Annotated in this window: 111 protein-coding genes, 1 other RNA gene and 3 other annotated features (2 of these 115 cut by a window edge); of the genes, 13 read left to right on the top strand and 99 right to left on the bottom strand. The window is 49.8% G+C overall.

Translation table 11 applies throughout. The features are described 5' to 3' along the window. The 7 genes from AN963_RS03430 to AN963_RS31410 form a co-directional block, all read right to left on the bottom strand. On the bottom strand, positions 1 to 145 hold the 5' end (the start) of the coding sequence (locus AN963_RS03430; RefSeq protein WP_055743154.1) for an AAA family ATPase. The gene continues 1,217 nt to the left of window position 1, outside the view; 145 of the gene's 1,362 nt are visible here — the first part of the coding sequence; the start codon lies at positions 143 to 145; the stop codon falls past the left edge of the window. A 6-nt stretch (positions 146 to 151) separates the two neighbouring features. Beyond that, the gene (locus AN963_RS03425) at positions 152 to 907 is read right to left on the bottom strand and encodes a tRNA threonylcarbamoyladenosine dehydratase (protein ID WP_055743153.1); all 756 of its coding nucleotides are present in this window, start codon (positions 905 to 907) and stop codon (positions 152 to 154) included. A 68-nt stretch (positions 908 to 975) separates the two neighbouring features. Continuing rightward, positions 976 to 1,158: non-coding RNA, 6S RNA (gene ssrS, locus AN963_RS30045), on the bottom strand. Positions 1,159 to 1,206: 48 nt separating this feature from the next. Then, positions 1,207 to 2,997, bottom strand: coding sequence for an aspartate--tRNA ligase (gene aspS / locus AN963_RS03420; protein WP_055743152.1), 1,791 nt, complete (start codon positions 2,995 to 2,997; stop codon positions 1,207 to 1,209). Positions 2,998 to 3,020: 23 nt separating this feature from the next. Continuing rightward, positions 3,021 to 4,301 (bottom strand): histidine--tRNA ligase, encoded by a 1,281-nt coding sequence (gene hisS / locus AN963_RS03415; RefSeq protein ID WP_055743151.1) that lies wholly within the window; start codon positions 4,299 to 4,301, stop codon positions 3,021 to 3,023. A gap of 74 nt (positions 4,302 to 4,375) precedes the next feature. After that, positions 4,376 to 4,637: a binding site (T-box leader), on the bottom strand. Between the two features lie 90 nt (positions 4,638 to 4,727). Beyond that, complete coding sequence (locus AN963_RS03410) at positions 4,728 to 6,242, bottom strand: coproporphyrinogen III oxidase (RefSeq protein ID WP_055743150.1); 1,515 nt, start codon at positions 6,240 to 6,242, stop codon at positions 4,728 to 4,730. Between the two features lie 99 nt (positions 6,243 to 6,341). After that, a complete protein-coding gene (locus AN963_RS31410) occupies positions 6,342 to 6,512 on the bottom strand; it encodes a hypothetical protein (protein ID WP_169791901.1) in 171 nt (56 codons plus the stop codon). 193 nt (positions 6,513 to 6,705) lie between these two features. On the opposite strand from AN963_RS31410, the gene AN963_RS03405 reads away from it, so the two are divergent. Beyond that, the gene (locus AN963_RS03405; RefSeq protein WP_055743149.1) at positions 6,706 to 8,568 is read left to right on the top strand and encodes an SH3 domain-containing protein; all 1,863 of its coding nucleotides are present in this window, start codon (positions 6,706 to 6,708) and stop codon (positions 8,566 to 8,568) included. 64 nt (positions 8,569 to 8,632) lie between these two features. Here AN963_RS03405 and AN963_RS03400 read toward each other — a convergent pair whose 3' ends face one another. The 11 genes from AN963_RS03400 to AN963_RS03350 all read right to left on the bottom strand — a co-directional run bounded on the left by AN963_RS03400 (position 8,633) and on the right by AN963_RS03350 (position 19,990). Further along, positions 8,633 to 9,466: an IS3 family transposase gene (locus AN963_RS03400; RefSeq protein ID WP_161827248.1), complete on the bottom strand. Its 834-nt coding sequence runs from the start codon at positions 9,464 to 9,466 to the stop codon at positions 8,633 to 8,635. Next, positions 9,463 to 9,735, bottom strand: a complete 273-nt coding sequence (locus tag AN963_RS03395) for a helix-turn-helix domain-containing protein (protein WP_269084401.1) — start codon at positions 9,733 to 9,735, stop codon at positions 9,463 to 9,465. The genes AN963_RS03400 and AN963_RS03395 overlap by 4 nt, the downstream gene beginning before the upstream one ends. Positions 9,736 to 9,919: 184 nt before the next feature. Beyond that, positions 9,920 to 10,270, bottom strand: coding sequence for a Rossmann-fold NAD(P)-binding domain-containing protein (locus AN963_RS03390; protein ID WP_055743148.1), 351 nt, complete (start codon positions 10,268 to 10,270; stop codon positions 9,920 to 9,922). A gap of 105 nt (positions 10,271 to 10,375) precedes the next feature. After that, a complete protein-coding gene (gene dtd / locus AN963_RS03385) occupies positions 10,376 to 10,813 on the bottom strand; it encodes a D-aminoacyl-tRNA deacylase (protein WP_055743147.1) in 438 nt (145 codons plus the stop codon). Between the two features lie 70 nt (positions 10,814 to 10,883). Next, positions 10,884 to 13,055: a RelA/SpoT family protein gene (locus AN963_RS03380; protein ID WP_055743146.1), complete on the bottom strand. Its 2,172-nt coding sequence runs from the start codon at positions 13,053 to 13,055 to the stop codon at positions 10,884 to 10,886. A gap of 420 nt (positions 13,056 to 13,475) precedes the next feature. Next, a complete protein-coding gene (locus AN963_RS03375; protein WP_055743145.1) occupies positions 13,476 to 13,988 on the bottom strand; it encodes an adenine phosphoribosyltransferase in 513 nt (170 codons plus the stop codon). Positions 13,989 to 14,000: 12 nt separating this feature from the next. Further along, positions 14,001 to 16,355 carry a single-stranded-DNA-specific exonuclease RecJ gene (recJ, locus tag AN963_RS03370; RefSeq protein ID WP_055743144.1) on the bottom strand — a complete coding sequence of 785 codons (2,355 nt, stop codon included), beginning with the start codon at positions 16,353 to 16,355 and terminating at the stop codon, positions 14,001 to 14,003. A 75-nt stretch (positions 16,356 to 16,430) separates the two neighbouring features. Continuing rightward, positions 16,431 to 17,336 (bottom strand): cation diffusion facilitator family transporter, encoded by a 906-nt coding sequence (locus AN963_RS03365; protein ID WP_201783700.1) that lies wholly within the window; start codon positions 17,334 to 17,336, stop codon positions 16,431 to 16,433. A gap of 100 nt (positions 17,337 to 17,436) precedes the next feature. Continuing rightward, complete coding sequence (secF, locus tag AN963_RS03360) at positions 17,437 to 18,348, bottom strand: protein translocase subunit SecF (RefSeq protein WP_055743142.1); 912 nt, start codon at positions 18,346 to 18,348, stop codon at positions 17,437 to 17,439. Further along, positions 18,338 to 19,576: a protein translocase subunit SecD gene (gene secD / locus AN963_RS03355; RefSeq protein ID WP_055743141.1), complete on the bottom strand. Its 1,239-nt coding sequence runs from the start codon at positions 19,574 to 19,576 to the stop codon at positions 18,338 to 18,340. The genes secF and secD overlap by 11 nt, the downstream gene beginning before the upstream one ends. A gap of 177 nt (positions 19,577 to 19,753) precedes the next feature. Further along, positions 19,754 to 19,990: a post-transcriptional regulator gene (locus AN963_RS03350; RefSeq protein WP_055743140.1), complete on the bottom strand. Its 237-nt coding sequence runs from the start codon at positions 19,988 to 19,990 to the stop codon at positions 19,754 to 19,756. 87 nt (positions 19,991 to 20,077) lie between these two features. Here AN963_RS03350 and spoVB point away from each other — a divergent pair, with 87 nt between their 5' ends. Then, complete coding sequence (gene spoVB, locus AN963_RS03345) at positions 20,078 to 21,664, top strand: stage V sporulation protein B (protein ID WP_055743139.1); 1,587 nt, start codon at positions 20,078 to 20,080, stop codon at positions 21,662 to 21,664. A 3-nt stretch (positions 21,665 to 21,667) separates the two neighbouring features. Here the strand turns inward: spoVB and AN963_RS03340 are convergent, their stop codons facing one another. Together AN963_RS03340 and corA are read right to left on the bottom strand one after the other, a co-directional pair. After that, positions 21,668 to 22,384 carry a DUF421 domain-containing protein gene (locus tag AN963_RS03340; protein WP_055743138.1) on the bottom strand — a complete coding sequence of 239 codons (717 nt, stop codon included), beginning with the start codon at positions 22,382 to 22,384 and terminating at the stop codon, positions 21,668 to 21,670. A 67-nt stretch (positions 22,385 to 22,451) separates the two neighbouring features. Next, the gene (gene corA, locus AN963_RS03335; RefSeq protein WP_055743137.1) at positions 22,452 to 23,429 is read right to left on the bottom strand and encodes a magnesium/cobalt transporter CorA; all 978 of its coding nucleotides are present in this window, start codon (positions 23,427 to 23,429) and stop codon (positions 22,452 to 22,454) included. Positions 23,430 to 23,561: 132 nt separating this feature from the next. Here corA and AN963_RS03330 point away from each other — a divergent pair, with 132 nt between their 5' ends. Beyond that, positions 23,562 to 23,963, top strand: a complete 402-nt coding sequence (locus tag AN963_RS03330; protein ID WP_055743136.1) for a TIGR04086 family membrane protein — start codon at positions 23,562 to 23,564, stop codon at positions 23,961 to 23,963. A 62-nt stretch (positions 23,964 to 24,025) separates the two neighbouring features. On the opposite strand, the gene yajC is transcribed toward AN963_RS03330, so the two are convergent. The 9 genes from yajC to AN963_RS03285 form a co-directional block, all read right to left on the bottom strand. After that, positions 24,026 to 24,367: a preprotein translocase subunit YajC gene (gene yajC, locus AN963_RS03325; RefSeq protein WP_055743135.1), complete on the bottom strand. Its 342-nt coding sequence runs from the start codon at positions 24,365 to 24,367 to the stop codon at positions 24,026 to 24,028. A 15-nt stretch (positions 24,368 to 24,382) separates the two neighbouring features. Further along, positions 24,383 to 25,513: a tRNA guanosine(34) transglycosylase Tgt gene (gene tgt, locus AN963_RS03320; protein WP_055743134.1), complete on the bottom strand. Its 1,131-nt coding sequence runs from the start codon at positions 25,511 to 25,513 to the stop codon at positions 24,383 to 24,385. Between the two features lie 118 nt (positions 25,514 to 25,631). Then, the gene (gene queA / locus AN963_RS03315) at positions 25,632 to 26,660 is read right to left on the bottom strand and encodes a tRNA preQ1(34) S-adenosylmethionine ribosyltransferase-isomerase QueA (RefSeq protein ID WP_055743133.1); all 1,029 of its coding nucleotides are present in this window, start codon (positions 26,658 to 26,660) and stop codon (positions 25,632 to 25,634) included. 43 nt (positions 26,661 to 26,703) lie between these two features. Further along, positions 26,704 to 28,803: a SpoIID/LytB domain-containing protein gene (locus tag AN963_RS03310; protein WP_055743132.1), complete on the bottom strand. Its 2,100-nt coding sequence runs from the start codon at positions 28,801 to 28,803 to the stop codon at positions 26,704 to 26,706. A gap of 296 nt (positions 28,804 to 29,099) precedes the next feature. Beyond that, entirely contained in the window at positions 29,100 to 29,318 is a 219-nt protein-coding gene (locus tag AN963_RS03305; protein WP_055743131.1) for a DUF2905 domain-containing protein, read from the bottom strand. After that, the gene (gene ruvB, locus AN963_RS03300) at positions 29,315 to 30,313 is read right to left on the bottom strand and encodes a Holliday junction branch migration DNA helicase RuvB (RefSeq protein WP_055743130.1); all 999 of its coding nucleotides are present in this window, start codon (positions 30,311 to 30,313) and stop codon (positions 29,315 to 29,317) included. Before ruvB ends, AN963_RS03305 begins: the two co-directional genes overlap by 4 nt. 4 nt (positions 30,314 to 30,317) lie before the next feature. Then, positions 30,318 to 30,935 (bottom strand): Holliday junction branch migration protein RuvA, encoded by a 618-nt coding sequence (gene ruvA, locus AN963_RS03295; RefSeq protein WP_055743129.1) that lies wholly within the window; start codon positions 30,933 to 30,935, stop codon positions 30,318 to 30,320. Further along, positions 30,932 to 31,432 (bottom strand): crossover junction endodeoxyribonuclease RuvC, encoded by a 501-nt coding sequence (ruvC, locus tag AN963_RS03290; RefSeq protein ID WP_055743128.1) that lies wholly within the window; start codon positions 31,430 to 31,432, stop codon positions 30,932 to 30,934. Before ruvC ends, ruvA begins: the two co-directional genes overlap by 4 nt. Before the next feature lie 392 nt (positions 31,433 to 31,824). Beyond that, on the bottom strand, positions 31,825 to 32,016 hold the full coding sequence (locus AN963_RS03285) for a hypothetical protein (protein WP_055743127.1): 192 nt from the start codon (positions 32,014 to 32,016) through the stop codon (positions 31,825 to 31,827). A gap of 130 nt (positions 32,017 to 32,146) precedes the next feature. Here AN963_RS03285 and AN963_RS03280 point away from each other — a divergent pair, with 130 nt between their 5' ends. After that, positions 32,147 to 33,235 (top strand): hypothetical protein, encoded by a 1,089-nt coding sequence (locus AN963_RS03280; RefSeq protein ID WP_236707865.1) that lies wholly within the window; start codon positions 32,147 to 32,149, stop codon positions 33,233 to 33,235. 30 nt (positions 33,236 to 33,265) lie between these two features. Here AN963_RS03280 and AN963_RS03275 read toward each other — a convergent pair whose 3' ends face one another. Continuing rightward, on the bottom strand, positions 33,266 to 33,835 hold the full coding sequence (locus AN963_RS03275) for a BofC C-terminal domain-containing protein (protein WP_055743126.1): 570 nt from the start codon (positions 33,833 to 33,835) through the stop codon (positions 33,266 to 33,268). Positions 33,836 to 34,024: 189 nt separating this feature from the next. Here AN963_RS03275 and AN963_RS03270 point away from each other — a divergent pair, with 189 nt between their 5' ends. Beyond that, positions 34,025 to 36,013, top strand: coding sequence for a bifunctional 2',3'-cyclic-nucleotide 2'-phosphodiesterase/3'-nucleotidase (locus AN963_RS03270; RefSeq protein ID WP_055743125.1), 1,989 nt, complete (start codon positions 34,025 to 34,027; stop codon positions 36,011 to 36,013). Positions 36,014 to 36,054: 41 nt separating this feature from the next. Here AN963_RS03270 and AN963_RS03265 read toward each other — a convergent pair whose 3' ends face one another. From AN963_RS03265 to AN963_RS03230, 7 genes are all read right to left on the bottom strand, one after another. Beyond that, complete coding sequence (locus tag AN963_RS03265; protein ID WP_055744429.1) at positions 36,055 to 37,083, bottom strand: phosphotransferase; 1,029 nt, start codon at positions 37,081 to 37,083, stop codon at positions 36,055 to 36,057. A gap of 11 nt (positions 37,084 to 37,094) precedes the next feature. Next, the gene (safA, locus tag AN963_RS30040) at positions 37,095 to 38,660 is read right to left on the bottom strand and encodes a LysM peptidoglycan-binding domain-containing protein (protein ID WP_083496775.1); all 1,566 of its coding nucleotides are present in this window, start codon (positions 38,658 to 38,660) and stop codon (positions 37,095 to 37,097) included. 109 nt (positions 38,661 to 38,769) lie between these two features. Then, positions 38,770 to 39,633 carry a prephenate dehydratase gene (pheA, locus tag AN963_RS03250; protein WP_055743122.1) on the bottom strand — a complete coding sequence of 288 codons (864 nt, stop codon included), beginning with the start codon at positions 39,631 to 39,633 and terminating at the stop codon, positions 38,770 to 38,772. A gap of 24 nt (positions 39,634 to 39,657) precedes the next feature. After that, positions 39,658 to 40,587, bottom strand: coding sequence for a homoserine kinase (gene thrB, locus AN963_RS03245; RefSeq protein WP_055743121.1), 930 nt, complete (start codon positions 40,585 to 40,587; stop codon positions 39,658 to 39,660). Beyond that, positions 40,584 to 41,666, bottom strand: a complete 1,083-nt coding sequence (gene thrC, locus AN963_RS03240; protein ID WP_055743120.1) for a threonine synthase — start codon at positions 41,664 to 41,666, stop codon at positions 40,584 to 40,586. Before thrC ends, thrB begins: the two co-directional genes overlap by 4 nt. Next, positions 41,663 to 42,967: a homoserine dehydrogenase gene (locus tag AN963_RS03235; protein ID WP_055743119.1), complete on the bottom strand. Its 1,305-nt coding sequence runs from the start codon at positions 42,965 to 42,967 to the stop codon at positions 41,663 to 41,665. The genes thrC and AN963_RS03235 overlap by 4 nt, the downstream gene beginning before the upstream one ends. 22 nt (positions 42,968 to 42,989) lie before the next feature. Then, the gene (locus AN963_RS03230; protein WP_055743118.1) at positions 42,990 to 43,433 is read right to left on the bottom strand and encodes an ACT domain-containing protein; all 444 of its coding nucleotides are present in this window, start codon (positions 43,431 to 43,433) and stop codon (positions 42,990 to 42,992) included. A 188-nt stretch (positions 43,434 to 43,621) separates the two neighbouring features. Between AN963_RS03230 and AN963_RS31405 the strand changes: the two genes are divergently transcribed. Further along, complete coding sequence (locus AN963_RS31405; protein ID WP_169791900.1) at positions 43,622 to 43,774, top strand: hypothetical protein; 153 nt, start codon at positions 43,622 to 43,624, stop codon at positions 43,772 to 43,774. Positions 43,775 to 43,889: 115 nt separating this feature from the next. On the opposite strand, the gene AN963_RS03225 is transcribed toward AN963_RS31405, so the two are convergent. The 9 genes from AN963_RS03225 to AN963_RS03185 all read right to left on the bottom strand — a co-directional run bounded on the left by AN963_RS03225 (position 43,890) and on the right by AN963_RS03185 (position 51,204). Continuing rightward, the gene (locus AN963_RS03225) at positions 43,890 to 45,068 is read right to left on the bottom strand and encodes an NAD(P)/FAD-dependent oxidoreductase (protein WP_055743117.1); all 1,179 of its coding nucleotides are present in this window, start codon (positions 45,066 to 45,068) and stop codon (positions 43,890 to 43,892) included. A 34-nt stretch (positions 45,069 to 45,102) separates the two neighbouring features. Continuing rightward, positions 45,103 to 45,543 carry a DUF1641 domain-containing protein gene (locus AN963_RS03220; protein ID WP_055743116.1) on the bottom strand — a complete coding sequence of 147 codons (441 nt, stop codon included), beginning with the start codon at positions 45,541 to 45,543 and terminating at the stop codon, positions 45,103 to 45,105. A 290-nt stretch (positions 45,544 to 45,833) separates the two neighbouring features. After that, positions 45,834 to 46,499 (bottom strand): hypothetical protein, encoded by a 666-nt coding sequence (locus tag AN963_RS03215; protein WP_055743115.1) that lies wholly within the window; start codon positions 46,497 to 46,499, stop codon positions 45,834 to 45,836. A gap of 8 nt (positions 46,500 to 46,507) precedes the next feature. Then, a complete protein-coding gene (gene obgE, locus AN963_RS03210; protein WP_055743114.1) occupies positions 46,508 to 47,785 on the bottom strand; it encodes a GTPase ObgE in 1,278 nt (425 codons plus the stop codon). A gap of 13 nt (positions 47,786 to 47,798) precedes the next feature. After that, on the bottom strand, positions 47,799 to 48,383 hold the full coding sequence (locus AN963_RS03205) for a Spo0B C-terminal domain-containing protein (protein ID WP_055743113.1): 585 nt from the start codon (positions 48,381 to 48,383) through the stop codon (positions 47,799 to 47,801). 210 nt (positions 48,384 to 48,593) lie between these two features. Beyond that, on the bottom strand, positions 48,594 to 48,893 hold the full coding sequence (rpmA, locus tag AN963_RS03200; protein WP_055743112.1) for a 50S ribosomal protein L27: 300 nt from the start codon (positions 48,891 to 48,893) through the stop codon (positions 48,594 to 48,596). Between the two features lies 1 nt (position 48,894). After that, a complete protein-coding gene (locus AN963_RS03195) occupies positions 48,895 to 49,248 on the bottom strand; it encodes a ribosomal-processing cysteine protease Prp (RefSeq protein ID WP_055743111.1) in 354 nt (117 codons plus the stop codon). A 13-nt stretch (positions 49,249 to 49,261) separates the two neighbouring features. After that, positions 49,262 to 49,573 (bottom strand): 50S ribosomal protein L21, encoded by a 312-nt coding sequence (rplU, locus tag AN963_RS03190; protein ID WP_055743110.1) that lies wholly within the window; start codon positions 49,571 to 49,573, stop codon positions 49,262 to 49,264. A 10-nt stretch (positions 49,574 to 49,583) separates the two neighbouring features. Then, positions 49,584 to 49,661: a sequence feature (ribosomal protein L21 leader region), on the bottom strand. A 61-nt stretch (positions 49,662 to 49,722) separates the two neighbouring features. Then, positions 49,723 to 51,204, bottom strand: a complete 1,482-nt coding sequence (locus AN963_RS03185) for an Rne/Rng family ribonuclease (protein ID WP_055743109.1) — start codon at positions 51,202 to 51,204, stop codon at positions 49,723 to 49,725. Positions 51,205 to 51,326: 122 nt separating this feature from the next. On the opposite strand from AN963_RS03185, the gene AN963_RS03180 reads away from it, so the two are divergent. Then, positions 51,327 to 51,860: a GNAT family N-acetyltransferase gene (locus AN963_RS03180; protein ID WP_055743108.1), complete on the top strand. Its 534-nt coding sequence runs from the start codon at positions 51,327 to 51,329 to the stop codon at positions 51,858 to 51,860. Here the strand turns inward: AN963_RS03180 and AN963_RS03175 are convergent. The 22 genes from AN963_RS03175 to AN963_RS03070 form a co-directional block, all read right to left on the bottom strand. After that, positions 51,857 to 52,690: a M50 family metallopeptidase gene (locus tag AN963_RS03175; RefSeq protein WP_055743107.1), complete on the bottom strand. Its 834-nt coding sequence runs from the start codon at positions 52,688 to 52,690 to the stop codon at positions 51,857 to 51,859. The genes AN963_RS03180 and AN963_RS03175 overlap by 4 nt on opposite strands. Beyond that, positions 52,683 to 53,465, bottom strand: a complete 783-nt coding sequence (locus AN963_RS03170; protein WP_055743106.1) for a M23 family metallopeptidase — start codon at positions 53,463 to 53,465, stop codon at positions 52,683 to 52,685. The genes AN963_RS03175 and AN963_RS03170 overlap by 8 nt, the downstream gene beginning before the upstream one ends. A gap of 167 nt (positions 53,466 to 53,632) precedes the next feature. After that, positions 53,633 to 53,833: a cold-shock protein gene (locus tag AN963_RS03165; RefSeq protein WP_005832370.1), complete on the bottom strand. Its 201-nt coding sequence runs from the start codon at positions 53,831 to 53,833 to the stop codon at positions 53,633 to 53,635. 233 nt (positions 53,834 to 54,066) lie between these two features. Further along, positions 54,067 to 55,197 (bottom strand): FtsW/RodA/SpoVE family cell cycle protein, encoded by a 1,131-nt coding sequence (locus AN963_RS03160; protein ID WP_055743105.1) that lies wholly within the window; start codon positions 55,195 to 55,197, stop codon positions 54,067 to 54,069. Between the two features lie 56 nt (positions 55,198 to 55,253). Then, positions 55,254 to 56,048: a septum site-determining protein MinD gene (minD, locus tag AN963_RS03155; RefSeq protein ID WP_055743104.1), complete on the bottom strand. Its 795-nt coding sequence runs from the start codon at positions 56,046 to 56,048 to the stop codon at positions 55,254 to 55,256. A gap of 26 nt (positions 56,049 to 56,074) precedes the next feature. Further along, positions 56,075 to 56,746, bottom strand: coding sequence for a septum site-determining protein MinC (gene minC, locus AN963_RS03150; RefSeq protein WP_055744428.1), 672 nt, complete (start codon positions 56,744 to 56,746; stop codon positions 56,075 to 56,077). A 101-nt stretch (positions 56,747 to 56,847) separates the two neighbouring features. Further along, a complete protein-coding gene (locus AN963_RS03145) occupies positions 56,848 to 59,292 on the bottom strand; it encodes a peptidoglycan D,D-transpeptidase FtsI family protein (protein WP_055743103.1) in 2,445 nt (814 codons plus the stop codon). A gap of 23 nt (positions 59,293 to 59,315) precedes the next feature. After that, entirely contained in the window at positions 59,316 to 59,843 is a 528-nt protein-coding gene (mreD, locus tag AN963_RS03140; protein WP_055743102.1) for a rod shape-determining protein MreD, read from the bottom strand. Then, positions 59,843 to 60,829 carry a rod shape-determining protein MreC gene (mreC, locus tag AN963_RS03135; RefSeq protein WP_055743101.1) on the bottom strand — a complete coding sequence of 329 codons (987 nt, stop codon included), beginning with the start codon at positions 60,827 to 60,829 and terminating at the stop codon, positions 59,843 to 59,845. The genes mreD and mreC overlap by 1 nt, the downstream gene beginning before the upstream one ends. A gap of 14 nt (positions 60,830 to 60,843) precedes the next feature. Continuing rightward, positions 60,844 to 61,887: a rod shape-determining protein gene (locus AN963_RS03130; RefSeq protein ID WP_055743100.1), complete on the bottom strand. Its 1,044-nt coding sequence runs from the start codon at positions 61,885 to 61,887 to the stop codon at positions 60,844 to 60,846. Between the two features lie 45 nt (positions 61,888 to 61,932). Continuing rightward, positions 61,933 to 62,631: a RadC family protein gene (radC, locus tag AN963_RS03125; protein WP_055743099.1), complete on the bottom strand. Its 699-nt coding sequence runs from the start codon at positions 62,629 to 62,631 to the stop codon at positions 61,933 to 61,935. A gap of 102 nt (positions 62,632 to 62,733) precedes the next feature. Beyond that, positions 62,734 to 63,318 (bottom strand): Maf family protein, encoded by a 585-nt coding sequence (locus tag AN963_RS03120; protein ID WP_055744427.1) that lies wholly within the window; start codon positions 63,316 to 63,318, stop codon positions 62,734 to 62,736. 13 nt (positions 63,319 to 63,331) lie between these two features. Then, a complete protein-coding gene (locus tag AN963_RS03115; RefSeq protein WP_055743098.1) occupies positions 63,332 to 63,571 on the bottom strand; it encodes a DUF4321 domain-containing protein in 240 nt (79 codons plus the stop codon). Positions 63,572 to 63,731: 160 nt separating this feature from the next. After that, positions 63,732 to 64,991, bottom strand: coding sequence for a hypothetical protein (locus tag AN963_RS03110; protein ID WP_236707863.1), 1,260 nt, complete (start codon positions 64,989 to 64,991; stop codon positions 63,732 to 63,734). An 88-nt stretch (positions 64,992 to 65,079) separates the two neighbouring features. Then, a complete protein-coding gene (locus AN963_RS03105) occupies positions 65,080 to 65,505 on the bottom strand; it encodes a prepilin peptidase (RefSeq protein WP_055743096.1) in 426 nt (141 codons plus the stop codon). A 128-nt stretch (positions 65,506 to 65,633) separates the two neighbouring features. Beyond that, positions 65,634 to 66,632 carry a ketoacyl-ACP synthase III gene (locus AN963_RS03100; RefSeq protein WP_201783697.1) on the bottom strand — a complete coding sequence of 333 codons (999 nt, stop codon included), beginning with the start codon at positions 66,630 to 66,632 and terminating at the stop codon, positions 65,634 to 65,636. Positions 66,633 to 66,790: 158 nt separating this feature from the next. Further along, positions 66,791 to 68,173, bottom strand: a complete 1,383-nt coding sequence (murC, locus tag AN963_RS03095) for a UDP-N-acetylmuramate--L-alanine ligase (RefSeq protein WP_055743094.1) — start codon at positions 68,171 to 68,173, stop codon at positions 66,791 to 66,793. Position 68,174: 1 nt separating this feature from the next. Then, on the bottom strand, positions 68,175 to 69,548 hold the full coding sequence (locus AN963_RS03090) for a bifunctional folylpolyglutamate synthase/dihydrofolate synthase (RefSeq protein ID WP_055743093.1): 1,374 nt from the start codon (positions 69,546 to 69,548) through the stop codon (positions 68,175 to 68,177). Between the two features lie 43 nt (positions 69,549 to 69,591). Continuing rightward, positions 69,592 to 72,264, bottom strand: coding sequence for a valine--tRNA ligase (locus tag AN963_RS03085; protein ID WP_055743092.1), 2,673 nt, complete (start codon positions 72,262 to 72,264; stop codon positions 69,592 to 69,594). A gap of 40 nt (positions 72,265 to 72,304) precedes the next feature. Next, positions 72,305 to 72,543, bottom strand: a binding site (T-box leader). A 32-nt stretch (positions 72,544 to 72,575) separates the two neighbouring features. After that, positions 72,576 to 72,926 (bottom strand): STAS domain-containing protein, encoded by a 351-nt coding sequence (locus tag AN963_RS03080; RefSeq protein WP_055743091.1) that lies wholly within the window; start codon positions 72,924 to 72,926, stop codon positions 72,576 to 72,578. A gap of 102 nt (positions 72,927 to 73,028) precedes the next feature. Then, a complete protein-coding gene (locus tag AN963_RS03075) occupies positions 73,029 to 74,270 on the bottom strand; it encodes an ATP-binding protein (RefSeq protein ID WP_055743090.1) in 1,242 nt (413 codons plus the stop codon). 28 nt (positions 74,271 to 74,298) lie between these two features. After that, positions 74,299 to 76,491, bottom strand: coding sequence for a PP2C family protein-serine/threonine phosphatase (locus AN963_RS03070; RefSeq protein WP_236707862.1), 2,193 nt, complete (start codon positions 76,489 to 76,491; stop codon positions 74,299 to 74,301). 138 nt (positions 76,492 to 76,629) lie between these two features. Here AN963_RS03070 and AN963_RS03065 point away from each other — a divergent pair, with 138 nt between their 5' ends. Continuing rightward, on the top strand, positions 76,630 to 76,812 hold the full coding sequence (locus AN963_RS03065) for a hypothetical protein (RefSeq protein ID WP_055743089.1): 183 nt from the start codon (positions 76,630 to 76,632) through the stop codon (positions 76,810 to 76,812). 39 nt (positions 76,813 to 76,851) lie between these two features. On the opposite strand, the gene AN963_RS03060 is transcribed toward AN963_RS03065, so the two are convergent. The 11 genes from AN963_RS03060 to AN963_RS03010 all read right to left on the bottom strand — a co-directional run bounded on the left by AN963_RS03060 (position 76,852) and on the right by AN963_RS03010 (position 88,681). Continuing rightward, a complete protein-coding gene (locus tag AN963_RS03060; RefSeq protein WP_055743088.1) occupies positions 76,852 to 77,847 on the bottom strand; it encodes a phosphotransferase in 996 nt (331 codons plus the stop codon). After that, entirely contained in the window at positions 77,834 to 78,832 is a 999-nt protein-coding gene (locus AN963_RS03055; RefSeq protein ID WP_055743087.1) for a hypothetical protein, read from the bottom strand. The genes AN963_RS03060 and AN963_RS03055 overlap by 14 nt, the downstream gene beginning before the upstream one ends. Positions 78,833 to 78,845: 13 nt before the next feature. Continuing rightward, a complete protein-coding gene (locus tag AN963_RS03050) occupies positions 78,846 to 80,312 on the bottom strand; it encodes a LysM peptidoglycan-binding domain-containing protein (RefSeq protein ID WP_055743086.1) in 1,467 nt (488 codons plus the stop codon). A 226-nt stretch (positions 80,313 to 80,538) separates the two neighbouring features. Next, entirely contained in the window at positions 80,539 to 81,948 is a 1,410-nt protein-coding gene (hemY, locus tag AN963_RS03045) for a protoporphyrinogen oxidase (protein ID WP_055743085.1), read from the bottom strand. 12 nt (positions 81,949 to 81,960) lie between these two features. Further along, the gene (gene hemH / locus AN963_RS03040; protein ID WP_055743084.1) at positions 81,961 to 82,893 is read right to left on the bottom strand and encodes a ferrochelatase; all 933 of its coding nucleotides are present in this window, start codon (positions 82,891 to 82,893) and stop codon (positions 81,961 to 81,963) included. A gap of 18 nt (positions 82,894 to 82,911) precedes the next feature. Then, positions 82,912 to 83,949: a uroporphyrinogen decarboxylase gene (gene hemE, locus AN963_RS03035; RefSeq protein ID WP_055743083.1), complete on the bottom strand. Its 1,038-nt coding sequence runs from the start codon at positions 83,947 to 83,949 to the stop codon at positions 82,912 to 82,914. Positions 83,950 to 84,090: 141 nt separating this feature from the next. Further along, on the bottom strand, positions 84,091 to 84,939 hold the full coding sequence (locus AN963_RS03030) for a DUF4097 family beta strand repeat-containing protein (RefSeq protein WP_055743082.1): 849 nt from the start codon (positions 84,937 to 84,939) through the stop codon (positions 84,091 to 84,093). Between the two features lies 1 nt (position 84,940). Further along, positions 84,941 to 85,492: an HAAS signaling domain-containing protein gene (locus AN963_RS03025; protein WP_055743081.1), complete on the bottom strand. Its 552-nt coding sequence runs from the start codon at positions 85,490 to 85,492 to the stop codon at positions 84,941 to 84,943. After that, complete coding sequence (locus tag AN963_RS03020; protein WP_055743080.1) at positions 85,479 to 85,808, bottom strand: PadR family transcriptional regulator; 330 nt, start codon at positions 85,806 to 85,808, stop codon at positions 85,479 to 85,481. Before AN963_RS03020 ends, AN963_RS03025 begins: the two co-directional genes overlap by 14 nt. A 110-nt stretch (positions 85,809 to 85,918) precedes the next feature. Further along, positions 85,919 to 87,793 (bottom strand): bifunctional metallophosphatase/5'-nucleotidase, encoded by a 1,875-nt coding sequence (locus tag AN963_RS03015; protein ID WP_055743079.1) that lies wholly within the window; start codon positions 87,791 to 87,793, stop codon positions 85,919 to 85,921. Positions 87,794 to 87,883: 90 nt separating this feature from the next. Continuing rightward, entirely contained in the window at positions 87,884 to 88,681 is a 798-nt protein-coding gene (locus AN963_RS03010) for an alpha/beta fold hydrolase (RefSeq protein WP_055743078.1), read from the bottom strand. Positions 88,682 to 88,821: 140 nt separating this feature from the next. Here AN963_RS03010 and AN963_RS03005 point away from each other — a divergent pair, with 140 nt between their 5' ends. Beyond that, positions 88,822 to 89,511, top strand: coding sequence for an alpha/beta family hydrolase (locus AN963_RS03005; protein WP_055743077.1), 690 nt, complete (start codon positions 88,822 to 88,824; stop codon positions 89,509 to 89,511). Between the two features lie 12 nt (positions 89,512 to 89,523). Here the strand turns inward: AN963_RS03005 and AN963_RS03000 are convergent, their stop codons facing one another. The 7 genes from AN963_RS03000 to hemA all read right to left on the bottom strand — a co-directional run bounded on the left by AN963_RS03000 (position 89,524) and on the right by hemA (position 96,379). Further along, a complete protein-coding gene (locus AN963_RS03000) occupies positions 89,524 to 90,000 on the bottom strand; it encodes a GyrI-like domain-containing protein (RefSeq protein WP_055743076.1) in 477 nt (158 codons plus the stop codon). A gap of 116 nt (positions 90,001 to 90,116) precedes the next feature. Beyond that, a complete protein-coding gene (gene hemL, locus AN963_RS02995) occupies positions 90,117 to 91,400 on the bottom strand; it encodes a glutamate-1-semialdehyde 2,1-aminomutase (protein ID WP_055744426.1) in 1,284 nt (427 codons plus the stop codon). Positions 91,401 to 91,407: 7 nt separating this feature from the next. Next, positions 91,408 to 92,382, bottom strand: a complete 975-nt coding sequence (gene hemB / locus AN963_RS02990) for a porphobilinogen synthase (RefSeq protein WP_055743075.1) — start codon at positions 92,380 to 92,382, stop codon at positions 91,408 to 91,410. Beyond that, the gene (locus tag AN963_RS02985) at positions 92,366 to 93,190 is read right to left on the bottom strand and encodes a uroporphyrinogen-III synthase (protein WP_236707861.1); all 825 of its coding nucleotides are present in this window, start codon (positions 93,188 to 93,190) and stop codon (positions 92,366 to 92,368) included. Before AN963_RS02985 ends, hemB begins: the two co-directional genes overlap by 17 nt. Further along, positions 93,187 to 94,116 (bottom strand): hydroxymethylbilane synthase, encoded by a 930-nt coding sequence (hemC, locus tag AN963_RS02980; RefSeq protein ID WP_055743074.1) that lies wholly within the window; start codon positions 94,114 to 94,116, stop codon positions 93,187 to 93,189. Before hemC ends, AN963_RS02985 begins: the two co-directional genes overlap by 4 nt. 20 nt (positions 94,117 to 94,136) lie before the next feature. Next, on the bottom strand, positions 94,137 to 94,955 hold the full coding sequence (locus AN963_RS02975) for a cytochrome C assembly family protein (RefSeq protein WP_055743073.1): 819 nt from the start codon (positions 94,953 to 94,955) through the stop codon (positions 94,137 to 94,139). Between the two features lie 65 nt (positions 94,956 to 95,020). After that, positions 95,021 to 96,379, bottom strand: a complete 1,359-nt coding sequence (gene hemA / locus AN963_RS02970; protein WP_055743072.1) for a glutamyl-tRNA reductase — start codon at positions 96,377 to 96,379, stop codon at positions 95,021 to 95,023. A gap of 280 nt (positions 96,380 to 96,659) precedes the next feature. Here hemA and AN963_RS02965 point away from each other — a divergent pair, with 280 nt between their 5' ends. After that, entirely contained in the window at positions 96,660 to 97,601 is a 942-nt protein-coding gene (locus AN963_RS02965; RefSeq protein WP_330218812.1) for a DMT family transporter, read from the top strand. Positions 97,602 to 97,663: 62 nt separating this feature from the next. On the opposite strand, the gene AN963_RS02960 is transcribed toward AN963_RS02965, so the two are convergent. From AN963_RS02960 to racE, 12 genes are all read right to left on the bottom strand, one after another. Next, positions 97,664 to 99,016: a protein O-GlcNAcase gene (locus tag AN963_RS02960; RefSeq protein WP_055743070.1), complete on the bottom strand. Its 1,353-nt coding sequence runs from the start codon at positions 99,014 to 99,016 to the stop codon at positions 97,664 to 97,666. A 48-nt stretch (positions 99,017 to 99,064) separates the two neighbouring features. Beyond that, positions 99,065 to 99,721: a ribosome biogenesis GTP-binding protein YihA/YsxC gene (yihA, locus tag AN963_RS02955; protein WP_055743069.1), complete on the bottom strand. Its 657-nt coding sequence runs from the start codon at positions 99,719 to 99,721 to the stop codon at positions 99,065 to 99,067. Then, complete coding sequence (gene lon, locus AN963_RS02950) at positions 99,718 to 102,057, bottom strand: endopeptidase La (protein ID WP_055743068.1); 2,340 nt, start codon at positions 102,055 to 102,057, stop codon at positions 99,718 to 99,720. The genes yihA and lon overlap by 4 nt, the downstream gene beginning before the upstream one ends. 295 nt (positions 102,058 to 102,352) lie before the next feature. Then, entirely contained in the window at positions 102,353 to 104,050 is a 1,698-nt protein-coding gene (gene lonB / locus AN963_RS02945) for an ATP-dependent protease LonB (protein ID WP_055743067.1), read from the bottom strand. A gap of 166 nt (positions 104,051 to 104,216) precedes the next feature. Further along, the gene (clpX, locus tag AN963_RS02940; protein WP_055743066.1) at positions 104,217 to 105,482 is read right to left on the bottom strand and encodes an ATP-dependent protease ATP-binding subunit ClpX; all 1,266 of its coding nucleotides are present in this window, start codon (positions 105,480 to 105,482) and stop codon (positions 104,217 to 104,219) included. A 20-nt stretch (positions 105,483 to 105,502) separates the two neighbouring features. Further along, a complete protein-coding gene (clpP, locus tag AN963_RS02935) occupies positions 105,503 to 106,084 on the bottom strand; it encodes an ATP-dependent Clp endopeptidase proteolytic subunit ClpP (RefSeq protein ID WP_055743065.1) in 582 nt (193 codons plus the stop codon). A gap of 306 nt (positions 106,085 to 106,390) precedes the next feature. After that, complete coding sequence (gene tig, locus AN963_RS02930) at positions 106,391 to 107,683, bottom strand: trigger factor (RefSeq protein WP_055743064.1); 1,293 nt, start codon at positions 107,681 to 107,683, stop codon at positions 106,391 to 106,393. A 139-nt stretch (positions 107,684 to 107,822) separates the two neighbouring features. Continuing rightward, positions 107,823 to 108,347, bottom strand: a complete 525-nt coding sequence (locus tag AN963_RS02925; RefSeq protein ID WP_055743063.1) for a metallophosphoesterase family protein — start codon at positions 108,345 to 108,347, stop codon at positions 107,823 to 107,825. A gap of 46 nt (positions 108,348 to 108,393) precedes the next feature. Next, positions 108,394 to 108,996: an XTP/dITP diphosphatase gene (locus AN963_RS02920; RefSeq protein WP_055743062.1), complete on the bottom strand. Its 603-nt coding sequence runs from the start codon at positions 108,994 to 108,996 to the stop codon at positions 108,394 to 108,396. Beyond that, complete coding sequence (rph, locus tag AN963_RS02915; protein WP_055743061.1) at positions 108,989 to 109,750, bottom strand: ribonuclease PH; 762 nt, start codon at positions 109,748 to 109,750, stop codon at positions 108,989 to 108,991. Before rph ends, AN963_RS02920 begins: the two co-directional genes overlap by 8 nt. Before the next feature lie 281 nt (positions 109,751 to 110,031). Then, positions 110,032 to 111,084, bottom strand: a complete 1,053-nt coding sequence (locus AN963_RS02910) for a GerMN domain-containing protein (RefSeq protein ID WP_055743060.1) — start codon at positions 111,082 to 111,084, stop codon at positions 110,032 to 110,034. A 77-nt stretch (positions 111,085 to 111,161) separates the two neighbouring features. Further along, positions 111,162 to 111,986: a glutamate racemase gene (gene racE / locus AN963_RS02905; protein ID WP_055743059.1), complete on the bottom strand. Its 825-nt coding sequence runs from the start codon at positions 111,984 to 111,986 to the stop codon at positions 111,162 to 111,164. 170 nt (positions 111,987 to 112,156) lie between these two features. Between racE and AN963_RS02900 the strand changes: the two genes are divergently transcribed. Further along, a complete protein-coding gene (locus tag AN963_RS02900; RefSeq protein WP_055743058.1) occupies positions 112,157 to 113,122 on the top strand; it encodes a superoxide dismutase in 966 nt (321 codons plus the stop codon). 84 nt (positions 113,123 to 113,206) lie between these two features. Here the strand turns inward: AN963_RS02900 and AN963_RS02895 are convergent, their stop codons facing one another. Further along, entirely contained in the window at positions 113,207 to 114,112 is a 906-nt protein-coding gene (locus AN963_RS02895; protein WP_055743057.1) for a PhzF family phenazine biosynthesis protein, read from the bottom strand. A 128-nt stretch (positions 114,113 to 114,240) separates the two neighbouring features. On the opposite strand from AN963_RS02895, the gene AN963_RS02890 reads away from it, so the two are divergent. Together AN963_RS02890 and AN963_RS02885 are read left to right on the top strand one after the other, a co-directional pair. Then, positions 114,241 to 115,113: a LysR family transcriptional regulator gene (locus AN963_RS02890; RefSeq protein WP_055743056.1), complete on the top strand. Its 873-nt coding sequence runs from the start codon at positions 114,241 to 114,243 to the stop codon at positions 115,111 to 115,113. 16 nt (positions 115,114 to 115,129) lie between these two features. Next, positions 115,130 to 115,343, top strand: partial view of a DUF3899 domain-containing protein gene (locus tag AN963_RS02885; protein WP_055743055.1) — the 5' portion only. The gene runs 164 nt beyond the window's last position; the window shows 214 of its 378 coding nt (coding positions 1-214); it begins with the start codon at positions 115,130 to 115,132; its stop codon lies beyond the right edge, outside the window.

Below are 115,343 nucleotides of genomic sequence, written 5' to 3'. Positions count from 1 at the left end.
TGGCACGCCGCAATAGCTTACCTGGCGCGAGTATATGTGACTGCCCGATTACCTCTTGGATCGACAGAGGCCGCATCCGGGCAGCCAACGGCTTTTGTTTGCCTCCTCCCTGTTGGTCATAGGCAAACGTAAAAAGATCGTTCATAGTTCACTATCCTTTTATTGGCTGCCAATCCAACAGGTCACGCACAACGACACTCGCCAGAATCAATCCGGCAACAGATGGGACAAAGGCGTTGCTTGCAGGAGGCTGCCGCACTTTGCTAATCGGTGAATTCGGGTTGGAAACGATTTGCTCGCGCACGTCCGAGCGTACGGTCACTGGAATCTCGCGGGAATAGACTACTTTCACTCCCTTGTAGATCCCCGCCTTGCGAAGCTCACGGCGAATGACTTTGGCGATCGGATCGTAGCTGGTTTGTGAAATATCCGCTACCTCGAAGCGAGTCGGATCCATTTTGTTCGCCGCTCCCATGCTGGAGATAATGGGAATGTTGCGTCGTTTTGCTTCCTTAATCAAATACAGCTTGGCAGACATTGTGTCCATGGCATCTACGATGTAGTCCACTTCATGCGCGAAAAATTCACTGGCTGTCTCTTCCGTAAAGAACATATTCAAGGTAACGACTTCGCACTCCGGATTAATGGAGGCGACCCGTTCCTTCATCAGTTCGGCTTTCTTTTGCCCAACGGTATTCAGTGTAGCATGAATCTGGCGGTTGATGTTGGTAATGTCCACGACATCTTTATCTACCAACACTAGCTTTCCTACCCCGGTTCGTGCCAGAGCTTCTACGGTAAACGAACCTACTCCGCCTATGCCTAATACCGCAACGCGGCTATTTTTCATTTTTTCCAAACCTTCGGGACCGAAGGCCAGTTCGCAACGGGAAAATTGATGAAGCATCGTTTTGTCACCTTTCATTTCGTGAGCGAAGTTATTGTCAATCGGAAAAGTAGGATTCCAGCGAAAAAAGGAGCCCCATTATGCCGTGTAGCTCCTTAGTTTTGAACCTGCTCATCGCAGGTGGGTGTCTTGCCCAACCATTACAGACGTCCACTCAAACGGAGGCATGCCTTTACAGTTGCGGACGAAAAACTCCCTAAAAAAACTTTGTGGCTCAAAACTATCGGATTTCACGTGCATCGCAGGGCTTCATTTTAGTATAACCACTGTATCAAATCGTAATGCGGTTGTGCAAGTCGTTACGCCTCTACCTTTTCTTCTTCCGTTACGGTTGTGGCGATGTGCAGATCAGACAGCTGTCTTGGCGCTACCACATCTGGTGCGTTTACCATCAGGTCGGTTGCACTCGCTGTTTTCGGGAACGCGATGACTTCGCGCAGGTTCGTACGTCCAGCCAACAGCATGATCAAGCGGTCCAGACCAAGCGCAATGCCGCCATGTGGTGGTGTGCCGTATTCAAACGCATCGAGGAGGAAACCAAATTGCTCACGAGCTTCTTCTGGAGTAAAGCCAAGTGCGGTGAACATTTTCTCCTGAACGTCACGCTTGAAGATCCGCATAGAACCACCGCCGAGCTCATAACCGTTGAGTACCATGTCGTACGCTTGCGCACGGATTTGGCCTGGATCGGTGTCGAACAAGTGCAGGTCTTCGTCTTTTGGACGGGTGAACGGATGGTGCAGAGCCACGTAGCGCTTCGCATCTTCATCCCATTCTACGAGCGGGAAGTCTACGACCCACAGGAACGCGAACTTGCTGTGGTCGATCAGGCCGAGCTCAGCACCCAGCTTGGAGCGCAAAGCACCCAGTGCATCTGCAACCACTTTTGGTTTGTCTGCCACGAACAGGAGCATGTCGCCGTCTACTGCAGACAGGCGGTTTTTCAGTTCAGCGATTTCTTCTTCTTTAAAGAACTTCGCGATTGGACCTTTTACTTCGCCATCCTGGAAGCCGATATACGCCAGACCTTTTGCTCCGTAACGATTTGCGAATTTTTGCAGGTCGTCGGCTTCTTTGCGGGAGTAGTGACCGCAGCCTTTTGCGTTGATCGCTTTTACTTGACCGCCACCCGCTACTACGCTGGCAAATACTTTGAAATCACTGCTCGCTACCAAGTCAGATACATCGGTCAGTTCCATGCCAAAGCGAACGTCTGGCTTGTCGGATCCATAGCGTCCCATTGCATCCGCATAGGTGAGACGAGGGAATGGAGTCGGGATGTCAATACCGAGTGTTTGTTTGAATACATGAGCAACCATCTTTTCCATCATAGGCAAGATTTCTTCCATAGACAGGAAAGAGGTCTCGATGTCCACTTGGGTAAATTCTGGCTGACGGTCAGCGCGCAAGTCTTCATCACGGAAGCAACGAACGATCTGATAGTAGCGCTCCAGTCCGGATACCATCAACAGCTGCTTGAATAGCTGTGGAGACTGTGGAAGTGCATAGAACTCACCTGGATGCACACGGGATGGCACTAAATAATCACGCGCGCCCTCAGGTGTACTCTTCGTCAGCATCGGTGTTTCTACTTCAACGAAGCCATTATTGTCGAGGTAGTCACGAAATGCTTTCGCCGCTTTGCTACGCAGGATCAGGGAACGCTGCATTTCCGGACGACGAAGGTCCAAATAACGATATTTCAAGCGAACTTGCTCATCTACATCAATGTCATCCTCGATTTGGAACGGAGGTGTTTTTGCTTCGTTAAGAATTTGGATCTCGGAGATGTGTACTTCCACTTCTCCTGTTTGCAATTTCGGATTGATCGCTTCCGGTGCACGGTTCACGACCGTTCCTTTTACCACCAGTACGTATTCGCTACGAACCTTGTCTGCGAGCTCCCATGCACCCTTGTGGTGTTCTGGGTTGAACACGATTTGTACGATCCCGGTACGGTCACGGAAGTCGATGAAAATAACTCCGCCGAGGTCACGACGTTTTTGAACCCAACCATTCAGGACGATTTCCTGTCCTACGTTCTCTTTTGTCACTTCTCCGCAATGTACGGTGCGATATTGCCATGCCATGTTGATATCCTCCACTCAATTCCTTAGTTTGTATGGTGTAATTTAGCGTTCAGCGCGGTCACGAGCTCTTCTCGTTTGAAATCTTGCTGTTCACCTGTTGCCATCTCTTTGAGTACTACTGTCCCATTTGCCAGCTCAGACTCTCCGATGATCGCAGTAAAACGCGCGGACAAGCGATCGGCATGCTTCAGCTGCGCTTTCATTTTTCGATCGAGGTAGTCGAGCTCGGCTGCAATGCCTGCCTGGCGCAATTGATCGACAAGGACAAAGGCTTGCGTTTTTGCCTCTGGTGATTGCACGACCACGAAGCAATCGATGCCTCCGCTGATCGGCAATTGCACGCCTTGCTTTTCCAGCGCCAGCAGCAGTCGTTCGATACTGAGCGCAAATCCGATACCCGGCATGTCATCTCCGCCCAGCTCTGCCACCAGTCCGTTGTAGCGTCCGCCACCACACAACGTTTCTACCGCTCCAATTTCTGCCATTTTGATTTCAAAGGCAGTCAAGGTGTAATAATCCAGCCCGCGTACGAGACGTGGATTTACGTGGAACGGAATGTCGAGAGCGGTCAGATAGCCTTTCACTGCTTCAAAGTGCGCAGCCGATTCTTCGCTCAAGTAATCGAGAATCGAAGGAGCATCCTTGGTCAGTGACTTGCACTTCTCGTTTTTACAGTCGAGAACGCGCAATGGATTTCGATCAATCCGGGATTGGCAGTCTTCACACAGCTCTGTACGTACGCCATTTAGATGCGCCAGCAGATGCTCGCGGTGACGTGCACGGTCATCCAGCGTACCTACACTGTTCAGCTCCACACTCAAGCCCGTCAAGCCCAGCTCCTGGTACAAACGGATCGCGAGGCCAATCACCTCGGCATCAATCGCTGGATCACTGGAACCGATCGCTTCTGCGCCAAATTGAACAAATTGACGGTAGCGACCCGCCTGTGGACGTTCGTGACGGAACATAGGCCCGAGGTAGTACAGCTTCGTCGGTTGGTTTGGAGAGCCGTACAGTTTGTTCTCCACATAAGAGCGAACAACGCCGGCAGTCCCTTCCGGACGGAGAGTGAGGGCATCCGTACTTCTTGGATTCGCTACACTGTACATCTCTTTTTCTACGATGTCAGTAGTCTCACCTACGCCACGCTGGAACAGCTCAGTGCTCTCAAACAGTGGCGTGCGGATCTCCTGATAGTTGGAACGGCGGCACAGATCGCGGGCAATTGCCTCCACGTAGTGCCACAGCTCTACGGTACCGGGCATGATGTCCTGCGTACCGCGAGGAATTTGAATACGCGTCATTCGAAAGAACCCCCATTGAGTTTCAGAAAATGAAAAAAAGCCCCCCGTCGCCTGACATGTAGCCGAAACCACATGTCAGGGACGAGAGACTGGTTTTAACTCCCGTGGTGCCACCCTGATTGAGTGTCTCTCGAAAACGAAAGAGTCACTCCACTTCATAAGCCGTTAACGTCGGCGCACGCCTGCCAGTTACTGAGGAAGCAAATCAGCTTCTACCGTTCACTGCGGTCTTCGGGGATGTCATTCTCCAAGTCGTCCTATGAAAGCACTCTCAGCCACGGCGCTTTCTCTCTGGATATCCGTCTCCTGGATACTTGTTCCCGTCATCAGATCAATTATCATGTTTCAAAAGCTTATTGTGAATCATAGCAAACCTGCTTGCCTTGAGTCAACAGGCGTTATTATAAAACTTTTTTTGCAAAGCAATTACTCTGCCATAGAAGTCGTTTTGCCAAAGTAAATATCGTCGAGATCACGCAGCTTATTTTCCACAAGCACACGGTACGTATCGTTGTACGTTTTGGGATCCTTTGGATTCGGCCAGCGCGTCAGCTTGCCACTTCCTGGCGCCATCAGCTTGGAGACAGCACCACAGCCAAGCCCGAGAATGGTCTGGACCTCTTCCATGATCATGATGTTGTAGATGCTCTCCTGACCCGGCTTGGAGTAGCCTACATTCTCCAGATTCCCCAAGATGTTTTTCTGGCGGTACAAGTAGTATGGATCGTAGCCATTGGCTCCAGTCCACTCGGAAGCCATTTCCATCATTTTACCAATTTCATCCCGACTCGCTACCTTGTATCGTTCTTTGTTTTGCGTCATTTCCGACGCGCGCTTAAATGAGAGTGTGTGCACGGTAAGCGAAGCAGGCATCAGCTTTTCGACCTCTTGCAGGCTGTGTGCAAGTTCTGCCACGCCTTCGTTTGGCAAGCCGATGATCAAGTCCATATTGATGTTCGTCAAGCCCATCTCCATAGCGAGGTGGTACTTTTCGATCGTCTCTGCGACGGTGTGGTGTCGACCGATTGCGTTTAGTGTTTCCTGCGTAAACGACTGCGGATTAATGCTGATCCGGTCTACTTCCCAGCGCTTCATTACATCTAGCTTTTCGCGAGTAATCGTGTCCGGTCTACCCGCCTCAACAGTAAGCTCACGGACATCCTCCATGTGCGGAAAAGAACGGTACATCGTCTGGAACAGCTGATCCATGTCATCGGCCGTGATGCTCGTAGGCGTACCTCCGCCAAAGTAGATCGACGTGATCCGTTGGTCATTCTCCGTAAGCCATTTGCCGAGCTGCTCCATTTCGTAGTGTAGACCTTCGAGAAATGGATTGACAGAAGCAGTATGACTGCGGATTGCATAGGCAGGGAACGTACAGTACGCGCATTTCGTCGGACAGAAAGGAATCCCGATGTACACAGACAGCTCCTGATCAATCCGGTAGAGGTCCGGTACGACCTTCAATTGCCGATCCACGATATTCTGGAGGAGCTGCAGTTTGTATGGACGCAAGATCACATCTTCTTGCAATCGCTGATGCGCTTCCTCTTTCCCGACACCAGCTACATTCATCTGATGCAACAGCTTGGTCGGACGGATGCCCGTCAGAATGCCCCAGCCTTGCTCCATTCCGGTATATTCTTCCAGCATTAAAAGCAATGCGTAGCAAAGCGCCTGCTTCGCTGTTTTGCGCATCGCTTTTTCTTCGCTTGACACATAGTTTCGATTCACCTGGTGTTCGATACGGCGAACACCGTCAAATAACTTACCTGACGCCAACACGCCGTCTTCTCGTACCGTTAGACTAAGTCTGAGCTTTATGCCAGACTCTTCCGTCCATTGATTGACGAATGACAGCTGCGGATCTTCGTAAAACAAAGCGAGGATCAGCGAGAGCTCCCGCTCAAACGCGTGTCCCACGCATGTAATCTGAATCATAGGTTCACCTGCTTTTCAGTATGCCACTCTACATGTTAGCTGACCGAATAGACGCTGGTCAACCATCCAAGTGGCACCACCTACAAGCAATCCGGTCCTTTACTTCCGTTTTCTGCGCAAATGCTGGACATCCCTCACGCTGATGTTGAACTCACTCGACATTTCCACATCGTTTAGCGTCGACTCTTTTTCCAAAAAATCGTGAAAATCGACGGAAAACATCTTTCTGTTTATATCCGTGGCAAATGTCTCCTTTTCTGACTGTCTCACGCCGTATTCCTCCTAGATGCAATGTTGTACCTCTATTATTGCCGCTCCAGCGGAAAAACAACCCATGAAAAACGTGAGGAACTTTGTCGGAAGATGCAGGAAAAAGCAGGGTATAAGGCGAAAGAGAAACATTTACCAAAAAGATGCAAGAAAAATAGATGGACAATAGCAAATCAGCTGGAAAGGATGTCAAATTGTGTTTCGTCAAAAGTTCCTGAGGTCTCTCCTGACTATCGCATGCGCCGTTTCCCTCCCCGTCACAACAGCTTGGGCCGCCGGTTCTGTTCAGGTCTCTGTGGACAAGCTCAACGTCCGTTCAGGTCCAAGTCTTCAGGACACAGTCGTCACTACTCTACCAATGAAAACGGTACTGCCAGTCATCACTACCAAAAACGACTGGATACAAGTGAAACTACCGAATGGACAAAGTGGTTGGGTCGCCAACTGGTTGGTCACGGCTCAGCAAACAACCGCTCCCGTCTCACAGATCGAGAGCACAACCGACAATCTCAATGTTCGCTCAGGCCCTGGTCAGACATACGCTGTCGTCCAGACCATCAATCCGGGTACACGCTACAACATCGTACAAAAGAATGGTGACTGGATTCAGATTCAGCTGTCCGGTCAAACCAAAGGATGGGTTGCTTCTTGGCTGGTCAAGGAAGGCACGGGTGGCAATCCAGCTAGCACGACCCCTTCAACAGGTAACACTCCGGTACCTAGCACCAACACGCCTCCCCCTCCCGCAGCAAATACAGGGGGTACTCCTTCAAAGCCCGGAGCTGTGCAAGGAGCCAGCCTCACGCTGGAATTCGCACCTTACGTATATGCGACTCCCGATGCCAGCACTCCGGCGATTGGTCAGCTGCACGCAGGTGAAAACGTCACTGTCATCACCCAGCAAAACGGCTGGATTCAATTTCCTTACGATGGAGTGAACGCCTGGTTTTCTACAGATGAAGGAGCTGTTCCCACCCTGCCTGCTTCTGGGACAGGAAGCAACTCAAGCTCTACGGGATCGCCAGAACAGCCACCGGTTTCTCCCATACCACCTGCCCCTGCCAAGCAGACAGCCAAAGTAAATACAGATGGACTCAATTTGCGTAGTGAAGCGAATACGACGAGCGCTATTCTCGGTACGCTTGCCATAGGAAGCACATTGACCATATCGGAAAAGCAAGGGGAATGGTACCGTGTACAAGCTCCGGATGGCAAAACCGGATGGGTTGCCGGATGGCTGATCACCGTATCCCAGCCGACAGCTCCTACCCCAAGCGGCCCGTACGTCACTATTATTAATCCTGATACGAATGTCCGCTCCGGACCTGGCACTGAGCATGAAGTCGTCACGCTCGCACAGACCGGCGAAAAATATGCCATTGCAGGCAAAGCAGGCGATTGGTTCCAGGTGACCTTGAGCAATGGTTCGACCGGCTACATCGCAGGTTGGCTCGTATCTGCCAGCGGTGTTCCTGCCGTCGTCAAGTCCAATGAGTTAGTGGGAAAAGTCATCGTCGTCGACGCAGGACACGGTGGGAACGACAATGGTGCCACAGGCTCGAGCTTTTCTACCTTGGAAAAGACGGTGAATTTGCAGGTAGCTCTCCTGCTACGAAACAAGCTTGAATCCGCTGGGGCCAAGGTCATCATGACTCGCCCTGACGATCGTAAGCTGACCTTGCAGCAACGGGTGGATGTCGCTATCGTGAACAAAGCCGATATTTTCGTCAGCGTCCACCACAATACGCATCCAAACACAGCTACAAACGGCTCGATCGTCTTCTTCTACAACCAAGGGAACTCCAGCAAGCTAGCTTCCCTGGTTCAAAACGAGCTCGTTAAAGCGACCAACTACAAAGACTTGCAATCCCGCTTTGGTGATTACTTCGTGTTGCGCGAAAACCCAGTTCCTTCTATCCTGACAGAAATCGGTTTCCTCTCCAACTACAACGAAGAGATCCGTGTACGCTCTGAGAAGCAGCAGGATCTGGCTGCAGACGGCTTATACAAAGGGATTATCCAATACTTCTCCTCGCAAAGCACACAGGGCAGTTAAATCAAGACGAAAACAAGCAAAAAGAACTGGTCAAGACCCCATTTAGTGGACACTAAAAAAAGAGCTAAGCAGCAAGCTGGCGCCGGTACTCAATCGGCGTCAGCTTGTTTAATTTTCTTTGTGGCCTCGTAGAGTTGTAAAAATGGATATATTCCTCAATTCTCCTTTGTGCCTCGTCTACTGTTCGGATATCATAAGGGTAGAGCGCTTCCGTTTTGAGATGCGAGAAGAAGCTCTCCATAGAGGCATTGTCGTAACAATTGCCTCGGCGTGACATGCTGATTTGGGCTCCAACCTTTGGCAGCATGTCGTGATACGCATAGGACGTGTACTGGAATCCCTGATCGCTGTGAACGATCAGTCCAGACATGTCCTCTTTATTTTGAAAGGCTTTCTTGAAAGTCTGCAAAACAAGATCATTGTCATTGCGCTGCGCTAGATGGTAGGCCACGATTTCGTTATTAAACAAATCCTTGACGGCAGACAGGTACAACCATGTATCTCCGATACGATATTGGGTTACGTCAGTAACCCACTTTTGATTCGGTAAGTTGGCATGAAATTTCCGTTGCAATAAGTTTTCAACTACACGTGTCCCTATAGAAGAAGCATAGTTGCATCGATGTTTACGGCGTACTCGGGAGCGTAGTCCCATCTCTTGCATGAGGCGTAGGACCTTTTTGTGGTTAACCCATATCTTGTAGTCTTGAAGTAGAAAGAGCTGCGTTTGACGATATCCGTATTTCCCATCATATTTGCTATAGATCTTTTGAATGAACTCCTTAATTACAAGGTCTTTGTCTTGTGAACTCCGCTTTCTGTAAGCATAGAATCCACTTCTAGAGACCCCGAATAGCTTACATAACTCTGTTACATGGTACCACTCAGTCAATTTCACGATGGCATTGTACTTCTCTTGGACACCTCCCGCATCCAAATTTGTAAACACTTTTTTAGCATCGAATTCTCCCTCTCTAATTTTTGGACATATCGATTTTGATCCATGTATTCGTCACGTCGACCTCTCTGATCCAATAAGCCGAATTCACCCAACTGCTTGAACTTCTTTGTCCATGTAGTGACTCGGCCTCTGTCTGGGATCCCTAGATGTTCCATTATCTTTCGATTAGACCATCCTTCCTCCATGTACAAGCGAATTGCTTCCATCTTGATTTCATGACTATAATTCGTAAACTTTTGCCCCATTTTTGCCATAACGAAAAACACCCCCTATAGGAATCATCGGTTTAAAACACTCGTGTTTTTTCCAATGTCCACTATAAGGGGTGCACTTCAAACGCAGGAACCTTCCCGCGTTCTTTTTTACTTTTACATCTATGTAGTTTCCTCATTAGTAACCGGGGCGTCGCTCCCACGGTTCGACTTCACCAATGATAGACTGAGGCTGATCGGTTTCAATCGCACGAATTACTCCACAGGCGATCTCGTCGTTTGTCAACCAGCGAGCGACTGGCTCTTCCCATACAAAGCCGAGAATGATCCGTCGATACAAGCAAGAATCCACCTCTTCTACGAAGGGTGGTTTGATCCAAGCTCGACTTCCGCACACATGGTACAGTCGCCATTCCTCTGCTTGATAGGCAAATTCGTGTTGAATGACCGACAGCGCTTCTGGTGCCGTATTGTGTATCCACGTCACGGCCACATCAATTGGGCCACGCTCTGATCGCAGCTGCGACATCGCTTGCTGCAGGGCTGTGGTGTCTTGATAATCCAGATCAAAAGGGTAAACCGATCAGGTGTTGATGAAAGCTTCACGTCCCACGTCCACACACCCCTGTCTGATTTACGACTCGACAATCAGTGTAACAGGTCCGTCATTGAGCAAGCGCACATCCATCATCGCTCCAAAGCGTCCGGTCTCTACTTGCAGTCCTTTTTCCCGCAGCTTTTTGTTAAAAAGCTCGTACAAAGGCTCTGCATGCTCAGGTCTTGCCGCCGCCATGAAATTGGGGCGTCTTCCTTTGCGGCAGTCACCGTAAAGCGTAAATTGAGACACAGATAGGATCTGTCCACCCGTCTCCAAAACGGAATGATTCATTTTGCCTTCGTCGTCTTCAAAGATGCGTAGGTTGGCAATTTTATCTGCGACGAATTCCACTTCTTTTTCGCCGTCCTCATGGGTAATTCCTACGAGCAGCATCAACCCGTGCTCGATCTGTCCTACCACTTCCCCTGCTACTGTTACACTCGCTTCCCGAGTTCGTTGAACGACTACTCTCATCGTTTGTCCATTCCTTTCTCTCACGCAACTAATACTCATAGGTAAACAAGAACACCCAATCCACGTAGGATCAGGTGCTCAGAATCCGGCGAACCGAATAAATATCCTTGATGCGCTTGATGCGCTCCACAACCTTTTGCAGATGATCCACATTGCTGATGGAAATGGTCATGTGAATCGTCGCTACTCGGTTTTTGTCCGCTTTGCCACTCACTGCGGCGATGTTCGTCTTGGTCTCTGCTACAACTTGAAGGACATCGTTTAAGAGGCCACTCCGATCATTACCTGTAATTTCGATTTCCACGTTAAAGTTGTGCTTGAAGTCAGTGTCCCATTCGACGTCGATCAATCGTTCCGAGCATTCATCTGTCAGCACGTTCGGGCAGTCCAGCCTGTGCACGGACACACCGCGACCTCTCGTGATGAACCCGATGATCTGGTCACCAGGGACCGGCGTACAGCAACGAGATATACGCACCAACAGGTTGTCTACGCCGCGCACTTTGACCCCAGATTCGCTTTTTCCTGCATGCTGGGCAGGATTTGGCTTGTATTCGGGAATGACCGGATTTTGCTCTTCCCGTTCACGGCGCAGCTTGTCGACCAGACGCGTGACAATTTGCGAAGCCGTAATCCCACCATAGCCTACCGCTGCAAACATATCTTCGGCACCTTGGAAGTTAAAGCGAGCTGCTGCTTCCTTCAGGTTGGTCTCCGTCATCGCATCCTTGATGTCAAAGCTACGGGCCTTGACCTCTGCCTCAACCATCTGCTGACCTTTGGCGACGTTTTCTTCCCGCTTCTCTTTCTTGAACCATTGCTTGATTTTATTACGGGCATGCGCCGACTTCGCCATTTTCAGCCAGTCCTGGCTAGGTCCGTACGAATGCTTGGAGGTCAAAATCTCAATAATATCGCCCGTTTTCATCGCATAATCGAGCGGTACGATCTTGCCGTTCACTTTTGCTCCGATCGTACGATTACCGACGGCCGAGTGAATGCGATAGGAGAAGTCCAGCGGTACAGAGCCTTTTGGAAGCTCCACCACGTCTCCTTTTGGTGTAAAGACGAAAACCGTATCCGAGAACAGATCCTGTTTGAGACTTTCCATGAACTCTTGCGCATTAGGCGCTTCTTCAGAGCCACCTTCGATCATCTCACGCAGATTGCCCAGCTTTTCAGCGAACGATCCCTGAACGACACTCTTGCCTTCCTTGTAAGCCCAGTGGGCCGCGATCCCGATCTCGGCTGTCTGATGCATATCCCATGTGCGAATTTGCACTTCCAGCGGCTCGCCTTTTGGACCAATCACCGTCGTATGCAAAGACTGATACATGTTCGTCTTTGGCATCGCGATATAGTCCTTGAAGCGGCCTGGCATCGGCTTCCACAAGGTGTGAACGATCCCGAGTACTGCATAACAGTCGCGGATGTCATTCACGATGATGCGCAGCGCCAGCAGGTCATAGATCTCGTTGAACTGCTTGTTTTGCTTGGTCATCTTTTTATAGATGCTGTAGATGTGCTTCGGCCTGCCGGAAATCTCTGCCTCAATATTCAGCTCGCCCAATTTCTCGCGGATGGTATCGGAGGCTTCGTTTAGATAAGCTTCACGCTCTACCCGTTTCTTCTGCATCAGGTTGACGATCCGGTAATACTGCTGGGGATTCAAATAACGAAGCGATGTATCCTCCAGCTCCCATTTGACAGAGGCGATCCCGAGTCGGTGTGCCAGCGGTGCGAAAATCTCCAGTGTCTCATCGGAAATTTCCCGTTGTTTCTCCTCTGACATGTGACGCAGCGTTCGCATGTTGTGCAAACGGTCTGCCAGCTTGATCATGATGACCCGGATGTCCTGAGCCATAGCAATCAGCATCTTACGGTGGTTCTCCGCGAGCTGCTCTTCTTTGGACTTGTATTTAATTTTTTCCAGCTTCGTTACGCCGTCTACCAGAAGGGCTACATCCGTTCCAAACTGCTCCCGGAGGTAATCTAGAGTAATCTCCGTGTCTTCCACTACGTCATGCAAAAAGCCCGCTGCAATCGTCACTGCATCCATGTGCAGATTAGCGAGAATGCCCGCTACGGCTATCGGGTGCATGATGTAAGGAACACCAGATTTTCTCACCTGGCCTTCATGCGCTTTTTCCGCCAGCTGATACGCTCGTGTAATCAGATCTATATCCGCTTGTGATAAATACGTGCTAGCTTTTTTTACTATCTCATCAATGCCGGTAATCATAGTTCCCTTCCCTTATCCTCTCATAAGAAAACCTCTATCGAGGCATGCTCAAAGTTGGCCGACCGCGCTGAAGCGGAAAGTAATACCACAGCCATGCAGAAAGCTGATGCTGAGGTATTTGCGTTGCAAAAAGCTTCTGAATGAAGTTCTTTTGAAGGAGCCGGTCGAAGCGTAGTACGGACTCCACTATCAGACTGCCAGAGAACGTTCGACAGGAAACGATAGTATAAAAAAAAAGTCCTGCGAAGCCGGTTCGCAAAATCGGTCATGCGTTAGGATGGAAAATGATAATCATGTCTATTTCATACTATTATCTTGTAAGTCGTTCGTATTGTAAAGCTGATTTCCCTTGTAAAGTATGGACAGTCCAGGAAATAAACAAAAAACGGGCATTTGGCCCGTTTTTTAAATGCTCTTGTATTAATATTGCACCAAGGATTTCACTGGAATATCTCCAATTTTTTGGCGTCCATCCAGGTAGGACAGCTCGATAAAGAATGCTGCACCCACGACTTTGCCTCCCAATTGTTCAATCAGGTTGATCGTTGTTTCGATTGTTCCCCCCGTTGCCAACAAGTCGTCAGCAATCAGTACGCGTTGACCAGGCTGGATCGCATCGACGTGAACAGCCAGTGCATCCTTGCCGTATTCAAGGTCGTAGTCGGCTTTGATTGTCTCGTATGGCAGCTTGCCAGACTTGCGGATCGGTACAAATCCGATGCTCATTTCATAGGACAGAGGCGCCCCTACGACAAATCCGCGTGCTTCTGGTCCAGCGATGATATCAGCCTGAACTTCACGAGCAAATACAGCCAGCTCTTCGATTGCAGCGCGGTAAGCTGGACCGTCTTTCAAAAGGGTAGTGATATCTTTAAAACGAATACCCGGTTGTGGGAAATCAGGAATGACGCGAATGTATTGTTTGAAATCCATGAATAATTCCTCCTAAATGGTGGCAGGTTCCACCAACTGATGAAACGTTCGAATCAAATCATCCGAAGATGAGAACAGCAAGTCCGTTGCCAGCTCGGATTCTTCCTTCCAAGCCTGATACAACTGAGAGCTTTCCAGAGGTCGTTTCCCCTCGGGATTTTGCAGTCGGTACTGTCCTGGCTCTTCTGCCAGCAGACCGAGCTCCATGAAGATGGCAATCATACCGTCCAGCAGATTGCGTTTCCATTTTAGCTTTTTCGCCAATGCGTCCAAATGGATTTGGGGGACTACCGGTACTTGTAAAAGGAACTGGTACAATTGCTTGAAGTGCTCTCGCCCCGGGCAGGATAGTTTTTCCATTCCTAAATCCGGATCTCCAAATAGGCAGTAGATGCGTTCAGCTTGGCTTACTTGGGCTAGAATGGCCTGCAATTCTGTACGCCGCTTGGGCAGGTCGTACAAGACAACATTTTGCAAAATAGGAAGTGGCTCACTCGTCTCCCCTGACCCTACATATACGACAGACTTGGACTGTTCAGCCGAAGCTTTTGTTGTCAGGAACTCGTAGCTTTCCTCTCGAAACAAGATGGTCCAGGAATTCGGCTCAGCTGCAAGCTGAAGCCACTTGTCCCACTTATCTCGGCTTCCACGCCAATCAAACACTTGCTGATGCGGAACCGACAAATCACGGATGGTCAACTGTGGCTTACGATTTCCATTCCATTCATTGACGGAGAGCTCGCCCAGCACGCGAAACTTTGCCTTGGGCGTTACCTTTTTCGTGACATGAGCCCAGTTAAAGCCTATCGCATCAACCGTCGTTCCCGCTTTTTGCAAGGAGCACTTCAAGTGATTGTCGTCTCGACCAATGATGCGCATCCCGGTGGTTTCCACGTCTTCGAGCATGACGAGCGGTGTAGGGTTCCCCATTCCGTAAGGCGAGAGTCTCTCGAGCTGCTCCGCCGCGTCCAGACTGACTTCCTGTATGTCCATGGACACATCGACCTTGGTCAGCGGGGTAAAGTCCTCTGCGGACAACCACTCGCTCGCCAGTTCATTCAGCTTTTGGCGCAATGGATCTAGGTTTTCGGTGGGCAATGTCATCCCTGCTGCCATCGTATGTCCGCCGTAGTGAGGCAGCCATTCCTTGCAAGCAGTCAGCGCCTCGTACATATCATAACCCGTAATACTACGCGCCGAACCTTTGGCAGTGCCTTTGACAGGGTCGATGCCAAGTACGATTGTAGGCCGGTAGAATGTCTCCACCAAGCGTGATGCGACAATCCCGACAACTCCGACGTTCCAGCCTTCCTTTGCCACGACCAGCACCTTGTGTTCCTCTGGTGGATACTGAGCATGCACCATCTGAATCGCTTCTTCGGTCATCGTCTGCACCAGCTCTTGACGCTCACGATTCAGGTCATCCAATGCTTGCGCGCACTTCTCGGCTTCGTCATGATCTTCCGTCGTCAACAGCTTGACCGCTGATTCCGCCGTCTCCAGCCGTCCGCTAGCATTCAGTCGCGGTCCGAGAGCAAATCCGACATGTCCTGCAGACAGCTCGGTATCGGCTAGTCCACACACACGAACCAACGCTTGAAGTCCCACGTTGCGTGTCTGGTTCAACCGTTTTAAACCAGCTCTCGCCAGAATGCGGTTTTCGTCTACCAGTGGAACGAGATCGGCGATTGTTCCCAACGCCGCCAGATCAGCCAAATGAAGGGGGGCTTCTCCCAAAAGTGCATGCCCTAGCTTAAAAGCCACGCCGACACCCGCAAGCATATCAAACGGGTACGAGCAGCCAGGCTTTTTTGGATTAATCACAGCAAATGCCTCCGGGATGACAGCCGGAGGTTCATGGTGGTCGGTTACAATGACCTCAAGTCCCAGTTGGTTGGCGAATTCCACCTGCTCTACCGCACTAATTCCGGTATCGACGGTGATAACCAGCTTGTAACCGCTCTGGTGTAAATGAGCCAATGCGTCTTTATGTAACCCATATCCTTCCGTAAACCGGTTGGGGATGTAGTAATCAAATACCGCGCCCATTTGGCGCAACAGATGTACCATAAACGATGTCGAACTGACACCATCCGCATCGTAATCTCCGTAAATGCAGATCGGTTCTTTCTTCTCGATGGCCTGTCTGATGCGATGCACGCTCTGTTCCATGCCATCTAACAGAAACGGATCATAAAACAACTCCGGACCTGCCTGAAGAAAATCACGAGCCTTCTGTGGTGAATCAATGCCGCGAATCACCAGCAGCTTGGAAACGAGCGGAGTCAATTGGCACTCAGCAGCAATGGTCACCGCCAATTGTTCGTCGTAAGCCGCCAGTTGCCAGCGTGTTTTCGCTTTCAACAATGAGCCCACCTCCAATCCTCATTCATTATAGAGGATGGAAAGGGAGACTGACAACTGCGTATAATAGGGGGTTTGCTACGTTCTTTCCCCTTGAGCCGCATCATAGGGGTTGATATGAACAAAAACATCCCGTACCTGCGAAAAATTTCCCATCAACTCTTGTTTTACCTGTTTCCCAATGCGATGCCCTTCCTCTACCGTGATATGCGGATCCACCCCAATTTTCACATCGATGATCAAGTAATGCCCATGCTCTCTCGCGCGTAGAGTATCTAGCCTCATCACACCTGAAACGCTCTCGATCCGTTGGCGGAATTCAACCGTATCGTCTTCATGGAGTACGTGATCAAGCGTACTATGTATTGACTCCATCATGATATTGTAGGACATTTTCAAAACAAGCGCCGACACAAAGATCCCTGCTGCCGGGTCCAGATAGAGCATCCACGAAATGCCGAGCCACTCCCCGACAATGGCTCCTCCAATTCCGACGAGCGCGGCGAAGGAAGAGTACACGTCTGATCGATGCTCCCATGCATTGGCAATCAGGGACTGGCTGTTCAGTTTCTTGCCGAGGTTGTATTTGTAGCGAAACATCCACTCCTTGACGATCATAGAACCGATCGCTGCCCACACAGCTAGAAAGCCAGGTGCTACCAATGGAGCGAAAAACGATTTGATGGACGATAGTCCGATCTCAAAACCAACTACAGCCAGCAGCACAGAAACAATGATAGCTGAGATCGACTCAGCTTTGCCATGACCATAGGGATGATCCTCATCAGGTGGACGCTCGGCTGCCCGCAAACCTATCAATACCGCTACCGACCCGACAACATCCGAGGCGGAATGAACAGAATCGGCGATCAGCGCCTGTGATTTGGCCATCAAACCAATGACGAGCTTGACCCCAGCCAATGCCAAGTTCCCCACAATTCCTACCCACGCTCCAAACTGCGCTTTCGCCAACCGATCTTCCACGATTGCGACGCCCCCCTACTAGAAAAACCTCATGAGAGTAGAAAACCGCGGGGAGCTCCCCCGCGGCACTTCGAACATGCTGTTATGAAAAGCAAATGCTTTATGCTTTCTTCTTAAGCATATTCCGTTCTTTTAAGTTTACCCAGATTTGAGCGGCAATAAAGATCGAAGAATACGTACCGCTCACCAGACCGAACAACAACGCCAAAGAGAAGTTGCGGATGCTCTCGCTACCCAGTACGGCAATCGCCAAGACGGTAAAGAATACGGTCGCTACTGTGTAGATGGAACGGCGCATCGTCTGCCACAAGGACACGTTGACGAGATGCTCCAGATCTTCGACGCTTTTGGACTTCATTGTTCGTAGGTTTTCCCGAATCCGGTCAAAAATAACGATTTTATCGTTAATCGAGTAACCGAGAATGGTCAGGAGCGCTGCAATGAAGGTAATATCCACTTCCAGCCCCAATACGGAGAAGATCGCAATCGGTATAAACACGTCATGCAAAAGTCCCGCAACTGTCGCGACACCGAAGAGCCACTGGAAGCGAATGGCAATGTAGATGACAATCCCTAACGATGCGATCGCTACTGCAATTGCTGCTTTCTTCACCATCTCTCGCGCAATGCTCGGATCAACCGTAGATACTTGCTTGTTGACTTGATCCCCGTACTTGGCCTTTAGGGCCTGTTCCACCACCATCATCGTGTCAGAAGATACTGTTTGATCAAAACGAGTGAAAGCTTGATACGTACCGTACGTCGTCACTGGAGAAAACGCCACATTCGGGATTTTCTCCTTGATGATCGCCTCAATCTCTGCTGGTTTAAAGTCTTTCCCAATGTAAACGTCGAGACGCGTCCCTGCTTTGAAGTCAACACCCAAGTGTAGACCTTGGAACAGGATGAACAGCAAGCCCAGGATGATAATTGCGGAAGATCCGATAAAGAACTTCCGTCGATTTTTAACGATATCGAATCGGATGACCGTGTCGTGTTGATTAAAGCTCACCGATCTCACTCTCCTTTACTCCGAACCAGAACGGCTTTTTAAACATGTTGGAGCGGATAACCAACCAAAGGAGGAATCGGGACCCGAACACGTTGGTAATGATACTCACTACAATCGTCATCGCGAGGACGACAGCAAAACCTTGGATCGAGCTTGTACCAAAGAAGAACAGTACACCAGTCGCGATCAAAGTCGTAATATGCGCGTCCAAAATGGTAATCAAGGAACGACGTTCACCGGAGCGGAACGCAGAAAGGACCGTTTTCCCGGAACGAAGTTCTTCTTGGATACGTTCGTACGTAATGATGTTGGCGTCAACCGCGATCCCGATGGAGAGAATAAAACCAGCAATCCCCGGCAGCGTGAGTGTCGCATCCATCCAGTCCAGTACGACCAAACAGAAATAAGTAAAACCGGCCAGCGTAATATTCGCAATCATACCTGGCATGCGATAGACGAACACCATGAACAAGAAAATCAAGGCTGCGCCAATGTAGCCAGCATAAATGGTTTTTTGCAGAGCAAGAGCACCCAGAGAAGCTCCTACTGATGTTACCTGTTTCTCAATCAGTTTGGCAGGCATCGCACCGGAGTTCAGCAAATCAGCCAGTTCTTGCGCTGATTCCTGCGTGTAATCCCCTGTGATTTGCGCACTGCCACCCGTGATAACCGACTGAATCGTCGGGTTGGTCTGCAAGTTTTCATCCAGATAAATCGCCATGCGTTTATGTAGATTCGCACGAGTTACATCTTCCAATTTTTTCGAATCAGAGAATTTCACGGTTACCAATGGGCGTTTCAGGTCATCGTAACCGACTGCTGCGCCATTTGGAGCCAGATCGCTACCGCGAAGAATAATTTTGCCTGCCTCGTCACGGAAAGTCAGAACTGCAGGCTTCCCGATCAGCTCACGTAGCTTGTCCTGGTCGGCGGACTGTGAAGCGATTTTCACACGGATACGGTTCGGCAATTCTGTATCGATAACAGGCTCTACCACGCCGCCAATATTAATCCGTCTCTCAATCATGTGTGCGGTTGACTTGAGCAATTCAATATCAACCTGGTGTCCAGCTTCAAGTGGCTCTACCTCGTACAAAATTTCAAAACCGCCTTGAAGGTCCAGACCAAGTGTGATCTTACCTGCCACCTGCGTGGTCGTCGTTGCTACCAATGTGCCTAGTAAGGCTACAACAACCAGGAACAGGAGGAATCTTCCCCATTTTATCATCGCAGTAATACCCCTCTTTCGTAACAGGGTCCCGTCCTTGACGAGAAACCAGTATGCCCATTATAGCGAAGTATGAAAAAACGTGTCAATTATTGCTGGAAAAGCGAACCATGGTAACCAACCCCTTGTCTAGCATGCACATTTTCTTTCATACGAATGTAAGACAAGGAAGTTTCATTACGAATTTCGATACATTTGAATCATCAGGTAGTTCATGTACTTGTTGGGCTTCAGGGACAGGATGTCATTGACCAGGCGGTGCATCGGCGGGATTTCTTTGTATGTATGACTGACACACTCCCACACATCTGCTGCCGTCACATTCTCATAACCGAGAAAAGCAAACTCTTCTGCTTTACTCTGGCAAATACTTGAAACTTGCCGAAACCAACCATCTTTTTCCGCTTGGTCCATCTTTTGTTTCCCTCCCCAAAGTAGTCATGCCGACTGCGGCACGTCCATATTCTTTATTAAGTGAATTTCCTTGCAAAGGAGCCCTCCATGAGACAGTCATTCTTTTACGGGACGGTCATCCTCATCATCGCTGGCGGTATCACAAAAATATTTGGGTTTGCGCACAGAATCGTGCTCTCCCGCATCATCGGTGCAGAGGGAATGGGGCTTTATCAAATGGTCGTGCCCCTCTTGTACTTCCTGATTACATTGACGACGTTTGGGCTGCCAGTCGCCATCGCCAAGCAAGTAGCGGAAACCGAAGCCGCCAAAAACCCACGGTTAACTCGCCGCTTTCTCCTGTTGGCACTTTCGGTAGCGGGTGGCATCAGCGTAGTCGTCTGTTCCATCCTTTTACTGTTCTCCCAATGGATCGCCAGTGGTCTGTTTGCCGACCCACGCGCTCACATCGTCATGCTCGCTGCCGTTCCCGTCATCCCCATCTCCAGTATTTCCTTGGTGCTCCGAGGGTACTTCCAGGGCAAGCAGAACATGGTGCCGACTGCCATCTCACAGCTGCTGGAGCAGATCGTCAGAATGGCTCTGGTCGTTGTCATGACGATCTCATTTTTGCCCGCAGGAATCGAGTATGCAACCGCAGGCGCAGTAGGTAGTATTATTTTTGGAGAAGCAGCTGGTCTCCTTTACATCCTGTGGCAATACCGAAAAGGAAGCAAAAAGACCGCCTCCATGCTCTTGGAAAAGCCATTTCTACAAGCAGTCTCAGCAAGTAAAGCGAGCCTGCACCAATTAATCCATGTGGCTCTGCCTGTTACAATGAGCCGCATCATTGGCTCCATCGCGTACGTTCTGGAGCCGATGCTCGTACCTCTTGCCCTCGTCATCGCCGGTTTCACCACAACGACGGCCACCGGTTTATACGGGCAGTTTGCTGGTATGGCGGTACCGCTTTTGATGTTCCCTACTTTTCTTACGTATTCCTTGTCGATTTCCCTCGTTCCTGCTGTCGCAGAAGCCGCCTATCAAAATAATGCTCCCCTCGTGCATCGTCGCATCTATCAATCGATGCGGATCACACTCGTCATAGGAGCACCCTGCACGGTATTACTGACTATATTCGCAGAACCTCTGTGCGGTCTGATTTACGGCAACCAGTTTCACGAGGTAGGTATCCTCTTGAAAGAAATGGCTCCTTTTTCGGTCTTCCTCTTCTTTCAAGCACCGTTGGCTGCCGCGCTGCAAGGCCTAGATTACGCACAGGTTGTCTTTCGCAATACGCTAATCGGCGCGATCATTAAAACAACGGCCATGTTTCTCTTTACGGCTCAGCCCGCCTTTGGCATACACGGCGCAGTCATTGCGCTGAACATCGGGATTACACTCGTTACGCTGCTGCACTTTGCGAGCCTCATCAAGAAAATCGGTTTCACCATTGATGTCAGGGAGTTTGGCAAAATCGGTGCGGCGATGCTTGCCATGGGCTACGCTGGCTCCTACATGGCAAAAAATTGGTTTCTGGATGCATCTGTTGGACAGCTTTTGCTCGTCTGTACGATGGTCAGCGCTCTCCTGTACGTCGTCCTCCTCGTAGCTATGCGCGTACTTGGTAAACAGGACGTACGCCGTATCCCTTGGATCGGCGAACAATTGGCTGTCTTTTTTCCACGCCGCTGAGCGTCATTGCAGCGGCGGTTTGTCTTTTTTATCGAGATAAATAATCCCTCGCTCATCAATGCTGCAGAAAGATACCTCTCGGATGTCTTTAATTCCGTACCTACGTATTTCCCGTTTCAGCCAGAGTTCGTTTTGCCCTATTTTGTCGAGGGCTTCCATCCTGACCTTTCCATCGAGAATTAAAGGGATCGGTAGACCTTTGTAGGAGACGGGACCGATTTGCTCACGTTCAAACATCCCCAGGTCCTCTCGCGTCACCGGATCTTTACGTTCTTTTAAAAAAACGCTCATTTGTCCGGTTGGCTCTAAGACCGCAAATTCTACATCCGCTACATTCTTGACGTTCTTTTGACGCAAATGCACCATCAGATCGTCCATGTTCAGACGGTTTCGTCGCATGGCTCCTTCCCTGATCTCGCCATTTTCAATAATGACGTCTGCCGAGCCGTCTACAACGTCTCGGACCTTTTTACTTTTCAAGGAAACATACGCCATGATGATCTCCAAAACCCCTATGAGCAGCATCGGTATGTAGAACAAGCTCGCTGGTTTTTCGATCTCCTCTATCGCTAGGACAGCCATTTCTGCAAGCATGATGGAAATGACTACGTCAAAAACGGAGAGCTTCCCCAACTCTCGTTTTCCCATCAATCGCAACAAGATCAGGAGAAAAAAATACGAAAAAAGGGTGCGTAGTAATGCAGTTGTTAGATCTTCCACTCTGGCCGCCCCCCACTGAACATTTGTTACTAGTCTTTTTCAGTGAGGGAACAACTATTACCGCCAATTACAGCCACTTGCGTTTGCGGAAAATGTGAAGCATCGCAAAAGTCATGCCTAGCATGATGACGAGCGCTACGACCAGCATGTACGGCTCCGCTTCTTCACCCAGCCATGCAAAGGTATTCATCCCGAACAAACCCGTAATAAACGTCAGTGGCAGGATAATCGTGGAAATGATGGTGAGGACACGCATCGTTTCGGTCGTCTTCGCACTGATAATGGTGTAGTACGTATCCAACGCACCATTTACCAGATCGCGGAAGGTCTCCGTCGAATCGGAAATCCTCTCCAAGTGGTCTGTCAAATCACTGTAGAACGGAACGTTTTCCTCGGAAATGTCGAACGAATAACGGCCATTTACATTCGCAAAGATCCGTTTTTGAGGCATAATCACACGACGAATCAAAATAATCGTTCGCTTCAATGCCAAGAATTCTTCCGTGATTTCCTCCATCTGATGCTCGTAAATCTCGTCCTCCAGCTCGTCAATCCGTACACTGATCCGGTCGATGATGGGGAAGTATTCATCCGTAATTCCGTCTACGATTGCGTACAGCAAGTAATCCGGACCGCGATTCAGATACGAAATGTTACGATGGCACATGGCCGCAATTCTTCCGATCGTGTTCATCGGAGATTTGTGAATCGTGACGATGTAGTTTGGACCGAGAAACACGTTCAGTTCTACTGTTGTAATCTCATCGTCGCTCTCTTCGTTGTAACGAAGGGCGTGAAAGACGAAGAAATAGTAGTCGTCGTACTTGTCTACCTTAGCACGCGGACTGACGTGCAGGCAGTCCTCAATTGCCAGCGGGTGAAAGTCGAAGATCTTGGCAATATAGGGAAGTTCATTGTTTCCCACATCGTACAGATCAATCCAGAGCAAATCCTCGGGAGATTTCAGCCATTGGTCTTTAGTAGCGAGATCAACGTCATGAAACATCTTCTGTTCTGAGTGGTTATAAAAGTACGTTTTAATCATCTTTCTTCACCCCCGTCTTGTTCCTCATCCATCATACGAAAATTCCTTTCAATGTTCAACGCGAAGATGAATACGTTGACCAAGCCTCTCATATAGATGGTACAAACAGTTGACCAGTGAGGGGGTAATACCGTGCGGAGTGCTTCCACCTCTGTACTAACAGGTCTTTTGTATACGCTCGGTCTCGTCTTGATTGGAGCGCTGCTCGCTACCTTTCTTCTTAGCTTTACCAATCTACGCGAAAGTTCCCTGCCCTATTTTACGTATGTCATCAATGCCATCGGACTTCTCATCGGCGGCTACGTAACTGGGCGACGTTGCGGCGGCAAAGGTTGGTACTATGGCGGACTTACTGGGCTCACTTATTTCATCGTTGTCCTTCTCATCGGCTTTCTCGGCTTTGACGCCCCCATGCAATGGGGAACGCTCCTCTTTTTAGCCGGTGCCTTTGTACTGGCTGGCCTCGGTGGCATCCTCGGTGTGAATTCCATCAATTCCAGTCATAAGCCAAAAGGAATCAAGCCGAGAAAGTAGTTCTCTTGAACAGGAAATAAACAAAAAAAGCAGGCGGGCTACCCCACCTGCTTTTTCCTGTATTATTTCGCTTCTTCGCTTGCTTCTTCTGTTTTTGCAGGTTCTGTTTTCGCTGGTTCTGTTTTTGCTGGAGCAGCTGCATTGCTAGCGGAAACAACGCTATTGATGGCACCGCGGTCAAACGTGATATTGACGTTGTGAGCCACGCGCAAAGTTACGGTGTCATCTGCCAGCTCTTGAATCGTACCGTGCATTCCACCGATGGTCACGATCTTGTCGCCTTTTTTCACAGCGGCTAGCATGGCATTACGTGTTTTTGCCTTCTTTTGCTGCGGACGAATCAGCAAGAAATAAAAAATCGCGAACATGATGATAATCGGTAAAAAATTAGTTAAGCCTTCCATGTAAATCCCCCTCGATTAAAAAGATCTATCTTCACCCAATCCATATTGAGCGAAAAACTGGTCGCGGAAATCTTGCAAACGGTCTTCGGCAATAGCCTGACGCACATTTTCCATCAGCTTCACTAGGAAATGAAGGTTGTGGTACGTCGTCAACCGAATGCCAAAGGTTTCCTCCGACTTGACCAGATGTCGGATGTAAGCACGGGTGTAATTCTTGCAGGTGTAGCAGTCGCAATTCGGATCAAGCGGTGTAAAATCCCTGGCGTACTTCGCATTGCGAATCACCAGTCGTCCTTGGCTCGTCATGCATGTCCCATTGCGGGCAATACGTGTAGGCAACACGCAGTCAAACATGTCAATGCCTCGGATAGCACCGTCAATCAAAGCGTCTGGCGAACCTACTCCCATCAGATAACGTGGCTTGTTGGTCGGCAAGAGTGGAACCGTGCTTTCCAATACCTCATACATCAGAGGGAACGGCTCTCCTACGCTCAACCCGCCAATCGCATATCCAGGGAAATCCATAGAAACGAGATCACGTGCACTCTGTGCGCGCAGATCGTGATACATACCCCCTTGAACAATCCCAAACAGCGCTTGTTCATTTGGACGAGTATGTGCCTTCAAGCATCTCTCCGCCCAGCGAGTCGTACGTTCCATCGATTTCTGAACATAGTCGTACTCTGCCGGATAGGGAGCGCATTCATCAAATGCCATAAAAATATCGGCACCTAATGCATTTTGGATCTGGGTAGCCTCTTCCGGACCGAGAAACAGCTTTTCCCCATTGAGATGGGAACGGAAGGAAACACCTTCTTCTGTTATTTTGCGCAAATTACTCAAACTAAAGACCTGAAATCCCCCAGAATCTGTAAGGATAGCGCGATCCCAGTTCATGAATCCATGCAGTCCGCCCGCTTCCCGAACGATTTCATGTCCAGGACGAAGGAACAGATGATACGTATTGCTGAGAATAATTCCCGCTCCCATGGCCTTGAGCTCCTCAGGGCTCATCGTTTTTACCGTTGCCTGGGTGCCTACCGGCATAAAGACAGGGGTGTCGATCGTCCCATGCGGCGTATGTAGTTTGCCGAGACGTGCACCGGTTTGCTTGCATGTTTTGATCAATTCGTAGCGTACTGCCAACTTTTTGCACTCCTCAAGCTATGTATGTAAGTCCTTCCTATTATAAAAAAATCTCAACATGAAGTAAACCCACATGACTTACCGGATATATAACCAAATACGAATGTCCACAATTTGTCTACAGAATGAGCATGGCATCGCCAAAGCTGAAGAAGCGATATTCTTCCTCTACTGCACTCTTGTAGGCGTTCATGACATTTTCTTTTCCTGCTAAAGCACTAACAAGCATAACCAGCGTCGATTTCGGCAGATGAAAATTCGTGAGCAATCCGTCGAGAATCGTGAACGAATACCCCGGATAAATAAAGATGTCTGTCCAGCCTGATGACGGCGTAAGCTTGCCCCCATTCGCTTTTCCGACTGTCTCTAGTGTTCTGCAGGAAGTTGTTCCTACTGCGATCACTCGTCTTCCCTCTGCCTTCGCGCTGTTGACGATCTGAGCTGTCTCTTCGGAGATCTCATAATACTCGGCATGCATGACATGCTCCTCGATCGTATTGGCTGCGACCGGTCGAAAAGTCCCAAGACCGACGTGCAAAGTGACATAGGCCAGATGTACCCCTTTTGCTGCAATTTGCTCCAGGTACGGCTTGGTAAAATGGAGACCCGCAGTCGGTGCCGCAGCCGAACCGCGCTCACGGGCGTAAACAGTTTGGTAACGCTCTTGATCGTCGAGTTGTTCATGAATATAAGGGGGGAGTGGCATCGAACCGAGCTGATCCAAAATCTCGTAAAAAATGCCTTCATAATGGAATCGAACGATACGCCCACCTGTTTCAGTCGCCTCTTCACAAGTACAACTCAAGAGCCCATTACCAAAGACGACCTCTGTCCCTGGCTTCATTCGTTTCCCTGGTTTCACGAGTGTTTCCCAGCGGTCATCTCCCAGAGACTTTAACAGAAGAACTTCAATCTTGGCTCCTGTCTCCGCCTTCTCACCGATCAGCCTAGCAGGTAATACTCGGCTGTCATTCATCACCAGTACATCACCTGGGACGAGATGGTCGATCAGATCAGTAAAACGTTGGTGCATGATGTCACCTGTCGCTTTATTCAATGCCAGCAAGCGGGATGACGTCCGCTCTTCCAACGGGTGTTGGGCAATCAAATGCTCAGGCAGTTCAAAATCAAATTGTTGCACATCCACGAGTCGTTACTCCTTTTATAACAATTCATGTGTTTCCTCGGCGCTATTGCTCGATTGTCACATCCTGGTAGTAGTGTTGCAAGATCTCCTCGTAGTCATACCCGCTCTCTGCCATCGCTTTTGCTCCGTACTGAGAGACGCCGAGCCCGTGACCAAAGCCCGTCCCTCTAAAGAGGAACTGTTGAGTCTTGCTAGCCACACGCCAATCATCTGTTCCGCGGTAAATCAGGAATTGGTCGTTGTAGCCGTTCGCCGAAACGGAGCCGTAGTCATTCGCGCCGACAGCCTGTACGTTACTGCTACCCACAGGATACGTCGTGCGCTTGCCTCCTGCTCCTAAAATGGTGAATGTCCCCATTTCCTCCACATCAAACTTGGTACTGCGCAAGGTGCTAGCGCCTTGCTGGAAAATAGAACGATGCGCATCTGGAGAAGACACAGCAATCTCGGTACCATCCGCTTTCATTTCCATGACTCGACCAGATGGTCCTCGCTCCGTCACTCGCAAGGTTTTCAGGTTGGTGGAGACGCGAGGCGCGTTGCTTTTAGCCTGTGTCGCGTTAATCATCCCTGCTACCTCTGCAGGCGTGTACGGGCCTCTCGTCCAGGAATACGCGTTTTCTTCTGCCTCCTCGGCCACGATCGTGACCTCTGCTCCAGTCGGCAGCGTAGAGAGGACTCGATGATAAGCTGTACTTGGACCGGATCGCAGATTGGTACTGTTTGTGCTTACGATAGCCTGTCTCAGCCCTACCGGGTTTGTCCCTCCTGTCACTCTTACCAGATCACTCCGAATATATCCCAGAGTACCGTCAACCATAGAAACCAGATACCAGATTTTTGCTTTCACCAACGGGTCGGTATCATCACTCATGACAGGGCGCAAGTAAGGGACCGGATTTCCCCAAACTTCTGTTCCATCGGCGGTCATGCCGCCTGCATTGGAATAAAACAAGGATTCCGCAATCTTCCCTTTGTAATAAATGACTTCGCCTTCGGTATCGTCCACCGCTTTACGAATATCCTTTGATTCTTTTGTATAGCCGTAATACGCTTGCTCATACACCGTATCAGACAAGTTTGCTATTCCGTATTTATTCCCAGTCCCTACTGCTCGGGTACGAGCGAGAACAGCTTGGGTCTTGAGAGCCTCGAGCGGCCAGCCCGGAGCCATCTCCGAACCTACGACTCCATATAAATACTCTTCCATGGAAAGCTCGTTGACCAAGGTCAGATTCCCTTTGTATTCGGATAGCTCCATTTCTCCACGGTAGGTGCGATTATCTCGCTCTACTACGCCAATCAACGATACAGATCCAGCTTTTTTCGGTTCGACCGTCAGCTTGACCTTTGGTGAAAACACGTACTTCCATATTGTATCACTCTTAGAGCCATATGCATCCTGTTTTAGCACGACATACGATTGGGTAGAAGGCTGCTTGTACGAAAAACCAGGAATCTCCGCTGCAGCCTTTCTCGCGAGAGCGGTGAGTGCTTCCTGGCTGACTTCGTCCCCGATCCATACAGCGAAGGAGGCCTTGCTTTTGTCACCCACTAATACCGGGTAGGCAGATATGCCAGATCCCTCGAATATTGCCTGCCAGTCCTGAGCTTCCTTCAAGCTGTTGAAACGCCCTGCCTCCAGCCGCAGCGGTCCTTTAACGCTAGGCTGCTGACCGGTAGCCTGAGCAACTGTCTTGGCCTGATTAGCCGCTGCCTGATAGGTTCCATACGTGCCACTCACGACTTGGTAAACGGTCTGACCGCCCCGTTTCACCACTTGAATACTTCCCTCGTACTTGCGTTGGCTCATTTGCTGTGCCACTTGCTGCGCGCGGTTCCAGTCGCTCGATTCCGCCACGATTAGATGGTATTCATCTACCCGATAGCGTGCCTCATCACCGCCTAGCCCTGGCAGCTTTGTCTTTCCTTCTGGACCTACTAACGTCACGTCCATTCCTTTTTCAGTCGTAAGCGTTACAGCAGGTACCACACCTCGATACCCCTGTCCTGTATCCACAAAGAGAGCGACCCGGATATTCTTACTCGCTGCTTCTGCGGGCGTGTACCCTCCGAGAAGTACAGCTGACATCAGACCCGCTGAAAGGACTTTTCCCATCCATTTCTTCCACATGTCGTCCATCGTCCTTCCCTTCCTTAAGGTTTCGTCGAAAATTGGCATGAACTCCCACTGTTTTTCGACAAACCTCTTGCGTTCTCCTTCCTTTTTTCTTAATTTGCGACCTGTTGGACTTCTCATTTAATTTCGACAAATGTGGGCCATTCCTATTATGATGTAATGAAAAGGGGAATCAGATGGGCTGTTTCCCATGGGGTAGAGGAAGCTTTATCGTTGCCGAGAAGATGCCCTTTTGCTGGCGAACGGTCAAAGCGATAGCCAACAAAAAAACCATTGGGAACGACGCCCCAATGGCTTTTTCATTTGAACAGCCGAAACAAGTACGTAGCAAGAGACAACACAATACTGATGATGATGCATGTGACCACCGGAAAGTAAAACTTTACGTTTTCTTTCTCGACAACAATGTCACCTGGTAGACGTCCCAATGGTAAAAAGCGACCGCCTACTTGCCACAAGAGCCCGATGACGATCAAAACAGCCCCACCGATGATCAACAGCTTGGCTATCGGATTCACGCTTTCATCTCCCGACCAAAGTGTTGGTATGCACTGGGTGTCAGGACTCGCCCACGCGGGGTACGCTGCATAAAGCCAATCTGCATCAAGTACGGCTCACAGACATCTTCGATCGTTTGTGACTCTTCACCGATCGTCGCTGCAATCGTATCCAGACCTACGGGGCCTCCGTCAAAACGGTCAATGATGGCCAAAAGCAGCTTGTGGTCAATGTGATCCAATCCGCAGGCGTCTACTTGCAGCCGTTCCAGCGCTTCCTTGGCAATCTCGGTCGTAATGACTCCTTCTCCTTTGACCTGAGCGAAGTCCCTTACCCGCTTTAACAAACGGTTTGCGACACGCGGTGTACCACGAGATCGTTTGGCAATCTCCTCAGCGCCACCTTCACGAATCACTACTTGTAGAATGTCCGATGCACGCGACACGATAAACGCCAACTCAGGAACCGTGTAAAATTCCAGTCGGTTGACCACGCCAAAACGGTCTCGCAAAGGTGCGGATAGCATTCCTGCACGAGTCGTTGCTCCCACCAAGGTAAACGGCGGCAAATCCAGACGAACACTGCGTGCACTCGGGCCTTTCCCGATAATGATGTCCAACGCGAAATCTTCCATGGCCGGATACAGCACTTCTTCCACACTTCGGTTCAGCCTGTGTATCTCGTCAATAAACAGGACATCCCCCTCTTGCAAATTCGTCAGGATCGCAGCCAAATCACCCGGCCGCTCGATCGCTGGACCGGATGTCGTACGGATGTTGACGCCCAGCTCATTGGCAATAATCTGTGACAGCGTCGTTTTCCCCAGACCTGGGGGCCCGTAAAGGAGCACATGATCCAACGACTCTTTGCGCATCTTGGCTGCTTCAATGAATATTTTGAGGTTTTCCTTCACATGCTGCTGTCCGATGTATTCATTTAAATAGCGCGGACGGAGGCTCAGCTCCGCCGCATCTTCTTCCCAATCCATTTGCGTAGTAATAATTCGCTGATCCAAAGTCCTACCCCCTCATGAGCAAAGCAAGCCCTTGCTTGATGAGCTTCTCGACGCTATCGCCATTCTTTGACTTCTCCGATAGCGCATTTCTGATTTTCTGCAGCTCACCGTCCGAGTAGCCGAGAGCCGTCAAGGCATCCAGTGCTTCGTTGAGTGCGGATACCGCTGTTTCCCCTGCTGTCAGATCTCCTGCAGCTACGGTCAATATCGCGGATGGAGTAAACCCGACCAGTTTGTCCTTTAAATCCAGGATGATCCGTTGCGCAGTCTTTTTTCCGATGCCAGGAAACTTCGTCAAGTACGTAACGTTCTCCTGTTGGACTGCCATGACGATTTGTTCCGGTGTCGCTGCCGCGAGAATGGCCAGCGCACCTTTAGGACCGATCCCGCTTACATCGAGAAGCTTGCGGAACAAGTCACGCTCGTCCCGAGTAGCAAATCCGTAGAGCAGAATCGCATCTTCCCGTACGTGATGATGGGTGTACAATTTTGCCCTGCCACCTTCTTGACGGACAAACTGGTACGGATTTGGACAAAACAGACGATAGCCGATCCCGCCTGTCTCCACCACTATGTATTCTGAATCAAGGTAACACAATGTACCTTCGACAAAATCAATCATTTCTGAGCTCCTTCCGAAATGGAAATAAACGCGCGGAACTGAGCGTGCGTAATGGCAATCCCCAACGCATCCGCCACATCGTCAGGCTTGGGCACTTCCTTTAGCCGCAAAAGAAGCTTCGTCATTTCCTGTATCTGTTTTTTCTCTGCGCCTCCGTAGCCGGTCACTGCCTGCTTTACTTGCATCGGGGTGTATTCGTAAACCGGTACGCCCGCAAGCTCAGCCGCAAGGATAATCACACCACGCGCCTGACCAACTGTGAACGCTGTCGTCACGTTTTTGTTAAAGAATAGCTTCTCCACTGACATTTCATCAGGCTTAAACGTACTAATCAAGCTCTGCATGGCTTCAAAGATTTGTTTGAGACGAAGAGGAACGGGCAAACCCGCCTCCGTCTGAATGCTTCCGTACTGTACGGGACGAAGCTGGCTCCCTTGTTTATCCAATACCCCAAAGCCCACGATTGCAATGCCGGGGTCGATTCCTAAGATGCGCATGGCCCACTCTCCGTTTAGAAAACTTGGCTACGCCAAGCCCTTGGCGGAGCCTTAGTACCCAAAGGGCACAAGTCTTGCTTTCTCACTTTGTTCAAAGTCTCGCTATGTTGCACTTATACTGGATAAGAATCTTATAAATTCTTATCTGTAGTACAAAGATTCTACTCTCTACTGTATCACAAAGCGCCGCGAAAGCGAACGTGTATTTCCATTTCTAGAAAACTTGACTACGCCATACTTTTCGGCGTAGCTTCGTACCCAAAGGGCACAAGTCTCTGTTCGAAGTCTCGCTATGTTGCACTTGTACTGGATAGGAATCTTATCATTTCCTATCTGTAGAACACGAAGAAACCCGCCCCCTGATACGGGAGCGGGCATACGGTGTCTTTTTTCTAGTGTTTGTTCAGTCCTTCCAAATCTGACACATCATGCTGCATGTGAGCGTACTCATCGACGCCGCTCTGCATTTGCTCTTGGATCATGTTGATCTGCCGATAATTCAGCTTGTTGTGTCCTTGATTTAATTGAACGTACAAACGCTGATGGAACTGGTCTTTGTAGCTACCTCTAGGCATCGAAGACATGCTAAAAGACTCCTCCTTGAGATCACCGTATGAAAACAGTATGGCGGATCGTCCCCTAAGTTATGATGGCAAGATTTGCTCGTCATTTGTTGAGTCCTGTGGAGACACTATCGGGGTGGAGGTGACTTATTTGCGACTTGTAAAGCTGCTTCTGATCCATAGCTTGTGGATGTTTACCTTATGTCTTTCTTTACCAGACAACGCTGAAGCGAGTCAAGCAAACGAAATCGTCATCTCTGTCTCGGTTTCTCCAGACTCGCCATTCGTCTCGACACTGGTTTTTCCCAATACCAATCCGATTGTTCGTGAGTTGACACGCACTCCTACCATTCCTGCCATTTTTTCGTCTGATTGGTTTCGCGCCAGGATCAAGGTAAAGGATCGTGACCTCATCTACGATTACCAAGGTAGGCTGTTCGACCAGAAAAAGGCACGCCTCTATTTGTTGTCTCAGCCACTGGCAATCAAATTGGATAAACTGGTACAGACTGTCGAAACGGCGCATTACGGTCAGGCGATCCCGTGGGAAAGAGTCAAACACTCATTTGGTAGAATGAAATTTGCAACCGTAATCGATCTGGAGACAGGGGAACGTTTTCTCGTTCAGCGCAGAGCCGGCAGTCGACACGCAGATGTCCAGCCACTCACCCGCAGCGATACCCAGATCATGAAACATATTTACCAAGGGAAATGGAGCTGGAAACGACGAGCGATTCTCGTAGAGGTTGACGGAAATTACTACGCCGCTTCCATGCACGGGATGCCCCACGGTGCCGGAGCGATCCAGGGCAACGATTTCCCGGGGCACTTTTGCATCCATTTTAGCGGAAGCTCTACCCACCTTCGCAGAGAGCCTGATCCAAGTCACAGTCTGATGATACTCAAGGCATCCGGAGCTTTGCCCCAAGTCATCATGGAGGCTAGTCCCGAAGACTTGGTAGGCTATTTCCTTACTTCTCTTAATGAGCAGGATGGACATACACTGCGAATGACTACAGATGGTTCGACGCTGCCAGACGAGGTGCGATTGATTGATTCGGTAAGAAAGCCGGAAACCATCGTCGCCTCTGAGACTTCTGGTCCCTTGATGGTGGCCATCTCTGTCCGCGCCGATTATCTTTTGCGTTCTGGTGAACAGCGCTCAGGGAAATGGCATTTTCTCCTCCTCCGCTCTGCCCCCTGGGAAAGATGGCAAATCGTAGACGTTGCGATCAAATAATAAAAGGTTGCCCCATTCCGGGCAGCCTTTTTACTCTTCACTCAGTTGAAATTCTCCATAGGTGGAAAGCACGCTGTTATACTCCGCCAGATCACGCACACGAATGCCGCGCTTCAGGCTATCCACTTCTTCCTTTGGAAGGCTCGCTTCCATCTTCACCGTATTGATCCGGTAGAAGGTCTGTACCACTTCCTGATCCGACGGCACACCGTGAAAGAGTGTGAGCATACCATCGGTTGACAGACCGAAGTGGCCGTTTTCTTTGCACTCTGGAGATATATCATGCTCTCTCTTCATCAAAATCATTTTGTTTGAATCTGCAGTCACAATCTCCCAGCCTTTATAATCGACCATCGAATTAGCCAGATGATTGATCGCCACCGGTTTGCGCTCTTCATCACGAACGCCACACAAATAGCTACGAGCAAGCACTAATTCGTAGGAGTTTCCCGCGACTTCCATTGATCTTTTTCCTCCCGAGAACAGCTGAGTCAGTGTTCCCGCCTCTTTACCGCTGCCTTGCGAAAGAATACTCCCAACTACCAGCCCTGTAACTAGGGCAAAAGCCCACGAAGCATAGACCATCCATTTTTTCCTCATGATACGATTGAACCCCTTTTACTAGCCTTTTTTTCCTATTCTCGCCAGTAAAAAGGAGTCACATACCTGATACTCTCAAGATTCTTATATTTACGACAAATTCACAAGGAATATCTACCAATCCTATGATTCAAGTGATAAACTATTTTTGCTTGGCATTATTGTAAAGTTATGGAGGTCATCCAAAACATGAAAAAGGCAAACAAACAAATGCTGGCTGCTTGTCTTCTCAGCACTTCTTTGGTTGTTGGCGCACTCACTTTCTCCCTTACTCCTGTAAGCGCTCAAACAACCTCTACCCTCAAGCTCCGCCTGCTGGAAACAACGGACATCCACACCAACATCGTCAACTACGACTACTATCAAGATAAGTCTACTGACGAATTCGGCTTCGCAAAAACAGCTACCCTGATCAAAAAAGCTCGTGATGAAGTAAAGAACAGCATCCTCATCGACAACGGTGACCTGCTCCAAGGGAACCCGCTTGGGGATTATGTAGCAAAAATTGATCCGCTCAAGGATGGCGAGACGCACCCTGTTTACAAAGCAATGAACCTGCTGAACTACGATCTGGGTAACATCGGTAACCACGAGTTCAACTTCGGTCTGGAGCATCTGGAGCGCAGCATCAAAGGTGCTAAGTTCCCATATATCAACTCCAACGTGTACATTGACGACAAAGATACAAACCCAGACAACGACAAGAACCTGTTTACTCCTTATCAAATTCTCGAACGCAAATTCAAGGATGAAAGTGGTAAGGACGTTACCCTGAAGGTTGGTGTAATTGGATTTGCTCCTCCTCAAATTATGCAGTGGGACAAAGCAAATCTAGAAGGTAAGGTCGTTGCGAAAGATATCCTCGAAACGGCTAACAAATACATCCCAGAAATGAAGAAAAAAGGCGCAGACATCATCGTAGCCGTTCCTCACTCCGGCATCGGCCCTGTTGAAACAGCTGCCAACCTGGAGAATGCCAGCTACCAACTGAGCAAAATCGAAGGCATCGATGCCATCCTGTTCGGCCATTCCCACCTCGTATTCCCGGGACCTGGATTTGACAACATCGAAGGCGTCGACGGTGCAAAAGGGATGATTAATGGCAAACCAGCTGTTATGCCTGGATACTGGGGTAACAACCTGGGCGTAATCGACCTGACACTGACTCAAGAAAACGGTAAGTGGAAAGTAGCTGATTCTACTTCCAAAGCCGTTCCGATCTATGACAAAGCCAACAAAGCTTCCCTGGCTGATGCTGATCAAAAAGTACTGGATGCTGTGAAGGAAGACCATGACCACACTGTGGAGTGGGTACGTTCTGCAGTAGGTACGACTAGCTCCCCAATCTTTAGCTACTTTGCTTTGGTACAAGACGATCCGTCCATCCAGATCGTAACGAACGCACAAAAATGGTTTGTTGAGAAAAACATCAAAGGCACGGAGTACGATGGCATTCCTGTCCTGTCCGCAGGTGCGCCATTTAAAGCAGGTGGTCGTAACGGCGCAAGCTACTACACCAACATCCCTGCAGGTACTATCGCGATCAAAAACGTATCCGATCTGTACATCTATCCAAACACGCTGAAAGCGGTTCTGATCAACGGTTCCCAGCTGCAAGAATGGCTCGAGCGTTCCGCTGGCCAATTCAACCAGATCGATGTGAAAAGAGCAGACGAACAACCATTGGTAAACGAAGCATTCCCGACATACAACTTCGACGTAATTGATGGCGTAACGTACCAAGTAGACGTTACTCAACCATCCAAATATGCAATCGATGGTAAATTGGCTGACGAGAAAGCAAACCGCATCAAAAACCTGGCGTACAACGGTAAACCAGTAAAAGCGGAAGATAAATTCATCGTCGTAACGAATAACTACCGCGCTGGTGGTGGCGGTAACTTCCCAGGCCTGGACGGCAAAAACGTCATCATCGATTCTCCGGATGAAAATCGCCAAGTAGTCATCGATTACATCCTGAGCGAAAAATCGATCAACCCTGCAGCTGACCAAAACTGGACGTTTGCTCCTGTAAACGCGAAAGTGAATGTGACGTTCACAACTTCTCCAGAAGCGAAGCCTTACGCAGAAAAAATGTCTAACCTGAAGTACATCAATACGTTGGAAACAGGCTTTGCGAAATACAGCATTGACCTTTCCAAACCTGCCTCCAAATAATACAAAGAAGCTGAAGGCGTCACAGCCGTCAGCTTCTTTTTTTACCCTACGAAATGATACTGGCCCCATGGGGACCGTTGAAAGATTTGTTCGCCAGCTCGCAAGAAGACTTGACGGTCTTGCAGAAGCTTCCCTTCCATCTGCACCAGTTGCTGAACCCCACGTAAATGGTAGCCAGGGCGACTGCTATACAAGCCGGTTACTTCACGCAGGAAGTTATCTGGATAACGCAACAACTGATGAACCATCCAGATTTGGGTGTCACTCAAATAATTGATTTTACTGTATGCCTCCATCGCTTCGACGAAGGAGCCCATCCGATATTCCTGAAGGAGCAGCATCCTGGACATCAATTGCACCAGATCGACTAGCTGTACATCATGACCGACTGTATCCAGGTCAATCAAGTAACAATTGCTCCTCGGTGTCACCAAAAAATTATGGCTCGCGACATCTCGATGAGCCAGCGTCCCTCTCTCCATCGCCGCGAACAATTCGGGAGTCAGCGGTAGTTTGTAAGCTGACTGCAGCATTTCCTGCCCGTCTTGAATAATCGACAGCGACATTTGTGCAATGACCTGCTCCAGCTTGGATTGAGGACCATTCTGTTCAATTCCCCATGTGATTCGTTCAAATTGCTCGAGCCTGCTCTCCCACTTGTCGAGAAGGGCAGACTTTCCCTCAAACGCATACGTAGTTGAAACAGGAAACCCTTGCGCAGCAACGTGGAAATGAGCAAGCGTTTCTGCTGTCTTTTTCACATCATAGAGGGAAGCATTGTCCGCTTCTCGTCCATCAATCATTTTCATGATCGTGTAGTAGCGGTCTTCATACGGAAAAATGGTTGATCCTCCCCCATCCGGCACGTATTGCACCGTACGCAGGAAGCCCTTTTCTCGCAGTGCTTCGGAAAGCTGGGTGACCCACACTGCTTTATCCATTTGCTTATAGCCCTTGATGATCCAGTATCCCCGGTCCGTCTTCAGCAAATTCACATTCCGCTTTGGCTTTACGGCGTGAATTTGACAGCGAAACGCTTTTTCAAGAGATGCTATTAGCCCTTTGTTCATATCAAAACCATTCAGTACGACGAGGATTCTTCGTGCCCATCGCCCCAATGCGGCCATAACCCTGTGTCGGGCATGGAAGCCATCCGCGGTGGTGGTGGGAACATCATGTTGTTCGGGTTCACTGGTCCGTGGTCTCTCTTAGAGCCGCGATAGGGCTTTCGCTGTGGACTCTCCGGGGAACATTCACACGATGAAGACGAGCAAGACGACTCCTCTACTACTTCAGGTCGAACCTGCGGGTACGGAGGTCGCGGAAATGGCATCGGTGGTGGTGGGCAGAACGGTATCATCGGTCGCGGTGGGAAGAACGGCTGTGGCATCAGCTGCTGCGGCGATACCTGGCTGGGCCTCGGAAATGGCATGGGTGGAAATGGCGGATAAATCGGTCTCATCCAAGGATTCGGAAATGGAGGGCATGGTGGGATCGGAAATATCGGCCTTGGTGGAAACGGCATGATCGGACGTGGTGGAAATGGCAGCGGACTGATTGGTGCCGGTGGTCTTACCGTCGTCTGAGGACTTACCTGCGGCCTCTGTTTTCCCGTTGTTTCAGGACTCACCTGTGGTCTCTGTTTTCCCGTTGTTTCAGGACTCACCTGTGGTCTCTGATTGTTCGTTGTCTCAGGACTCACCTGCGGCTGTCTGGTCGGCTGTATCTGTGGCTGACACGGTGGGCAATAGTTTGGCGGTGGGACCATCGGCCGCAATGGGCTAATCTGGGTTGGCGGCACATTTGGCTGATAAATGTATGGACTCACCTGTGTCGGTCGAACATTTGGACGAATAGGGCTGATAGTCGGCGGAACGCTCGGTTGATAGATGTATGGGCTCACCCGTGTTGGTGGAACATTGGGGCGAAGCGGACTGATCTGAGTCGGAGGAACATTGGGCTGGTAAATGTACGGGCTTACTTGCGTTGGAGGAACATTGGGCTGGTAAATGTACGGGCTTACTTGCGTTGGCTGCACCTGTGGATACGGACGTGGCTGCATGGGTGGCATCATTGGTTGTTTCGGGAAGTTCGGGATCATTGGTTTCATTGGCATTGGTGCAATGGGGCGTGTAGGCTGTGGCAGCGCTGGTGTTAATGTCTCTGGCATAACACTCGGAGTCGGTTTGATCGGCATTGGGGCTATAGGGCGTGTAGGCTGTGGCAGCGCTGGTGTTAATGTCTCTGGCATAACACTCGGAGTCGGAGGGATCGTAGGCTTCTCTTTTGCTGGTTCAGTAGGAGCTGGAAGTACACGGGGTGTCTCGATCTCTGACTCAATCCGTACTTCTTCCTCCTCCGGTTCGATTGGTCTGCGTTCGATCTCTTCAGGAACTTCGGGTGCTTGCTCTTCTTCCGTAATCGGTCTTTCTTTTACATAGGGCATTTCACTCGATTGCTGTTGTGGCCGTCTTTGTTGGGGACGAACGGGTACGCCTTTGGCCGGGATCTTGATCCTCGCCCCTGGATAGATGGTATCGGGAGTCTTAATTTGACTGTTCAGGCGTAACAGCTCTTTGTAATCGACGCCATATCTCTTGGCGATCTTCCACATGGTGTCGCCTTTTTGGACTACGTGGATTCTCACAATTTCTCCTCCCTCGCGGAAACTCCCTACCATGGTATGCACCCATGGGCTTTTTGCTCCTGAGGTTCCCGTATTCTGGGGAGAGATCTGGAATAGAAAAAAGCCAACTCTAGGAGTTGACCTTCTGCATGTAAAAGGGATATGTACCCAACTGCCGTACCTGACAGCCGATCGCTTCGATTTCGGCAAAAGCGCCCGGAAGCAGGACTTCATCCATCTTTTGTTCGATATCGACCACAAAAAAATAGCTTCCCAACGCTTTTTTTGTGGGACGGGATTCAATGCGAGACAAGTTGATCTTGCGCCACGCAAAAGCGGCCAGCACTTGATAGAGCGCCCCTGGAAAATCTTCTGGCAGTGTGACCAAAATCGTGGTCTTCTCCCGATCAGATGCAGGCAATGGCAGTGGTTCCTGACCTACTAATACAAAGCGCGTATAGTTATTAGAAAAATCTTGAATCTGCGGCTGCGCCACTTCCAACGGATAAATATCCGCATTTAGACGTGTCCCGATCGCCGCCCAAGGTTCTTCTGGATGCTCACTTACCGTCTGAGCTGCCAACGCCGTGCTGTTCACATTTTCCACGACAGCCTGCGGCATGTTTTCCCGAATAAAATGAAAGCTCTGGGCGATCGCTTGCGGATGAGACATCACCCGGGTAATAGCAGACAGCTGTAATGGCTGCTCCCGTTTCGCGACCAGCAAGTTTTGCGTAATCGGCAAGGCCAATTCGGCCAAGATCGGTAGATCCACCTCATGGATCAACCAGTCTAAAGTGGAATTGACCGTTCCTTCGATTGAATTTTCAATCGGTACGATCCCATACTTCACTTCATCCTTGGCAACCGCGTTTAACACTTCAATAATGCTCGGGTATGGCACGTAATCGATTGGCATCTCGATAGGTAAGGATCGAGCCGCTTCTTCGGAAAAAGTACCACGTGGTCCGAGAAAAGCAAGTTTGTTCTGCATGGCGTTTCTCCTATCCACTATACTCTATGTCTGATGGATTTCGACCTGTACGCCATGTTCGTCCGGCTGAAGTATCATCACGCGGTACGAGATGCCGTGCCCGTTCATCACCCTGTCGACAAACCCTTGCAATTCCTCACGCTGTTCATCGGTAGAGAAAAAGCACAAGATCGTCGGACCGGCACCGCTCAACGCTGCACCTAATGCTCCGTGGGCTGTCGCTTCTTCCAAGATGTCTTTTAGGCCAGGCACAAGCTCAGCGCGGTAAGGCTGATGCAGCCGATCCCCCATCGCTTGTCCCAACAGGTCCAGCCTGCCTTGTGCCAATGCGGCCACTAACAGACTGCTATGTCCAACATTATATACAACATCCTGCTTACTGTACACCTGCGGCAAAACGTTACGCGCTTTTTCCGTGGATAATGGAAATTCGGGAATCACCACAAGCGCCTGTAATCCAGCGGGCGGCGAGAGGCGAATATACGGAATCGGTGCGTCTGCGATATCTGGCATCGTAGCCACAACGATCCCTCCGAACATGGATGCACCCACATTGTCAGGGTGTCCTTCCAGCCTCGTCGCCATATCAAACAGTTGGTCGCGAGTAAATGGTTCACCCGCCAGCTGGTTTGCAGCGACCAAAGCACCTACGATCGCAGCAGCACTGCTGCCAAGTCCACGAGTGAGAGGAGCATCGCTGGAGGCACGAATCGCCAGCTCGGGAGCAGGCAATCCCGCTTTCTCAAATAGCTGCGCCGCGACTTGATAGAGCAAGTTGCTTTTGTCAGCAGGCGTACCTTGCAGCTCTTTGCCAACCAGTTCAATCGTTGTCTGTTCGCTCCGTTTCATTTCCACGACCGAATACAACTGGAAAGCCAGGCCCAGGGCATCAAACCCTGGACCCAGATTCGCAGTACTGGCCGGAATGATGACCCGGACAAGGTTTCCATTCATGACCGCACTTCACTCCCTTTTTGGCTGACCAATGCCATAACAGCTTCACGTGTGGCAGGTACCGAACGAGGCTCTTCTCCCACTAGCTTGAGTGCGACATTTGGATCCTTCAGACCGTTACCGGTAAGTACGCAAGCGACCTTGGCACCCTCTTGCAGCTTGCCTGCTGCTTTGAGCTTGATAATTCCCGCCAACGAGGCAGCGGAAGCCGGCTCACAGAATACACCCTCACTTTTTGCGAGCAATTGATAAGCATGGAGAATTTCTTCATCCGTCACGCTGTCAATCAAACCATGGGATTCGCTGATCGCATTCAGTGCTCCATCTTTGCTGGCAGGATTGCCGATGCGGATTGCTGTCGCGATCGTCTCTGGATTTGGAACTGGCTGCCCGTGAACCAGAGGGGCGGCTCCCGCTGCCTGGAATCCGTACATGCGTGGCAAGCTATTTGATTTTCCTGCCGCTTTGTATTCTTTAAAGCCTTTCCAGTACGCAGTGATGTTGCCTGCATTCCCTACAGGAATTGCAAGAATATCAGGTGCGTCTCCCAGTGCATCGCACACTTCAAAAGCGGCAGACTTTTGACCTTCGATGCGATACGGATTTACCGAGTTAACCAGAGTAATCGGCTCATTTGCTGTTATTTCCCGAACAATATTCAATGCTTCATCAAAGTTTCCATCGATCGCGATGACTTCTGCTCCGTACGCAATCGCCTGAGCTAGCTTGCCCAGCGCAATATTCCCACTCGGAATCAGCACGATACAACGCAGACCACAACGAGCTGCATACGCTGCCGCTGCTGCGGAGGTGTTTCCGGTAGACGCACACATGATAGTCGTGCTGCCTTCCTCTACTGCTTTCGCAACGGCCATCACCATTCCACGGTCTTTGAACGAACCGGTTGGATTCAGCCCTTCATATTTTACATACAGCTCTACTCCCAATTGCTTGGAGAGATTCGGAGCATGAATCAGGGGGGTATTTCCTTCATGCAGACTAACGAGCGGAGTTTTGTCGGTTACCGGGAGAAATTCCCGGTAACGTGCGATGATGCCGGATTGACGATCGTTACTCATTTTTGGTCTCCCCCTTCTACACGGTAACAACTTTTTACTTTCGTCACGATGTCCATTGTCTCCATATAGGACAGGACCCCATCCATGTCACTCTTCGAAGACAAATGAGTGATCATGATGATTTCAGCTTCTCCGTTGTTGTTGTACGGCTGCTGGATCACCTGTTCCAGAGAAATGTTTTTATCAGCCAGCAACTGTGTAATTTGCGCGAGCACTCCTCGTTTATCAGCTACGACAATTCGCAAGAAATATTTGGAAAGTTTTTGCGTATCATCTTTGAGAATTTTCTCTTTGTAAGGCGCTACCATTCCGCGACCATTTACACCGAGCTTTCTGTTTTTTACCACAGTCACCAAGTCAGAGACAACTGCCGTTGCAGTTGGTAGTTCCCCTGCTCCTGGACCGTAAAACATGGTCTCTCCTACCGCTTCCCCGTGCACGTATACGGCGTTGAACACGCCATTGACCGACGCGAGCGGGTGTGTTTTCGGAATCATGGTCGGCTGTACACTGACCTCGATCGCTTCATCATCGCGGCGAGCGAGCCCCAGCAGCTTGACCTCGTAGCCGAGTTGCTTTCCGTACGCAATATCTTCCTTGCTGACGGAGCTGATTCCCTTTACATCGACATCTTCCAGCTTCATTGGAACACGGAAGCCCAACGTAGCCAATATCGCCATTTTACGCGCCGCATCAAAGCCTTCGACATCAGAAGTCGGATTGGCTTCAGCATAGCCTAGCTCCTGTGCTTCTTTCAGAACGTCAGCGTATTCAGCGCCTTCCTGACTCATTTTGCTCATAATATAGTTGGTCGTGCCGTTGACGATCCCCATCATTTTCGTGATCCGATCAGAAGAAAAACCCTCCACCAATGCACGAAGAATCGGAATGCCCCCCGCAACGCTCGCTTCGTAGAACACGTCACAGCCTTTTTCTTGCGCCTTTTTCAAAATCTCTGCGCCATGCAAGGCCATCAAATCTTTATTCGCGGTTACAACATGCTTCCCCCGCTCCAAAGCTCCGAGGATGAAATCTTTCGCCGGATGAATGCCCCCGATGACTTCCACGATCACTTCAATTTCAGGATCGTCCAAAAGCTCAGCTGGATCCGTCGTCAGCTTGCCATCCATGGAAGCTAAATTACGGAACTTCTCCGCATCCTGAACGAGAATTTTTGTTATTTCAATACCCAAGCCGGTCTGTTTTTGCAAGTCTTCCTGATGCGCCTGGATAATTCGGACGACACCCGTACCTACTGTTCCGAATCCCATTAACCCCAGCTTGATGATTTGCTTCTCCATGTAATCTCCCCCTACCGCTATTCTACCCTCTACCCACGATCATCGCTTTGCGTACGCCGGGTACTTGTTGCAAGCCATCCAAAAATTCCGTACTTGATACCTTCATATGCGCCATATCGACTGACATGGAGACCGAAGCAATTCCTTGTAACGGAATGGTTTGATTGATGGTTAATACGTTTCCACCCTGATCCGCCATGTACGTCAGCACTCTGGAAAGATAACCGGACGTGTGCTCCAGTGCAAAAGTGATCGTCATGATGGTTTCGCTCATCATGGAGTTGAATGGAAAAATGCCATCCTTGTACTTATAAAAAGCACTCCGGCTCAACCCGACCCGATCAACCGCTTCATTCACCGTATCCACTTCGCCGGACTCCAACATTTTTTTGGCTTCAATTGTCTTGACGATTGATTCTGGCAGGATGTCGGATCGAATCAAAAAAAACTTTTCTTCCCGTCTCATCCGTCGTGTCCTCCTGAGAAAAACAGTTGTTTCTTCATAGAGGACATTATAACCTTTTCATCTTCAAGTGACAATCCTTGTTCGCCAATTTTTTTCATGGAACCATATTCAGTTCAATTGTGCTTACATGACAATGACCCACTACGTAAAGAATAGAAACGATTTACACCACAGGAGGTGACATTCAAATGGCAGGAAGAGGGAAAACAGACAAATCAGAGCGTCGCAACAATCACCCTCCAGGAAAACCTAGCGACCTCGATCAATTTGGCGCTGAGACCAAGGGTAAAAAAATGGCGCAATCTCCGCATATTGTAGAAGACCCGAGCGGAAACGGGTAAACGACTACACACAAAAAAACCCGGGAATGATATCCCGGGTTTTGTCATACAGATAGGAATTTATAAGATTCTCCGCCGAAAAGCTTGGCGCAGCCAAGTTTTCTAGCGATCGCTATTAATAGGCCAAAGAGGACAATCCGTTGATGTGCGACAGGTAACGAACGTTACTCGCTTCTTTCATCAGGGATGCAGGCAAGCCTTTCAGCTTGATTTGGCTAGCACCAATGGTACCGATCGCATCTTTACGACCCAAGCTTCCAAGTGTACCGGAGAATACGGGTACGAAGCTTTCCATTTTGGAACCGTTGAAATGTGCGAAGAGGTTGTAACCTACGACTTCACCCATTTGCCAAGCCAGCTGAGCAGTTGGTGGATATGGACGACCTTCTGGGCCCATAACTACTGCGCTGTCACCAGCCAAGAACACTTCTGGATGGGAAGTGGATTGCAGGAACTCAGTAACAGTCGCACGTCCACGGTTTACTTCTACGCCGGATTCAGCAACGACATGGTTGCCTTGTACCCCACCAGTCCATACCATGGTTTTGGTTTCGATGGTGTTGCCATCTTTCAGGAATACAGTGGTCTCTTTCATTTCTGTTACAGGAACACCTGTCAGGAATGTTACACCACGTTTTTCCAGGCTCGTTTTTGCACGCTCAACCAGCTCAGGCGCAAAACCAGCCAAGATGGAAGGACCTGCTTCTACACAGTACATCGAAACATCTGCGAAATCTACGCCATGCTTGTGGCACAGACCTGGCAGCATGTCCGCAAATTCGCCGACCAATTCGATACCAGTCAGACCGCCACCACCGACAACGAAAGTAGCATCTGCTTTGTTTTTGCTATCTTTGTACGCTACGATGCGCTCTTCGATGTGCGCACGCAGGCGGTTTGCTTCCTCAACGGATTTCAGCGTGAAGCTGAACTCTTGCAGACCTGGGATACCAAAGAATGCGGTTTCACTACCCAGTGCAACTACCAGCGCATCATATTTAATGGATTCGCCGCTAGCCAGAGTAACGCGTTGGGAATCCAAACCGATTTTATCTACGGTATCGATCACGAGGTTAATGTCTTTACCGCGCAGCAGTCTTTCCAAAGGAAGTGCTACGTTTTGTTCAGACAGGTTACCTACTGCCAAACGATGCAGCTCCGTGATGATTTGGTGAGAAGGAAAACGGTTTACAACCGTGATTGTAGCTTCTTCAGCTGTCATGTATTTGCGTGCAGTCAATGCGCTTAAGAGTCCGCCGTAACCGCCGCCTAGAATCAAAATATGCTTCGCCATGCGTTGGTCCTCCCGTCCTTGTCTTTCGTTATGTTTAGCGATTTTGTTGTTGGCGCTCAGCCAAAACTTCCAGGAATGCTTGAGCAAAACGCAAGGATTTTTGTACTTGCGGATCTTTCAGCATTTTGAGCATGCCAAACAAACCAATAGTTGACGATTCAACATGCGAACGGTCGTTGGCTTCGATTGCTGCTTGCGCGATGCCTTTTGCTTTGTCTTGGATCGGCTTTACGAATTCTTCCATGCCGCCCTTCAAGTCGTCGATCAGGACTTTGTCATTCGCTACCGTTTGTACCAGATCGTACGTCTTGGTCAGGATCGTTGTCATTTCAGCCAGCTTGGGCAGATTTGCCACCAATACAGTTAACGATTCTTGAATTTCCGGTTTCATCAACTGATCAAGAACATCCATTTGCTCAGGTGCCAAAGTCGCTGTGCTTGCTACTTCAGCTTGTTGCGTAGTTGTTTGTGACATAGGAAAAACGTCCTCCTTTGCTTTGGAATAGAGGCCTGATTTTCTCGTTGCCTGTTCATCCGAGTGACGGCCGATATTCACCCTGTATCCGATAGTCTAACCTATTTGTAATATTTTTCACAAAGTGCAGTATACAAACGGATGGAAAATATCAACGTGCAATATTTCACAAGTTGATATATCAGGATCACCGATCTCAAAATCCCTACATTCGAACAGGCACGATTAAGAGCTCTATGCCTATACTATATACCTTCTTCTCAGGAACATCAAAGGAAAAAAACCGCTTCTCAGGAAGAAGCGGTTGCGGACAGCTTTTTATAGTAATCTTTGATGAGTTGATGATGCTTATCGTGAATATCCGTAAAAATCAGTTCAATGACCGCCTGTGTATCCTGAAAAGACTTTTCAACCACCTTGGCCATCCCCACGACCTCCAAGTTCATTTGGGGAATCACAAAGGACAAATGCAGAAAATCTCCTTTTGATACATATCCATCTGTGCGGAGCACGAGGCGAGTGGGAGAGAACTTGAGCATTACTGCCTCTCCCTTTTCCTCGATCGGTCTTGCTCCCATGACTTTATAAGGAACCTTGATCAACAAATCAGGCGATAGAAGTCCGCGCTTTCCATTGGATACAATCTCTACGCCGATCGCGATCGGAATCAGTGCCAGTAGCTTGATCGGCCACAACAGCTGTTCCTGCACCACTTCCAGATCAATGGTATTGATCGACGACTCTGTTTCCCATCTGAGACGAACAGTCGAGCCGATCAATTCGGTCATTGCCTCTGCCTTTACCTCGGTAGAAACAACGAGGTATCCACTTTTGACATGTTCCACCATCACTTGAACCGGAGTCTTTACTTGCTTAGAGATCATCATCGGCAATACGGCACCGCGCTGGAGCCGTTTATCCGTCATAAAGGGATTAAGAGATGGAACATCTGTCATGGTCTTCGTCACTCCACAAAATCAAACTCTAGCTTACCGATACGTACGGTGTCTCCATCACGAGCACCATGCTTGCGCAATGCTTCGTCCACACCCATGCTGCGCATGATCTTGGCAAAACGCTGTGCTGCATCGTAGCTGTTCAGGTTGGTCATCCGCACCAGCTTCTCAATCTTGTCACCGCTGACTACGAACACTTCGTTGTCGCGTGTAATTTCAAATGGATCTGGTTCTTTCTCAGCCTTGAACACCACGCGTTCTTCGACTTCTGCCACTTCTTCGACTGCTGGCTTGTCCGGAATGGTCGCGAGCAGATCACCGATAGCATACATCAATTCTTGAACGCCCTGTCTGGTCGCAGCGGAAATTTCGTAGACCGCTACACCCGGGACTTTTTCCTTGAAACGAGCCAAGTTTTCTTGTGCTTCAGGAACGTCCATCTTGTTGGCGACCACGACTTGCGGGCGGTCTTCCAACTTCAGGTTGTACAGGACAAGCTCCCGGTTGATCTGCAAATAATCCTCGAACGGATCACGCCCATCTACCCCTGCCATGTCGATAACGTGCACAATCAGACGTGTCCGCTCGACGTGGCGCAGAAACTGGTGTCCCAGTCCAACTCCCTCATGAGCACCTTCAATCAATCCTGGGAGGTCAGCCATGACGAAGCTGTTTTCGCCTACTTCCACTACCCCGAGATTTGGCGTAAGTGTCGTAAAGTGATACTCCGCGATTTTTGGCTTCGCAGCAGTCACGCTGGACAGAAGCGTTGATTTCCCTACGCTCGGATAGCCAACCAAGCCTACGTCAGCAATCAGCTTCAGCTCCATCATGATGTAGCGTTCTTGTCCTGGCTCTCCGTTCTCGGAGATGTGCGGGGCTGGGTTGGATGCATTCGCAAAGCGCGTGTTTCCTCTTCCGCCTCGTCCACCTTTTGCGATGACAGCCTGTTGGCCGTGTTCTACCAGGTCAGCAATCACTTCCTTGGTATCATCATCGATGACGGTCGTTCCCGGCGGTACTCGCACAAACATGTCTTCCGAGCCAGCACCATGCTGACTTTTATTACGGCCATGCTCACCACGAGGTGCCTTGAAGTGTTTTTGGTAGCGAAAATCTACCAGCGTACGCAGTCCTTCGTCCACGACAAAGATCACATCTCCACCGCGACCGCCATCACCACCGGCTGGCCCACCTAACGGGACGTACTTCTCCCGACGAAAGGAGACGGCTCCATTACCACCGTCCCCGCCTTTTACATAAATCTTTACCTGATCGACAAACATGGTGTCACCTCTTTCATTCCGCGAATGGAATCTGCAATTCCAATATCCATTCCTCTTCCGTATGTATCCACTCGGTGACGTCCACCGTACTCTGCTCGCTTTTACGTATCAGTTTTTCCAGTTCTCCCAATCCGGATGCACATAACTTCCCGGCCAGGTCAAAGCGAAACTGAACGCCACGTGCGTCAGCTTCCAAGGAAAGCTGCATGCTTGCGGGCTCGTAGCTATTCGGGTCTACGTGATCGTTCACTGTGCATAATATCTCTGACATCAGCTGAAACAATTGCTGCTCATTCAGTGTGATTTTCGTGAGATCCACTTGATTGCACACTTCTACTTCCAAAAGCATTTCCTTGTTCAGCGCATTAAATGTCAGGAAGAAGACAGACAACAGAGAGCTGTTCAAACGGGCGATCATGCTTTCCTGCATAGCCATCTCCGCGATGCGTTTTAAATGCGCTTCTCCCTGTTCAGTACGGTTCAAATGCAAATAGCCGAGCAGAACCTGAACGTGGTTCAACCAGTCATGCCGCTGCCGGTTCAGTACGGCCAACAGCTGGTCAGTCTGATGTGTAAACAGCTTCCGCTCGTCCCTCATCACATTCACCCAAGTCGATAAGATTTCTTTTCTGTCCTATTGTACCACAAAAGAGAACGCTAGAAATTAGAAAACTTGGATGTGCATACTACCTTTTCACACCACTTGATTGTCCTGATACTTTCATCATCGACAATGTTTTCAAACAAAAAACACAAAAAAAACAAAAGAAAACCCAGCAACAAGGCTGGGTTTTCTTCATTCCGCTATTTACGCTTCAGAAGCAACTGGTTCGATCACAACTTGTTTGCGATCGCGGCCCAGACGTTTGAAACGAACAACGCCGTCTGCTGTTGCAAACAGAGTGTCGTCTCCGCCCTTCATTACGTTAGCACCTGGGTAAATTTTCGTACCGCGTTGGCGAACGAGGATATTACCAGCTGTAACGAATTGACCGTCACCACGTTTCACTCCCAGACGTTTGGAAATGGAATCGCGACCGTTCTTTGTGGAACCTACCCCTTTCTTCGATGCGAAGAACTGTAGGTCTACAGGAAAACGAAAGTTCATGTCAGACACCTCCTTGCCATTTAGTATCATGAACCGAAACGTATTTTCCGTATGACTCAGCGATCATAAATAGAGAGACAACCATGCTCTCAGCCAAAAGCTGCTGCTTTTCACTCAAAAGCTGGTCATCGACAGGACGAACGTTCCATTTCAGGAAGCCGCCGTCCTTCTCTGCGAGCTGAACATCCGGATTACTATTGAGCAAAATATCTGAGGCATTAATCAATCCGAGGCTAACAGCGGAAACGGCGGAGCAGACGATATCTGAACCGTGCTTGCCGGCGTTGGCATGTCCCGAAACGGTAATGGCTTCAATCTCATTTTGCTCATTTCTCTGCACTTTTACGGTTACCATCTCGTTTACCTAATTAAGCGTTGATTTTTTCAATCACAACTTTGGTGAACGGTTGACGATGACCTTGTTTGCGACGGTAGTTTTTCTTGGCTTTGTATTTGTACACGATAATTTTGGATTGTTTACCGTGTTTTTCTACTTTACCAGTTACCGTAGCACCAGCAACAGTTGGAGCTCCAGCAGTTACTTGTCCGTCCTTGTTTACCAACAGAACTTTGTCAAAAGTAACAGCTTCACCTTCATTGCCAGCCAGTTTCTCGATGAAGAGAACTGCTCCCTCTTCAACTTTGTATTGCTTTCCACCGGTTTCGATAATTGCGTACACTGTGTGCACCTCCTATACTCAGACTCGCCTTTACAGGTGCGCCGCGAGCGACGACTTTTGTACCTGATTCGTGCGGTTACAGTATGTACGAGACATATCTGCATGACAAACCTTAGGTTATCACAGCAGCAATCGCCCAGTCAAGTCATTTACGATTGTTTTCCGTGCAATCTCGCGGCTTCCCCCGTCCTGCCAGCATACAAGATCCGGTATTCATCCGGTTTTCGTTCAGGGGAATGGAGTAGGAACAAACGTGCTGGCCATTGCTGTTGTTGTTCCAGCGTGAGTTCGCCCATGAATCGAAACAGTCTCTCTGGCAATTCAATCAGCACCGCCTCTGCTTCCTGTACTCTGACGAGGGTCGTTACTTCAGTCCACAGCCGATGCTGCATTTCTTCCAATGTCCACACTCTGCCATGACCTGCGCAAGCACCGCATGGTTCCGTCATTCTCTCGGCCAGACTGGCGCGCACTCGCTTGCGAGTCATTTCTACCAGACCGAGCGCTGTGATACCTAGAACAGTGGACGGGACTGGATCACGAGAGAGCTCTCGCTTCAGCGCTACCATCACCCGCTCCTTGTTTGCAGCTTCCTTCATATCAATAAAATCGATAATGATGATGCCCCCGATATCGCGGAGTCGTAGCTGGGAAGCAATTTCTACAGCAGCCTCCACATTCGTGGCAGTGATCGCCTGCTCCCGCTGCTGACCACCTTTCCCGGTAAAAGCACCTGTATTGACATCAATGACGGTCATCGCCTCTGTCCGATCAATCACCAAATGCCCACCATTTTTCAACGATACTTGCCGCCCTAGCGCACGCTGGAGCTGTGCTTCGATCCCCAAATGGGCAAAGAGTGGCTCCGATCCTCGGTACCAGCGAAGCTTGTCCAGATTTTCGTCAGCGAACACGTGCATGATCGCCTTCACCTGTTGAAAGGTATTTCCATGCTCAACCAACACTTCATCCACACCCGAACCTGCGAGATCGCGTATGACTGCCTCCAGCATCGCCAAGTCTCGACTGATGAAGCCTGGACCTGAAAGCTGCTCTGCTTCCGTGAGCGTATCGCGCCAGCGTCTTTTCAAATAAGCGAGCTCCTCTGAAAGTCTGCTCACTTCTGCATCTGCCGCTTCAGTCCTGACAATGACACCCTCTTCTGGCTCCAGCCATGCTGTAAGCGTATCGAGCAGCTTTTGCCTGACCACTGCATCCGCAATCTTCCTGGAAATGGACACGCCTGCTTCCTTTGGCAGATAAACGAGGTACCTGCCTTGGAGGCTGACTCGCGTGGTCACTTTTGGCGCTTTCAGCTCGGTCCCTTCCTTGCTCACCTGTACGATGACTTTTTCACCGATCTGGACTCGTTCACTGATGTTTGGTTTTCCAGAAGCAACCCCGTTTCGTGGTAAGGTATCATCCACGTATATGTAAGCATTCTGCCCGACGCCCACATCTACAAAAGCGGACTGAATCCCTGGAAGAACATCGGCTACCCGACCGCGGTACAAATCTCCTGCCAATACACCCGTTCCCTCGTCTTCTGTTCGCCACTCTTGCAAACGTCCACCTTCAAGTAACGCGGCACGCAATCTTCCTCCGCTACCACTAATCGCTACCTGTCTCACGCAATCACTCCCCACAATCCCGTACAATCTCTGTCTGAAACAAGGATTTTCAGACTCACAGGAAGTAATCCTATCACAGGCATCTGGAAAAGAAAAGGAACCACTTAAAGGAGAGAAACCCCATGGAAGCTAGCCGAGTGACAATACGCCCCCTACAAGAACAGGATGCTCCTTACTTGGTCAAGTGGCTCTCTGATGAGCGAGTGCTTCGTTATTACGAAGGTCGTGATCGCCCACATGATCTCGATCTAGTTCACGAACACTTCTACACGGCTGTGGACGATGCATCCCGTCTTCTCTTTCTCTATGACGATCACCCCATCGGCTACGGTCAATACTACACGTTGGATGAAGAATACAGACAGGAGTACGGATACGATTTGACGACTGTCATTTACGGCATGGATCAGTTCATCGGTGAGCCTGATTACTGGGGCAAAGGAATCGGTACACTCATCGTTCAATCCCTCCTCGTGCACCTTTCCCAACAATTCGGGGCGCAAAAGATCGTTCTGGACCCACAGGCATGGAACGCCCGTGCGATTCGCTGCTACGAGAAGTGCGGCTTCCACAAAGTAAAATGGCTTCCTCAGCACGAATGGCATGAAGGAAGCAAGCGTGATTGTTGGTTAATGGAGTGGAGCCCGCCGATCTAAACAAGTTGGCCCACCTTCGCATCGTGTTTCTGCTCAAAAAGCAGAGCATGCAAAAGCTGTTCCTCCGCAAGCAGACCTGATCCTTGGACATAGAACAAATGCGAGCATCCTCGTCGCAGCTTGTGTGAGACCTCCAAGACTGTCTCCCCCGGCTCAACGCTCATTGCCTGAACAGCGTATTCATCGGGCTGCCGAACATACTTCTCCATTAAGAAACGAAAGAACTGATACGGAAAGCGCAGAAACGCCTGTATGTTCACCGTCAGCAGGTACACCCCGATCACGAGCACGTTGATCTTCAGTTCCAACCCGGACAACCCTACCATGAGTCCTGCCAATAACGTACTTCCGGTCATGGAGATAATCGCTGCCTGACGATACGGCATGAACCAGCACAAGATCGCCTGAACGATTCTCCCTCCATCGAGCGGCCAGATCGGGAGCAAGTTAAACAAAGCTATCGTCAGGTTGCTTGTCAGAAAAAACCGTGCCCATTCCTCCGTCCAAATCCCCGCGTACCAGAACAAATAGGAGACTGCCATCATCACGAAATTTAAAAAAGGACCCGCCAGCGCAACAACGATTTCATCCAACGGATCAGTCGCATAGGCGTCTTCCATCGTCGCGACACCACCAAACGGCAGTAATTGCACTTCGGTCACCGTCCAGCCCAGCTCTCTCGCCATTGCCACGTGGCCAATCTCGTGAATGAGGACAATGACGAATAACGTGAGGACCTCCAAAAAATGGCCTGTCATCACAGACAGGCCAATCACCGCCCAAAAAAGCAAATGAATTCGAATGCGAAAGCCGAACCAGCCCTTACTCAAACGGGATCACATCCAGCGGATTCACGAACTGATCCTCCGACTTGACCCCCAGGTAAAGGTGACGGGACGAATTGTTTACCGCACGTGCAGTCCCGATCTCCTGCCCCGCCTGTAACACATCATCTTTTGCCACCTTTACCCTTTCTAGATTACCGAACCAGACCTCACGACCCTTTGTTAACCGAACGACCACCGTCGTACCGTACCCTGGTTTGTCACCAACAAATGTGACCCATCCTGCCTCTCCTATCGTCACCTGGTCTTGCATTCCAGTGTTGAGAACCACTTTTGCGCTCTGTGGTTCAAAAGTCTTGACCACCTTCCAGCTTGCAGGTAGCTTCCAGACTGCTGCTTCCTTGGTCGTCGTCCCCGCAGCCGGAACGGCATTAGGACCGTGAAGAGACGGTAAAAGGGTCGGCAAGGAACCAAACCGCGCTTCGTACCAATCTGCTACACCTGAGAAATTGAAATCGCGAGTCATGACCTCGCGCGCCGAGTTTTTCCATGTCACAGGAATCAAAGAGGTCTGGAATAGCAGATACGCCATGCCGACCAACAAGACAGACACGAGGATCTGGATTCCCCACGTTTCATGAGAGTGACGCTGGTTCACGGGATCGTCCTCCCGTAACGAAAATGCAAATGGCTCTGCCGTAGGCTCGATCGGGTCCTTCCAGTCATCCACAAAAGGTGAAAAACTATCGCGCGGCTGCAAGCGAATTCGCTCCAATCGCTCCCGTCTTCTTTCCTTTACTCGATCTACTTCACGAAACATCCTCATCCCTCCGCAGGCCAAGCCTTTGTATCATCTTATGACTTGTCTACCTGCTTTATGACGCACGTCCATACTAGCTCCCTGCTCTTCTCGCCCACCCCATTTGAAAACGCAAAAAAGACAGTCTCCCCATTGAGAGACTGCCTCGAAATCTGCCGAAGATTAATTTACAGTTTTGTTACGCTAGCAGCTTGTGGTCCACGGCTACCTTGAACGATCTCAAATTCAACCTTTTGACCTTCGTCCAGAGATTTGAAACCTTCTGACTGGATCGCGCTGTAATGTACGAATACGTCGTCTCCACCCTCAACTTGGATGAAACCGTATCCTTTTTCTGCATTGAACCATTTTACGATACCTTGTTGCATGAAACAAAACCTCCCTGAACATTACGCCCCACGAGGCGAAAAAGTGTAGCGTCAACCGCTTTTTACAGAAAAGCTTTTTGCGTCAAGGAAAAAAGTCGTACAATGTTGAGATTGACAAATGGTTCGTCACACTCAAGCAGTACGACTCCATAACCAATCCATCAAATACTATAACTTGTAAAAATGGTTAACTTAGGATGATTTTATCACAGCGATATGCATTTGTCACGCGTTTAGTCAAATCGCAGCTTGTCCTTGCGCATGCCGACATTCAGCACCACGCCTATGATCAGGAAGTTGGTGATCAACGAACTCCCCCCGTAACTGATGAATGGAAGTGGGATCCCCGTGATCGGCATCAGCTGAATCGTCATGCCGATGTTCTCGAAAATTTGGAACGTCAGCATCCCGACGACACCTGCTACCACATAGGAGCCAAACGGGTCTTTTGCTTCCATCGCAATACGGATCATCCGGTAGATCAAGAAGAAAAACAGAATCATCAACAGCCCTGCACCGATAAAGCCCAGCTTTTCCGCGATGACCGTGAAAATAAAGTCACTCTCCCCGACTGGTACCCAACCAAAGCTCGCTTGCGTCGGCGTATCAATCCCTTTTCCAAACAACTGACCAGAACCAATGGCGATCAAGGCTTGCTTGAGCTGAAATCCCCGGCCCATCGCTTCCAGATCCGGGTCCATCCAGAAGATAATCCGGTCCCATTGGTACGGTTTGATGATCTTGAAGAAAATATCTTGCTTATACTGATACAGCATGGTCATGCCTGCAAAAAAGCTGCCCACCAAACCCGCTACGTACATCACATGCTTCAAACGAATCCCACCGACAATCAGCATCGTCGCGAGCATTCCGGTGAAAACCAGTGCTGTACCCAAGTCAGGTTGTATCAGGATCAATAACAATGGGACCCCTACTAGTGCGCCGACCGGAATCAATTTATAAAAATAATAGAATCGATCCGGATCTTCTGCTCGTTTTGCCATAAACCGCGCGACTGCCAGAATGGTAAATAGCTTCATCGGCTCAGACGGCTGCAGCAAAATCGGTCCGAGGTCATACCAGCTCGTCGTATTGTTGATTGGTTTGGTTTGAAATACACCGATCAATAAGATCAGCCCAATCACGTACAAAACATACGACATGTTGTAGAACAGGCGATAGTCAAACAGTAATGTACCACCCAGTACGATGAACCCAACAATATACCAGATGACCTGCTGATGAGCCTTATCGGCGCCTGCGGCAGAACCAGAGATTCCCAAATAGCTGAATATCCCCAGAGCTACCAATATCATGATGATGGTCCAGTCGACAGTTTTCAGATGTCGTTTTTCCAGGTCCATACTCGTCCTCCTAGAAAACGTGGCTCCCACCTTTGCAGACGGGAGCCATGCCTAACCTATTTCAAGCCAAAAAACTTGCGCATTTTATGGAACACACCTGCTTTTTCTTCCAGTGGTTGCAGGGGTACTGCTTCGCCCAGTAGTCTGCGGGCAATATTGCGATACGCGATGGAAGCGCGAGACTCGTGATTCATCACGGCAGGCTCTCCCAGATTCGCTGATTTGATAACATGATCATCATCGGGTACGACACCGATCAAGTCAATGGCAAGCAGATCCAGAATGTCCTCGACATCCAGCATATCACCGTTTTTCACCATATGCGAGCGCACACGGTTGATGACCAGCTTGGGCATCCCGACTTTTTCGCGTTCCAATAGTCCGATAATCCTATCTGCATCTCGGACAGCTGCTTTTTCCGGGGTTGTTACGACAATAGCCTGATCAGCACCTGCCACGGCATTCCGGAAGCCTTGTTCGATCCCAGCTGGGCAGTCAATGATCACGTAATCATATTCGCGCTTCAACTGCGTAATGATCTCTTCCATTTGCTCGGGTGATACCGCAGACTTGTCCTTTGTCTGGGCAGCCGGCAAAAGCGACAGATTTTCAAAGCGTTTGTCCTTGATCAGCGCTTGAGGCAGACGGCATGCACCTTCTGCTACATCGACGAGATCGTAAATAATACGATTTTCCAGCCCCATCACGACGTCCAGATTGCGCAGCCCGATATCGGTATCTACCATGCATACCTTTTGTCCTAGCAACGCAAGAGCTGTACCTAAATTTGCGGAAGTGGTCGTCTTACCCACGCCGCCTTTACCAGAAGTTACGACAATTCCTATCCCCACGTCCGTTCCTCCTCTTCACTCAACCCTCAAGCCTTCTTATCTCCCAGTTCCGGACGAATCCGTGACAGGTAGTTCATTTTGGCTACCAGCATCGTGTCATTATCCAGATAGGCGAACTCGGTTCCACCTGAATGATTGGTCCACTCTTCCCCTGGTTTGCTGATTACGTCTGCAATCCGCAATTGGGTAGGACTCATGACCGCTGCAGCAATAATGACCTGACTATCACCGGCAATACCTGCATGGACGTAGCCGCGCAAGTGTCCCAGAACGTAGATATTACCCGTACTGCGAACGGTTCCTCCCGGGTTGACATCCCCCAAAAGGAGCAAGTCTCCGTCGTACTCTAGTACTTGACCGGAGCGAACCGTGTTCACAATGACGGAAAAATGGGTTTTAAGGCGCTCGGCAAAAGCTTCCTCCCGTGTAATCACATCCGCCTCAACGGTATGAATGACCAGATTCCCCTTCTGCCGAATAATTTGAGTCAACTGCTCCTGTTGCTCTGGTGAGCAGTATCGTTTTCCCAATTTAATCGATACCCGAATCAACGGCCCCGACAAAATCTGTTGATGGCTATGCTCTATTTTTTCACGCACATCGGCCAGCAGTTCGTCGAAGGAACAGGTATCATCCATGAAGAAGACGAGCCCCTCTTTTGTCCCTTTGATTGTGACCTTGCTTTTCACAGTCGTCACCTGTTTCACCTCGACCGATACCATTCGCCATGCAGAAAGTTTTTTCCTGCTCTACTTGAAAAATTTGCCGAATCGGGTCACATAACGCCGTCATACCATTTTTACTTGGGTGAGGATGAGGAAGTTGAAGTTGAAATTGAAGCTGGATGCAGGACGCCAGGATTAAATTCGTCGTAGGCCTCCAATAATCTTCGCGCGATTGGACCCGTCGCGTCCGAACTGGATGTTCCATCCCGCAAACTGTTTGGTGCTACGACTACAAATACGATTTGCGGATTCTCGTATGGGGCAAAGCCAACGACCAACGCATTCTCCGCGCGGCGTCCGGTCTGCGCCGTACCAGACTTTGCAGCCACATTATAAGGCAAACCTTTGAAGGCACGAGAGACGGTACCACCTGGTTGAGTAACGAGGTGCATCCCTTCTCTTACTACCTGGATGTATTTCGGATCAATGTTTACCCGGTTCAACACTTGTGGCTCAATGAGTGTCAGTGTTTGTCCTGGATTTTTCGGGTCGGTCGTCCCTCTGCGAATTTCTTTGACGAGATGCGGACGAATCCGGTAGCCACCGTTGGCAATGGTCGAGACATACTGTGCGATCTGCATCGGAGTAAACAGGTCGTATTGTCCGATCATGGCATCCGCCAAGTTACCGTAGTAGAGATTCGGGTTTTCCCAGCCTGTCTTTTCACCCGGCAGGTCAATCCCGGTTTTTACCCCGAGGCCAAACTGGGCGTTGTAGAAATCAAGTACGGAAAACTGCTTTTCCCAACCATGCGTACCCTTCTTCGCTAAACGGATGGCCATTTCGTACATGTACGTATTATTGGATACTTGCAAGGCGCGACGGGCGTTTACCGGCCCGTGTCCACCCGCTTTCCAGTTCCGTTTGTACGAGGTCCCCACATCCAGCCCACCTCGGTCATAGATGGTCTCATTCGGATTCGTCAAGCCTTCCTGCAGAGCAATCATGACGGACAGCGGTTTGTAAGTGGAAGCTGGCGGATACGGTGTATAAATGAAGCGATTGGATTCATTCGGCAGAATCACGGACGAGTACACCTTGTTAAATTCTTTACGGTCATAGTACAAGTTTAGGTTGTAATCCGGATAGCTCGCCATTGCCAGAACTTCACCCGTATTCGGATTCATCGCCAGTACGTGTGCATCTTTAAATTCTTTTGGTGTGGTAGGTCGTTTTTTATACGATTCTACCTCTTCTTTTAAAATGGCTTCGACCTTGCTCTGAAAACGCCAATCCATTGCTAGCACGAGATCGTTACCAGGCTCCGGCGCTTGACGCATGGTTTTTTCTACGGTTTCCGAGTTTTTGTTGACATGGACGTCCATGATGCCATCTTTTCCTCGCAAATACCGCTCGTAATAGCTCTCCAGGCCCGTTACCCCTACGCGGTCAATGGCGTTGTAGCCTTGAGCCTCGTATTCCTTGAGGCTTTCTGGTCGAATCGCGTTGATGTATCCAAGAAAGTGTGTACCAAATGCAGAACCGTCCGGATCAGGCATGATTTGCCGCACCGGCTCCAACTCCACGCTGATTCCAGGTAACTCCGTCCGTCTTTCTTCGATCTGGAACATCTCTTGCTGCGTAATGTTGACCTTCACCCGACGTGGAATGTAGCTTGCCATTTGCGGGGAACGCATTTCCTGCAAGAGAGACAGCTTGTGCCATTGGAACTGGCGCTGCTGATCAGTCAACGGTAATGGTACATCCAATTCAAACAGCGACGCATACCGAAGCAAATCCATATCCGACTTCTCCGAAAGCTGTGATGGCGTCGGCAGTAGTCGGATCTGCGCCTTCACTTCCTTAATCAGTTCATCCCGGTCTTCCTTGTCTAGCGTCAGACTGAACTGCAAGTTGGCGTTGATCGCCGTTTTCAACAGCTCCAAATCCGACAATCCATCCAGCGCCGTTGCATTGCCAGTCGTCTTCGTGCTCGCTTTCAGCTTGCCCAGGACACTCTCCCGTTCCTTTTCATCAAATGGTGAACGGACTCGCAAGCCTACGTACAAGGCCGTTTTCACCAGATTATAATCGGACATCGTGTCCACATTCTCCTGCTTCGGAACCAATTGCAGCTTCGGCGTGATTAACGACTTCAGCTCATTCGTTTTCTTGGAATCAAAAGCAACAGGTAAGGTGGACCGCAGCTCGATCGTCTTTTTCAGCAGTTCTTTGTCTGTTCCCATTTTCCCGTCATCGGGAACTAGGATCTTCGCCAGTCGATCCGCTACTTTTTCTTCATCGATATCCTGTCCTTGCTCTTCTACGTATTGCACCGTATAGACCGGTTTATTGGAGACAAGCACCGCTCCATTTTTATCGAGGATTCTTCCCCTCGGGGCGGAAATCGGCAGCTCACGAATACTGAATTTCTCCAGCTCATGACGGTACTGTTCTCCTTCTACCAACTGCACGAAGGCGAGACGCATAATAATAGCGGCAAAAAACAGGAACACGATCAAGAACAAAATGTTAAGCCGAATGGGTATATGCGATTTCGGTTCCTTCGACTCCTCCACGAGTTCTCCCCTCCTTCACGGACCTATTCCGCGCTCATATCTCGTTTTTTATCCTGAATCTTGTTACACATTCTCAAGATGGGAACATAGATCAGCAGGGCAAAAATGACGTTGAGTATGACGCTCGGTAAGATTTGTCGCGTAAGCATCCACTGTACGTCGTAGGGCGCAACGGAAAACAGCCGAAACATACTGTACAGCAGCCACTCATGTCCAAACAGAATGAGGGCGCTCGTCACGAATACCATCCCAAAGCCACGTTGGAACAAGAGAACGATCAGCCCTGCAAAATAGCTGGCGACCATCATGGATACGCTGTAAATACCTATGACCTGACCGTAGAGCACATCCTGCAGAAAACCAAAGGCGAGTCCGTAGTAAAGGCCCTCTCGTCTTCCTAAAAACATCGAGATCAGAATACAGCATACCAGCGCAAAGCGGGGTACTGTCATCCACGACAGACCCCATGTTGCTGTTGCAATCACCTGGACGACTGTTCCTTCTAGAACGAACAGGACCAGCACCGTGAGCGTTAAGAAAAAACGCGGCATTATTGGCCACCCCCAGTTGTCCCTGGTACCGATTTGGTCGAGGACGACTGAGTAGCATTGCCATTCGTCGGCGGTGTGGTTGTTTGACTTGTCGTTTGCTGAGGGATCAGCTCACCATTCGGGGAGATGGAAAAGTTTCTTTCCACGATCATGACCTCATTTAATTGGGAGAAGTCCGCACTCGGTTGGATGTAAGCCGTTTGTGTCAAACCGTAGTCGTCCGGCTCTACCCGTACAATGTAGCCAATTGGCAGGTTGCGTGGGACAACCCCACCTAACCCCGATGTAATGACTTGTTGCTTTGCTTCAATTTTCTGTCCCCAAGGAATTTTCCGCATGATGAGCAACCGCTCCTGTGGATCGTATTCCTCAACGACACCGCTCACAGGATGTACGGTCGTCTGACCATTTACGACCTGCGCCGTCTGAATGACTGCGGAAATATGATCGCGTCGCTCATAGCTGGTCAACAGTTCAACCGTCGATGAAAAATTGGCTACGCTCTGGACTCGACCGATCAAGCCTTTGGAAGTGATGACCGCCATATCCTTTTTGATTCCGTGCTTCAAGCCTTTGTCGATCGTGATGACGTTGTTCCACGTATCCGGATTGCGGGCCACGACTTCAGCAAAGCGCAATTGGTAGGACTTCAGCGTGTCTTTCGCTTGTAGTGCTTCACGCAACCGGGTGTTTTCCGCTTGCAGATCATGCAGCTCAGCAGTTAGACGTGCATATTGATCCAGTCCTGCCTTCAATGCCTTGTTTTCCTGATAGACGTTGTACGCATCGTCTACATCCTGAAAAAAGCCAGAAACAGCCTGGGCAGGGCGGTAAAAGAAGCCCTGCACCACGCTGAAAGTATCCTTGAAAAACATCTCTGGCCAGGTCAGTTTCACGCGTTCACGGGAAGTATAACCCACGACGGAAATGAGCAGAACCAGGCCTACGAGTACGATAATCAGCCGCTTGTTCCCAAAAAACGACATGCCCTACCCTCCGTTTATTTACCCCGTTTTTGTCGGGAAGAGGTGATGCCGTGCTTTGATTTGAACAAGTGAATGTTCTCCAATGCACGTCCTGTTCCGATAGCTACGCAGTCGAGTGCATTTTCTGCAACATGTACAGGCATACCTGTTTCCTTTGCGAGCAAGCGATCTAGATTTCGCAAGAGCGCCCCGCCGCCAGTCAGTACAATGCCCCGATCCATAATGTCTGCTGCCAGCTCCGGCGGACTTTTCTCTAAAGTAACTTTCACTGCTTCCACAATGGCCGCTACCGTTTCTGCCAACGCCTCGGCGATTTCCGAACTGCTCACTGACAGTGTTTTCGGCAGCCCCGTCACCAGATCGCGACCACGAATTTCAACGTTTTCAGGCTCTTCCGGTGCAATGGCAGAACCAATTTCCAACTTCAAGGTCTCAGATGTACGTTCCCCGATCATCAGGTTGTATCTGCGTTTGATGTATTGAATGATCGCTTCATCCATCTCATCACCAGCTACGCGGATCGAACGGGACGTAACAATACCACCCAAAGAGATGATCGCCACCTCAGTCGTTCCGCCGCCGATATCAACAACCATACTTCCTGTAGGTTCCCAAACAGGGAGGTCTGCACCAATCGCAGCTGCGAACGGCTCTTCAATCGTATGCGCTTCTTTTGCCCCTGCTTGTTTCGTAGCGTCTTCTACTGCGCGTTTTTCTACAGCGGTAATGCCCGATGGAACACAGACCATTACGTTTGGACGTCGGCTAAACAATCCTTGATTTTTTTGAGCCTGATTAATAAAGTAACGCATCATAGTCGCCGTCGTATCAAAGTCGGCAATAACGCCATCCTTCATTGGCCGAACAGCAACGATATTTCCTGGCGTACGGCCGATCATGCTTTTCGCCGCATTCCCTACAGCCTCGATGGAATTGTTGTTTGTACGGATCGCCACTACAGACGGCTCCCTCACAACGATTCCTTTTCCTTTTACAAAGACAAGTGTATTGGCAGTGCCTAGGTCAATCCCCAAGTCACGTGTGAATCCACCAAACATAAAAAAACTCCTTCCAATATTTACAGTCGCAAGCCAAATTGTTGTTCAGAAGTACCCCTGCTCTTTCAAGCTGACATACTTTCCATCCCCAATGATTACATGATCCAAAAGTGAGATCCCCACCAGCTCGCCCGCTTCTCTCAGCGTATGCGTGATCGCAATATCTTCCCGGCTGGGAGTTGGGTCGCCACTCGGATGATTATGTAGGCAAATCACCGATGCGCTACTACGACGGATCGCTTCCTTGAAAACCTCTCTGGGATGTACGATCGAGGAGTCCAAACTGCCTACAAAAATAGTCTGCTTGCCTATCACGTAGTTCTTGGTATTAAGGAAAAGACAGACAAAGTGTTCCTGCGTCAAATGAGCTAACTCAGGTATCATCAAATCAGCCACATCACGTGGTAATCGAATAGATGCACGACTCTGCCGCGGCACACCAGTGAGCCTTCTTCCCAGCTCAAACGCGGCATGCATTTCGATTGCCTTGACCTGACCAATTCCCTTTAGTTCGATTAACTCAGCATGAGAGGCTTGTGCCAACCCCCTCAGATCGTCAAACTTGGACAGCAATCGCTGAGCTAGTTCATATGCCGTCTCCTTCTCCGTGCCTGTCCGTAATATAATGGCTAGCAATTCCGTGTCAGACAGATGGACCGCTCCCACACGGAGCAGTCTTTCGCGTGGACGGTCATAGTAAGGGACGTTTTTAACCACGTTTTTGTTACAGGTATTTGTTGCCAAATAAACCGACCTCCAGCCATTCGCATTGATCGGTAACGGCTGGCCTCGGAGACAAACATGTGAAGTACTGCCGTTGCCGCTTGAAACCAAGCATTGCATGCCTTACAAGACAGTGATTCCAAAGCGGGAAAGCATGTTGGCCGTCAGACACAGAGGAAGACCTACCACGGTAAAATAATCTCCCGTGATACCTTCTACAATCGTCGCCCCAATCCCTTGGATGGCGTACGATCCTGCTTTATCCATCGGCTCGTGAGTTGCGATGTACGATTCGATTTCTGTTTGAGAGAGAGTCCGAATCCGAACCTGCGTATGACTATGCGAGACTTCCACTCGTCCACTAGCCGCATTGATTAGTGCCACACCACTGTAAACGGTGTGTTCGCGACCTTGCAGCATGGAAAGCATGTGGAACGCATCTGCCTCATCCGCAGGTTTGCCCAAAATTTGACCTTCCAAGACAACAATCGTATCCGATCCCAGGACTACCCCTTCTGTTAGAGTGGAGGCAACTACCTGTGCCTTTCGTACTGCCAGTTCTTCCACTACTTCTCTAGGGGACAAGCCTGGCGCAGTCGTCTCGTCCACGTCACTGGTCTGGACCGTAAACGGGATGCCCAAAGTATGCAGCAATTCCCGTCGACGTGGTGAGGATGAAGCTAGAACAAGAGCTGTTTTTGTTTTCATCATTTTTTTCAACCTACTTCATTCGTCGATGTATCCAAAAAGCGAGGGCAAGCCCTCCGACACTGGCTAGATTTAGTTTTACCTGAAAGTTCAGGTCGTACTTCAAAATTTCTAAATCTGCCGAAGGTGACCATGTGATTACTTTGCTCTTTGTGAGAAAAGGGACCCAGGGACTCAAAATCTCCCCGATAATGCTGCCACACAATAGTCCACTTACCAAAAGAAGCAAAAGTATAAGCGTTTCTTTCCCCATAACCTTCCCACTCCCTGTTTACAAGGGATTCTCTTTTTGCCATCAATAAGTGTAGCAAATGGAAGGTTGCGAAACAATCCCCGAATGCTCATGGTAGTTACTGTAAATAAAGAAAAGACTTCCTGCAAGAAAACTTGGCGGAAGTCTTTTAATCTGCTGATTATTCAGGTTTTTGAGCTTGCTGGACCCATGCAGCGTAATTCTCCAAATACCCTAAAATGCCAGCCTGTACTTGCCAGGCGTACGATTCTGCGCTCTGCGACTTCTTGCCTGCGTTGGCCTCAGCCATCTTATCGCGGGCATCCATCGCCTGATTGATTCCATTTACCATCCCGCTAAAGTACGGGGAGCCTCCTGCTTGTGACTGAACGAGACGGCTTTTCTCCAGAAATTGGCGGTGCTGTTCCTTCATGGCCGCTGCTTCTTCCTGAGAAAGAACCGGTTGCGCATTCGTGATGACTTGCCCTGAATGGGCGGATAATGTCTGAGCCAGCTTTACACCATTCGCAAAAAACGATTGTAAATCCGGTTGAGTGCTAGAAGACGCTACGGCATTCACCGCAACCGTACCCTGATAGGCCGGGAAGGAGAACTCTTTGACATAGACATCGACGCCTTTATTTTTCAGATTCGCAGCGAATCCGAGAACCGCGTCTCTCGTTGGCGCAGCAGCAGCGAACATATACTGTTTGGCACTGTCCTTGTACAGCAAATGAGGAATGCTAAGCTTATCAAGTGGCTCTGTCGCTGCTTGGGCTGAGGTGTCAGGCTGGAATACCCCGGCTTGTGCTACAAACATTTTCACTTCTGGCAGCTGTACATTGACCTTTGCCGGAGTCCCTGAAGTCGTCGCAGGCGAGTCTGCCACAGGACGATCCACCCCAGGTAGTACAGGTCCAGCAATGGCTGGCTGATTGGACACTTCAGACGGTCCTTGAGCCGTCAGTGTTTGCACCGTATCACCCAGGACATTGCGATACGATTGAGACAATTCTTTTTCCGAAAAGACGGTCAGGACAAGGAATCCAAACAGAAGACCGATGGCGATCGCTCCACCTGTCGAGACCACCGTACGCATAATAGGTCCCTTTGGCATCGTAGAAAAAAGTCGAGTAGCTGGTTTTTTGCTAAACACATTTTCCCCTAGGTCCACTTCCACATGCTCGGTTTCTTCCAAGCTGATGCCTGGCTCCCTGCTCGTCTCCCGCTCAGCCCTGCCCCGCATTTGAATCAATCGGTCCCAGGCTTCATTGCCATTTTGCACAAGCGGTTGTGTGGGAAACGGGATCGGCGTGCGCTTACGCGGTACCTTTTCATCTTTGACCGATTCTTTGCTCTTGGCATCATCCCGTTTCTCATCCCAAAACCTTCCGTTCATTTTGACCGTGACATTGTTACGTTTTTCTCCGCTCACAACCATGCCCCCCAGTAACAGGCTCTTTGTAATAGCTTACGTTGTCCACGGACAGGTTATGACTAAGACTAGCAATTCTATTATCTTGCATGACTCAGATAGAAGCATGATAGAGGAGCAGCCCAACGGTCACAAACGGAGCAAATGGAAGGGAGGACTGCCAACCAATCCGCTTGGCCAGCAGAAGAATTAGGGATACAAGCAAGATGAGCAAACAAGCACTCGTCAAGATCAAGACAAATGGACGCAGTCCGATGGCAAATCCGAGTAGGCCGAGAAGCTTTACATCTCCCATTCCAATACGATCTGGCCAAAACCAGGCTACAAGGCCAAATGCAGCAACGACTCCCACACCTTCTCCGAAATGAGCCATCCATAGCTCTTTGGGCCAAATCACGCAACCTATTCCTGCTACAAGCAGAAGGCCTGTTAAGAGGGCACGATTGGGAATCCGTCGGTACCTTACATCCGTCCATGAGACATAGATAAAAACAAAGATGAGTATCCAGGTCATCCCCATTTGCTGAGTCCTCCTAAGAAAAGCGTTACCTGCCTTCCTGCAACATTGTAACGATTCTCGCTCGTACAAAAAAAGCCGCCTGGGTGTGAGGAGGCTCCACCCGTTGACGGCACGAAATAACGTTTGATTTATGATTGCTGAGATGGATTCCAAGTCAGTAGCAACCCTGCGTGGACGAGTCCACCTCCAAAGCCGTACATCAATAGGGTATCGCCCTCTTTGACCGCTCCTTCGCGAATCCCTTTCGCTAGTGCAAGCGGGATGGTAGCGGCAGACGTGTTGCCGTAATACTCGAGACTGTAGAGTGTCTTCTCGATAGGAAAACCGCTCTTTTCACAAACTGATTCGATCATGCGCAAATTGGCGCTGTGCGGGATGAACCAATCGACTTCCTCTAGGCTTGTGTTTGCACGGCTAACGACTTCCTGCATTCCTTTCGGGATCGTAGTCGCCACCCATTTGTATACTTCTCTGCCGTTTTGCACGATGCACCCTTCACCCGAAAGCTCACGACCTGCCATCTCTTTGGACAAACCGGATCGATAAACGTGAATGCCTCCGTCTCCTTTAGCACCCAAATAAGCAGCACGAAAGCTCGGATGTGCCTCGTCCCGTTCCAACAGAACAGCCCCAGCTCCATCTCCAAACAGGATACAGGTAGTCCGGTCGGTGTAATCCGTCACTTTTGACAACGTTTCTGCCGCGACCACGAGAACTTTTCGATGAAGCCCTGAGCTGATCAATGAATTGGCCATATGCAAGGCGTAGGTAAAGCCCGCGCAGGTAGCCCCCAGATCAAGCGCTCCGGCCTGTTCGATGCCGAAGTGCGCCTGAATTTGACTAGCGACACTCGGAAACGGATAATCTGGCGTCGACGTGGCGACGAGTACCATATCCACATCGTTCAAAGACTTTTGATACGTTTGAACCATATTTTCGACAGCTGCGATAGAAAGATGGCTGGTGAACTGATTCGCCTCCGCAATACGCCTTTCATGAATACCCGTTCTTTGCAAAATCCACTCATTTGATGTATCCACCAATTTCTCCAGATCCGCGTTGGTCAGTACACGCTCTGGAACATACGTACCGATGGCGGTTATTCGTGCTTGTGAGTGCAAGCTCATGATCCATCACCTCTCTCCGAATTGTGATCTTATTATAACACTAACTATTAGTATCTGGTACTAATTTTTAAAAATAGGTGTTCCGTTATCCGATTTGCCAACAAAAAAAGGCATGAACCCGAATAGGTCCAAGCCTTTTTTCTCGAAAACAAAAACATTTATTTGCCGAACTTCTCTGCTAGCCAGAAAGCCGACTTCCAAATGTCGCCCGCTCCCATCGTCAGTACGAGGTCGCCTGGCTGCAAATCTTTGTACAGCTGTTCCTGCAATTGCTCTTTGGTCGGGATGTATTGCGCCCGCTCGTGACTGTTCACGCGAATCTTTTGCACGAGAACCTCAGACGTAACACCTTCGATCTTGGCTTCCCCTGCAGGTGAGTAAATATCCGTGATGATCACTTCATCTGCATCCGCAAAAGCACGACTAAACTCATCCATCAGGAAGTAAGTACGCGTATAACGCTGCGGCTGAAATACAGCGATAACCCGACGACCAGAAGCTTTTGCACCCTTTAAGGTGGCGATGATTTCAGTCGGATGGTGAGCGTAATCATCGACGACGAGAATGTCACGCGCTTCCCCGATAATTTGAAAACGACGCTTGGCTCCTCTAAAGGAAGTCAGAGCGGCAGCGACCTGTTCAAATGACAGACCCGCATCCAGACACACAATAATAGCCGCCAACGCATTGGCGATATTGTGCTTACCTGGAACCGTCAACGCCAGCTCTCCCAGCAGTTGATCGCGATGGTAGACCTGACATAGACTACGGCGATCTCCGCATTCGATAGAAAGTGCCCGGTAATCGGCCGAATCAAGAAACGGCTTTTCAATTGCATAGGTGACCACCTGTTCCGTAACGGTCGGAAGGACATCACGTACATGCTCGTCATCGATGCACAAGATGGCTTTGCCACCTGGCTTCAGATGACTCAGGAATTTTACGTACGCTTGTTTCAAATTATTGAAATCACCATCGAAATGCTCCAGGTGATCCGGTTCAATACTTGTCACGATCTCGTACATCGGTCGGTATTCGAGGAAGGAGCCATCGCTCTCATCCGCTTCGGCAATCACATAATCACTGCTGCCAGCCTTGGCGTTCGTCCCGGCATTCATCAGCTCACCGCCGATGATAAAGGTCGGGTCGACTCCACACTCCTCCAGAACATGAGAAATCATGGAGGTCGTCGTGGTCTTGCCGTGGGCCCCCGCGACTGCTACACCTGTCCGTTCATTCAGGATACGGGCAAGCATCTGTGAACGGTGCATCACGGGAATTCCTTTTTCCTCGGCTGCAATTACCTCCGGATTGTCTTTTGGAATGCTGGTGGAGTATACAATGATGTCTGCTCCCTCCACATGGCTAGCAGAATGGCCTATTTGTATGGCCGCCCCTCTTGCTTTCAGCTTCTTCGCCAAATCGTTCATGGCGACATCGGAACCGGTTACCTTGTATCCAAGGTCGATCAAGACGCGGGCAATAGCACTCATACCATATCCGCCTATGCCCACAAAGTGGACGTGTTGGGCCTGATCCACCCTATTCACCTGCCTCTTCTACTGTAGTGGGAAAGAATGCGCGCACTTGGGCGATGAAGTAGAGCGATCCACAGACGACTAGCCAGTCATCCGCCTTCGCTGATTGCTTCTCACGCATCCAAGAAAGGAGAAATGCTCGCCAGTCGGGGACGGTCTCCAGTTTATCCTCTTCCCATCCACCTGCGTGAAACGCTTCTTGTAAGGTTTCCGCTTCAGCTGCACGGGGAAAGTCAAACGTTGCCAAATGCAGGGAGTCAATCCGCGACTGTATCGGCTTTAGTGATTCCGCCATTTTTGAGAGCGGCTTATCCGCCAAGCCGGAAAACAGCAGATGCAAACGGGCACCCTCAGGCAACAGCCGATCCAGACTGTTTACGAGCGCCTCCATTCCTTCCTGGTTGTGTGCTCCATCCAAGATTACCAATGGTCTTGGGGAGACGATCTCTAGACGACCAGGCCAACGCGTTTGTTGCAAACCGCGAAACATTTCTTCTTCCTCTAGCAAGAAAGAGAAGTAGTTTCGTAATACGTCAATTGTCATAAGGGCAATCGATGCATTATCCGTTTGATGAATCCCGTTCATCGTCAGACGATAGCTTCCTTCATGGCGGCGAAGCATGCTGCGGTATCGAAATTGCTGTTCACCCAGCTGCTCCTCCACTTGCTCTCCAGAAAAGTCCGTACCCATCTGGTACAGCGTACTTCTGGTCTCGTTTGCTTTGTCCTGAAAAACAGCGAGCACCTCGGGACGACGCTCTCCAGTTACAACTGGAACACCTGGCTTGATAATCCCTGCTTTTTCTCTCGCGATATCAACGAGGTTGTCTCCCAGCACGTTCATATGATCGAAGCCGATGTTGGTAATGACCGAAACGAGCGGGATGACGACATTGGTAGAATCCAGACGTCCACCCAAGCCCGTTTCCCATACGACAACAGCCGGTACAGCCACTCTTGTGAAATAGAGAATAGCCATGAGCGTAATCACTTCAAACTCGGTCGGGGAACCAAAGTCCGTTTCATTTTCACAACGATCTACGAGCACTCGCACTTCATTCGCGAGCTGTAGCAGATCCTCCTCAGCGATCATGCTGCCGTTATACCGAATACGCTCTCGGAAATCGAGTAAATACGGCGAGGTAAATGTACCTACACTGTATCCTGCTTCCATGAGCATTTGGGTCAAAAACGCGCAGGTGGAGCCTTTTCCATTCGTGCCAGCTACGTGAATAAAAGGCACTCTACGCTCCGGATTACCTAGTTCTTTCAGTACCCACTGCATCCTCTCCAGCCCCGGCCTTTGGCCGAAGCGGAGAAGTCCATGCAGCCAGTCAAGCGCCTGCTTGTATTCCGCAAATCGTTCTTCTGCATGCATACTACCATGCTCCATTCTCAAAAATATGCATTGGTACGGCGGATCATTCGCTCTTCAGTTCAGCAAGTCGAGCAATCACTTTATCCCGCTTTTCCATGTAGTCCGCCATTTTGGCTCGTTCTTCTGCTACCACTTTTTCTGGGGCCTTCGCCATAAAGCCGGCATTGTACAATTTCTTTTCGATTCGTTCCACTTCATTGTGCAGCGTTGCCAGCTCTTTTTCCAGACGTTTGATTTCCTGATCGAGATCAATCAGGCCAGCCAGTGGCAAGAATAGCTCAGCACCCGTAATGATGGACGACATCGCTTTATCAGGCGTCGTCAGCTGCTGGCTGATTTCCAGACGCTCCGGATTGCAGAAGCGAGTGATGTAATCTTCACCGCGCGCGAGGCGTTCTTGAGCAAGAGCATCGCTTGGCTTGATCAAAAGCTCGATTTTCTTGGACATTGGTACATTCACTTCCGCACGGATGTTCCGTACGCTGCGAATGACCTCCATCAAGAGACTCATTTCCGCTTCGGCATCCGCAAAGATCCATTGCTCATTCGCGGTTGGCCATGCAGCTACAGTAATGCTCTCACCTTGGTGTGGCAGAGCCTGCCAAATTTCTTCCGTGATGAACGGCATGAATGGATGCAGCAAACGCAAGGTTTGATCAAGTACGGTAACGAGTACGGATTGAGTCGTCTTCTTCGCTGCCTCATCTGTTCCGTAGAGTGGCAGCTTCGCCATCTCGATGTACCAGTCGCACAGATCATCCCAGATGAAGTTGTAGAGAACACGCCCTACTTCGCCGAACTCAAATGCATCCGTCAAACGAGTCGCATCAGCGATAGTCGCTTGCAGACGGGAAAGAATCCATTTGTCAGGCGTGGAAAGCTCGCCGCTCAGGTCGATATCCTCATAACGGAAGCCTTCCAGATTCATCAACGCAAAGCGCGACGCGTTCCAGATCTTATTGGCGAAGTTGCGGTTGGCCTCTACTTTTTCCCAGTAAAAACGTTGGTCGTTTCCTGGAGAGTTGCCTGTCGCCAATGTATAGCGCAGTGCATCCGCACCGTACTTTTCAATTACTTCCATCGGATCGACACCATTTCCGAGCGACTTGGACATCTTGCGCCCTTCGGAGTCACGAATAATACCGTGAATCAGCACTGTTTCAAATGGATTTTTCCCGGTGAACTCCAAGCCGTTGAAAATCATGCGAGCAACCCAGAAGAAAATGATGTCGTATCCCGTTACGAGAACATTCGTCGGATAGAAATACTTCATGTCCTCGGAGTCTTCTGGCCAGCCCAATGTAGAAAACGGCCACAGACCCGATGAGAACCAGGTATCCAGAACGTCATTGTCTTGTTCCAGCTTGTGGCTGTGGCAGCTCGGGCACTCGCTCACATCATCGCGAGAAACGATCGTCTCGCCGCAATCCGAGCAATACCAAGCAGGAATGCGATGACCCCACCACAGCTGGCGGGAAATGCACCAGTCGCGAATGTTTTCGATCCAGCGCAGGTAGTTGTTTTTAAAGCGCTCCGGTACAAACTTGACGCTCTCTTCACTAGCCGCGTTGGCTAGCGATTCATCTGCGAGCGGCTGCATTTTAACGAACCATTGAGTAGATAGGTAAGGCTCTACTACTGCGTCGCTCCTCTCGCTGTGACCCACTTGATGAATGTGCTCTTCAACTTTGAACATCACGCCTTGTTCACTCAAGTCTTTGATGATCTGCTTGCGGCAAGCAAAACGATCCAGACCTTTGTAAATCCCAGCCTGTTCATTCATCGTACCTGTTTCGTCCATGACAACGATTTGTGGCAATTGATGGCGAAGTCCTAATTCAAAGTCGTTCGGATCGTGGGCTGGTGTGATTTTTACCGCTCCTGAACCAAACTCAGGATCTACGTAATCATCTGCTACAATCGGGATTTCACGTCCCACGATTGGCAAAATAACGGTTTTTCCAACCAAATGCTTGTAGCGCTCGTCCTCAGGATGGACAGCTACAGCTGTATCGCCCAGCATGGTTTCTGGACGTGTAGTCGCCACTTCGATATAACCGGTACCATCAGTCAAAGGATAGCGCATGTGGTGCAGTGCGCCCTTTACTTCTTTGTAAATAACCTCAATATCGGAGATGGCTGTGCGCGCAGCTGGGTCCCAGTTGATGATGCGGTTTCCGCGGTAAATCAGCCCTTTTTCGTATAGACGAACGAATACTTCACGAACGGCGCTGGACAATCCCTCATCCATCGTAAAGCGTTCACGGGAGTAATCAAGAGCAAGTCCCAGCTTCTCCCATTGCTCACGGATATGCGAAGCGTAAATATGCTTCCATTCCCACACCTTTTCCACGAACTTTTCACGTCCGAGGTCATGACGGGAAATGCCTTCTTCACGCAGAGTCGCTTCTACACGTGCCTGCGTCGCAATACCAGCATGGTCCATCCCCGGCAAGAACAGAGTGCTATATCCCTGCATCCGCTTGGTACGGGTAATGATGTCTTGCAGTGTCGTATCAAGCGCATGCCCCAAGTGAAGTTTACCAGTCACGTTTGGAGGGGGAATCACGATGGTGAACGGTCGTTTGTTTGGATCGCGTTCTGCCTTGAAAAATTGATTTTGAATCCAGTATGGATACCATTTGGACTCAGCTGCTTTTGGATCATAATTTTTTGGTAATAGCTGATCGATGTCTTGTGTTGGTTGAGATGACATGCGTGACTCCTCCTTTTACAAATAAAAAAAAACCCTTCATCCAAAGGACGAAAGGATATTTTCGCGGTACCACCTTTGTTAATACACATAGTCAACATAGACGATGTGTATTCCCTCAGACACGATAACGGTTGCGAACCGTTTCCAGCTGGACTTAATCCTCACCGGAACAACTCCTGGGCGACCTTCAGTCATTCGTCTCCTTAGAGAATCTCGCAGCTGGTGATTCTCCTCTCTGACAAGGGTTCCTGACTTACTCTTCCCAATCATAGTTGATTACATATGAAATTATCATAGACATTTCTACGTTATTATATACAATCAGTCGGTTTCGCGTCAAACCCAGTTTCGACAGCCTTTGCCACGGAGATACCCAGAGCCTCTGTAAAGCCAAGTACACTCAAGATATCCAAGATCTCTTCCCGTACATTCACTATTTCCACTTGCTTGCCTAATGCTAGCAGTTCTTTCGTGGTAAAAAACAGGCTGCCTATCCCCGATGAGTCAACAAAAGAGACGCCCTGGAAATCGACAGTAACGGATTCGTTGCGTCCTCCATATTGCTGGAGCAACTCCCCTACCCGGTCCCCCACAGCCATGTCCAGTTCCCCGTCAAAAAATAGCGTGGCTTGTCCATTTGTTTCTGTCGCCCGATAGTCCATGCACAAACTCCTCTCATAGATGTATAGGTACCCACCGTACTCCCATTTTTTAAAGTTACCCCTTTTCTCTCAATTACAAACATTCTCCGCATTTCTACGTATTCAGTGCGAAGGGGCAACGCACTCCAGAATGAGTTTGGTTCCCGCAAGAGAGCTTCCCAGGTACACCCGATCACAATATTGTAGCATGACGTGAAAACCTGCGCCCAGTGAATTTCGTGTGGAGTATCCCTGCAGTAGCGTGGCTCGCGGCAACTCTTCCAGCATAATTCCTTGGCCTTGATCGTGAATTACCGCTCTGCACATGCGCTGTTCGCTGGACACGTACACTGTGATCATCCCACCATCACCATGCTTTAACGTATTAGAAGCGGCTTCATTGACTGCAACCAGAAATTGCAAGATACGCTTGTCCGACAATCCTAGAGGTTCCAAAGCACGCTTGCACGCTCGTCGCAGCTCCGCGAGATGCTGTGGAGCGCGCAAATCCATGGCAAATGATTTGTGACCATTGCGCAAAAGAAAAAACAGCTCCTCGTCATTTAGCAGTAGCAGTTTGTTATGTGTGACCACACTAAGAATGTCCCTGTATATTTCCCATTCTCTTCGCTGCCGTCGCCGCTCTTCCGCAATCGCCTCGGTCACATCGATCAGCGCAATCCCGCACGTCTGATCCGGCAAGGGGGAAGCGTACATTTCAAACAATTTTCGTCCATCTCTGGACACCAATTGTTCTCGATATGAATCCGTGGAGCTCCTGCCATCCGTAATCAGGCGATGCATCTCTTGTTCGATGTCCTGCTCAGCCCGTGCAGTACCTAGCGGACGGAGCTTGCCTTCATCAAACAAATAGAGAAAGATAGTGCCGATCTGCCGTAATATGGACAGCTTTTGCAGCTCCTGCTTGATTAGGCGCCCACGCTCATCATCTCTTTTTTTCAGATCCACTAGTAGTTCGGAAGGATCGAGCTCGCCGCTCATATGCCAGTTGTGGAACTCCTCGAGCAAGAGACGCTCAAGCACCTCATTTCGCCGCAACACTTTTTCAATATCAATGACGTAGTACGGGACGCCATCAATCCCGTGCAGCCCGCTCCCGATGATCCGAAAATCGCCGGCGAGTTCAACCTCCAGACGCCCGTGCAATGGTTTTTCATGACTAAACAGTCCGATGGCCGTACGGCTGACTGTGACAAGTTGTGCCTGGCATACCTCCGAAGTCGAAAGGTTGATAATTCGGACTGGCCGTGGAGGTAATACCTTTTGAGCCGAACCTCCAGAACGAAGCTCGGTCAGGCAATTATGGCAAGCGGGATTGTCAGGACAACCCTCACACAAAATCACATGTCATCCTCCTTTCGTAACGCGAACCCTACAGACTAGCAGGTGGTGCCGTGACAGCATCTATTTCCGGAAACGGCTTTTCCGAAGTCGATTGAAATTGCAAGATCAGCACAGACATATCGTCCGTCTGTTGTCCTTCACGAGTCATTTCCCATATGTATGATTCCACGCCATCCATTGCATTCTCACTTTCTCTCTCATGCTTGTCCATAAGCAAGGAAAGGTCTTGGAGCCACGTGTGGATGCAACGAAGCGCTTTTTTTCTCCCAGATTCCACAAAGCCATCTGTATATAAAAGTAGGAAGCCCTCTTCTTTTAATGGTACTTTCTCGACTTTGTAAGTGCTATCAGCCAAAAGCCCTAGACCGACCCCACCCACACATGGAAGCACCATTTTTTGAGTCGCAGACAGGTAGAGCGGCCGCGGATGTCCAGCACGACTCAGCAATAGAGCGTGCTCTTCTGCGTCGTACAAGGCGACGAGCATCGTTACATATGACCTTGTTTTGGACAGGTCATCGTAAAGCAACTGATTGAGTCTGGTCAAAACTTCGTCAGGAGACCAGCTTTTTTGCAAGACAGCTCGAACCGCTGTACGAATCCCTGATGCTAGCAGACTTGCAGGCAAACCATGACCAGATACGTCAGCGACAATGAAACAAGTATAGCGTTCATTGACGCGAATGTAATCAATATAATCTCCTCCAACATAGGTAAAAGGTGCATAGACGGCTCGAGCGCATAGCCCTGCTAGTGTCAGCTGTTCTTTAGGGACAAGCATGGATTGGATGCGTCGGGCCAGTTCCATTTCCGATTCCATAAAGCGTAGCTCCAAAGCCTGGTGCTGATGTAAACACCGCTGTGCAAGGCCGCGCACATTGACTAACAGTAATTGAAAGAGGGATTGTTCCAACTCTTTTTGCTGGCTGTCCTCGGCACCGGTATATGCCTCAAGCCTTACAAATCGAGGAGCCAGGGCAGAATCCATGTCCTCATGAACAACGATCTGCCCGGATACCGGATGCAGCTCAGAGAAATCATTTCTCTCCCCTTTCTCTGCCTGAAAATAGACGATATGATTTTGCGACTCCAGAGAGAGTCTCAAATAGACGAGGGAATCGATCTTGGAATACCACGTCTCTACCAACTCTTCGATCACCTGCTGAAGTGTTTCATAGGACACTTCCCGCAAGCTTTGTTCATTGCTTGCAATGAGCAAACGCTCGTAGTTTTGCTTGAGCGTAAGCACCTGTCTGAGCTGCTCGTTCGATTCTCTCGTCAATGCCAATTGTTCTTCAAATTGTTGTTCGAGTCTGGCAGCAGAATAAAACGTCTCATTCACCAGTGAGCGATTGTCGCGAATGGTGAAATACACACGGATACAGCCAAACAAGATCGCGATCCACAAGCCGATCCGACCATAAGAAGGAATCTCAGGAGCGCCGAACAGGATGGCAGCACATAGCATCAGCATGACTTGTACCATGATGATATCCCTTTTGCCAAACGTCAGCTTATGAAAAAGATAGCGATATTCAGGCTGGTTGTTTTGGAGTAGCTTCTGATCTTCCAATCCACGATGCGCTCCCACCAACAAGGCAAGGGAGGTCACTCCCAGCGCAACCATAACGGGTGTGGGAATAAACGGCTGCAGCATCGAATACCCCGCAAACAAAATGGTTGTCATCACCAACATGCCCCGTCTTATACGCACTTCTGATTGTGGACCCGAAGCCTGCCAATTTTCTACGATGAGTGTGATGGCGGGAATCATCAGGAACACACCACCCTGTACGGGAATCATGTACGGGATATGCGCCTTGGTGTTCGGGGCGTACGCCATTTCGTGCAGCACGACCATGGTTATAAAAGTCGCAATCAACATGACGCTGTCAAATGCGGTTTTCCATGAAGCATAAGCCAATGTGGAGTGTTGAAGCGCATGCAGTGACAATAGGAAGAAAGCATACGTGAATATATAGGATGTCAGACATATTTTTTGTAGACCCAATAAGGGATACAGCGTAAGAAGGTTCCCCACGCCCCACGTGATCAGGCCCAGACCTTGCAAGAATGAAACATTATACCAATGCTTTACGGATGAGAGGATGTGCGAGCACTTTACGATAAACACACCTGCACAACATCCCAACACATAAAGCAAGGCTTCCCATATCATGTCGATCACCTTTACGAGTGCGTCCTTTTCGTTCCTGACCATTTACGTTCCCTTTTGCTATCCTGTTTAAACCTTGTGTCTCCTCCTCCCATTCTCGATCCTGTTTTTTCTTCTTGTCCTCTTTTGCCTACCTAGCACTGTCCCACCATTTGACGCATATGCTGGAATGAGGTGATATTGATGAATTTTCGTTGGAAGTACAATCCCACCTATTTGCGAATCAAGTATGGATTTAAACAGGTGCTCATTCCGCTCATTGTCTTTCAATTCGTTCGTACCATCATCTTTCCTACATCCTTTGATGTGGTCATTCTCGGAATTTTGGCCTTCATATACGTAGCAATCTCTCTCGAATGGTGTTGAAAAAGAAAAACAACGCCCCACGCGGTGAGACGCTGCTCGCTAAAAAGCTTGTTGGACCCAACGATGCAGCCGCATCAGACGGTCCATATCTTTTTCTAGCCGTTTGACCGCATACAGTTCACTCCACTCTTTGCGGCCATTGTAATAAATGTCCACATCTCGCATGATTCGTTCGGGATAGGAGAGAAACGCAGCCAATAGCTCAATCTCTTCCGGTCGCAACGGAAAAACTCCAGCGTAATGATGGAATAGCTGAGAGGCTCCTGTCTCGTCTCCGGCCATCTGAAAATACATCCGATAAAACAAGGTCAGATCACGGATCGGCGTATCAAAGGTGGCACGGTCAAAGTTGAGCAGCTTCCCTTTACCAAAGCGATCCAAGATGATGTGGGCAGGATGAGGCGATCCGTGGATCAGGGCCAGTCGAAAATGAGCGTGTGTCTCATGCCGCTCACGCCAGTCCTGCAAAAGGTCCGTAGCCGTCTTGGCCATTTCGTTGATAAACGCACGATTCGCGAGAAAAACCAAATCAAATGGCGACTGGTAAGGGCGTTCACTGGCGAGCTGCGCGGCTTTTTCCATTTGCTTACGCCAATAATGCCAACGGTTCAGCAAGGAATCGATCAAAGGCTCCACTTGCCTTGGGTCGTCAAAGCGGTAGTTTTGCGTCAAATGATGCAGCTCAGCCAATCGCTCCAAGGTAGGCTTCGCCCATGCCAGCGGTTGGTCTTCCCCCGGTTCGCTGTTTGGTTGCCAGGAGGTCAAATAGTACGTAGCGTCTTGATACTGCACAAATGGGTCGTCATACTTTGTGTGCATAAAAGGGACAGCCCCATCCCAACCTCGCTGCTTTAATTGGAGCAACACTTCACTGACAAACTGCAGGCGTTGCCCAGGAGCCTGTGTTCGTTTGCAGACGTATGAGCCATACGGAGTGATCGCCTTGAAGACGTTTGGCTCCTTCAGGACATCGATGTTCTGCGCAAACATGTCATACTCCTGAAACAACGGAAAAATGTCTTCAAAGCGGCTCATGGACTTCCTCACTCCTTGGTCGCTCGGCCCGATCGGCGATGTGCCGCAGAAGCGCGTCGATGGATTGCTGACTGTTTAGGGCCTGCTCAATCCCTGCTATCGGCACATCCTCATTGACCGAAACGCGTTTTACGTAAGACTCGACACTTTTCCATATCTCCCGAGGTCGTGCCATAAATGCAAGCAGCAATGTGTAATCACCGTAGCTGAGAGGTTTTACTTCCTCATAACCATCCAGAAAAGAATCAATCTCTCGTAAGTCTTGATTCTTCAGATAAATGTCCCGTAAATAACTCGCGACATCTCGCTGTTGAACGGAAAGAACGGGTCGAAAAAAACCTCGCAAGTACAGCTTTCCACCTACCATCCCCCAGTTATCGCGAAAAAGGTCCCGGTGAGAAACGCCGATGGTATCTGCCGTGATGCTGTCGTTGCTGAGCATGGTTGTCGAGCGTTCCATCCTCTGCAGCATAGGTTCCATCAGGCTCCCTACCCAGCGCTTCTCCCCTTTTTCCTTCCTGAACTTGGAGCGGTACGATTCGACCAGAGCCTTGGCACGCGTCCACTCTGTTTCAGACTTCAACTGCTCTTGCTGCAGATAATCGACTCCAGCCAGTAAATTACTTTCTTGTTGTGACTGATGCATCATGGCGACGACACGACCACATTGGAAGGTCGTGTCCATTTGAGGCTGGTACGTCGCCACATTCCTCAGATGATCCGTCATCGTGACTCCCTGTTTGCCCACGATGACAAACGGCTTGGAGTCGCGCGTGCGAATAAATCGCTCTAGCTCGCGAAACCCCAGACGCGCCAGTCGTTCGCGCCATGCAAACGACCAGCGCATCACATCGACACGCGGCCAAACGTGAAGTTCTTTGGGGCCCCGGTTTGTCTCCAGCAAATAGCAATCGTCGAGAGGCGTGACACGGATCACGCGCGCGCGATAGTTTTGACAAACCTCGGAAAGATCAATCTTGTCCACGGTCCCCCACTCCTCACTGTGGAATGTACAGGATTTGTCCGGCGACAAGCTGCTCTGTAGCCAATCGGTTCACTTCCACAATTTTGGAAACAGGCATGGAATACCGTTGCGAAATCAGTTCCAATGTCTCATCTCGCTGAATAATGCACATTTTCAACTGACTCGAACGCTCTTCCTTATGGCGAATAAATGAGGTCAAATTTTGCATTGCTTCCATTGTGGATGGAGTAGCATTGGTCGATACGCCTCGTCGCGAGGAGCTAGCTGACGATTCCGCCTCCAGAGCCAACGCTTCCTGTTTGGCACGGCTAGCTTGAGAAAATATTGATGTAATATTGACATTGCCCGACTCTTCACGAGAAGGCTTGCCTGAAATGGCCACTCGCAATTCAATGTCTTCATTGGCTTCCGGCTCAGCTAATACCTCTGCTACCGCCTCTTCTTGCACATCCACTTCCGTCTCTTCTAGCTCTTGTGCCTCTTCCGTTACGACGGGTGTAAAGTCAGGCTCATGGTAATCATGGATTGCGAGGGTCGCTTCCTCTTGTTCCTCCCGCTCTCCAGGAGCATCCACCCATTGCTCTACTTGGTCAGAGTTGGTCACCTGCGTTCCGTAGACAGGTGAACCGTAAGCGGCTGACTCGATCGCAGGCGTATCCGCTTCCCAGGACACAGAGGCGTCAGCATACGAACCTTCGGGATAGGCAGCGAATTGGCCGTCATTTGATTCCGTCACTTCCCCGAAATGTTGATCCGGATAATAGTCTCTTGATGCTACCTCCATAGCTGGCGCATCGTACAATGAAGTAGATTCTGCTGAATCGTAGGCAACCGGTTCTGCCTGCCTCTCCAGTTCTTGTTCGAGCTGCATCAATTTTTGTTCGATGTCCTCGAGAGATGCAAGCTCAGGTACTCCTTCTGGGTGATCCGAAGCCACATGGGCAAACTCCCACGTCTCTTCCTGACGTTCGGCTTCAGGCTGTTCGTAAGGATACGGATTGGTCGGTGATGCGACTGGTTGGTCGGACAGCACGATCCCGACGATCTTCAGTTCGGCATCAATCAACAGCTGATGCGGTGTTTCCAGCTTATAGTCGAAGCTGTCCACAATGGCATAAATATCACCAATTTCCGCAATCCGATCGAGTGGAATCGTGATGTTGAGTGGAACACGGTGTCCGATCTGTTCCTCCCAGCCGTAATACGGTCCATCCGATCCTTCAGGCCGAAACGGAGAGAAAGTCATAGCCTGAACCAGAGTTTCCGCTCCACCGCCGTCCGACCCAGCGGTATCCCTGATCGGCTCGTACTTCCCGAACAACTGCAAGCAGCCTGTAATGGAGATGTAGGATTCATTCTCCAACACCTCTACATCCGGTACCAGTTCCAGCTCTTGCAGTTCGCCTATTCCGGCTCTATCGGATGAGAGGAAAATGGTCTCCTTGATGGCAAACGAGAGCAGTCCATCCTGTAACGCCATTCATGCTCCTCCTTTCAGGTGCAGGACATTTCCCTATACTATATGGACAGGACGAGCCGTTTAGCACCGGAAATTCGAAAACCTGACTCAGCCCATTAAATCGGAAAATAAGAATATCGTCAGACATGCCTGACGGTCATCTTCTAGCCACGGTGGTTGTTTGGGGAATCAGGTTTCCGGGCGAACATACTTTTTTCAATTCCTATAGATAGAAAAAACCGGGGAATTAATTCCCCGGTTGAACCATCTCGATCAATTGCGATACTGCTTTTTTTCCCTGTTCAATACAATCCGGTACGCCTACCCCGCCGTAGGAAGCCCCCGCAAGAATGACACCTGGAAGGCTGGTCCCTACTTTTTCGGATACGTCCTGTGCCCAAGCCTGATGGCCCACGACATAAGGAATCGCATTTTGCAAACGGGTCACCCGATAAAAATCAGGCTCTTGGCGAAGTGTCATCGTTTTGTGCAAATCGCGCATGGCGACCTCCACGATTTCCTCGTCCGTTAGTTGCATGAATGACTGTTCCTTTGCTTTCCCCACAAAACAGCGAACCAATGCCTTCCCTGCTGGAGTCGTATGCGGCCATTTGCGATGAGCCCACGTGCATGCTGTGATCTTTGCGCCAGAGTTGCGCGGGACGATAAACCCTGTCCCCTCCAATCGGAGATCAACAGCTGTTTCTGGAAACGCCATACTGATCGTGGCCACCATATGCGGCTTTGCCTCTGGCAAGGAAGGTACAGATGTATAAGGACGTAGGAGTGGCTCGGCTACGGCATGCGGCACCGTGAACAGGACAGCATCTGTCTCGATTCGCTCACCGTCTTTTGTGACGAGCGTATAGCCACCGGACTCACGCTTGATCAACTCCTGCACACCAGTATTCTTGCGGAACACGTTGGCAGGCAACTGGCTTTCTACCCCTTCAACCAGTGTCTCCAATCCGTTTTTAAGCGTGAGGAAGATTCCTTTTGACTTACCTTGAACCTTGGATTGGGGACGAGAATGCTTCATCGCCAAAATGAGGCTGCGATGCTGCTTTTCCATCTGAGCGAATTGCGGGAAACTGGCCAGCAGACTGAGATTGTCAATATCTCCTGAATAGACCCCAGACAATAGCGGTTGGATCAAGTTCTCAATAACCTCGTCGCCCAGACGCCGACGGAAAAAGTCCCCGACCGAGATGTCTCCATTTTCTTTGGAGGCAGGCAAAAACAAGTCGGCCGCAGCACGGATTTTTCCCGGCCAGGAGATCAGCTCAGAGGTAACGAACGGCATGAGCTTGGTCGGAACGCCCATGACCGCCCCTTCCGGAATAGGCATCAGTCGATCGTGGTGCCAAATGTACGCTTGGCCGGTGCTGTTTCGCACGAGCTCCTGTTCCAGACCAAGATCCTTGGCCAATTGAGCGGCACTCGTCTTTCGCTCTAGAAACGAATCTGGCCCCTGCTCGATGACAAAACCCTCATGTCGCCACGTCTTGATTTTGCCACCCAGCCGGTCTTTTTCTTCGAGCAATTCGAAGCGAATAGGCAGGCCCTTTGCTTCCATTTCTTTTTGCAAGTAAAAGGCGGCGGTCAATCCCGTGATGCCGCCACCTACAATCGTAATATGATACGCTTTGTTACTCATACAATCGATCCCCTAGTCCGCCAGCTTCTTCCCGACGGCATCAGCCAGACAGGAGATAAAGGCTGGTCTGGCATTCGGCATCGGAGGGCGGTAATAATGGACGCCCAACTCTTCCGTTACTGCCTTGCATTCATAATCGTTGTCATACAGGACTTCCAGATGCTCGGCAACGAATCCGATCGGACAGTACACGAATGCTGAAAAACCATGCTTGGCATACAGCTCTCGGGTCAAATCCTGAACATCAGGTCCAAGCCATGGCTCCGGAGTGTTGCCCGCACTCTGCCAGCCAATCGCGAAATCAGGAATTCCCGACAGTTCTGCGATCAGTTTGGCCGTCTCTTCCAGCTGTTGTGGATATGGATCTTGCGACTTCAGGATTTTTTCTGGCAAGCTATGTGCCGAGAAAATAACGACCGCTTTCTCACGATCCTCTGCTGGCATCGCAGCAAACGTATCGTGAATCGCTTTTACCCAATAGTTGATAAATCCAGGCTCCAAATACCAGCTCTCGATGCTGTGAATGACCGGTCCTTCGATGGATTCCGCATGCTCTTTCGCCCGTCCGTTGTACTCTTTTACACTGTAGCTGGAGTAATGAGGAGCGAGAACCAGACTGACAGCTTCTGTGATCCCATCTTTTTTCATCTGGTCCACAGCATCTTCAATAAACGGAGAAATATGCTTGAGGCCGAGGTACCCGACAAACTCACGATCTGGAAAGCGCCCATTCATCTCTTTCACCAAAGCGCCCACTTGCTCGTCCGTAATCTCGGCAAAGCGATTCAGTCCTCCGACTGCCTCATAGCGTGCCTTCAGATCGTCCAGCAGCTCCTGTGGAGGTTTGCGCCCGCGTCGGATATGCGTGTAGTACGGCTCGATATCCTCTGAGCTCCGCGGCGTTCCGTAAGCCATCAACAGAAGTCCTGTCTTTCTTTTTGCCATCGTCTATGCACCTCCTGATTACACGTCGCGTTTGTAGCTATGGATGAACTGGGTCAGCTTTTGTAGCGTCTCTACCTTCGCATCCGGGAAAACTCCATGTCCCAGATTGAAAATATATCCTGGCTGCTTCGTTCCTTCGTCCAAAATTTCTTTCGCCTTGGCTTCGAGCTTCTCCCACGGTGCCAGCAGCAATGTAGGATCGAGGTTTCCCTGCAGCGTCTTGGTCACGCCCATTTCTCTCGCGGTCGTAATCGAAGTACGCCAATCAAGGCCGACTACATCTACGGGAAGGCGATTCCAGTCCATCAACAAGTGGCCAGCTCCGATTCCAAAGTAAATCGTAGGAACGTTGGTCTCTTTTAGCGCGTTGAAAATTCGCGTCATCACCGGAGTAATGTATTCGCGGTAGTCTTCGTCATTCAATGCTCCTACCCAGGAATCAAATACTTGTACGGCCTGTGCGCCTGCAGCAATCTGGGCTTTCAGATACGTAATTGTCATATCTCCCAATTTGTCCATCAGTGCCTGCCATGCTTGTGGTTCGGTGTACATGAACGCTTTTGTCTTGTGATAATGCTTGGATGGGCCACCCTCGATCAAATAGCTGGCAAGGGTAAATGGCGCACCGGCAAAACCAATCAGCGGAACAGACAATTGCTGACGCAAAATCTTGATAGACTCCAAAATGTACGGTACGTGCGTCTCCGGCTCCAGCTCAAGCAGGCGATGTACATCTGCCAGAGACTGAATCGGATTGGCAATCACCGGTCCGATCCCCGATTCAATGTTCACATCGACTCCGATTGGCTTTAGCGGTGTCATGATGTCTGCAAACAGAATGGCCGCATCGACACCAAGCTGCTCCACGGGTAAGCGTGTCACTTCAGCACAGACTTCAGGTATGTAATTCATTTCAAAAAAGCTATGCTTCGCACGGATCGCGCGGTATTCAGGCTGGTAACGCCCAGCTTGACGCATATACCATACAGGTACATGGTCCGTCGCTTCCTTTCGACACGCTTTCAAAAAAGTATCATTAAATGGTTTTGCGGTCATGAATAAACCTCTCTTTACACAATAATCTTCCCCTACATTATGATACCACTGGGCATTCGACAATGTAGGGCTCTTTTGTGTCAAAATCTTTTCGTTTCTCGATTTTTCCCAAGCTCTTCCATCAGTCTTTCCAAACTTCCCCTATTGAATGCGGATATCTCCAGTCGCAGTTTTTACGGATAATACTGTGCCACCGCTACCAATAGAAGCCTCGACATGTTGCTCTTCTTTTCGATCATACTTCAGCTCTGACCAATCGACGTTGATATCCCCAGTATCGGACTCCAATTCGAGCTTGGCGTCCGTCGGCTTTTTATCTGCGGAAACGCGCACATCACCCGTATCCGTGCGAATGTCTACATTGTGGGTAAGCTCAGACAAGACGAGCTTGTTTATATCTCCTGTACTGCTCTCGACCTTAACAGCTGAACGAATCTGCAAAAGCTTCATGTCACCTGTATCTGTATCGACGGTTAGCTGTTCTCCTGTAAAGCCAGCGAGCTCAATCTCTCCCGTACTTGACGTGAAGTTTGCCTGTTTGGCTTGGAGCGCACTACTTTTGATATCCCCGGTTGCTGTCTCTAAACGAATATTCTCGTACACCGCATCCGGAAGCAAGACTTCGACCTGCAAGTGCCCATTCCCCATGAAAAACAAGTTGAGATGATTTTGTTCCCGCACCGTGACATTCAGTGTCCCATCCGGACTTACATCGCTCGTAAATTGGAGTCTCTCCAGTTGCTGATCAGCAGCATTGCCTACCAATCGAACGATGGCAGACGACTGATTGCTTGGCCCAATGATCACGTCCGTCGTATCGGTGGACAGATTCAGCCCTTTGAAGGATTGGGATACCATCCGCTCCTCCTTCACTTCTTTTAACGAAAAAGTGAAATATTCCTGTTTTGAAAATAACCAGACGAGTCCGGCCGCCCCGACGATAAAGAGCAGCAAGCATAATCCAAATAGTTTTTTGCTCACATTCCTCATCTTATTTCCCCCTGATCATTTGCACGTTGAACTGGAGATACCGCAAGAACTGCCGGTACAGCCATTTGGTCAAACGAATCAAGCCGATCACCAGCATGCCACCCAATCCGACTGAAGCCAGGCTTCCGAACAACAGAAAGAGTCGCTCGTGGGATAGATTCGGAACACCATACTGGGCGAGCATTCCCAATGGCGCGACCAACAAGGAGACTGACACTCCATAGCACGCAATCAGCACCCCGATTAGTGCCATAAACGGGCCGAGAACAAAGATTAAATTGAAGAATCCAAGGCTGACGGTCGCTATTATCGCACGGGTCATGTTTCCGACAGATGCATTCGATTGTGCTTGGTGAATCCGGTAGCCTGCCAGCAGCTCTCTAGCCAACACCTTAGGACTGCCCAACGTCTCTGCAATCTCATGCTCACTCTTGCCATCCTGAATGCCCATCAAAAAGTGCTCCGTGTAATCTGCCAAAATATCCAATCTTTCCTTGTCAGGTAATTCAATTAACAGCGAGCCCAATTCGTCCATGAACTCACGCCTTGTCATAACCGAGTCCCTCCCCTATGATCTGGTTGACACCGCGGTCGAAAATGCGCCATTCCAAAACAAGATCGTTCATGTATACACGGCCTTGCTCTGTCAACTGATAGTATTTGCGCGGCGGACCTTCTTGCGATTCTTTTAGATACGTGGTAAAAAAACCTTCCTGGGTCAACCGACGCAGCAAAGGGTAAACCGTACCCTCAGCAATGTGAAACTTTTCAGAGATGCTGGCAACGAGCTCGTAGCCATACCTGTCACGCTTGGCCGTCAAAACCAGCACGCATAGCTCTAGTACGCCCTTTTTAAACTGAACATTCAATGCCCATCACCCATGTAAAAGCTTACCAAAGAGGTACTGTATATTGCAAGGTACTTTATGATAAAAAAGACAGGGAGCATTCACATCTCCCTGTCTCACTTAATCCACGCTTATTTTACTTCTACAATGCGGCCTTCCACTTTCGGACTGACCACTTGGCGCTTGATCAACGCTTCTTCTACCACGCTGTACATCGACAGACCTGTGTTGAAGAATGGTTTTTTAAACGATTCGTAGCCATCGCCACCTGCTGCCAGGAAGTCGATTGTTGCTACTTTGTATGTTTTGGTCAGATCAAGCGACTTGTCGCCTACTTTCACTTCGATCACGCGCTCACCAGCTGGCTTCGTAGGGTTGTACGTGAAGCTCATGCCGCTGATTTGCGGGAAGCGACCTGCTCCTGTCTCTACTTGGCTCACACCGTTTTCCAGTGCTTTTTTCAGTTCTTCACCTGTTACTTCTACAACAGAAAGAGTGTTGTTTTCAAACGGCAGGAGCGTGTACAGGTTTTTCTTGGTGATATCTCCAGCATTCAGCTGCGTACGGATTCCGCCGCCATTTGCCAGTGCAACATCTGCCTCATGACCTTTGATCGATTGAGTGCGCTCCAGCATGATATCTGCAATCAGGTTACCGACGTTGGTTTCTTTAGTACGTACCAGCGCACGGTCGCCATCCAATGGTACTTCGGATTTCGCGATGACCACGTTCATTACACTGTCAATTTGAGTAACGATGTCTTTCACCATTTTGTCCACTTCAGGATCTGCTTGAACGTTTTCATCGTACTCTTTCAGACCACCGCTGAATGCTACCAGCTCTTCATTCAAATAGTACAGATCAGCACGTCCGAGAGATTTTCCGTACTCCCAGTCTTGAACGATGTAAGTACCGTTTACAACTTCTGGTGTTTTCAGAGGAGTATGGGAGTGACCACCTACGATCAGATCGATGCCTTCTACGTTTTTCGCGATTTCACGGTCTACGTCCACCCCGATATGAGAAACAACCACTACGTGATCCGCTTCTTTTTTCAGCTCAGGGATCACCGTTTTCGCAACTTCTACCGGGCTCTTGAATGTCAGGCCCTTAACGTTGTTCGGGTGAGTCAGTACGGGCGTGTCTTCCGCTACAAAGCCCACAAACGCGAACTTCTTGCCGCCGATCTCAGCCTTGAAGGTCGGTACCAACAGGTTTTTGCCATCTGCTGTAAATACGTTTGCATTGATTACTGGGTAATCAAGAGCGTCACGCAGCTTCAGCAGCTGCTCATAGCCAAAGTCAAACTCGTGGTTACCTGCAGTCATCAGTGTGTAATCCAGGCTGTTGAGGATTGGCAGGATGGATTCACCTTTGAACTGGTTGACAAAAACAGTCCCTTGGAAGGTGTCACCTGCGTCCAACAGCAGGAAGTTCGGGTTTTCAGCACGCCATTCTTTTAACAGAGTCGCAATTTTAGCGAAGCCGAATTCTTTTTGCGTTTTATCTTCTTGGATATGTCCATGTGTATCGTTTGTATGTGCAAGTGTAATGTGCGTAGTAGCTGCGTTACCCAGAGCATTGAAGAACTCACCACGAGTCACTGTAGCTTTGTTTTCCAGTGCGAGCGTGTAGCCCAGTTTTTTCGCCATTTCAGCCAGTTTGGCAGAGGTAAGCACTTGAGCAGGCTTTTTGAAATCGTCTTGCGTTACAGCTCCCTGTGTTTTTGCCCAAGCCAGGTAAGGTGTAGCCCAGGTTTCACCTTTTACAGGTGCGGCAATCTTAACGCCCTTCAGCTTGGCAAATACAACAGTCGCCTCTGCCAAAGTCACACTGCGGTCGAGAGCGAGATCACCGTTTTGTCCAGCAGTGATGATCGACTTTTTTACCATCCAATCTGCGTGCTGAACAGGGTGAAGTGGTGCGGCAAATGCAGAAGTCGTCATCAACGAAGCAAAGACAACCGACGCAAGAGCCGTCATGGTAATGCGACGTGCTTTTTTCATTTGTAAAATTTCCCCTCTCATATGTATCTCTATTGATAGGATTTCCCTGTCTATTATAGCAAAATTTACTAGGTCTTTGGTGGGATTTCTCTAATTTTTCGACACAAACCGTATGATCGCCTCGGCCATTGCCTCGGGCTCTTCCATCATTCCCATGTGCCCTGCATGGCCGAGCAAAACTTGATCCACACGCGGCCCGTTCACGATAAATGTTTTTTCAGAAGGAATGATCTTGTCCTCTTTACCCGCGACTAAAAGTACAGGAAGAGTCGTCGATGTGAGTACATCATTGCGATCTGCACGATCCCGCATGCCTTTCAGCGTCTGGATAGCTCCTGTCGGCTTGGTGGCAAACCCAATTTCTTTGGCTACTTGCACATCTTCTGGCATCGACGTAACATGCCCGGGTGCGAACAGCTTGGGTACCAATGCCTTGATAAATGGCTCCATACCGTTTTCCCGAATGTTCTCGGCGCCTTTATCCCGATTCGCCTTGGCTGCATCATCGTCAGGATAGCCGGTAGAATGAATCAGCCCAAAGCTTTTCAATTTGTCCACGTGCTTCTGCGCAAATGCGAGGGTCACATACCCTCCTAGGGAATGCCCGAACAAATGAACCGGTCCACACTCAAGCTTGTCCACTAACAGGGAGAGATCTTCCGCAAAGCGCTCCATGGTGTACGGCTCATCCGGCGCAGAGCTACCTCCATGTCCTCGCAAGTCTACAGCTACCACATGATACGATTGGGAGAGAGCTGGAACAATTTTATTCCAATAGGCCGAGCTACCGCAAAAGCCGTGCAGTAGAATGACCGTTTCCTGATTGGCGCTACCCTCTTCCAGATAAGCTACCTCGAGACCATTTTCTAGCTGTACTTGTTTGATCATGTGACATCTTCCTTTCAGTCTTTTTTCAAAATGGTGCCCTGTGCGGGTCGAAAGAATGCTTGTCAGGGGCGTTTCCCCCCTTTATGATATGTAACACAATCGCTTCCATCTCAATCTTTCTAGAAGAGGAGAAACTCTTTATGGTACAAATAAGCGCAGGCCTTGCGATCGGCCGAAATAGTCAGGATGTACGATACACCTATATTCAGCCTGGGGAGGCACGCTCCCGTACGATCTGCTTTTTTTGCCCGGGCTCAAGCTATCTGTTTGACAAGCCTTTCCTGCATTACTCCACCATGTTGATGCTCGGCCATGATTCAGACATCGTCCATATCGAGTACGCCTATGGCAAAGAAAATATCGCCTTCGGAGAGCTCGCCATGGCTGAACGAAGCAAGTGGATGCAAGAGGATGTTCAGGCTGTTGTCGAAAAAGTACTGGCGGGGCATCCGTACGAGCAAATCTTCTTTTTGGGAAAATCGATTGGGACCATGCCAATCGTAGATGGTTTGTTGCAAGACCCGGCGCATGAGAAGGCGGCGGCCATCCTGCTGACCCCGATCCTGACGAGCGAACTGCTGGCTACCAATCTGTTGAAGACGAAGCAGCCCATATACCTTGCCATTGGCACAGAAGATCATTTTTATCGGGAACCGTTGATGGAAAAATTGAGAGAAACAAAACCGAATCTACATCTCGAAATCGTACCGAACGCGAACCACGCCTTGGAAATCGGGTTGGACCTTTGCGCTAGCCTCTCCACATTGACGTCCGTGATGGAGGAAATGGATCGGTTTGTTACCAGACAGCTTCAATTGGGGCTAAAGTGAGCAAGCAATACGTTACAGCAACGGGATGAAGATGTCATACGCATTTTCAGAACGCTCGGGAGCATGCACGCTAGGAACAAATCGTTCATCGTAACGTTCTATGCGCAGAGCAGCTTCATCCACTCGGTGTCCATGTTCCTTTATCCATTGAAACGCCTGCTGGTACGTATTTTGCACTTGGTCCATCGGGCCAGTATGCGTGAAACGGGCGTATGTTTTTTCCGGTACGGTGAAGCCGATCATTCCCACGGGGATTTGTTCGAAACGTTCTACTTCCACCGCAATATACTCCGTGTACATCTGGTAAGTGTGATTTTCGTTACTGATGTCATATCGAACCACAGGATGGACGACTAGAGGAATTTCTGGCTGACGCTGCAAAAACGTCGCCCATACCTTGGGCATTTCTGCTACCAAAGCCTGAAAGTTCCCTGAAAAACTCATTCCAATCAAATACTTCTGCGGTACCACTGCGATACTTCCACTCACTGCGATCACTCCATTCCAGCCAGTTTTTCCCACTTATTTTATCACAATCATCAGACAAAACCTGTAAAAAAACGAAAGCCCTCCTGAACGGCTTCAGGAGGGTTCTGCTTGCATCCTTATAACTTTTTCATCGCCTGGTAGCTTGCTTCAATCGTTCTCTCGATATCTGCCTCGGAGTGAGCCACGGATACGAACATGCCTTCAAATTGCGAAGGTGGGATCATAATGCCTTCTTCCAACAAATGGCTGAAGTACGTAGAGAAGCGCTCCAGATCGGAAGTCTTAGCTGTCTCGTAGTTGATGACAGGCGTGTCTGTAAAGAACAGACAAACCATGGAACCAACGCGATTGAGAGTGTGTGGAATGCCGAGCTTGCTCGCATTGTCAGCCAAGCCTTCCGCCAGGCGTGCAGACAATTTCTCCAAACGCTCGTAAGCGCCTGGCTTGCTCAGCTCCTGAAGAGTGGTCAAGCCTGCTGCCATTGCCAGTGGGTTACCAGAGAGAGTCCCTGCTTGATAGATTGGACCAGCAGGAGCGATCTGCTGCATGATTTCACGCTTCCCGCCATATGCACCTACTGGTAGACCACCACCAATGACTTTGCCCATCGTAGTCAAATCAGGTGCGATACCGAACAGCTCTTGCGCACCGCCACGAGCCACGCGGAATCCAGTCATTACTTCATCAAAAATGAGCAGTGTGCCGTATTGCTGTGTAATCTCACGCAAGCCTTCCAGGAAGCCTGGCAATGGAGGAACGACGCCCATATTTCCCCCGATCGGCTCGACGATCACCGCAGCCAGGTCGTCTCCGAACGAAGAGAACGCGAGCTTTACACTCTCCAGATCGTTGTATGGAACCGTAATCGTATTGACAGCGGTTCCTTCGGGTACGCCCGGGCTGTCAGGCAATCCCAGAGTAGCGACGCCCGAACCTGCTTTGATCAGCAGGCTGTCGGCATGGCCGTGATAGCAGCCTTCGAATTTCATAATTTTATTGCGCTTTGTATAACCGCGCGCCAGGCGCAGAGCACTCATCGTTGCTTCCGTTCCGGAGTTTACCATCCGTACGACTTCTACCGATGGCACCAGCTCGCACACCAGCTTTGCCATATCTGTTTCACGTTCGGTTGGTGCGCCAAAGCTCGTACCCAAAGTAGCGACTTCCGTAATCGCCGACAGGACGCGTGGATGTGCGTGACCGAGAATCAATGGTCCCCACGAGCCGATATAATCGATATAGCTGTTGCCATCTACATCAAAGATTCGGGAACCTTCCCCTTTTTCGATGTAAATCGGGTTGCCACCGACGCTCTTAAATGCTCGTACGGGGCTGTTTACCCCACCTGGAATGTAATGCTGCGCTTCCGCAAAGAGTTCCGTTGATTTTTCCCGTTTCATCATCTACTCACCCCTTCAGCCATTTGGAAACGTCTTTGGCATGATACGTAATGATCAAATCTGCACCCGCACGTTTAAAGCCGACCAGCGTTTCCATTACGATCCGTTCTTCGTCGATCCAGCCATTCGCAGCCGCTGCCTTCACCATGGAATACTCACCACTTACGTTGTAAGCGACGATTGGTTGGTTGAAGTTTTCACGCAGGCGCACGACCATGTCCATGAACGCGAGACCCGGCTTCACGATCAGGAAGTCCGCTCCCTCTTTCACATCGGAAGCTGCTTCACGTAGGCCTTCACGCGAGTTGGCAGGGTCCATTTGGTAGCTTTTGCGATCCCCAAATTGCGGTGTAGAGTTCGCTGCTTCGCGGAAAGGTCCATAAAATGCCGAAGCATATTTCACTGCATAGGACATGATCGGAATATGTTCAAAGCCGGCTTCATCCAGCGCTTCACGGATCGCGATCACAAAACCGTCCATCATATTGGAAGGTGCGATGATATCCGCCCCTGCTTTTGCTTGAGAAACGGCTGTTTGTGCCAAGAGCTTGAGTGACTCGTCATTGTCGACATCTCCATCATGCAGCACGCCGCAATGACCGTGATCGGTATATTCACACAGACAGGTATCCGCGATGACGATCATCTCTGGATAAGCTTCTTTGATTAGACGAATCGCTTGTTGGGTAATTGCCGTATCGTCATAGGCTCCAGATCCGCACGCATCTTTTTCTTCCGGTACACCAAACATGATGACGGACTCGATCCCTGCGGCCACAATTTCTTTCATCTCGATAGCCAATTTATCCAAGGAAAAATGGTACACACCGGGCATCGAAGGGATTTCGTTTTTGACGTTGCTTCCTTCTACTACGAACAGTGGATAGATCAAATCCTCCATCCGAACGTGATTTTCCCGAACCAGATTGCGCATGGCCGCGCTTCTACGCAGGCGGCGATGGCGGTCAAATGTTTGTGCCATTGTCTTTCCCTCCCAGATTATCTATCAATGCTTCTAGCAAGCCTTCCACTGTGTATTCCGTTGCTGTAACATGAACGGTCAGCCCATTTTGCCTTGCTGTTTCTGCGGTGATGGGCCCGATGCAGGCGATTTGTACCTGGTCGAGCCATCCTGTTCCCGCAAAAGGGGCCATCGCTTGTACGAAATGGGTCACGGTGGAAGAACTGGTAAACAAAATGCCATCAATTTCTTTATCCCGCAAGCGACGAGCAGCCTCAGGAGCTTGCTTGCCATCGATGACGGTATGATAAACATCCACCTCTGTCACTTCCAAGCCCAGTGCAGCAAGCTCCTGAGGTAGAGCCTTGCGAGCGATGTCTGCCCTTGGCAAAAGAACTCGTTGACCGGGGCTCAGTCGATCGTGAAGGCTGGTCAATAGCCCTTCAGCCACATAATCAGACGGGATCACCGCTACTTCCAGTCCTTCATCGTTCAGGACCGCGGCAGTCTTGGGTCCGACGGCTGCCACTTGGCCTTTGATCGCATCGATCCCTACACCGATTTCATTCATCCGCTCCAAAAAGAAACGTACTCCGTTGACGCTGGTGAAGATCAGCCAGTCAAACTTCCCCAACTGGGCGATGGCTTCATCCAGATGTCGTTTATCCTCGGGCGCTACCATTTTCAGAAGAGGAAAGGCATAAGCCTCTCCTCCCAATCCTTCGATCTTTTCCACCAGCTCCCACACCTGGCTACGAGCTCGCGTCACCATGATGCGCTTGCCTGCTAACGGTCCAGCAGATTCAACCTGCGCATCTGACATGGTCATTGCTGATTCTCCCGCAGCACCTGAGCCAATACCTCTCCCGCACCTTGTGCAAGCAGCGCCTCCGCTACTTGTATGCCCAAGGCTACCGGATCATGACCGCTCGCCGTATTTTTGAACATTTGCTTGCCATCCGGGGAGCCGACCATTCCCGTCATGGTAATCAAATCTCCTTCACCGATGGTCGCATAAGCGCCGATCGGCACCTGACAGCCACCTTGCAGCTTGTGCAGGAAGCTGCGCTCAGCTGTAACGGCCAATCTCGTCGGCTGATCGTCCAGACGTCGCAGCAGCTCGAGTGTTTCTTCATCATCAGCGCGACATTCGATTGCCAATGCACCTTGACCAACTGCTGGCAAGCTGATTTCTACCGGCAAAAACTGCGAGATCGTTCCTTCGAAATGAGCACGTTCCAATCCTGCAGCCGCCAGAATTATTCCATCAAAATTGCCTTCCTCAAGCTTTCGCATCCGCGTATCGATATTCCCGCGCAAGGATTCGATCTGGATGTCAGGACGATATGCCATCAGTTGAGCAGCGCGACGAAGGCTACTCGTACCGACTACAGCGCCTTCTGGCAGTTGATCCAGCGTTTTTCCATCTTTGGAGAGCAGGACATCTCGTGGGTCTACCCGTTTGGGGATCGCTCCGATTACTAGACCCTCCGGTAATTCAGCAGGCATGTCCTTCAAGCTGTGAACAGCGAAATCCGTTTCATTATCGTAAAGAGACTGTTCAATCTCTTTTACAAACAACCCTTTTCCACCGACTTTGGACAACGTCACATCGAGGATGCGGTCGCCTTTGGTCACGATTTCATGCAAGGTGAACTCCGCTTCGGGAGCGACATCTTTCAGTTGATCGACAACCCAATTTGTCTGTATAAGCGCCAATCTGCTGCGGCGCGTGCCTACGTTCCATTTTTTCATGACAGCCTCCTAGAACAGCCTTACCACCAGCTGTGAAATGTAGATGTGTTTGCCCCAAAGAAGTTGATCAACAGCAAGGCAAAAGCCAGAACGTTCCACTGCTGCATCCTTCGTATCGGCATCGTATCTCGATAACGCTTATAAAGCCAGAACGAATAGCTCGCGAGAACCAACAGGGAAAGAACTACTTTCGCATCTAGCATGAACTTATCTGGCAATACCATTTTTCCCCAAATAATCCCTAATACAATGGACAGCAGCAGCATCGGCACACCCAGCATGTTCATCCGGTAGGCATAGCCTTCCAGTTGATCCAGACTCGGCAATCGTCTGAGCATCGGTGTCCATCGCCGTTCCTTGAGCATCTTGTGCTGCAGTAAATACATTCCCGAAAAAATCATCGAGAGGGAAAATGCTCCATAACTAAACATCGCTAGTGTAACATGAGTCAGGAGTAATTCCGAAGTCAAAATGCTAGAGACAGCAACGATCGGAGTCTCCGGCAAAAACATCGACATGACCAGAACAACGAACCCAATGATGTTGGTAAAAAAGACCAGTAAATCTATTCGAAAAAAATAGTGAATGGCAAGTGATAGACTTACCAACACCCACGAATAAAAAAAGAGCGTTTCAAACAAAGTGATGACAGGAAAATACGTCTTCATTATTGTCTGTGACACAAAAAAAGCGGTTTGCAAGGCCCAAACGACAGCAAGCAACCCGAAAGCCAGGCGATTGACTTTCCGGTTGCTTTGCAAGAAGTCGTTAAAATAGAAGAGAACACTTGCAGCGTAGAGAAAGATCGTCAGGTCGTAGATCCATCTCACCTCGGCCATGCACTCTCTCCCCTCTTTCCCCAATCGGTTTCTATCAATGGATGTCCGTAACTGAACAGCTTTGCTTAATCACGGACGCGGGAGGCCAGAACCTGCTCACGAGGAGCCTGTTTGGTTTTCTCGTCTGCCCATTTGGCTTCCTGTTCCGTGCGTTCCAGAATTTCCTCCAAGGCAAACATCTTGGAGAACATCTCCAGTACTTCTTCTCCATTTTTTGAAGCCGCCATTTCTTTCAGACGCACAACCGGATCGTGCATGAGTTGATTGACGATTCCTTTTGTCGTCTTGCGGATGATATGTATCTCTCGCTCTGTCAGATTAGGCAGCTTGTTTTCGATTTTCCGCATCGCTTCGGTTTGAATACCCAACGTTTTTTCACGCAGGGCAGCAATCAGAGGTGCCACTCCCAACGTTTGATACCAGTTGGTAAAAGCGACGATCTCGTCTTGAATCATGGCATCCAGACGGTCTGCTTCCCGGGAACGCTCCGCCACGTTGCTCGCAACGATGCCCTCCAGATCGTCAATGTCGTACAGATACACATTATCTAGATCGTGCAAATCCGGATTCAGATCGCGTGGCACCGCAATGTCCACCATAAACAACGGGCGATGCTTGCGCTTTTTCATGATGGGGGCCAGTTCGTTTTTCCCCAGGACATAACCGTTTGCCCCGGTCGAACTGATGACGATGTCTGCGGTGAGCAGTGCCTCTGGCAGCTGCTCCATTGTACAGGAGTCCCCTTTGAATTTTTCAGCCAACACCTGTGCTCTCTCCAGTGTCCGGTTGGCCACGAGTACTTTTTCGGAGCCATTCGCATGCAAATGCTTGGCAGTCAGCTCACTCATTTTGCCTGCACCGACGATCAGTACGGATTTACCAGCAAAGGAACCGAAAATCTTTTTCCCCAGCTCTACCGCGGCGTAGCTGACGGATACGGCATTTTGTCCGATCGCCGTCTCTGTATGGGCGCGCTTGGCAAACGTAATTGCTTGCTTGAAGAGGGTATTAAACACCGTCCCCGTCGTCGCGTGCTCTTGCGCCAATAGGAAGGCATCCCGTACTTGGCCCAAAATCTGCGTCTCCCCCACTACCATGGAATCGAGACCAGAAGAGACACGGAAAAGATGGTCGATGGCCTGATCGTTTTCCTTTATATACAAATGATCCTTAAATTGCTCTTTCTCCACGCCAAACCACTCCGCCAAAAAGCGGCGAGTATAGTCACGGCCGATATTGGCCTGATCGCACACAACATAGATCTCCGTGCGATTGCACGTTCCGAGAATAATACATTCCGCAATACTCTTCGTCTGGGAGAGTAGATGAAGAGCGCGGGCGGTCCCATCGTCGCTAAACGTGAACTTTTCGCGTATTTCGACAGGGGCCGTTTTATAATTGAGGCCCAGCAAAAGAATATCCATAATGTCCTCCCAGAATGACGTGCTTACCTACACCATGTGTAAAATGCACTATTATTATAACATTATGTCCAGAATCGACCACGAGTAATTGTGAAAAATTTATTAACGGAGTGCACTTTGCATGAAAACCGGGCTGTTCTATGGCTTTTGATCTAGCCTTCTGATGTCGAAAGTCTTTATCAGATCAGCTTGCGTTCATGCGTAGAATGTCATATGATGCGGCTAGATATGAGAACATCAGAAACATTTCGAATTGTGCTGGAGGGAGAGAAAAGAAGCATTGAAAAAACCATGGATGGCAGACATAACGCTGCTTCTAATCGCTTTTATCTGGGGGACTACGTTCTTGATCGTGCAGCAGGCGATCACATCGTTGCCTCCAAATACGTTCAACGCAGTCCGTTTTACCGTCGCTGCTCTATTTCTTCTCATCATCCAAGCAGTCTTGTACCGTCATCAATGGAGGGAATGGCGCGGTCCGCTGTTCAAGGCGGGCGTGATACTCGGTTTTTGGCTCTGTCTCGGATACGCCTTGCAAACGGTTGGGCTCTTGTACACCACACCATCCAAAGCAGGCTTCATCACTGGATTGTCCGTGGTACTCGTACCGTTGTTTTCGCTCCTATTGATGAAAGAGCGCGTCAAGCCGGCTGCCATCGTAGGCGTTATTCTCGCAGCAGTTGGTCTATACTTGTTGACCCAAAATCAGGAGTTCTCGTTTAACCTAGGTGATATGCTCGTCTTTGGGTGTGCGATCTGCTTTGCGATGCAAATCGTATTTACGGGCAAATACGCGCCGCACTTTCCTGCATTGCCCCTCGCGATTACCCAGCTAGGAACGGTCGCAGTCATGAGTTGGATCTACGCGTTTTTCTTTGAAGACTGGAGTCGTGCGTTTGACCCACAGATCTTATTCATGCCGGAAGTTGCATTTGGTCTCATCATCACTTCGATTTTTGCAACAGCCTTGGCCTTTCTGGCCCAAACCGCCCTGCAAAAGCAGACCAGCTCAACCAGGGTCGCACTCATTTTCGCTCTGGAGCCCGTATTTGCTGCACTGACCTCGTTCGTTTTCATTCATGAAGTGTTGAACGGACGACAGCTCACAGGGTGTCTGATGATCTTTGTCGGGATGATTCTCGCGGAGCTGCCCATTCAGGAATGGATCCGCAACAGCCGCACGCGAAAGCGAAAAGCAACTGATGGCAGTGAATCTGCCTGATCAAGAACAAAAGGTTCCTTCTCCTCTACCGGAAAAGGAACCTTTTACTTTATAACGCCCGACTATGTCGCCTTTCGCACTTCCTGCAGCACGGCTTCCACGAATATATTCATGACTTGCCCACACACTTTTTGCGGCAGTTTTTCCGTACGTTTGAGCCATTGCTTGAGCTTCAGCAAGTGAAAAGCGGCTTGTGTCAGTCGTCCACTCGTCCCTGCCTCGACCAGTCCTACCGCCGATTGACCGACCTTTGCCCAGTGTCGGTACTTCTCTAGCCAAGGTCTGCACTCTGTTGCCAGCTTTTGATTCGTCATCCCCTGCAGCAATTGCTCCGCAGACTCCTCCATCTCGGAAAACAGCGTTTGTAAATGCGAAACCGCCTCGCGTCGATCTCCCTGCAGGAACTGAAAGCGAAATTTCAAAAAGGCTTCCATCATCGCAGGAGATTCAATTTCATTGAGAAATGAACTCTGCACGTTATCGGCAAAGCGCATAAACGCAGCGGCATCCCTAGATCCTACCACTTCGTTCACCGCTTTTTCCCAAGCAGTGTGCGGATCATAGCCCAATGGATCTCGCAAATAGGCTGCCGTCGTAATCAAAGGAATCTTCGAGCATTCTGGTCTGGACATCGCATTCGCTACATAACCTGCGGAATGGCTCCACAAATCGGGATCACGATGACGAAGCGGCCCAATGTGTAGCTCGTTTGCCATCGCCAAATCATTAACTGGATAATTGTCCCAGTACAATGGTTTATGCATGGTATGTTTCTGGAATCGTTCGGCATCCCCATCCGTTAAAAACGGGGAACAGACAAAGCGCCCTGTCCAGAAAAGGTCGATCACTTCTGGTAGGTGACAACCCAGGTACTGAATATACGGTTCTTTTCCCAGACCGTTGTATTGAGTCGGGCAAATCACTAGTTCGACTTGATCCGACCAACGGCGTACCTCGTCCCAGACATTCATCGTCACATCAACATGGGCATCTGCCAGATGTTGATATCGCTTTACATCTGCCGGGTGTAGGAGGTGCATCGGGATATCATCAAACAGGAGAGCAAAATGCCGAACTCCTCTGTCAAACATCGCACGATACTTCCGTAGAATCTGAGCACGATGTTCTTGATTCGAGTACTCCATACTCAAGCCTGGACTCAGACAGTAAACGAAGTGTACATTCCCTTTTTGGGTGGCACAAATCAGCTCATTAATTTCACGAGAGGCTGATTCAGGGTGCATCTCCATCCACTTTTCCCGCAGGTACAAATCGTCCTTGGGGGAATAGAAGTACGTGTTGTATTCATGCCGACTCAAAAAATCGATCATGTCCAGCCGCTCTGCATGCGTCCAGGGCGTTCCATAGAAACCTTCGATCACACCGCGTACGGCAAAGCGCTCAAGCTCGCTCACGAAAACTGCCTCCCCTTCTCCCTCCGGATTGGGTCACGACTTATTCGGTCATTCAGTCGTTTTGTTGGAAACCGTCGCAGGAATCTCCTGCTGTGAATCCATTTCTGGCTCTTGGTCATTGGCACGCAAGCGGCGGAGAATTTCGCCCCACAGCTCATCCTTGCCTTGTCCTGTCTCTGAAGAAAAAATAATGATCGTGTCATCACCGCGCAAGCGCAGACTTTGACGGATTACTTTTGTATGCTGCAGCCAACGTCCGCGTGCAATCTTATCCCCTTTGGTTGCGACTACCACGGTCGGAATCCCGATTTGCTTGCACCAATCGTACATGGCAATATCGTCCTTGCTCGGCGCGTGGCGAATGTCCACTAATTGGATGACAAAGCGAAGCTCCTGGCGATTTTTCAGATATCCTTCTATCATCTTGCCCCATGTTTCCTTGATTGACTTCGCCACCTTTGCGTAGCCATATCCAGGAAAGTCGACGAAATAGAGCATTTGATTGACACGGAAGTAGTTCAACGTTTGGGTTTTACCTGGGCGGGAGCTGATGCGCGCCAGCCCTTTGCGGTTCATCATTTTGTTGAGAAGGGACGATTTCCCTACATTAGAACGACCCACGAGTGCTATTTCATGCAGGCCGTCCTCTGGATACTGCTTGGGACCTACAGCGCTGATGACAAACTCAGATGATGTTACTTTCATTTTTTGTCACCTACCGGCTGTTTGGTCAGTGCGTGCCGCAGCACTTCATCCAAATGTTCTACAGGATAGAAGGTAAGTGCCTCACGTACACTTTCCGGAATATCCTCGATGTCCTTTTCGTTGTCCTTTGGCAAAATGATCGTCGTCAAGCCTGCACGATGAGCAGACATGCATTTTTCCTTCAGACCACCGATCGGAAGCACCCGGCCACGCAAGGTAATCTCGCCCGTCATTCCGACTTCTTTTTTCACCGGAATTCCTGTCAGCGCAGACACCAGAGCAGTTGCCATGGTAATCCCTGCGGATGGTCCGTCTTTTGGAATCGCACCCTCGGGAACGTGGATGTGGATGTCGTTCTTTTCATGGAAATCGGGATCGATTCCCCACTCGTGCGCACGAGAACGAATGTAGCTGAAGGCTGCCTGTGCCGATTCCTTCATCACATCGCCAAGCTGTCCAGTCAAAGTCAGCTTGCCTTTCCCCGCTAAAATGCTGACTTCCACATTTAATGTGTCGCCGCCAGCTTGCGTCCAAGCCAGACCTGTAACAGAACCGACCTGATCCTTTTTCTCAGCCAGACCGTAGCGGAAGCGAGGTTTTCCTAGCAGAGCTTCCAGCGTCTTGGCGGTCACGACCACACGTTTTTTCTCGCCGCTCACGATAATTTTAGCTGCTTTGCGGCAGACATTGGCTGCTTCCCGATTCAGGTTCCGCACGCCTGCTTCACGCGTGTACAGACGCACCAGCTTGAGCATGGCATCCTCGTTTATTTGCAGCTTATCTTTGCCTAGACCGTGATCTTCCATTTGCTTCGGCAGCAGGTAGCCACGTAGGATGTTCAGCTTTTCCAGCTCGGTGTATCCCGCAATTGAGATGACTTCCATCCGGTCAAGTAATGGGCGCGGAATCGTGTCGAGGCTGTTTGCTGTCGTAATGAACATGACGTTCGTCAGATCATACGTTTCTTCTATATAATGATCGCTAAACTTGTCATTTTGGTTCGGGTCCAGCACTTCGAGCAAGGCAGATGCTGGGTCTCCACGGAAATCGGAAGCCAGCTTGTCGATTTCATCTAGCAAAAAGACTGGATTGATCGTACCTGCCTGCTTCATCCCCTGAATGATTCTCCCTGGCAATGCCCCTACGTACGTACGGCGATGACCGCGAATCTCTGCTTCATCACGCACACCACCGAGTGAAATCCGCACAAATTCACGTTCCAGCGCACGCGCCACAGAACGAGCGAGGGACGTTTTCCCCACCCCTGGAGGGCCTACCAGGCATAGAATCGGACCGCGCATGGAATTGACCAGCTTTTGCACAGCCAAGTATTCCAAGACACGCTCTTTTGGTTTTTCCAGACCGTAGTGGTCTTCGTCCAGCACTTCTTCCGCGTGTTTGATATCGAGATTGTCTTCTGTCGTCTTCGTCCACGGCAGAGCAAACAACGTATCAATGTACGTACGGATGACCGAGCCTTCTGCAGAAGTGGATGGCATTTTCTCCAACCGCTCCAGCTCTTTCTCGATCTTGGTTTTGATCCGCTCAGGTGCATCGGACTTTTCCAACTGAGCTCGCAGTTCGTCGACTTCCCCTTGACGCCCATCTTTGTCACCGAGCTCTTTCTGGATCGCCTTCATTTGCTCACGCAGATAGTATTCCTTTTGTGTGCGCTCCATCTGCTTTTTGACGCGATTGCCGATTTTGCGTTCCAGCTCTAGAACCTCGCGCTCATTGTTGAGAATGGTCAAAAGGATCTCCAGACGCTCCTGGATGTTGACGGTCTCCAGAATTTCCTGCTTATCCTTCATTTTCAAGGGCAAATGGGATGCGATCACATCGGCCAGTCTTCCTGGTTCCTCAATGTCCTGTACGGACGTAAGCGTCTCAGGAGAAACCTTTTTCGACAGCTTGATGTACTGCTCGAAATGGTTGAGCAGAGACCTCATCAATGCTTCTACTTCGTTTTCTTCTGCTTTTTCTTCTTTCAAGTATGTAATAGACACGACGAAATAATCTTCCTGTTGAAGATATTCCTCGATTTTGGCACGTTGCAAGCCTTCAACCAATACACGGATTGTACCGTTTGGCAGCTTCAGCATCTGTTTCACGCGCGCAACAGTTCCGATGCTGTAGATTTGTTCAGCATCAGGTTCTTCTATGTGTACTTCTTCCTGCGTCGCAAGCAAAATCTTGTTGTCATCTACCATGGCTTGCTCCAAAGCACGAATGGACTTTTCGCGTCCGACGTCCAAATGAAGAACCATCGTAGGATAAACAAGCAAACCTCGCAACGGGAGAAGCGGTAATTCTCGTTTACCGGAACGTTCGCCCAAGCGGATGCACCTCTCCTTGTTGAATCTATCCCTCTTACCAAGAGTCAGCTAATGAGAAAACTTGGCTACACCAATCTCTCTGGCGTAGCCTCGTCACGCTTTACCTATCGTCTGAGTCCATGTTTATACCCTCTGATAGTCGTACATGCAAAAACGGCCAAAATAGCCGTTTTTGCTCCCGCACGGCGCCCCCAAAAGCAAAGCAGGACTGGCCCTTTACTCTTTGCAAGCAGAAGCTTTTTTCCATTGTAGCGCAAACGCAATGCGATGTCTAATTTGCATGCGCTCCCGAGTGTTACAAGGAAAAAGGCGACGATGCCAGATCCTCAGCAGGCAATTGCAGGGTGAAACCAGCCGTTTCTGCCTCAGGCTGAACCTGCTCAGGCACCGCCATTTCAATCACCTGAGCAACAGTCGAGACCGGAATGATTTCAATGCCCGTCATTTCTGCAAAAATGCTTTGCCAGTTTTCTTCAGGGATGAGCACCCGTGTCACCCCCGCTTGTTTCGCTGCTTCTACTTTGGCAACGACTCCCCCGACCGGTTTTACTTTGCCGTGAATGCTTACTTCACCCGTCATCGCCAAGCAGTTGTCGACAGGAATTCCACGAATCGCGGAGTAAATCGCCGTAGCAATCGTGATCCCGGCAGATGGTCCATCCACCGGAATACCACCAGGGAAATTGATGTGCAGATCGTATTCGTACGGACGTACACCCATGCGATTCAGCACCGTCAATACGTTTTCCACCGAGCCTCTGGCCATGGATTTCCGACGGATCGTCCTACTGCGAGTCCCCATCTCCTCTTCCTCTGCCATGCCAGTGATCGCCATTTTTCCTTGACCTGGCACTCTCGCAGGAGAAGCCGTTACTTCCAGCTCCATGACACTGCCCATGTTCGGTCCATATACGGCAAGCCCATTGACCAAGCCCACCTGTGGCGTCTCATGCACCTGTTTTTCCGGACGTGGCGACTTCTGGCTGCTGTGCATGACCCACTCTACGTCCGCAGCGATAATATTCTTGCGTTCTTCGGTCAAAGCGATCCCCGCTGCGATTTGTAGCGTATTGATCGCTTCCCTTCCGTTGGTCGCGTAACGTTCGATGACAGACACTGCTGAATCGTCGATGGCCAAATCCATTTTTGTCACGGCCGTACGAATGATGCTACCGATCTCTCCCGCCTTTAATGGACGGAAGAAGATCTCCAGACAACGAGAGCGCAAGGCAGCCGGTAGTTCTTCCGGCAATCTCGTCGTCGCTCCTACCAAGCGAAAATCGGCAGGAAGCCCATACTTGAAAACGTCGTGAATATGCGAAGGAATTTGGCTATTCTCCTCGCTGTAATAGGCACTTTCCAGCATCACTTTGCGATCTTCCAGCACTTTTAGCAGCTTGTTCATCTGCACAGGATGCAGCTCACCAATTTCGTCGAGAAAGAGCATACCACCATGCGCTTTGGTAACCGCACCTGGCTTGGGTTGGGGAATACCCGCCTGACCGAGAGAGCCTGCCCCTTGGTAGATCGGGTCGTGAACAGAACCAATCAGCGGATCAGCAATTCCTCGCTCGTCAAAACGGGCAATCGTCGCATCAATCTCAATGAATTTGGCATCTGTGGTAAAGGGCGACAGTTGATTTTTCTTGGCTTCCTCCAGCACTACCCTCGCTGCAGCGGTTTTCCCTACTCCCGGAGGTCCGTAAACAATGACGTGCTGCGGATTTGGACCACATAGCGCTGCGCGCAATGCCCGCAATCCATCCTCCTGCCCCACGATTTCCTCCAATTTGGCCGGTCTTGTCTTTTCTGATAAAGGCTCAGTCAGTGCAACCATCCTCATCCGACGAATAGAATCCAGATCCTTTCTCGATTCCTTTTCCGTGGATGTCTTGGTATTCCTCTGCGCTCTCAGCAAGTTCCAAAAGTAGGTCCCAATTACGATCCCAACGACTACTTCAATGACGGCAATAACCAATGTCGTATAGTCCATTTGAATCCCTCCCATTGCACCTATGTAAAAGCGTCTCTTGAACTATATCTTGTAGTATTGCCCCGCAACCGTAGACGTAAACCATAAACCGTGGCTCTGTCAGCCCTTGCCAAGACACAGAAAAACCGCCCCGAATGCACGGAGCGGTCATTTTCCAGCAAAATGCTTATGCGGTTTCACCGCGGACATCATGACCTTCTTTGTTCATGAGTTGCGGTTTCACTTTATCACGTACGGTCTCTTCCGTGATGACGCACTTGCCAACATCTTCACGAGATGGCAGTTCGTACATCATATCGAGCATGATTTGTTCGATGATCGCACGCAGTCCGCGCGCACCGGTGTTGCGCTTGATCGCTTCTTTGGCGATCTGCAAGAGAGCACCTGCATCGAATTCCAGCTCTACGCCATCCAGGCTCAGCAGTTTTTGGTACTGCTTCACCAAGGAGTTTTTCGGCTCGGTCAAAATGCGTACGAGCGTTTCTTCATCCAGCGGTTCCAGCGTAGCCAGAACTGGCAAACGACCGACGAACTCTGGAATCAGACCGAATTTCAAGAGGTCTTCTGGCAATACGTGTTTCAGGTACTCCCCAGCTTTCAGGTCGCCTTTGACGCCTTCACCAAAGTCAGCGCCAAACCCGATAACTTTTTTGCCCAGACGACGTTTGATGATTTGCTCTACCCCGTCAAATGCACCACCGCAAATGAACAGGATGTTGGAAGTATCGATCTGGATAAACTCCTGATGCGGATGCTTGCGTCCACCTTGTGGAGGAACACTCGCTACCGTACCTTCCAAAATTTTCAGCAGAGCTTGCTGTACGCCTTCTCCAGAAACATCGCGGGTGATCGATGGGTTTTCCGACTTGCGAGCAACCTTATCGATCTCGTCGATGTAGATAATGCCTTTTTCTGCTTTCTCTACATCATAATCCGCAGCCTGGATCAGCTTGAGCAAAATATTTTCCACGTCTTCGCCCACGTAGCCTGCTTCCGTCAAAGAAGTAGCATCCGCGATCGCAAACGGTACATTCAAGATGCGCGCCAGCGTTTGTGCGAGTAACGTTTTACCGCTACCAGTAGGGCCGATCAGCATGATGTTGGATTTTTGGAGCTCCACATCCTCGATCTTGGCACCCGAGTTAATCCGTTTGTAGTGGTTGTACACCGCTACAGACAGCGATTTTTTCGCCAGATCCTGACCGATTACATAATCGTCCAGGATTTTGCGGATTTCCACTGGTTTCGGGATTTCTTTCATGTCGATTTCTTCTTCTGTGCCCAGTTCTTCCTGTACAATTTCATTGCACAGTTCGATACACTCGTCACAAATGTATACACCAGGACCAGCCACCAGCTTGCGCACCTGTTCCTGGGACTTGCCGCAGAAGGAACACTTCAGTTGGCCTTTGTCGTCGTTAAACTTAAACATGCGCTTCACCTCACAACGGGTCAGTTTTTGCGTTCAATAATAGCGTCAATCAAGCCATAAGCCTTTGCGTCTTCTGCACTCATGAAATTGTCGCGATCCGTATCTGCCTCTACACGCTCATAAGGCTGACCTGTCCGCTCTGACAAAATTTGATTCAGCTGGCGCTTGGTTTTCAGAATCCATTCCGCATGAATGCGAATATCCTCTGCTTGCCCGCGTACGCCACCGAGCGGTTGGTGAATCATGACTTCACTGTTTGGCAAGGCAAAGCGTTTGCCTTTGGCACCCGCTGCCAACAGAAAAGCCCCCATACTCGCAGCCATTCCTACACAAATCGTAGAAACGTCAGGCTTGATGTACTGCATCGTGTCGTAGATAGCCATGCCCGCCGTCACAGAACCGCCGGGAGAGTTTATGTATAGCGAAATATCTTTGTCCGGATCTTCTGCCTGCAAAAACAGCAGTTGGGCGACGATCAGATTGGCGACTTCATCATCAATCTCTGTGCCCAAAAGGATGATCCGATCTTTCAAGAGGCGCGAGTAGATATCATAGGAGCGTTCGCCTCTGCTCGTTTGCTCAATGACCATAGGGATCAACATATGTATGTTCCTCCTTTGCCGAAAAGAACCTCTGTTGAGGACAATTCGCGGCTATGCGACCTCGATTTGCAGTGAGAGGGACGTAACAATTATCCATTGGTGGAAAAACAAGGCACGAGCGAATCGTGCCTTGTTTTCTCCAATGATAGCAGTAAGTAAACCCCTATCGCGGCCAGTTCAGGGATGAGCGACCGCGATTTAGTGGAAAGTTTACATGCGCTCCAGAATCAATAAGCGCGAACGCATATCAATTCTTTCGCGTTCAGGATATCCCGACCACTGGTCCATCATGCGTTCTTCCTAAGCTTATGCACTTACTTTGCTTTCTGCAACCAGGAAATCTACTGTTTTGCGAGTTTGCACGTCGCGGTACAGAGCAGCCATACCATCTTGCGCGGAGAAGATTTTGCGCAGCTCATCTGCAGGTCGGCCATATACGCCAGCCAGCTTGTTCAGCTCTTCGTTTACATCTTCTTCGGTTGCTTCGATGTTTTCTGCTTTTCCGATTGCTTCGAGCGTCAGGGACGTACGAACACGGGATGTTGCATCTGCACGCAATTGGTCACGCAGTTGGCTTTCGTCCATACCGGAGAACTGGTAGTACAGCTCCAGCGTCATTCCTTGGTATTGGAGGCGTTGGCCAAACTCGCTTACCATTTGATCCAGTTCATGCTCAACCATAACTGCCGGCAGATCGATCTCAGCGTTTTCAGCTGCTTTCAGAACGAGCTGTTCACGAACATATTGATCTTTTTCTTGCTCTGTTTTTTCTTCGAGTTTTTTCTTGGTGTCAGCTTTCAGCTCTTCCAGCGTGTCGAACTCGCTCACGTCTTTGGCGAACTCGTCGTCCAAAGCTGGCAGGTTTTTGCGCTTCAGGCTGTTCAGCTTCACTTTGAATACCGCTTCTTTACCCGCGAGGTTTGGAGAGTGGTATTCTTCAGGGAATGTTACAGTGATGTCTTTCTCTTCGCCTACGTTCAAGCCAATTACTTGCTCTTCAAAGCCGGCGATGAAAGTACCTGAACCCAATTCCAGAGAGTAGTCTTCAGCTTTTCCGCCTTCAAATGCTTCACCGTCTTGGAAGCCTTCGAAATCGATGACAGCCAGGTCGCCGATTTGTGCAGCGCCCTCTTCTACTGCAACCAGTTCAGCATGACGCTCTTGCATGCGTTTCAGTTCAGCGTCGAGGCTTTCTTCCGTTACAGAGAAATCTTTGTCTTCGATGCTCAGGTTTTTGTAGTCACCGAGCTTCACTTCTGGCTTCACAGTCACAGTCGCTTTGAAGATCAGGTTTTTCCCTTGCTCCATTTGCGCTACATCTACTTCTGGACGGTCAACTGGATCGATACCAGCTTCTTGTACAGCTTGTCCGTATGCAGTAGGAAGCAGAATGTCAAGTGCATCCTGATACAAAGATTCTACACCAAAACGCGCTTCAAACATTTTGCGCGGAACTTTCCCTTTGCGGAATCCAGGAACCTGAACTTTTTGTACCACTTTTTTAAATGCTTGGTCCAATGCTGCGTCTACTTGCGAAGCATCTACTTCAACCGTCAGGACTCCCTGGTTATTCTCTACCTTTTCCCAATTTGCTGCCACGTAAACTTCCCCTCCTAGATTGGATCAAAGAACACCGTCAGCCACGCAATATGAGGATGCGGGCTCGGACGATAATATTCTAGCCATTATAACCATTCTAGTATAGCACATATCTTTTCATTTTCAACAAGCCTCTCATTTAGCGCCTCAAGGAGTAGGTTCCCCCTAGACTTTGAACGGGATTACCCCGATGGTCAAAGAACGAAACCGTCACCTGGACGGTACTTTTCGCCACTCCTGTTTGCTCCAAAATGACATAGGTCGGCACATCAAAGCCACGAGGCATTTGCAGACTGCCAGGGTTCAGGAATAGAATGTCTCGCACCACTCCGCATGTAGGGACGTGGGAATGTCCGAATACGACGACGTTCGCCCCCATCTCCTCAGCACGATAATGGAGGCGCAAGAGAGAGTTTTTCACCCCGAATAGATGACCGTGGGTTTGCAGGATATTCAAGTAGCGCCACTTCGTCTGCTGCTCGGTCGGCACGTCTTTTGTCGTGTCACAATTGCCGCGGACGAGCGTCATGTGAGAAAAGGGCTCCCGCAAATGATCGACACAAAAATCGCCACAGTGCAATATTTTCTCCACCGCATGTCTTCCCGCGACTTGCTGAACTTCCCTTACCAGACCGTGGCTATCGCTCATGACCAGAATTCCCATTGCGCTCTCACTCTCCTGTTCTCTCTTTCCCGAATCGTGATAGTAGCTAGCCCTCTACTTTGATGGCTTCCAGCAAATTGCGCATGGCTTGTGCTCTGTGGCTAATCTGGTTTTTTTCATCCGGTGAAAGCTGCGCCATCATTTTCCCCTGCTCGGGTAAATAAAACACAGGATCGTAGCCAAAGCCGTTTGTGCCAGCTGATTCGTGCGCGATGACTCCCTCACATGCCCCCGTAGTAATGACTGGGTCACGACCTGGCTCTACGAAGGCCAGTGTGCACCGAAAACGTGCCGTGCGTTCTTCATCCGGTACTGAACTGAGCTCTTGCAAGAGCTTGCGCCAGTTTTCTTCGTCAGTCGCGTCTTCTCCGGCATAGCGAGCAGAGTATACGCCTGGGCGTCCTTGCAGTGCGTCAACTTCCAATCCGGAATCGTCGCCGACTGCGGGTATTCCCAAGTATGTAGAAATCGTAATCGCTTTTTTAATAGCGTTGGCTTCGAACGTATCTCCGTCTTCCACCACTTCAGGGACTCCGTCAAAATTGGCCAGGCTGATTCCTTCCCAGCCCAATTCGGCAAAGAGTTTATTGAACTCTTTTACTTTCCCTTGGTTGCGTGTGGCCAGAACCACCTGCTTGCGATCAGACATGGCTCCCCTCCGCAACGCTATCTGCAAATGTCAACGGCACATCTGCCAACGCATGTTTTTGGCTGGCAATAAGTTGGCCGATCCCAGACTTGGCAAGTGCAATCATATCTTGAAGCTGATCCGCTGAAAATGGTGCGTCTTCCCCTGTTCCCTGGAGCTCGACGAACTTGCCTTTGCCTGTCATCACAACGTTCATGTCGACGATCGCAGTCGAATCTTCTTTATAGTTCAAGTCCAGCAAAGTCTCTTCACCGATGACACCTACCGATGTGGCGGCCAGGAAATCGTGAAGTGGCAACTGTTTCCACACGCCACTTTCTACGAGCTTTTGCATCGCGTCGACCATAGCGACGAATGCCCCGGTAATGGAAGCTGTTCTTGTTCCGCCATCTGCTTGAATCACATCACAATCGATCCAAATCGTTCTCTCACCCATTGCTTCTAATTGAACAACGGAACGCAGAGCGCGTCCGATCAATCGCTGGATCTCCATGGTACGTCCGCCTACTTTCCCTTTGGACGACTCCCGTGCATTACGCGTAGCTGTCGCACGTGGGAGCATGGAGTACTCGGCAGTGATCCATCCCTTTCCGCCACCACGCATAAACGGCGGTACCCTCTCCTCCAAGGTCGCCGTACAAATCACCTTTGTGTCTCCAACTTCAATCAGGCAAGATCCTTCTGCGTGTTTAATGTAATTGCGCGTAATCGTAACAGGGCGCAATTGGTCATGGGCGCGGCCATCCACTCTCATTCCAAGTTCCTCCTAAATCGCTTTGATACACTTTGCTCATTATACCAGAGGCAGGAAACGATCTGCCACTGAACAAACGCCCACAGGCTATTTGCCTTAATTGCAAATATTCGCATGAATTGCGGGATATACACGAATGCCTGCGAAAAAATGTTGCAGGTGACTATGTGATTAGGACATTACTGGTTCACTAGCGTTGTTCTCTTTTGGAAATCGTCCCGAGTCAGTCCATTAAAAAACCACGCTCGCGGTAACGAACGTGGTCAGGCAACAGAATTGGATTAAAACTGCATCGGATTGAGCTGTACAGGACGGCTCACCGGCTTGGTGTAGTCTGCATTGGATAAAGGTTTTCCCTCTACCAGCAGCTGCACTTTCGGAGCACCCGTGCTCTCCGTCAGGGAAAGTACGAGAGACTCCAAAGCTTCGGGGCTTGCCTCTTTGCCTTCGTCATACTTAAGAATATCGTTACTCAAATTGACCGTGAGCAGGTCTTTTTCCTGTTTCACATCCAGTACACGCGTCGTCCGCAGCAAGGAGCTGAACAGCTGTGACCCTTCTTTTGGGCCTTTGATCAGCTCTTCGACTGTCGCCTTCGCTAGGTCAGTGGTGGCAGGAATCAACCGAGTGACGGGCACAAAGTACGTGCGCGAATCATCGAGCTGCCCCTGGAAGAAAACCGTAACGGAGGACGTGTTTCCTGGTATCGCACCATCAGCCAATTCGAGATTGACTCCATGGCCACGATCGAGCTGCGTGATCGGCGTGCTCGCTGCCGGCATCTCAGTGAGCGGCGTACCATTTACCCAGATCTGAACCATCTTCACATTGCTGAATTCTGTCATGGCCCGGGTCACGGCATCCAGTATCCGCTTCTCGTCCTTTTCCTCATAGGTTTTAAACTCTTTGGAGAAGTCGACCGTCGCCACTCCATTCTTGATCACAAGCCCTTTTACCTCGGTCCCTTGGGGCAGCACGGCGGAGAATCCTCCTTGGAGCAAGCTTTCCACTGGCCCACCCTTGACCATGTAGCTCAGGATCTGTTTGGCGACACCCTCTTCTTTCGGAAGAGTCAACGATACAGGCACGACGTACCCGTTTGCATCCAGCAGATAAACCGTACGCTCAGCCGTCCCTACTGCGACAGTCTGTGTACCTTGCGCAGAGCCATCAATAGGCGTTGTTGCATCCGGCAATTCTACCGCCACCTGTGACTGCGGCGGCGCATCAATACTGGTCGCTTCCTTTTCCGGGCCAAAGAGACCGCAGCCTGACAGCAGCAAGGCGCTGACTCCTAGCACAGCTGTCGCTTGGCTAATGCTTCGTATCTTCATATCCCAGCCCTCCTCCAGACACTTTGTACTACCATGTATACGAGCAGGGCTTGGGTTTATGCTTTGAAAGTCGGTAATTACGACTGAAAAGACTTTTCCATGGTGTGATGCTCAACGTGCACCTGGCAATCCAGCCACTCTTCCGCGATCGAGCGGAAACGATTTGTTTCTCCACTCGTCACAAACAGATGCTGGGGTACGCCGGTCGACGGGCGGATACTAGGCTGCTCCTCAATCGCTGCGATCTGAAGGGAAAGCTCACGTGCTGTTTCCTCCGCAGAGCTGATCAAGGTCACTTGATCTCCCATGACATCCTGTATAATCGGTGCGAGCAGCGGATAGTGTGTGCATCCGAGAATCAAAGTGTCCAGCTCTTGGCCCACCAACGGAGCGAGTGTCTCTCTCACCACACGCCGTGCTTCGTCGGAGTCTGCCATATGATTTTCCACCAACGGCACAAACGCCGGACAAGCCATGCCCGACACGGTAAGATCTGGTTGAACGCGCAGTAATGCACGCTCATATGCCTTCGTACGGATCGTCGTCTCGGTACCGATGACCCCAATATGACCACTTTTCGTCGCCTGGACGGCAGCACGTGCACCAGGATCAATCACGCCGATGACCGGGAGAGGCAAATACGCTTTTGCTTCTTCCAAAACAACTGCTGTCGCAGTATTACAAGCGATGACCAACGCTTTTAGCGGTGTGTTCATCACAAAATCAATCATTTGAAAACTGTAGGTACGAATTTCTTCCGGCGATTTGGAGCCGTACGGACAACGTGCATTGTCACCTACATATACGATCCGTTCCTCGGGCAGCTGACGCATGACTTCCTTGGCTACGGTTAATCCTCCCACTCCTGAATCAATGACGGCTATCGCTCGCTCTCTACTCATGCATTGTGTCTCCCCTGTTGTAATGAATATAGTACAGCATACCACTCTGACATGTGTGCTACTACCATATGCGTAGTTTAAATTTCTTGTACTCCGCGAATGTCGCACCTTCTCTGGGCACTTTTCATACGTTGAGAGAGAGAGTATCACCTAAGGCAGGAGGAATTTCAATGGAAGAGCAAACGAAACAACTTCTGGACTGGAGCCAGTGGGGACGCCAATGGATCGAACATCTGAGAGGCCACAAGAAATTAAATCGCGAGCTAGAGCGTCATTTGCACAAATTCGAAGAAACCTTTACACAGCTGGGCCGAAAAGCTGCACGCCTGGATTCGAGCAATCAGTCAGAGGAGCTCCCCCAATTGGTGGTACGTGCAGAAGAAGTCCAGGAGCAGTTTCACCGTTTCCTACGCCTCGTGCAACTGAATGAACAGGACGTGGCAGAGGCTGTCGTGACCCCGGTCTCTTATCCCCTGCAACGCGAGGCGGTACAAGTACCAGTCGCTCGCCCCTTGACTGCTGGACGCCATACACTCCCTCCACTGCCCTACGACTACCATGCGTTGGAACCGCACATCGATGCAGAAACCATGCGCGTCCATCATGACAAGCTGCACAAAAAATACGTCGACGATCTCAATACGGCCGAGCTGAAGCTAGCCGAGGCACGCTCCAATGGAAATTTTGATTTGGTTCGGCACTGGGAGAGGGAGCTGGCATTTAACGGCGCAGGTCATTATCTTCACACGATCTTCTGGCCATCCATGAGCCCGGAAGGCGGCGGTGAACCGAGTGGAGATCTAGCTGAAGCGATCAAGCGGTACTTCGGCTCATTTGATGCGTTTAAAAATCAATTTACGCAGGCGGCAGGTAAGGTGGAGGGACCTGGCTGGGCTATTCTCGTATGGTCTCCACGTGCACAGCATCTGGAAGTCCTGACGGCCGAAAAGCATCAGAACCTCTCCCAGTGGGATACCATTCCCCTGCTTGCCCTCGACGTCTGGGAGCACGCTTATTTCCTCCAATACCAAAATGACCGCGGGAAATACGTCGATGCGTGGTGGAACATCGTCAACTGGCCGTATGTGGAGGACCGCTTTTCACAGGCGCGCAAGCTGCGATGGCAACCGTTTTGAGCCTCTCAATAGAAAAGACAAAAGCCCCCACCTCTCCAGCTAATGTGGATTTGGAGGGGGCCGTTATTCCTGTCGAGATAGCTGTTATTCTTCTTTTAGGCGAAGCTGGCCGGCAATCGTTACATGTGCAGCGCCCCCGACGTGAATGACTGGATGTTCGCGTGTATGTTCAACCGTTACGTACAAGGTACCCGGACGGCCGATCGCGTGCCCCTGACCAATGACCAGATGGTGTACTTTTCCTTTTTCCAAAAAGCCTTCCAGAGCCAAATAACCTGACAATGCACCATTGGCAGCGCCCGTGACCGGATCCTCCGGAATCCCGATTGCCGGAGCAAAGTCACGCGTGTACACGTCATACCCTTCTGGCGCATCCGACGCAAACAAGTGCGTCGTCGTGATCCTATGCTGTTTGTTCAATCTCTCTAATTCTGACAAAAGTGGTACCGCACGATCGATCGCCTCGCACGTCCGGACAGGCACCACTAGATGCAGCCCACCGGTCGAAGCCAGCTTCATCGGATAGCGATCATCCAGATCCTCCAGCCGAATCCCTACCATTCGTGCGACTTCCTCCCGATTCACATCGATTTCCTGAACGGAGGGAGCAATCTGGGTCATCGTCACCTTTTGCAGTTGACCCGCTTCGATGTCCAGCGCGACAGGGATCAGCCCGACATTCGTCTCAAACACGATTGGTCTGCCTTTTTCCAACCAACCTCTTTCCGTCGCCAACAGCCAGGAAGAGCCCACGGTGGCATGCCCGCAAAAGTCGATCTCGGTAGTCGGTGTAAAATAGCGGATACGAAAATCAGCTTCTGGATGTTCACTCGACATGAGAAAGGCTGATTCGGGGAGGTTTAGCTCGTTGGCAATCCGCTGCATTTGCTGTACAGTCAAAGTATTAGCATCTGGAACAACACCAGCAGGGTTACCCGCAAAAGGATTTTGTGTAAAAGCATCCACGTGATAGACATTCACCAGTTTCATTGTGCTCTCTCTCCTTTGTATGATTCGTGTCTGTTCTCTTGCATTTATCATAAATCTGGTACGATTCCGTGTAAAATGAGAGCTTTGCATGCTAGACATGATATTTCTTTCATGAAAGGACGAGAGGCATGACCTTGTTTCAAATCGAGGTTTTGGTCGCTGTAGCGAATAGAGGCAACTTCACACGTGCCGGTGAAGACATTGGCCTCAGTCAATCCGGGGTGAGTCATACGATTGGCTCTTTGGAAAAAGAACTGGGCATCTCCTTGTTTGTGCGCAATCGCAATGGCGTTCAGTTGACTGCTGCTGGCGAAGAAGTCGTCGCTTCTGCCCGAATCATTTTGCAGCAATCCTCCCGCATCAAACAGATAGCCTCAGAGTCTGTCGGTCTGTTACATACGACGATTCGAATCGGCTCCTTTCCCAGTGCGACCGAGCATCTGGTGCTCCCTCTGATACGCGCGCTAAATGGCCTATATCCTCAATTGGAGACTCGTTTGTTTGAAGGGACGTATCCGGAAATCAAAGAGTGGCTTCGTACAGGGGTGGTTGATGTGGGCTTCCATATTCTACCGGAAGCGGACCTGGATGGAATTCTGCTGGTGAAAGACCCGTTAAAGGCTGTCGTGGCTGTCAACCATCCATTAGCGAAGGAAGATTCCCTCACTTTCGAGCAGCTTACTACCGAACCTTTTATCATGCCTATGGCAGGCTGTGAGCTACTGTTGTATAACGAATTTGGCAAAAGGAATCTGAAACCACAGATCAAATACGAGGTCGTAGACAATGCAACGATTCTCGCAATGACTGAAGCTGGTATCGGTGTGACTGTCGTTCCCGAGCTCACACTGCCAACCAACTTGCCTCAGGTCAAGGTCATCGAGCTCGCTCCTCCTGTTTATCGACAGATCGGGCTCGTCGTTCGCTCGCTTGAGGATTGTTCTCCGGCAGTTTTGGCCTTTTTACGTGAGGCCCAACGATACCTATCCACATCGAACTAAAGGACGTGTTCTCGCCGTGAAAAAATGGACGCTCTCTCTTTTCTCCCTACTCCTTGTCGTCAGCGTAGTCCTAGGGCTTGTCGCCCAGTCCGCTACCTTGCTGCCAGTGATCAACCAGAGCTTTCTCTTCGGACTCTTTCTCTTGATTTTCGGTTGTTTGGTCCTCGTTCTTCGCTCAGGGTTTTTCACTGCGTTTGTTCGCGGATTCCAGCAGTTGAAGGACATGTTCT

The sequence above is a fragment of the Brevibacillus choshinensis genome, from assembly GCF_001420695.1.
Lineage (GTDB): Bacteria > Bacillota > Bacilli > Brevibacillales > Brevibacillaceae > Brevibacillus > Brevibacillus choshinensis.
The sequence above is the reverse complement of the archived record's forward strand: the minus strand, read 5'-3'. Positions and strand labels throughout refer to the sequence as shown.

Bases quoted from the DNA above. Each gene is read 5' to 3' on its own strand.
- hemY (WP_055743085.1), bottom strand. From the start codon at position 81,948: ATGAGTAACAAAGCGTATCATATTACGATTGTAGGTGGCGGCATCACG.
- hemH (WP_055743084.1), bottom strand. From the start codon at position 82,893: ATGGCAAAAAGAAAGACAGGACTTCTGTTGATGGCTTACGGAACGCCG.
- AN963_RS03005 (WP_055743077.1), top strand. From the start codon at position 88,822: ATGGTACAAATAAGCGCAGGCCTTGCGATCGGCCGAAATAGTCAGGAT.
- AN963_RS03195 (WP_055743111.1), bottom strand. From the start codon at position 49,248: ATGGTAACCGTAAAAGTGCAGAGAAATGAGCAAAATGAGATTGAAGCC.
- secD (WP_055743141.1), bottom strand. From the start codon at position 19,576: ATGATAAAATGGGGAAGATTCCTCCTGTTCCTGGTTGTTGTAGCCTTA.
- AN963_RS03110 (WP_236707863.1), bottom strand. From the start codon at position 64,991: ATGGTTGTGAGCGGAGAAAAACGTAACAATGTCACGGTCAAAATGAAC.
- AN963_RS03170 (WP_055743106.1), bottom strand. From the start codon at position 53,465: ATGTTTCGTGAAGTAGATCGAGTAAAGGAAAGAAGACGGGAGCGATTG.
- racE (WP_055743059.1), bottom strand. From the start codon at position 111,986: ATGAGTAGAGAGCGAGCGATAGCCGTCATTGATTCAGGAGTGGGAGGA.
- AN963_RS03310 (WP_055743132.1), bottom strand. From the start codon at position 28,803: ATGGACGACATGTGGAAGAAATGGATGGGAAAAGTCCTTTCAGCGGGT.
- AN963_RS03285 (WP_055743127.1), bottom strand. From the start codon at position 32,016: ATGTCTTCGATGCCTAGAGGTAGCTACAAAGACCAGTTCCATCAGCGT.
- AN963_RS02895 (WP_055743057.1), bottom strand. From the start codon at position 114,112: ATGAAACTGGTGAATGTCTATCACGTGGATGCTTTTACACAAAATCCT.
- hemE (WP_055743083.1), bottom strand. From the start codon at position 83,949: ATGACCGCAAAACCATTTAATGATACTTTTTTGAAAGCGTGTCGAAAG.
- AN963_RS02975 (WP_055743073.1), bottom strand. From the start codon at position 94,955: ATGGCCGAGGTGAGATGGATCTACGACCTGACGATCTTTCTCTACGCT.
- AN963_RS03205 (WP_055743113.1), bottom strand. From the start codon at position 48,383: ATGAGGGACGAGCGGAAGCTGTTTACACATCAGACTGACCAGCTGTTG.
- obgE (WP_055743114.1), bottom strand. From the start codon at position 47,785: ATGTTTGTCGATCAGGTAAAGATTTATGTAAAAGGCGGGGACGGTGGT.
- AN963_RS03275 (WP_055743126.1), bottom strand. From the start codon at position 33,835: ATGAGGAAAAAATGGATGGTCTATGCTTCGTGGGCTTTTGCCCTAGTT.
- hemA (WP_055743072.1), bottom strand. From the start codon at position 96,379: ATGGATATTCTTTTGCTGGGCCTCAATTATAAAACGGCCCCTGTCGAA.
- AN963_RS03390 (WP_055743148.1), bottom strand. From the start codon at position 10,270: ATGTCGCAGCTGCGATCAGAGCGTGGCCCAATTGATGTGGCCGTGACG.
- thrC (WP_055743120.1), bottom strand. From the start codon at position 41,666: ATGAGTAACGATCGTCAATCCGGCATCATCGCACGTTACCGGGAATTT.
- AN963_RS03015 (WP_055743079.1), bottom strand. From the start codon at position 87,793: ATGAAAAAAGCACGTCGCATTACCATGACGGCTCTTGCGTCGGTTGTC.
- AN963_RS03425 (WP_055743153.1), bottom strand. From the start codon at position 907: ATGCTTCATCAATTTTCCCGTTGCGAACTGGCCTTCGGTCCCGAAGGT.
- ruvA (WP_055743129.1), bottom strand. From the start codon at position 30,935: ATGATTGATTTTGTCGAAGGTACATTGTGTTACCTTGATTCAGAATAC.
- AN963_RS03270 (WP_055743125.1), top strand. From the start codon at position 34,025: ATGAAAAAGGCAAACAAACAAATGCTGGCTGCTTGTCTTCTCAGCACT.
- AN963_RS03105 (WP_055743096.1), bottom strand. From the start codon at position 65,505: ATGGGGATGACCTGGATACTCATCTTTGTTTTTATCTATGTCTCATGG.
- mreD (WP_055743102.1), bottom strand. From the start codon at position 59,843: ATGCCGCGTTTTTTCTTAACGCTCACGGTGCTGGTCCTGTTCGTTCTA.
- AN963_RS03085 (WP_055743092.1), bottom strand. From the start codon at position 72,264: ATGTCATCTCAACCAACACAAGACATCGATCAGCTATTACCAAAAAAT.
- mreC (WP_055743101.1), bottom strand. From the start codon at position 60,829: ATGTCGTTTTTTGGGAACAAGCGGCTGATTATCGTACTCGTAGGCCTG.
- AN963_RS03025 (WP_055743081.1), bottom strand. From the start codon at position 85,492: ATGACAAGGCGTGAGTTCATGGACGAATTGGGCTCGCTGTTAATTGAA.
- AN963_RS03060 (WP_055743088.1), bottom strand. From the start codon at position 77,847: ATGAGCCGCTTTGAAGACATTTTTCCGTTGTTTCAGGAGTATGACATG.
- rph (WP_055743061.1), bottom strand. From the start codon at position 109,750: ATGAGAGTGGATGGCCGCGCCCATGACCAATTGCGCCCTGTTACGATT.
- AN963_RS03120 (WP_055744427.1), bottom strand. From the start codon at position 63,318: ATGAAAACAAAAACAGCTCTTGTTCTAGCTTCATCCTCACCACGTCGA.
- AN963_RS03160 (WP_055743105.1), bottom strand. From the start codon at position 55,197: ATGGACCTGGAAAAACGACATCTGAAAACTGTCGACTGGACCATCATC.
- hemB (WP_055743075.1), bottom strand. From the start codon at position 92,382: ATGGCACAAACATTTGACCGCCATCGCCGCCTGCGTAGAAGCGCGGCC.
- AN963_RS02890 (WP_055743056.1), top strand. From the start codon at position 114,241: ATGACCTTGTTTCAAATCGAGGTTTTGGTCGCTGTAGCGAATAGAGGC.
- yihA (WP_055743069.1), bottom strand. From the start codon at position 99,721: ATGAAAGTAACATCATCTGAGTTTGTCATCAGCGCTGTAGGTCCCAAG.
- AN963_RS31405 (WP_169791900.1), top strand. From the start codon at position 43,622: ATGGCAGGAAGAGGGAAAACAGACAAATCAGAGCGTCGCAACAATCAC.
- hemL (WP_055744426.1), bottom strand. From the start codon at position 91,400: ATGAAACGGGAAAAATCAACGGAACTCTTTGCGGAAGCGCAGCATTAC.
- lonB (WP_055743067.1), bottom strand. From the start codon at position 104,050: ATGGACTATACGACATTGGTTATTGCCGTCATTGAAGTAGTCGTTGGG.
- spoVB (WP_055743139.1), top strand. From the start codon at position 20,078: ATGAGACAGTCATTCTTTTACGGGACGGTCATCCTCATCATCGCTGGC.
- AN963_RS03050 (WP_055743086.1), bottom strand. From the start codon at position 80,312: ATGGCGTTACAGGATGGACTGCTCTCGTTTGCCATCAAGGAGACCATT.
- ruvC (WP_055743128.1), bottom strand. From the start codon at position 31,432: ATGCGCATCTTAGGAATCGACCCCGGCATTGCAATCGTGGGCTTTGGG.
- AN963_RS03375 (WP_055743145.1), bottom strand. From the start codon at position 13,988: ATGGATTTCAAACAATACATTCGCGTCATTCCTGATTTCCCACAACCG.
- AN963_RS02985 (WP_236707861.1), bottom strand. From the start codon at position 93,190: ATGACCATGTCAGATGCGCAGGTTGAATCTGCTGGACCGTTAGCAGGC.
- corA (WP_055743137.1), bottom strand. From the start codon at position 23,429: ATGATTAAAACGTACTTTTATAACCACTCAGAACAGAAGATGTTTCAT.
- AN963_RS03220 (WP_055743116.1), bottom strand. From the start codon at position 45,543: ATGTCACAAACAACTACGCAACAAGCTGAAGTAGCAAGCACAGCGACT.
- hemC (WP_055743074.1), bottom strand. From the start codon at position 94,116: ATGAAAAAATGGAACGTAGGCACGCGCCGCAGCAGATTGGCGCTTATA.
- AN963_RS03180 (WP_055743108.1), top strand. From the start codon at position 51,327: ATGGAAGCTAGCCGAGTGACAATACGCCCCCTACAAGAACAGGATGCT.
- AN963_RS02900 (WP_055743058.1), top strand. From the start codon at position 112,157: ATGGAAGAGCAAACGAAACAACTTCTGGACTGGAGCCAGTGGGGACGC.
- AN963_RS02920 (WP_055743062.1), bottom strand. From the start codon at position 108,996: ATGTCTGATCGCAAGCAGGTGGTTCTGGCCACACGCAACCAAGGGAAA.
- hisS (WP_055743151.1), bottom strand. From the start codon at position 4,301: ATGACGCGTATTCAAATTCCTCGCGGTACGCAGGACATCATGCCCGGT.
- AN963_RS02910 (WP_055743060.1), bottom strand. From the start codon at position 111,084: ATGAAGATACGAAGCATTAGCCAAGCGACAGCTGTGCTAGGAGTCAGC.
- yajC (WP_055743135.1), bottom strand. From the start codon at position 24,367: ATGGAAGGCTTAACTAATTTTTTACCGATTATCATCATGTTCGCGATT.
- aspS (WP_055743152.1), bottom strand. From the start codon at position 2,997: ATGGCATGGCAATATCGCACCGTACATTGCGGAGAAGTGACAAAAGAG.
- AN963_RS03010 (WP_055743078.1), bottom strand. From the start codon at position 88,681: ATGATCAAACAAGTACAGCTAGAAAATGGTCTCGAGGTAGCTTATCTG.
- AN963_RS03395 (WP_269084401.1), bottom strand. From the start codon at position 9,735: ATGGAAGCAATTCGCTTGTACATGGAGGAAGGATGGTCTAATCGAAAG.
- dtd (WP_055743147.1), bottom strand. From the start codon at position 10,813: ATGAGAGTAGTCGTTCAACGAACTCGGGAAGCGAGTGTAACAGTAGCA.
- AN963_RS03265 (WP_055744429.1), bottom strand. From the start codon at position 37,083: ATGAACAAAGGGCTAATAGCATCTCTTGAAAAAGCGTTTCGCTGTCAA.
- thrB (WP_055743121.1), bottom strand. From the start codon at position 40,587: ATGAATGGAAACCTTGTCCGGGTCATCATTCCGGCCAGTACTGCGAAT.
- pheA (WP_055743122.1), bottom strand. From the start codon at position 39,633: ATGCAGAACAAACTTGCTTTTCTCGGACCACGTGGTACTTTTTCCGAA.
- AN963_RS03350 (WP_055743140.1), bottom strand. From the start codon at position 19,990: ATGGACCAAGCGGAAAAAGATGGTTGGTTTCGGCAAGTTTCAAGTATT.
- AN963_RS03065 (WP_055743089.1), top strand. From the start codon at position 76,630: ATGAATTTTCGTTGGAAGTACAATCCCACCTATTTGCGAATCAAGTAT.
- AN963_RS03235 (WP_055743119.1), bottom strand. From the start codon at position 42,967: ATGGAGAAGCAAATCATCAAGCTGGGGTTAATGGGATTCGGAACAGTA.
- AN963_RS03410 (WP_055743150.1), bottom strand. From the start codon at position 6,242: ATGATTCAGATTACATGCGTGGGACACGCGTTTGAGCGGGAGCTCTCG.
- AN963_RS03215 (WP_055743115.1), bottom strand. From the start codon at position 46,499: ATGACAGATGTTCCATCTCTTAATCCCTTTATGACGGATAAACGGCTC.
- AN963_RS03165 (WP_005832370.1), bottom strand. From the start codon at position 53,833: ATGCAACAAGGTATCGTAAAATGGTTCAATGCAGAAAAAGGATACGGT.
- AN963_RS03380 (WP_055743146.1), bottom strand. From the start codon at position 13,055: ATGATTACCGGCATTGATGAGATAGTAAAAAAAGCTAGCACGTATTTA.
- AN963_RS02925 (WP_055743063.1), bottom strand. From the start codon at position 108,347: ATGGGAATTCTGGTCATGAGCGATAGCCACGGTCTGGTAAGGGAAGTT.
- AN963_RS03100 (WP_201783697.1), bottom strand. From the start codon at position 66,632: ATGAGCTTGCACTCACAAGCACGAATAACCGCCATCGGTACGTATGTT.
- clpP (WP_055743065.1), bottom strand. From the start codon at position 106,084: ATGTTGATCCCTATGGTCATTGAGCAAACGAGCAGAGGCGAACGCTCC.
- AN963_RS03080 (WP_055743091.1), bottom strand. From the start codon at position 72,926: ATGGACTATCGGGCGACAGAAACAAATGGACAAGCCACGCTATTTTTT.
- AN963_RS03225 (WP_055743117.1), bottom strand. From the start codon at position 45,068: ATGGCGAAGCATATTTTGATTCTAGGCGGCGGTTACGGCGGACTCTTA.
- AN963_RS03070 (WP_236707862.1), bottom strand. From the start codon at position 76,491: ATGGTCAGGAACGAAAAGGACGCACTCGTAAAGGTGATCGACATGATA.
- AN963_RS03130 (WP_055743100.1), bottom strand. From the start codon at position 61,887: ATGTTTGGTGGATTCACACGTGACTTGGGGATTGACCTAGGCACTGCC.
- AN963_RS03115 (WP_055743098.1), bottom strand. From the start codon at position 63,571: ATGGGGAAAGAAACGCTTATACTTTTGCTTCTTTTGGTAAGTGGACTA.
- AN963_RS03090 (WP_055743093.1), bottom strand. From the start codon at position 69,548: ATGCATGCAGAAGAACGATTTGCGGAATACAAGCAGGCGCTTGACTGG.
- AN963_RS03230 (WP_055743118.1), bottom strand. From the start codon at position 43,433: ATGAGACGGGAAGAAAAGTTTTTTTTGATTCGATCCGACATCCTGCCA.
- clpX (WP_055743066.1), bottom strand. From the start codon at position 105,482: ATGTTTAAGTTTAACGACGACAAAGGCCAACTGAAGTGTTCCTTCTGC.
- AN963_RS03030 (WP_055743082.1), bottom strand. From the start codon at position 84,939: ATGAGGAATGTGAGCAAAAAACTATTTGGATTATGCTTGCTGCTCTTT.
- rpmA (WP_055743112.1), bottom strand. From the start codon at position 48,893: ATGAACTTTCGTTTTCCTGTAGACCTACAGTTCTTCGCATCGAAGAAA.